This window comes from Edaphobacter sp. (assembly GCF_028283685.1).
In the GTDB taxonomy this organism is placed as follows: domain Bacteria; phylum Acidobacteriota; class Terriglobia; order Terriglobales; family Acidobacteriaceae; genus Edaphobacter.
On sequence record NZ_JAPWKF010000004.1, the window covers coordinates 171,595 to 283,965 of the forward strand.

The 112,371-nt window shown below is 60.7% G+C and carries 112 protein-coding genes and 1 pseudogene (2 of these 113 cut by a window edge); 69 read left to right on the forward strand and 44 right to left on the reverse strand.

The window, feature by feature from the left end; genetic code table 11:
• The 6 genes from pyrE to uvrA all read right to left on the reverse strand — a co-directional run.
• A protein-coding gene (pyrE, locus tag PW789_RS05660; protein ID WP_299372721.1) for an orotate phosphoribosyltransferase crosses the window boundary here: on the reverse strand, positions 1-90 show its start. Its footprint begins 519 nt before the window's first position; the window shows 90 of its 609 coding nt (coding positions 1-90); the start codon lies at positions 88-90; its stop codon lies beyond the left edge, outside the window.
• Positions 91-117: 27 nt separating this feature from the next.
• Positions 118-1,461, reverse strand: a complete 1,344-nt coding sequence (locus PW789_RS05665) for a sugar porter family MFS transporter (RefSeq protein WP_299372724.1) — start codon at positions 1,459-1,461, stop codon at positions 118-120.
• 79 nt (positions 1,462-1,540) lie between these two features.
• Positions 1,541-2,338: a DoxX family protein gene (locus PW789_RS05670; protein WP_299372727.1), complete on the reverse strand. Its 798-nt coding sequence runs from the start codon at positions 2,336-2,338 to the stop codon at positions 1,541-1,543.
• 180 nt (positions 2,339-2,518) lie between these two features.
• The gene (locus PW789_RS05675; RefSeq protein ID WP_299372730.1) at positions 2,519-2,935 is read right to left on the reverse strand and encodes a VOC family protein; all 417 of its coding nucleotides are present in this window, start codon (positions 2,933-2,935) and stop codon (positions 2,519-2,521) included.
• A gap of 192 nt (positions 2,936-3,127) precedes the next feature.
• Positions 3,128-4,096 carry a CPBP family intramembrane glutamic endopeptidase gene (locus tag PW789_RS05680; protein ID WP_299372733.1) on the reverse strand — a complete coding sequence of 323 codons (969 nt, stop codon included), beginning with the start codon at positions 4,094-4,096 and terminating at the stop codon, positions 3,128-3,130.
• Positions 4,093-7,239: an excinuclease ABC subunit UvrA gene (uvrA, locus tag PW789_RS05685; protein ID WP_299372736.1), complete on the reverse strand. Its 3,147-nt coding sequence runs from the start codon at positions 7,237-7,239 to the stop codon at positions 4,093-4,095. The genes PW789_RS05680 and uvrA overlap by 4 nt, the downstream gene beginning before the upstream one ends.
• Positions 7,240-7,480: 241 nt before the next feature.
• Between uvrA and PW789_RS05690 the strand changes: the two genes are divergently transcribed.
• A complete protein-coding gene (locus PW789_RS05690; protein WP_299372739.1) occupies positions 7,481-7,657 on the forward strand; it encodes a hypothetical protein in 177 nt (58 codons plus the stop codon).
• A gap of 139 nt (positions 7,658-7,796) precedes the next feature.
• Here PW789_RS05690 and PW789_RS05695 read toward each other — a convergent pair whose 3' ends face one another.
• Positions 7,797-8,612 (reverse strand): hypothetical protein, encoded by an 816-nt coding sequence (locus tag PW789_RS05695; protein WP_299372742.1) that lies wholly within the window; start codon positions 8,610-8,612, stop codon positions 7,797-7,799.
• A 175-nt stretch (positions 8,613-8,787) separates the two neighbouring features.
• Here PW789_RS05695 and PW789_RS05700 point away from each other — a divergent pair, with 175 nt between their 5' ends.
• The 4 genes from PW789_RS05700 to PW789_RS05715 all read left to right on the forward strand — a co-directional run bounded on the left by PW789_RS05700 (position 8,788) and on the right by PW789_RS05715 (position 12,029).
• Positions 8,788-9,828 carry a hypothetical protein gene (locus PW789_RS05700; RefSeq protein ID WP_299372745.1) on the forward strand — a complete coding sequence of 347 codons (1,041 nt, stop codon included), beginning with the start codon at positions 8,788-8,790 and terminating at the stop codon, positions 9,826-9,828.
• 124 nt (positions 9,829-9,952) lie between these two features.
• Positions 9,953-10,600 carry a nitroreductase family protein gene (locus tag PW789_RS05705; protein ID WP_299372748.1) on the forward strand — a complete coding sequence of 216 codons (648 nt, stop codon included), beginning with the start codon at positions 9,953-9,955 and terminating at the stop codon, positions 10,598-10,600.
• Positions 10,597-11,073, forward strand: a complete 477-nt coding sequence (locus tag PW789_RS05710) for an NUDIX hydrolase (RefSeq protein WP_299372751.1) — start codon at positions 10,597-10,599, stop codon at positions 11,071-11,073. The genes PW789_RS05705 and PW789_RS05710 overlap by 4 nt, the downstream gene beginning before the upstream one ends.
• Positions 11,070-12,029 (forward strand): alpha/beta hydrolase, encoded by a 960-nt coding sequence (locus PW789_RS05715; RefSeq protein ID WP_299372755.1) that lies wholly within the window; start codon positions 11,070-11,072, stop codon positions 12,027-12,029. The genes PW789_RS05710 and PW789_RS05715 overlap by 4 nt, the downstream gene beginning before the upstream one ends.
• A 6-nt stretch (positions 12,030-12,035) precedes the next feature.
• Here PW789_RS05715 and PW789_RS05720 read toward each other — a convergent pair whose 3' ends face one another.
• The gene (locus tag PW789_RS05720; protein WP_299372758.1) at positions 12,036-12,641 is read right to left on the reverse strand and encodes a UbiX family flavin prenyltransferase; all 606 of its coding nucleotides are present in this window, start codon (positions 12,639-12,641) and stop codon (positions 12,036-12,038) included.
• Between the two features lie 94 nt (positions 12,642-12,735).
• Between PW789_RS05720 and PW789_RS05725 the strand changes: the two genes are divergently transcribed.
• Positions 12,736-13,737 carry a hypothetical protein gene (locus PW789_RS05725; protein WP_299372761.1) on the forward strand — a complete coding sequence of 334 codons (1,002 nt, stop codon included), beginning with the start codon at positions 12,736-12,738 and terminating at the stop codon, positions 13,735-13,737.
• Here the strand turns inward: PW789_RS05725 and PW789_RS05730 are convergent.
• Both PW789_RS05730 and purB read right to left on the reverse strand, forming a co-directional pair.
• A complete protein-coding gene (locus PW789_RS05730; protein WP_299372764.1) occupies positions 13,723-14,334 on the reverse strand; it encodes a YkgJ family cysteine cluster protein in 612 nt (203 codons plus the stop codon). The two genes, PW789_RS05725 and PW789_RS05730, sit on opposite strands and share 15 nt — an antisense overlap.
• Positions 14,335-14,397: 63 nt before the next feature.
• Complete coding sequence (gene purB / locus PW789_RS05735) at positions 14,398-15,699, reverse strand: adenylosuccinate lyase (RefSeq protein WP_299372767.1); 1,302 nt, start codon at positions 15,697-15,699, stop codon at positions 14,398-14,400.
• A gap of 127 nt (positions 15,700-15,826) precedes the next feature.
• Here purB and PW789_RS05740 point away from each other — a divergent pair, with 127 nt between their 5' ends.
• Together PW789_RS05740 and PW789_RS05745 are read left to right on the forward strand one after the other, a co-directional pair.
• A complete protein-coding gene (locus PW789_RS05740; RefSeq protein ID WP_299372770.1) occupies positions 15,827-16,288 on the forward strand; it encodes a MarR family transcriptional regulator in 462 nt (153 codons plus the stop codon).
• A complete protein-coding gene (locus PW789_RS05745) occupies positions 16,285-18,231 on the forward strand; it encodes a chloride channel protein (protein WP_299372773.1) in 1,947 nt (648 codons plus the stop codon). The genes PW789_RS05740 and PW789_RS05745 overlap by 4 nt, the downstream gene beginning before the upstream one ends.
• Positions 18,232-18,276: 45 nt before the next feature.
• Here the strand turns inward: PW789_RS05745 and PW789_RS05750 are convergent, their stop codons facing one another.
• Together PW789_RS05750 and PW789_RS05755 are read right to left on the reverse strand one after the other, a co-directional pair.
• Complete coding sequence (locus PW789_RS05750) at positions 18,277-18,534, reverse strand: glutaredoxin family protein (RefSeq protein WP_299372776.1); 258 nt, start codon at positions 18,532-18,534, stop codon at positions 18,277-18,279.
• Positions 18,535-18,569: 35 nt separating this feature from the next.
• Positions 18,570-19,127, reverse strand: a complete 558-nt coding sequence (locus PW789_RS05755; protein ID WP_299372779.1) for a hypothetical protein — start codon at positions 19,125-19,127, stop codon at positions 18,570-18,572.
• A 223-nt stretch (positions 19,128-19,350) separates the two neighbouring features.
• On the opposite strand from PW789_RS05755, the gene PW789_RS05760 reads away from it, so the two are divergent.
• The 5 genes from PW789_RS05760 to PW789_RS05780 all read left to right on the forward strand — a co-directional run bounded on the left by PW789_RS05760 (position 19,351) and on the right by PW789_RS05780 (position 29,462).
• Positions 19,351-19,845 (forward strand): hypothetical protein, encoded by a 495-nt coding sequence (locus PW789_RS05760; RefSeq protein ID WP_299372782.1) that lies wholly within the window; start codon positions 19,351-19,353, stop codon positions 19,843-19,845.
• Between the two features lie 97 nt (positions 19,846-19,942).
• Positions 19,943-22,096, forward strand: coding sequence for a S9 family peptidase (locus tag PW789_RS05765; protein ID WP_299372785.1), 2,154 nt, complete (start codon positions 19,943-19,945; stop codon positions 22,094-22,096).
• 122 nt (positions 22,097-22,218) lie between these two features.
• Complete coding sequence (locus PW789_RS05770; protein ID WP_299372788.1) at positions 22,219-25,710, forward strand: hypothetical protein; 3,492 nt, start codon at positions 22,219-22,221, stop codon at positions 25,708-25,710.
• Between the two features lie 556 nt (positions 25,711-26,266).
• Positions 26,267-29,011 carry a vitamin B12-dependent ribonucleotide reductase gene (locus tag PW789_RS05775; protein WP_299372791.1) on the forward strand — a complete coding sequence of 915 codons (2,745 nt, stop codon included), beginning with the start codon at positions 26,267-26,269 and terminating at the stop codon, positions 29,009-29,011.
• Positions 28,920-29,462, forward strand: coding sequence for a hypothetical protein (locus PW789_RS05780; RefSeq protein WP_299372793.1), 543 nt, complete (start codon positions 28,920-28,922; stop codon positions 29,460-29,462). The genes PW789_RS05775 and PW789_RS05780 overlap by 92 nt, the downstream gene beginning before the upstream one ends.
• 242 nt (positions 29,463-29,704) lie before the next feature.
• On the opposite strand, the gene pqqE is transcribed toward PW789_RS05780, so the two are convergent.
• Genes pqqE through pqqA form a run of 5 tightly spaced genes read right to left on the reverse strand, consistent with a single transcriptional unit; the run spans position 29,705 to position 32,834 of the window.
• Complete coding sequence (gene pqqE, locus PW789_RS05785; protein ID WP_299372795.1) at positions 29,705-30,811, reverse strand: pyrroloquinoline quinone biosynthesis protein PqqE; 1,107 nt, start codon at positions 30,809-30,811, stop codon at positions 29,705-29,707.
• Positions 30,808-31,092 (reverse strand): pyrroloquinoline quinone biosynthesis peptide chaperone PqqD, encoded by a 285-nt coding sequence (pqqD, locus tag PW789_RS05790; protein ID WP_299372797.1) that lies wholly within the window; start codon positions 31,090-31,092, stop codon positions 30,808-30,810. Before pqqD ends, pqqE begins: the two co-directional genes overlap by 4 nt.
• Positions 31,089-31,838 carry a pyrroloquinoline-quinone synthase PqqC gene (gene pqqC / locus PW789_RS05795; protein ID WP_299372799.1) on the reverse strand — a complete coding sequence of 250 codons (750 nt, stop codon included), beginning with the start codon at positions 31,836-31,838 and terminating at the stop codon, positions 31,089-31,091. The genes pqqD and pqqC overlap by 4 nt, the downstream gene beginning before the upstream one ends.
• Positions 31,838-32,746: a pyrroloquinoline quinone biosynthesis protein PqqB gene (pqqB, locus tag PW789_RS05800; protein WP_299372802.1), complete on the reverse strand. Its 909-nt coding sequence runs from the start codon at positions 32,744-32,746 to the stop codon at positions 31,838-31,840. The genes pqqC and pqqB overlap by 1 nt, the downstream gene beginning before the upstream one ends.
• Positions 32,747-32,753: 7 nt before the next feature.
• Positions 32,754-32,834 carry a pyrroloquinoline quinone precursor peptide PqqA gene (gene pqqA, locus PW789_RS20050; protein WP_367182490.1) on the reverse strand — a complete coding sequence of 27 codons (81 nt, stop codon included), beginning with the start codon at positions 32,832-32,834 and terminating at the stop codon, positions 32,754-32,756.
• Positions 32,835-33,089: 255 nt separating this feature from the next.
• On the opposite strand from pqqA, the gene tam reads away from it, so the two are divergent.
• Both tam and PW789_RS05810 read left to right on the forward strand, forming a co-directional pair.
• Positions 33,090-33,872, forward strand: coding sequence for a trans-aconitate 2-methyltransferase (tam, locus tag PW789_RS05805; protein WP_299372805.1), 783 nt, complete (start codon positions 33,090-33,092; stop codon positions 33,870-33,872).
• Positions 33,873-34,081: 209 nt separating this feature from the next.
• The gene (locus tag PW789_RS05810; RefSeq protein WP_299372808.1) at positions 34,082-36,148 is read left to right on the forward strand and encodes a glutaminase family protein; all 2,067 of its coding nucleotides are present in this window, start codon (positions 34,082-34,084) and stop codon (positions 36,146-36,148) included.
• 84 nt (positions 36,149-36,232) lie between these two features.
• Here PW789_RS05810 and metH read toward each other — a convergent pair whose 3' ends face one another.
• The 3 genes from metH to PW789_RS05825 form a co-directional block, all read right to left on the reverse strand.
• Positions 36,233-38,986, reverse strand: a complete 2,754-nt coding sequence (gene metH / locus PW789_RS05815) for a methionine synthase (protein WP_299372811.1) — start codon at positions 38,984-38,986, stop codon at positions 36,233-36,235.
• Complete coding sequence (locus PW789_RS05820) at positions 38,983-40,098, reverse strand: homocysteine S-methyltransferase family protein (RefSeq protein ID WP_299373525.1); 1,116 nt, start codon at positions 40,096-40,098, stop codon at positions 38,983-38,985. The genes metH and PW789_RS05820 overlap by 4 nt, the downstream gene beginning before the upstream one ends.
• Before the next feature lie 148 nt (positions 40,099-40,246).
• Positions 40,247-40,927, reverse strand: a complete 681-nt coding sequence (locus PW789_RS05825) for an adenine nucleotide alpha hydrolase (RefSeq protein WP_299372814.1) — start codon at positions 40,925-40,927, stop codon at positions 40,247-40,249.
• A 234-nt stretch (positions 40,928-41,161) separates the two neighbouring features.
• Here PW789_RS05825 and PW789_RS20055 point away from each other — a divergent pair, with 234 nt between their 5' ends.
• The 4 genes from PW789_RS20055 (at position 41,162) to PW789_RS05840 (ending at position 46,786) form a co-directional block, all read left to right on the forward strand.
• Positions 41,162-41,380: a hypothetical protein gene (locus tag PW789_RS20055; protein ID WP_367182482.1), complete on the forward strand. Its 219-nt coding sequence runs from the start codon at positions 41,162-41,164 to the stop codon at positions 41,378-41,380.
• A gap of 58 nt (positions 41,381-41,438) precedes the next feature.
• Positions 41,439-42,020, forward strand: coding sequence for a KdsC family phosphatase (locus PW789_RS05830; protein WP_367182491.1), 582 nt, complete (start codon positions 41,439-41,441; stop codon positions 42,018-42,020).
• 124 nt (positions 42,021-42,144) lie between these two features.
• Positions 42,145-46,584 (forward strand): DEAD/DEAH box helicase, encoded by a 4,440-nt coding sequence (locus PW789_RS05835; protein WP_299372820.1) that lies wholly within the window; start codon positions 42,145-42,147, stop codon positions 46,582-46,584.
• Between the two features lie 19 nt (positions 46,585-46,603).
• Positions 46,604-46,786 carry a DUF5522 domain-containing protein gene (locus PW789_RS05840; RefSeq protein ID WP_299372823.1) on the forward strand — a complete coding sequence of 61 codons (183 nt, stop codon included), beginning with the start codon at positions 46,604-46,606 and terminating at the stop codon, positions 46,784-46,786.
• Positions 46,787-46,796: 10 nt separating this feature from the next.
• On the opposite strand, the gene PW789_RS05845 is transcribed toward PW789_RS05840, so the two are convergent.
• From PW789_RS05845 to PW789_RS05860, 4 genes are all read right to left on the reverse strand, one after another.
• Entirely contained in the window at positions 46,797-47,591 is a 795-nt protein-coding gene (locus tag PW789_RS05845) for a tetratricopeptide repeat protein (RefSeq protein WP_299372826.1), read from the reverse strand.
• A 197-nt stretch (positions 47,592-47,788) separates the two neighbouring features.
• On the reverse strand, positions 47,789-49,963 hold the full coding sequence (locus tag PW789_RS05850; RefSeq protein WP_299372829.1) for a VWA domain-containing protein: 2,175 nt from the start codon (positions 49,961-49,963) through the stop codon (positions 47,789-47,791).
• A gap of 2 nt (positions 49,964-49,965) precedes the next feature.
• The gene (locus PW789_RS05855; protein WP_299372831.1) at positions 49,966-53,490 is read right to left on the reverse strand and encodes a TonB-dependent receptor; all 3,525 of its coding nucleotides are present in this window, start codon (positions 53,488-53,490) and stop codon (positions 49,966-49,968) included.
• Positions 53,491-53,506: 16 nt separating this feature from the next.
• The gene (locus PW789_RS05860) at positions 53,507-54,220 is read right to left on the reverse strand and encodes a hypothetical protein (protein ID WP_299372834.1); all 714 of its coding nucleotides are present in this window, start codon (positions 54,218-54,220) and stop codon (positions 53,507-53,509) included.
• Between the two features lie 221 nt (positions 54,221-54,441).
• On the opposite strand from PW789_RS05860, the gene PW789_RS05865 reads away from it, so the two are divergent.
• Both PW789_RS05865 and egtB read left to right on the forward strand, forming a co-directional pair.
• Positions 54,442-55,164: a VIT1/CCC1 transporter family protein gene (locus PW789_RS05865; protein ID WP_299372837.1), complete on the forward strand. Its 723-nt coding sequence runs from the start codon at positions 54,442-54,444 to the stop codon at positions 55,162-55,164.
• 124 nt (positions 55,165-55,288) lie between these two features.
• The gene (gene egtB, locus PW789_RS05870) at positions 55,289-56,665 is read left to right on the forward strand and encodes an ergothioneine biosynthesis protein EgtB (protein ID WP_299372840.1); all 1,377 of its coding nucleotides are present in this window, start codon (positions 55,289-55,291) and stop codon (positions 56,663-56,665) included.
• Between the two features lie 36 nt (positions 56,666-56,701).
• On the opposite strand, the gene PW789_RS05875 is transcribed toward egtB, so the two are convergent.
• On the reverse strand, positions 56,702-57,466 hold the full coding sequence (locus PW789_RS05875; RefSeq protein ID WP_299372843.1) for a ThuA domain-containing protein: 765 nt from the start codon (positions 57,464-57,466) through the stop codon (positions 56,702-56,704).
• An 84-nt stretch (positions 57,467-57,550) separates the two neighbouring features.
• Here PW789_RS05875 and PW789_RS05880 point away from each other — a divergent pair, with 84 nt between their 5' ends.
• Both PW789_RS05880 and egtD read left to right on the forward strand, forming a co-directional pair.
• Positions 57,551-58,609 (forward strand): YncE family protein, encoded by a 1,059-nt coding sequence (locus tag PW789_RS05880; RefSeq protein ID WP_299372845.1) that lies wholly within the window; start codon positions 57,551-57,553, stop codon positions 58,607-58,609.
• Positions 58,610-58,726: 117 nt separating this feature from the next.
• Positions 58,727-59,785, forward strand: coding sequence for an L-histidine N(alpha)-methyltransferase (gene egtD / locus PW789_RS05885; protein WP_299372847.1), 1,059 nt, complete (start codon positions 58,727-58,729; stop codon positions 59,783-59,785).
• Between the two features lie 6 nt (positions 59,786-59,791).
• Here egtD and moaC read toward each other — a convergent pair whose 3' ends face one another.
• From moaC to PW789_RS05935, 10 genes are all read right to left on the reverse strand, one after another.
• Positions 59,792-60,268, reverse strand: coding sequence for a cyclic pyranopterin monophosphate synthase MoaC (gene moaC, locus PW789_RS05890; protein ID WP_299372849.1), 477 nt, complete (start codon positions 60,266-60,268; stop codon positions 59,792-59,794).
• 23 nt (positions 60,269-60,291) lie between these two features.
• Positions 60,292-61,554: a gephyrin-like molybdotransferase Glp gene (gene glp, locus PW789_RS05895; protein WP_299372851.1), complete on the reverse strand. Its 1,263-nt coding sequence runs from the start codon at positions 61,552-61,554 to the stop codon at positions 60,292-60,294.
• Between the two features lie 112 nt (positions 61,555-61,666).
• Positions 61,667-62,869: a tetratricopeptide repeat protein gene (locus tag PW789_RS05900; protein WP_299372854.1), complete on the reverse strand. Its 1,203-nt coding sequence runs from the start codon at positions 62,867-62,869 to the stop codon at positions 61,667-61,669.
• A gap of 83 nt (positions 62,870-62,952) precedes the next feature.
• Positions 62,953-63,651 carry a 7-cyano-7-deazaguanine synthase QueC gene (gene queC / locus PW789_RS05905; RefSeq protein ID WP_367182492.1) on the reverse strand — a complete coding sequence of 233 codons (699 nt, stop codon included), beginning with the start codon at positions 63,649-63,651 and terminating at the stop codon, positions 62,953-62,955.
• A 4-nt stretch (positions 63,652-63,655) separates the two neighbouring features.
• Positions 63,656-63,982: a DUF2007 domain-containing protein gene (locus PW789_RS05910; RefSeq protein ID WP_299372856.1), complete on the reverse strand. Its 327-nt coding sequence runs from the start codon at positions 63,980-63,982 to the stop codon at positions 63,656-63,658.
• 7 nt (positions 63,983-63,989) lie between these two features.
• Positions 63,990-64,865, reverse strand: a complete 876-nt coding sequence (locus PW789_RS05915) for a DUF3108 domain-containing protein (protein ID WP_367182494.1) — start codon at positions 64,863-64,865, stop codon at positions 63,990-63,992.
• Between the two features lie 5 nt (positions 64,866-64,870).
• Positions 64,871-65,431, reverse strand: coding sequence for an isoprenylcysteine carboxylmethyltransferase family protein (locus PW789_RS05920; protein WP_299372859.1), 561 nt, complete (start codon positions 65,429-65,431; stop codon positions 64,871-64,873).
• A gap of 72 nt (positions 65,432-65,503) precedes the next feature.
• The gene (locus PW789_RS05925; protein WP_299372862.1) at positions 65,504-66,535 is read right to left on the reverse strand and encodes a glycosyltransferase family 9 protein; all 1,032 of its coding nucleotides are present in this window, start codon (positions 66,533-66,535) and stop codon (positions 65,504-65,506) included.
• 72 nt (positions 66,536-66,607) lie between these two features.
• On the reverse strand, positions 66,608-67,660 hold the full coding sequence (lpxK, locus tag PW789_RS05930; RefSeq protein WP_299372865.1) for a tetraacyldisaccharide 4'-kinase: 1,053 nt from the start codon (positions 67,658-67,660) through the stop codon (positions 66,608-66,610).
• Positions 67,657-68,943 carry a 3-deoxy-D-manno-octulosonic acid transferase gene (locus PW789_RS05935; protein ID WP_299372867.1) on the reverse strand — a complete coding sequence of 429 codons (1,287 nt, stop codon included), beginning with the start codon at positions 68,941-68,943 and terminating at the stop codon, positions 67,657-67,659. Before PW789_RS05935 ends, lpxK begins: the two co-directional genes overlap by 4 nt.
• A 60-nt stretch (positions 68,944-69,003) precedes the next feature.
• On the opposite strand from PW789_RS05935, the gene PW789_RS05940 reads away from it, so the two are divergent.
• Genes PW789_RS05940 through PW789_RS05950 form a run of 3 tightly spaced genes read left to right on the forward strand, consistent with a single transcriptional unit; the run spans position 69,004 to position 70,226 of the window.
• Positions 69,004-69,450 carry a hypothetical protein gene (locus tag PW789_RS05940; protein ID WP_299372869.1) on the forward strand — a complete coding sequence of 149 codons (447 nt, stop codon included), beginning with the start codon at positions 69,004-69,006 and terminating at the stop codon, positions 69,448-69,450.
• Between the two features lie 46 nt (positions 69,451-69,496).
• On the forward strand, positions 69,497-69,703 hold the full coding sequence (locus PW789_RS05945) for a hypothetical protein (RefSeq protein WP_299372871.1): 207 nt from the start codon (positions 69,497-69,499) through the stop codon (positions 69,701-69,703).
• A 22-nt stretch (positions 69,704-69,725) separates the two neighbouring features.
• Positions 69,726-70,226: a GNAT family N-acetyltransferase gene (locus PW789_RS05950; protein WP_299372874.1), complete on the forward strand. Its 501-nt coding sequence runs from the start codon at positions 69,726-69,728 to the stop codon at positions 70,224-70,226.
• A 23-nt stretch (positions 70,227-70,249) separates the two neighbouring features.
• Here PW789_RS05950 and PW789_RS05955 read toward each other — a convergent pair whose 3' ends face one another.
• Entirely contained in the window at positions 70,250-70,459 is a 210-nt protein-coding gene (locus PW789_RS05955; protein ID WP_299372877.1) for a hypothetical protein, read from the reverse strand.
• 211 nt (positions 70,460-70,670) lie between these two features.
• On the reverse strand, positions 70,671-71,363 hold the full coding sequence (locus PW789_RS05960; protein ID WP_299372880.1) for a PEP-CTERM sorting domain-containing protein: 693 nt from the start codon (positions 71,361-71,363) through the stop codon (positions 70,671-70,673).
• A gap of 221 nt (positions 71,364-71,584) precedes the next feature.
• Between PW789_RS05960 and trmFO the strand changes: the two genes are divergently transcribed.
• Positions 71,585-73,039, forward strand: a complete 1,455-nt coding sequence (trmFO, locus tag PW789_RS05965; RefSeq protein WP_299372883.1) for a methylenetetrahydrofolate--tRNA-(uracil(54)-C(5))-methyltransferase (FADH(2)-oxidizing) TrmFO — start codon at positions 71,585-71,587, stop codon at positions 73,037-73,039.
• Positions 73,040-73,421: 382 nt separating this feature from the next.
• Here the strand turns inward: trmFO and der are convergent, their stop codons facing one another.
• Positions 73,422-75,230, reverse strand: a complete 1,809-nt coding sequence (gene der, locus PW789_RS05970; protein ID WP_299372886.1) for a ribosome biogenesis GTPase Der — start codon at positions 75,228-75,230, stop codon at positions 73,422-73,424.
• A gap of 112 nt (positions 75,231-75,342) precedes the next feature.
• On the opposite strand from der, the gene PW789_RS05975 reads away from it, so the two are divergent.
• The 5 genes from PW789_RS05975 (at position 75,343) to PW789_RS05995 (ending at position 79,922) form a co-directional block, all read left to right on the forward strand.
• Entirely contained in the window at positions 75,343-77,406 is a 2,064-nt protein-coding gene (locus PW789_RS05975) for a helicase C-terminal domain-containing protein (RefSeq protein WP_299372889.1), read from the forward strand.
• A 13-nt stretch (positions 77,407-77,419) separates the two neighbouring features.
• Positions 77,420-77,665, forward strand: a complete 246-nt coding sequence (locus tag PW789_RS05980; RefSeq protein WP_299372892.1) for a hypothetical protein — start codon at positions 77,420-77,422, stop codon at positions 77,663-77,665.
• A 95-nt stretch (positions 77,666-77,760) separates the two neighbouring features.
• Complete coding sequence (gene queD, locus PW789_RS05985) at positions 77,761-78,138, forward strand: 6-carboxytetrahydropterin synthase QueD (protein WP_299372895.1); 378 nt, start codon at positions 77,761-77,763, stop codon at positions 78,136-78,138.
• 9 nt (positions 78,139-78,147) lie between these two features.
• A complete protein-coding gene (locus PW789_RS05990) occupies positions 78,148-78,831 on the forward strand; it encodes a radical SAM protein (RefSeq protein ID WP_299372898.1) in 684 nt (227 codons plus the stop codon).
• A 35-nt stretch (positions 78,832-78,866) separates the two neighbouring features.
• Entirely contained in the window at positions 78,867-79,922 is a 1,056-nt protein-coding gene (locus PW789_RS05995; protein ID WP_299372901.1) for a purine nucleoside permease, read from the forward strand.
• On the opposite strand, the gene PW789_RS06000 is transcribed toward PW789_RS05995, so the two are convergent.
• The 4 genes from PW789_RS06000 to PW789_RS06015 form a co-directional block, all read right to left on the reverse strand.
• Positions 79,919-80,380, reverse strand: coding sequence for a DUF1440 domain-containing protein (locus tag PW789_RS06000; protein WP_299372904.1), 462 nt, complete (start codon positions 80,378-80,380; stop codon positions 79,919-79,921). The genes PW789_RS05995 and PW789_RS06000 overlap by 4 nt on opposite strands.
• A gap of 73 nt (positions 80,381-80,453) precedes the next feature.
• The gene (gene mctP, locus PW789_RS06005) at positions 80,454-81,971 is read right to left on the reverse strand and encodes a monocarboxylate uptake permease MctP (protein ID WP_299372907.1); all 1,518 of its coding nucleotides are present in this window, start codon (positions 81,969-81,971) and stop codon (positions 80,454-80,456) included.
• Positions 81,972-82,044: 73 nt separating this feature from the next.
• Positions 82,045-82,620: a hypothetical protein gene (locus tag PW789_RS06010; protein WP_299372910.1), complete on the reverse strand. Its 576-nt coding sequence runs from the start codon at positions 82,618-82,620 to the stop codon at positions 82,045-82,047.
• Between the two features lie 68 nt (positions 82,621-82,688).
• On the reverse strand, positions 82,689-83,483 hold the full coding sequence (locus PW789_RS06015; protein ID WP_299372913.1) for an enoyl-CoA hydratase-related protein: 795 nt from the start codon (positions 83,481-83,483) through the stop codon (positions 82,689-82,691).
• Positions 83,484-83,560: 77 nt separating this feature from the next.
• On the opposite strand from PW789_RS06015, the gene ribH reads away from it, so the two are divergent.
• Together ribH and nusB are read left to right on the forward strand one after the other, a co-directional pair.
• A complete protein-coding gene (ribH, locus tag PW789_RS06020) occupies positions 83,561-84,448 on the forward strand; it encodes a 6,7-dimethyl-8-ribityllumazine synthase (RefSeq protein ID WP_299372915.1) in 888 nt (295 codons plus the stop codon).
• Entirely contained in the window at positions 84,448-84,870 is a 423-nt protein-coding gene (nusB, locus tag PW789_RS06025; protein ID WP_299372918.1) for a transcription antitermination factor NusB, read from the forward strand. Before ribH ends, nusB begins: the two co-directional genes overlap by 1 nt.
• Positions 84,871-84,943: 73 nt before the next feature.
• On the opposite strand, the gene PW789_RS06030 is transcribed toward nusB, so the two are convergent.
• Both PW789_RS06030 and PW789_RS06035 read right to left on the reverse strand, forming a co-directional pair.
• The gene (locus PW789_RS06030) at positions 84,944-87,220 is read right to left on the reverse strand and encodes a hypothetical protein (RefSeq protein WP_299372921.1); all 2,277 of its coding nucleotides are present in this window, start codon (positions 87,218-87,220) and stop codon (positions 84,944-84,946) included.
• A 234-nt stretch (positions 87,221-87,454) separates the two neighbouring features.
• A complete protein-coding gene (locus tag PW789_RS06035; RefSeq protein WP_299372924.1) occupies positions 87,455-89,518 on the reverse strand; it encodes a S9 family peptidase in 2,064 nt (687 codons plus the stop codon).
• Positions 89,519-90,182: 664 nt separating this feature from the next.
• On the opposite strand from PW789_RS06035, the gene rpsL reads away from it, so the two are divergent.
• The 35 genes and pseudogenes from rpsL to rplQ form a co-directional block, all read left to right on the forward strand.
• Positions 90,183-90,566: a 30S ribosomal protein S12 gene (gene rpsL, locus PW789_RS06040; RefSeq protein WP_299372927.1), complete on the forward strand. Its 384-nt coding sequence runs from the start codon at positions 90,183-90,185 to the stop codon at positions 90,564-90,566.
• A 72-nt stretch (positions 90,567-90,638) separates the two neighbouring features.
• Positions 90,639-91,109: a 30S ribosomal protein S7 gene (gene rpsG / locus PW789_RS06045; protein WP_299372930.1), complete on the forward strand. Its 471-nt coding sequence runs from the start codon at positions 90,639-90,641 to the stop codon at positions 91,107-91,109.
• A gap of 80 nt (positions 91,110-91,189) precedes the next feature.
• The gene (fusA, locus tag PW789_RS06050) at positions 91,190-93,277 is read left to right on the forward strand and encodes an elongation factor G (RefSeq protein ID WP_299372933.1); all 2,088 of its coding nucleotides are present in this window, start codon (positions 91,190-91,192) and stop codon (positions 93,275-93,277) included.
• 53 nt (positions 93,278-93,330) lie between these two features.
• The gene (tuf, locus tag PW789_RS06055; protein ID WP_299372936.1) at positions 93,331-94,518 is read left to right on the forward strand and encodes an elongation factor Tu; all 1,188 of its coding nucleotides are present in this window, start codon (positions 93,331-93,333) and stop codon (positions 94,516-94,518) included.
• A gap of 69 nt (positions 94,519-94,587) precedes the next feature.
• On the forward strand, positions 94,588-94,905 hold the full coding sequence (gene rpsJ, locus PW789_RS06060) for a 30S ribosomal protein S10 (RefSeq protein WP_013581294.1): 318 nt from the start codon (positions 94,588-94,590) through the stop codon (positions 94,903-94,905).
• A gap of 66 nt (positions 94,906-94,971) precedes the next feature.
• Entirely contained in the window at positions 94,972-95,709 is a 738-nt protein-coding gene (gene rplC / locus PW789_RS06065) for a 50S ribosomal protein L3 (protein WP_299372956.1), read from the forward strand.
• 144 nt (positions 95,710-95,853) lie between these two features.
• Positions 95,854-96,525, forward strand: a complete 672-nt coding sequence (rplD, locus tag PW789_RS06070; protein ID WP_299372959.1) for a 50S ribosomal protein L4 — start codon at positions 95,854-95,856, stop codon at positions 96,523-96,525.
• Positions 96,525-96,818, forward strand: a complete 294-nt coding sequence (locus PW789_RS06075) for a 50S ribosomal protein L23 (RefSeq protein ID WP_299372962.1) — start codon at positions 96,525-96,527, stop codon at positions 96,816-96,818. The genes rplD and PW789_RS06075 overlap by 1 nt, the downstream gene beginning before the upstream one ends.
• A gap of 105 nt (positions 96,819-96,923) precedes the next feature.
• On the forward strand, positions 96,924-97,748 hold the full coding sequence (gene rplB / locus PW789_RS06080; RefSeq protein ID WP_299372965.1) for a 50S ribosomal protein L2: 825 nt from the start codon (positions 96,924-96,926) through the stop codon (positions 97,746-97,748).
• A 19-nt stretch (positions 97,749-97,767) separates the two neighbouring features.
• Positions 97,768-98,052: a 30S ribosomal protein S19 gene (gene rpsS / locus PW789_RS06085; protein WP_299372968.1), complete on the forward strand. Its 285-nt coding sequence runs from the start codon at positions 97,768-97,770 to the stop codon at positions 98,050-98,052.
• A gap of 31 nt (positions 98,053-98,083) precedes the next feature.
• Positions 98,084-98,602 carry a 50S ribosomal protein L22 gene (gene rplV / locus PW789_RS06090; protein WP_299372971.1) on the forward strand — a complete coding sequence of 173 codons (519 nt, stop codon included), beginning with the start codon at positions 98,084-98,086 and terminating at the stop codon, positions 98,600-98,602.
• 94 nt (positions 98,603-98,696) lie between these two features.
• Positions 98,697-99,371, forward strand: coding sequence for a 30S ribosomal protein S3 (gene rpsC / locus PW789_RS06095; RefSeq protein ID WP_299372974.1), 675 nt, complete (start codon positions 98,697-98,699; stop codon positions 99,369-99,371).
• Positions 99,372-99,437: 66 nt separating this feature from the next.
• Positions 99,438-99,872, forward strand: coding sequence for a 50S ribosomal protein L16 (rplP, locus tag PW789_RS06100; protein WP_299372977.1), 435 nt, complete (start codon positions 99,438-99,440; stop codon positions 99,870-99,872).
• A gap of 25 nt (positions 99,873-99,897) precedes the next feature.
• Positions 99,898-100,158: a 50S ribosomal protein L29 gene (gene rpmC, locus PW789_RS06105; RefSeq protein ID WP_299372980.1), complete on the forward strand. Its 261-nt coding sequence runs from the start codon at positions 99,898-99,900 to the stop codon at positions 100,156-100,158.
• Positions 100,159-100,161: 3 nt separating this feature from the next.
• Positions 100,162-100,488: a 30S ribosomal protein S17 gene (gene rpsQ / locus PW789_RS06110; RefSeq protein ID WP_299372983.1), complete on the forward strand. Its 327-nt coding sequence runs from the start codon at positions 100,162-100,164 to the stop codon at positions 100,486-100,488.
• A 106-nt stretch (positions 100,489-100,594) separates the two neighbouring features.
• Positions 100,595-100,966, forward strand: coding sequence for a 50S ribosomal protein L14 (gene rplN, locus PW789_RS06115; protein ID WP_299372985.1), 372 nt, complete (start codon positions 100,595-100,597; stop codon positions 100,964-100,966).
• A gap of 89 nt (positions 100,967-101,055) precedes the next feature.
• On the forward strand, positions 101,056-101,376 hold the full coding sequence (gene rplX, locus PW789_RS06120; RefSeq protein ID WP_299373534.1) for a 50S ribosomal protein L24: 321 nt from the start codon (positions 101,056-101,058) through the stop codon (positions 101,374-101,376).
• An 86-nt stretch (positions 101,377-101,462) separates the two neighbouring features.
• Complete coding sequence (gene rplE / locus PW789_RS06125) at positions 101,463-102,011, forward strand: 50S ribosomal protein L5 (protein WP_299372988.1); 549 nt, start codon at positions 101,463-101,465, stop codon at positions 102,009-102,011.
• A gap of 69 nt (positions 102,012-102,080) precedes the next feature.
• Positions 102,081-102,266, forward strand: coding sequence for a type Z 30S ribosomal protein S14 (locus PW789_RS06130; protein ID WP_299372992.1), 186 nt, complete (start codon positions 102,081-102,083; stop codon positions 102,264-102,266).
• A 211-nt stretch (positions 102,267-102,477) separates the two neighbouring features.
• Positions 102,478-102,876 carry a 30S ribosomal protein S8 gene (gene rpsH / locus PW789_RS06135; RefSeq protein ID WP_299372995.1) on the forward strand — a complete coding sequence of 133 codons (399 nt, stop codon included), beginning with the start codon at positions 102,478-102,480 and terminating at the stop codon, positions 102,874-102,876.
• Positions 102,877-103,004: 128 nt separating this feature from the next.
• Entirely contained in the window at positions 103,005-103,544 is a 540-nt protein-coding gene (rplF, locus tag PW789_RS06140; protein WP_299372999.1) for a 50S ribosomal protein L6, read from the forward strand.
• A gap of 165 nt (positions 103,545-103,709) precedes the next feature.
• Positions 103,710-104,075, forward strand: coding sequence for a 50S ribosomal protein L18 (gene rplR / locus PW789_RS06145; protein ID WP_299373002.1), 366 nt, complete (start codon positions 103,710-103,712; stop codon positions 104,073-104,075).
• A gap of 54 nt (positions 104,076-104,129) precedes the next feature.
• On the forward strand, positions 104,130-104,636 hold the full coding sequence (gene rpsE / locus PW789_RS06150) for a 30S ribosomal protein S5 (RefSeq protein ID WP_299373005.1): 507 nt from the start codon (positions 104,130-104,132) through the stop codon (positions 104,634-104,636).
• Positions 104,637-104,676: 40 nt separating this feature from the next.
• Positions 104,677-104,865, forward strand: a complete 189-nt coding sequence (gene rpmD / locus PW789_RS06155; protein WP_299373008.1) for a 50S ribosomal protein L30 — start codon at positions 104,677-104,679, stop codon at positions 104,863-104,865.
• 92 nt (positions 104,866-104,957) lie between these two features.
• Positions 104,958-105,419 (forward strand): 50S ribosomal protein L15, encoded by a 462-nt coding sequence (gene rplO, locus PW789_RS06160; protein WP_299373011.1) that lies wholly within the window; start codon positions 104,958-104,960, stop codon positions 105,417-105,419.
• Between the two features lie 100 nt (positions 105,420-105,519).
• On the forward strand, positions 105,520-106,932 hold the full coding sequence (gene secY / locus PW789_RS06165) for a preprotein translocase subunit SecY (protein ID WP_299373013.1): 1,413 nt from the start codon (positions 105,520-105,522) through the stop codon (positions 106,930-106,932).
• Between the two features lie 4 nt (positions 106,933-106,936).
• On the forward strand, positions 106,937-107,677 hold the full coding sequence (locus PW789_RS06170) for an adenylate kinase (RefSeq protein ID WP_367182483.1): 741 nt from the start codon (positions 106,937-106,939) through the stop codon (positions 107,675-107,677).
• A gap of 5 nt (positions 107,678-107,682) precedes the next feature.
• Entirely contained in the window at positions 107,683-108,432 is a 750-nt protein-coding gene (map, locus tag PW789_RS06175) for a type I methionyl aminopeptidase (protein WP_299373015.1), read from the forward strand.
• Between the two features lie 91 nt (positions 108,433-108,523).
• The gene (gene infA, locus PW789_RS06180; protein WP_035352293.1) at positions 108,524-108,742 is read left to right on the forward strand and encodes a translation initiation factor IF-1; all 219 of its coding nucleotides are present in this window, start codon (positions 108,524-108,526) and stop codon (positions 108,740-108,742) included.
• A 130-nt stretch (positions 108,743-108,872) separates the two neighbouring features.
• Positions 108,873-108,986: a 50S ribosomal protein L36 gene (gene rpmJ, locus PW789_RS06185; protein ID WP_013581269.1), complete on the forward strand. Its 114-nt coding sequence runs from the start codon at positions 108,873-108,875 to the stop codon at positions 108,984-108,986.
• A 151-nt stretch (positions 108,987-109,137) separates the two neighbouring features.
• Entirely contained in the window at positions 109,138-109,518 is a 381-nt protein-coding gene (rpsM, locus tag PW789_RS06190; protein ID WP_299373029.1) for a 30S ribosomal protein S13, read from the forward strand.
• A 3-nt stretch (positions 109,519-109,521) separates the two neighbouring features.
• Positions 109,522-109,941, forward strand: a complete 420-nt coding sequence (gene rpsK, locus PW789_RS06195; RefSeq protein ID WP_299373032.1) for a 30S ribosomal protein S11 — start codon at positions 109,522-109,524, stop codon at positions 109,939-109,941.
• A 135-nt stretch (positions 109,942-110,076) separates the two neighbouring features.
• A complete protein-coding gene (rpsD, locus tag PW789_RS06200; protein ID WP_299373035.1) occupies positions 110,077-110,709 on the forward strand; it encodes a 30S ribosomal protein S4 in 633 nt (210 codons plus the stop codon).
• A 147-nt stretch (positions 110,710-110,856) separates the two neighbouring features.
• Positions 110,857-111,951, forward strand: a complete 1,095-nt coding sequence (locus PW789_RS06205) for a DNA-directed RNA polymerase subunit alpha (protein ID WP_299373038.1) — start codon at positions 110,857-110,859, stop codon at positions 111,949-111,951.
• A 110-nt stretch (positions 111,952-112,061) separates the two neighbouring features.
• Positions 112,062-112,371 (forward strand): annotated as a pseudogene (gene rplQ, locus PW789_RS06210) (50S ribosomal protein L17) (its annotated part continues 38 nt past the right edge of the window); the annotation flags it as partial.

Below are 112,371 nucleotides of genomic sequence, written 5' to 3' on the forward strand. Positions count from 1 at the left end.
GGCGAGCGTGAAGTCGCCCAGCTTGAAGGAGAGGGTCGCGATCAGGTTCAGCAGGTCGGTGCGATTGTCGTTAGCCATGTCACCAGTCATTCTACGTTCCTCTCGCGAAGCCGAACCTTAATGCAGCCCCAGGTGCTCCTGCATTCCTTCCAGCGTCTGTCCCTTCGTCTCCGGGTAGACCAGCAGCACGGTGAAGAACTGCAGCACCATCATCCCGGCGAAGAAGGCGAACGGCAGCGACCTGGAGTAACCGGCCACGTAGGGAAACAGGTTGGCGATGATGCCGTTGGCGATCCAGTGGGACGACGATCCCAGGCTCTGCCCCTTTGAGCGCACGTTGGTAGGAAAGACCTCCGACAGGTACACCCAGATCACTGCTCCCTGGCTCAGGGCAAAGGCGGCGATAAAGCCGATCAGCAGCGGCAGCAGCAGCTTCAGATGCTGGCCGGTATGGAAGACCCAGGCTACGCCCGACAGCGCAAAGAAGGTACCCACCGCACCGATCAGCAGCAGCGGTTTGCGCCCGATCCTGTCGATGATCGAGATGCCGATCATCGTGAAGATCAGGTTGGCAAAGCCGACGAACACCGCCTGCACGTTGCTCGAAACCGAGGTGAAACCCGCGAAGCCAAAGATGTCGTTCAGGTAGTACAGAATTGCGTTGATGCCGGAGAGCTGATTGAACAGCCCGATCGATACGGCGAGAAAGATGAGCTTCGCATAGCGGCCCTGGAAGAGTGTGTGCTGGGTGCCGCCGCCCTCGGAGCGCAGAGAGGCGGAGATGGCGTCGATCTCGGCCTGCGAGTCAGGCGAGCCTAGTTCGGCGAGAATGCTATAGGCCTCGTCGATGCGGTTCTGCGAGACGAGCCAGCGTGACGACTGCGGCACCGAATAGAGGAGCGCAAGGAACAGCAGCGCAGGCAGGATGCCGATGCCGAGTTGCACGCGCCATTCGATAGCTCCCAGGGCAAAGTGCGCCACGATGGCGTTCGACAGATAAGCCAGCAGGATTCCGATGACGATGTTGATCTGAAACAGGCCCACCAGGCGTCCGCGCCACTTCGCCGGCGCCAGTTCGGCGATATAGACAGGGCCAAGAACGGAAGAGCCTCCGATGCCCAGACCACCCAGAAAACGGAAGAACAGGAAGGCTCCCCACGGTCCGGCGAAGGCGCAGCCCAGAGAGGAGACCACATACAGAATCGCCATGATGCGCAGCGCGGCGCGCGATCCGATCTTCTGCCCCAGCGGCCCGGCGAAGATAGCTCCCAGCACCGTGCCGTACAGCGCGATGGCGACGGTAAAGCCCTTCTGGCCCTCGGTCAGCGCGTAGTGCAATTGCAGGGAGTGGGTTACGCCGGAGATGACGGCGGTATCGAAGCCGAAGAGCAGGCCCCCGAGCGCACCCGTAAGAGCGCTTTTGCCAAGGAGATAGAAGGAGCGATTCTTTGTCAAACTCATGTGGTCATGGCGAGGGTACATTTGTTGACCACGTCTTGTCGATTCCGAGGCTCGCTCCTTAAGCGGCGAGGGGACTCGATTAACGCCGTCGCGCAGGGAGCAGCGACCGTACCTCGGCGCTGCGCAGCCAGTAGCCAGCCCAGAGTGCAACGCCGACGATTACCGGAATCAGCGAGGCGCCGATCGGTTCGCCTGAACGAAGGTTGATGGCCGTCGCTCCTCCGAGATAGCCGGTCAGAAACACGGTGCCGAAGAACGCCGTGCGCGGAAACAGGTACAGTGCCACAAGCACGAACTCGAGGTACGCGAGCGTGTGCATGTGTTCCATCGGGAAGCCTGGGGGTGGCGCTCCGGCAGGTAGCGTGTAGATAAACTTCATGACGGCACTGAAGAGGACAAACAGGGCAGCCAGAACTGTGACCGTATAGCCCGTGTACAGCATGCCCTTCGACGGCGCCGATGCCTGTGGCGACTTCACGATGGGGAAGAGATCGCGCAGCGTCTGATCGCGAAACCAGATAGCGCCCCAGAGAAAGAGCGCCACGTAGAGCGGAAACAGTGTATGGGAGAAGAACGGATTGCCGACGCGCGCATGAACGGCGATGGCTCCTCCCAGGTATCCGGTAAAGAGCACAGCGCCCAGCACCGCTGTTGCGGGGATGGCATAGAGCGCCAGGCAGACGAGCACAATAACGCCGAGTGCGGGCGTCATCCACGGTGGAATCTCCAGCTGCGTATTGGCCGCGATCACAGGCGCCGCGTGCGTGAACTTCATCACGGCGTCCAGGAGCATAAAGAGAAGAAAGAGAGCCGCCAGCGTATAGCCGGTGTAGGTACGGGCCTTTGAGGAGGATGCTGTTTCGAGGTCGACCGCCATATGAATGTCTTCTCCGTTCGATGGGGTTCTATCAAGAAAAAGAAATGCCTGTTAGCTGCCCGCAAGCTGGTCGCGCATCCGTTCTTCGGTGGCCCGTGTCTCGTCGCTCAGCTCCTGGCCGAAGTCTTCGAGTTCAAAGATCTGCTGTATCCCTTCTCCTGGTCAGGAGGGTCGATCGATTTAGGCAGCGGGCGGATTGCAGTTGATCATCCATGGAGTGTTGTAGCGGTCGAAGAACATGGCGAACCGGGCCGCCCAGAATGTGGGCTGGATGGGCATCATGATCTTCTCGCTTCCGGCCGACAACTCTTTAAAGACTCGCTCGGCTTCGGCAACGTCGTCGATCTGCAGGCTGACCGAGAAGGAGCGCGGCGGCTGATAGCGGTCTCCCGGAACATCCGAGGCCATGAGGACCGCTTCGCCAACGGACATGCGGGCATGCAGGATCTTGTCCTGCCACTCCGGGCCTGCCTGCGCCTCCGGTGGGGCTTCGGCATGGGTGAGCATGAATTCGATCTTGCCATTCAGAACGCGTGCATAGAATTCAAAGGCCTCTTTGCAGTTGCCGTTGAAGTTGAGATAGGGCTCAATGCGCATACGAAGAATCCTCCGATCGAGTCAGCGCAGTCCATACTACGTCGCCGGCTCAACGAGACTCTCTCAAAGCAGAATTGCCGCTTATTTTTTGTGACGGATGCGGGGAGAGACCCTGGTAATGAGCAACTTACGTTTATGAGATACGCTGGAGCCGTTTACTCGGGGATATCTCTCAGCGGCGATCCGCCGCTACTAGCGGGTCAATTTATCGAGATGCCGGTAGCCGCCGGTTGCGATAAACATCGTCAGAAAGACCGATGCGTTGTAGCTGGCGTGAACCAGAGCCGAGCAGGCGACGGAACGTGTGCGGATGCGAACGATCGTCAGGATGACCGAGACGCAGAAGAGCACAAACAGTGCCACCCAGGCATGAGCCAGCTGTTCGGCATGCAGCAGCGCAAAGAGCATGCTGGAGAGAATCGTTGAAAAGATCACCGACGCGGTCGTGATCGCCGTCGTCTTCTGCCAGTGTTCGTGCGCCGCTGGCGTGCGGGGCAGCGAGAGCCAGTCATAGGCGATGGCGAAGGCAGGGAAGAGGAAGCCGCGGAAAGTAATCTCCTCAAACACCGGGCCAAGCAGCGTTCCGAAGGCCGTGACCAGCCATATGTCCGACGAGGTGCGGAAGAAGTCGTCCATCGGGATCGACTTCGGTACCGGGATCAGTGAAGAGATCGCCTGAACGGCGAAGCCTGCCACCAGCCCCATACCGATCAGCTTGTACCAGTTTCGCTTGGCGGCATCGAAGGCCCATCGAATGCCGTCGCCGAAGGAGCGCTGCCACAGGAGAGGAAAGAAGAAGTAAGCGACTGCGAGCGAGATGAGATAGGTGACGGCTTCGGCGGAGACGATCAGCTTGGGATGTGCCACCGCGGTCGCAGTATTGTGCGGATCGACGACAGGATGCGCCAGCCCCAGCAGCGAGACCTGTGCGACCAGTAACAGAAGAAAGCTGAATCCAATAAACAGCGCGGCATGGCCGATGTGGGGAATACGTGCTGGAACTCCTGGGCCAGGAGCCGCTGATGGCGGAGGGGCTTCGATGATGATCGCGTCTCCGTCGTTCATCGGAGGCAGCGTCGCCGTATCGACGACCGAAGCCTGCGGCTGCGCGTAGTCGCGGTTCAGATCGTCCGGCAGCGGAGGTATTGCGGGATGGCTCATGCCTTCTTCTTTGCCGTCTTTTTGGCGGCGGTCTTTTTTACGGCTTTGGTAGCAGTCTTCGCTTTAGGCGAGTCTGTCGCCTCGCTCAGTTTAGTCGTTCGAGCCTTGGGCACGCCGGTTTTCTTCTCCGGCGGAACGAAGGTACCCCTGGCGCGCTTTTCCGGGTCAGCCGCAGCGCCGATGCTGGCCGGCTGCGGTCCTGAGTGGCTGGTGCCGTTGCGGCTTGCTGCCAGTTGAGCCGGGGTGTAGTGCCGTGCCAGGAACTCCGCAGTATGCGATCCTCTGACCGTCGCGACCTGCTCCGGCGTTCCGTAGGCGATGACCTGGCCGCCTCCTTCTCCACCCTCGGGGCCGAGGTCGAGGATGTAGTCGGCGTTGCGGATGATGTCGAGGTTATGTTCGATGATCATCACCGAATTGCCCAGATCGGTGAGACGGTGCAGCACTTCCAGCAGCTTGCGCACATCATCGAAGTGCAGACCGGTGGTCGGCTCGTCGAGCAGATAGAGCGTGCGGCCTGTCTGGCGCTTCGAAAGCTCACGGGCGAGCTTCATGCGCTGCGCCTCCCCGCCGGAGAGCGTAGTCGCCGACTGGCCGAGATGAATGTAGCCGAGGCCAACGTCGACCAGCGTTTGCAGCCGCTGATTGACCGCGGGAATGTCCTTCAGAACCGGGACCGCGTCTTCGATGGCGAGGTCGAGCAGGTCGGCGATCGAATAGCCATTGAACTTTACCGCCAGCGTCTCCTGGTTGTAGCGGCGGCCGTTGCAGACCTCGCACAACACGTAGACGTCGGGCAGGAAGTTCATCTCGATGCGGCGCTGTCCTTCGCCCTGGCAGGCCTCGCATCGTCCGCCTTGCACGTTGAAGCTGAAGCGGCCTGGCTTGTAGCCGCGTTCGCGCGACTCCGGCAGCATGGCGAAGAGATCGCGGATCGCCGAGAAGACGCCGGTGTAGGTCGCAGGATTCGAGCGCGGCGTGCGGCCGATCGGAGACTGGTCGATCTGGATAACCTTGTCCAGCTGTGAGATGCCGCGCACCTTGCCGTGCTGTCCGGGTTCCTCTCGCGAGCCGTAAAGCTCCTTCGCCAGCGCGCGGTAAAGGATGTCGTTGACGAGTGTGCTCTTGCCCGAACCCGAGACGCCGGTGATGACCGTCATCACACCCAGCGGAAAGTGGGCCGTCACGTCTTTAAGATTGTGCGCATGCGCGTTCTCGACCGTGATCCAGTTGCCGGTCAGCGGGCGGGGAGCCTGCCCCGGTGTGGGCCGCGTCACGATGTCGATCTTTCCTGCAAGATACTTGCCGGTCACCGACGCCTCGTTGGCCATGATCTCGTCGGGCGTTCCCGCCGCGATCAGGTAGCCACCGTTCTTGCCGGCGCCGGGCCCCAGGTCGAGCACGTAGTCGGCCTTGCGGATGGTGTCTTCGTCATGCTCGACGACCAGCACGGTGTTGCCGAGATCGCGCAGGTTCTCCAGCGCAGAGATCAGGCGCTGGTTGTCGCGCTGATGCAGGCCGATCGATGGCTCGTCGAGCACATACAGCACGCCGCGCAGCCGAGAGCCGATCTGTGTCGCCAGGCGGATGCGCTGACCTTCGCCGCCGGAGAGTGTCGCCGCCGAGCGGTCAAGCGAGAGATAGCCAAGTCCGACGGCGTTCAGAAACTCCAGCCGCTCGATCACTTCGCGCTGCAGGCGGTCGGCGATCAACCGTTCGCGGCCGGTGAAGTGCATCTTGCGGGCATTCCCAAGCGCCCGCTCCAGCGACATGCCGGTAAAGTCGGCGATGGACTGGCTGTTGACGGTGACCGCCAGAGACTCCGGACGCAGACGCTTTCCCTGGCAGCGGGGGCATGTCGTCGCCGACATGTACTGCATCATGTACTCGCGATAACCCTCGGACTTCGAGTCCTCAAGATTGGCGCGCAGGTAGGCAAAGATGCCATGAAATCCCGTGCGTCCAGCCTCGCCCTTGGGGGGGCCGTATAGAAAAAGGTTCTGCTGCTCCTGCGTCAGCTGCTCAAAGGGCTTGCGGACGTCGACCTTGTACTTCTCTGCTGCCAGCTTGATCAGGCGGAGCAGATACTGCGATGCCGAACCGGGTCCCATCGCGCCGTCCAGCAGCGGCTTCGACCAGTCCGTGATGGTCTTGGCCGGGTCGAAGTCGTAGATCGATCCCAGACCGTGGCACTCCGGGCAGGCGCCGTAGGCCGAGTTGAACGAGAAGCTGCGCGGCTCCAGCTTGGGCACGTTGATGCCGCAATCCGGGCAGGCCATCGACGAAGAGTACAGCGTCTCTTCCTGCTTGCGGGTTGCAGGGTCCTGGATACCGATCAGCACCAGCCCATTCGCCATCTGCAGCGCCTTGGCGACAGATGCCTCCAGCCTCCGCGTATCGTACTTCGGCGGCGCGTCTGCCAGTGCGGCAGATGCATTCTCAGCTGGTACAGGCTTGAGAATGATGCGGTCGACGATCGCCTCGATGGTGTGATTCTTGCGCTTCTCCAGGCGCATGCCGTCGGTAATCTCGATAATCTCGCCGTCGACGCGGGCGCGGAATCCCTGCTGGTCGAGTGCCTCGAGCTCTTCGCGGAACTCACCCTTGCGGCCACGGGCGATCGGGGCGAAGACGGTGATGCGCTCTCCCGGCGACAGCGCCACGATGCGTTCGACGATCTGGTCGGCGCTCTGGCGCGAGATCGAACGGTGGCAGTTCGGGCAGTGCGGCTGCCCAACCGAGGCATAAAGCAGGCGCAGGTAGTCGTAGATCTCGGTGATGGTGCCGACGGTCGAACGAGGAGAACGGGACGTGGTCTTCTGCTCGATGGAGATCGCCGGCGAAAGGCCGTCGATCGCATCGACGTCCGGCCGCTCCATCTGATCGAGGAACTGCCGCGCATAAGCCGAGAGAGTCTCGACGTAACGGCGCTGCCCTTCCGCGTAGATGGTGTCGAAGGCGAGCGAACTCTTACCCGAGCCCGAGAGACCGGTCACCACCGTCAGCGTATTCCGCGGGATCGACACGGATACGTTGCGCAGGTTGTGCTGGCGGGCGCCGCGCACGGTGATGTGCGTGATGCCCTGACGTGGAGTCGAGGTGGTCTTGCTGGCCGGGGATAGGGTCTCGGTGACGGTCTTCATGCGCTCTGACCGGGCTATAAGCCCAAGCTACTAGGATACGGCATCGGCGCATTTGAGGCAGTAGTGGGTCGGCAGGCGGCGAGTCGCCTGATACAACCAATGGGCCGCCCCAAGTATCTGAAGGTGCAATAGTAGATAGGTAATGGGCATTGTAATTCACTGCAGGTCTGTAAGAATTGTTTACGATCTGCCGATAGGGTTCAGCGAGAGCCCGTGATTCAAAGGCATTCAGGAGTTTGCAGTGAATTCGTCAATCGTTCTGGTCTCCGCGGTCCTGGCATCTCTGGCTGCAGGCGTTCTAAGTGCTTATGCACTTTGCGCCACGATGTTCCGCATCTTCCGTATCCATGCCACGCAGGTAGCCGCTGAGCGCAACGCGCGCGCGGCGATGCTGACGACGACGGCAACGGTCAAGTAGATTCCGAAAGTCGGCGCACACCGCCGAATGGATCTGCCTCTGGCGGTGATGTCGCCATTCTTCCTCTAACAATTTTCTAATTATTTCGCCGGATTAGCCTACTGAGGCTGCTGCTGGCTCTGTTGCTGGCGCAGCTTCATCAGCTGATCGAAGATCTGCTGGGGGTCTTGGCCCCACCGTTCGTCGAGTCGCTGCTTCCCTGGGAGCTGTCGGAGCCCGCGGACGAGGGGGCAGAGTTGCTGTTCGGCTGATTTTCAGGCGGAGGAGGCTCAGGAGAAGCCTGTTGCGCAGGCAGATCCGCAGGAGGCGCCGGACGCTCTTCTTCCGCCCGATCAAAACGGGCGGCATTAGGATTTGGAGGAGTTGGGCCGCCATTGCGCGGTGTCAGCACCAGCTCTCCCCCGGTATGATCCCCCGCGACGAACAGCATATTGCTGCCAGTCCCGTCGAGGAGTTCGCCGAGGATCTCGGTAAGTGCCCCCGGGCCATATTTGCCATAAACGCGCTCGTCCGCAACGCCGCCTGTGATCTTGACCCCGGCCTGCTTGGAGATATCCCTGAGGATCTGGTTAAGGCTTGAGTTGGACGCGACGATCGCAAGCTGGGTACCGCTATAGGAGACGGTTGCAGGCTGGGCGGGTGATTGTGCCTGGTTCATTGGCATTGGCGATGTGGCCGGGACGGCTGCTACCGGTGTTGGATCAGGAGTTGCGGGGACCTGCGTGGGGCCTGTGGGTGGAATGAGGGCAGCAGGCTTTGGCGGCTCGGACGGGCGGCGATTCGTCCTCTGGTTCTGGATATTGTTGAAGTCCGCCAGCCCCTTTGGTCTCTCCTCCGGGGATTGGCCATAGCTATATAGGGTCGCGCCTGAAGCAAACAGGGCGAGCACCAGAAGCCGATTTTGCGTCTTAGTCCACATAGGGGGTGCGATGGTGACTTCCTTATACGACGTCATCGCGGCGCAGAGGTGATCCATTCCTTGCACGGGTAGTGTATCGCGCAAGGAGGCCGGACCGGCCCACGCAGCTGTACTAGACTGATTCGATAGGGGCCGCGGCGAAGTCGGCATCCCGAAAGAAGCAACGTTCAGCCAGGCGGTTGAACTTCACCCAACAGGGAGTACGGCCAGAATGCAGAGAGCCTCGCGGTATTTCGGATGGATCGGACAGCCGATAGCTGTCGCCTCACTGGGGTTGGCGCTGGTGGCGCCGATGACGGCGGAGACCTGCACGACGCAGTCAGCGATGGCAGCCGCGGATCGCGATGCCATGGCGGCAGCGGCACAGGGGCTGGCGCAAAAGGTGATCGCCAACGACGCCGACGGTCTGCGTGCGATGACCATCGCCGAGTTCTCCCGTGACTTCGGCGGCATCCAGAACCTGGTCGCGGCAACGTCAGGCAAGCTGAAGGGTGCGGCTCCGGTGGTCGAACAGATTTACGTCCTGGATGCCAGCGACCTGAAGAAGAATCCGGACGGAAGCAACGGCAACGCGCAGTTCTTCTGTTCGCTGAACAAATCCCCGGCAGAGGTGGACTTCTCCATTCCCGGACTGCCGCCGGCGAAGTATGGCTTTGCCATCGTCGAGGCGCAGGGCGTACCGACTCCCTGGCGGCTGGCCTTTCTGATGGAAGAGGTGAACGGAAAGTGGCAGATGGCAGGCTTCTATCCTCGGCCCTTGACCGCAGCCGGTCACGATGGCCTGTGGTACTGGACCGAGGCCCGCACGCTGGTGAAGAACCGCCAGCCCTGGAGTGCCTGGCTCTACTATCAGCAGGCCGAATCCCTTCTGAACCCCGCCAACATGATTCAGAGCACCCATCTTGAGAAGCTGCGCAACGAGCAGTCGACGGCGGCGCCTCCGGCCCTGTCGTCCGGCATCAGCTCCGGCACACCGCTGGTCGTCAAAGGGACCGATGGCGCGGAGTATCACTTCACCAGCCTGGGCGTGGATGATTCGCTTGCAAAGGAAAAGGTGGACGTGACAGCTCATCTCAAGGTCGATCAGCTTGGCGATCCCGTGGCAGCTCGCAAGCGGAACGTCGATGCCATGACGGCTTTGGTGGCGGCTTACCCCGACCTGCGCAAGAATTTTCACGGAGTGTGGATCTTCTCCGAGGTGCCGGGACAGAGCCCGTACGCAACGGAGCTGGCGATGAGCGAGATCCGCTGATTTCGCCGATGAAACATGGCGGAAAGAGCACAATGCTATCTTGAGAGACGAAATTCTCCCTGGCAGCTGTACCGGAATCACTTGTGACATTGCATCAATCACTCTGACTGGAAGACAGGAAACCATGGCTAAGCTCGCAAAGACACTCAAGCAGGCAATTCACGAGCGGCGCGCGACCCCCAGCTTCGATGGGACGCCAATCCCCGCAGAGGATCTCGAGCAGATTCTTGAGGCCGGACTCAACGCTCCCAGTGGCTATAACCTGCAGCCGTGGCGGTTTGTCGTGGTGCAGTCGCCGGAGCAGAAGCGCAAGCTGCGTGCAGCCAGCTACAACCAGGCCAAGGTCGAAGAGGCATCGGCGGTTATCGTCGCCTGTGGCGATGCGGACGGCTGGCGTAAAGATATGGACACCATGCTGCAGCAGGGACGCGAGGGCGGCATGCCGGAGAGCTATGCGGCGCAGGCCCGCGCCAGCGTCACCAACTTTATGAGCAGCATGAACACCGAGCAGATGCACGGCTGGCTCAACAAGCACGTCATGCTCGCATTTACCCACATGATGCTGATGGCCGAGGTTCTGAACTACGATACCGCCCCCATGGAGGGCTTCGAGCAGGACAAGGTGCACGAGGTCCTGCGCCTGCCCATGAGCTACTGGGTGGTGGCTCTGCTCGCCATTGGACATGTGAACGGCCCGGACAAGTACTTCGGCGGTCGCTTCGACCTGACCAATACCGTCTTTGGCGAAGAGTTCGGCAAGCCCCTGAAATGACCGCACCCTCCGACGAGGTGCGTACCGGACGGGAATATCCTCGCACCCCCATCGCCGGGGTTGCGGCTGTTGTGCTCTGCGAAGGCGACATTCTCCTCATTCGCCGGGGACGCGCCCCCATGCTGGGCGCCTGGTCGCTGCCGGGTGGTGCTCTTGAACTGGGAGAGACCAGCGCCGAGGGAGCTGTGCGCGAGGTTCTCGAAGAGACAGGAATCCGCGTGCGTCCCATCGACGTCATCACCTCCATCGACCGTATCCATCGCGACGCGACGGGCCGCGTCCAGTTCCACTATGTGCTGGTGGAGTGGCTCTGTATCGCCGGAGAACACACCACACCGATCTGCGGCGATGATGCCGCCGAGGCGGCATGGGTGTCCCGGCAGGATGTTTTTTCTGCCGCATACGATCTCGGGACCGCTACACTGAGCGTCATCCAAAAGGCGTTAATCATGGCGGAGACGATCGAACGATGAAGCTGGTTCTGAGGGGTCTTGGTGCTTTGCTGCTTCTGGGGATTGTGGGAGGAGCGATCTTCTACGCCCAGCCCCTTTGGGTCTCTGACCAGCTTCTGCGATTCAGCCTGTGGCGGCAGGGCATACAGAGCGAGGAGATCGACGCTGGCGGATTTCGCTTGCATTACTTCGAGGCGAAGCCAAAGCAGGGAGCAGGAACTCCGCTTCTGCTGATCCACGGCCTTGGCGCCCGCAGCGAGGATTGGGGCCGCATGATACCCGCGCTCGCAGCGAGCGGCTTCCACGTCTATGCTCCCGATCTTCCCGGATATGGCCGATCCTCCCGGCCGCAGAATGCGGATTACTCCATTGCGATGGAGGAGGGCGCGGTGGACGCGTTCATGCAGGCCGTCCATCTGTCTCGTGCCGATGTCGGTGGATGGTCGATGGGCGGCTGGGTTGCGATGAAGCTCGCGCTCGACCACCCGGAACGGGTCGACCGCCTCGTGATCTACGACAGCGCGGGAATCTACTTTCCCGCCACCTTCGGCTCCGATCTCTTTGTGCCGACCGATGCCGCGGGCGTTGAAAGCCTCCTTCACGCGCTGACGCCGATGCCCCGTCCTATGCCTGGCTTCGTCATGCGCGATGTCCTGCGCAAGATCTCCCGCGGCGGCTGGGTCATCTCCCGCAGCATGGCATCCATGGCCAATGGCCGGGATCTTCTTGATTTTCGGCTGCACGATATTCATCAGCCGACGCTGGTGGTCTGGGGCGCCGCCGACCGGCTGATTCCGCTCGATGTCGGCCGCAAGATTCACAACGGCATTCCGAACTCCGTCCTGAATATCGTCGATGGCTGCGGTCACCTCGCGCCCTCCGAATGCTCCAGGCCTGTCATCGAGGCGACAGAAGTCTTCTTGAAGGCGCAGCCACCGATGCAGGGCGGAGAAAAGTCTTATCCCGCTCCCTACTAGCTTCCGCTAGTCTTCCTCGGCCTTCCACTGGTACGCGCCAGGCTGCTCCAGCCCGAGGTGCGCCAGGACGCGATCGACAAACTGCTTTGCCATCTCCGTCGTGGTTTGCGGACGGTTGTAGAGCGTGGGAATCACAGGGAAGATGGTTGCTCCCGCCTCAGCGGCAAGCTGCATATTGCGCAGGTGGATGCGGTTGAACGGCGTCTCGCGGACACACAGAATGAGTGGGCGCTGCTCTTTCAGGCAGACGTCGGCCGCTCTCTGAATGAGATTGGCCGCGAGTCCGTTGGCGATTGCTCCAAGCGTTCCCATGGAGCAGGGAAGCACAATCATGCCGCGTGAAGGATAGCTTCCGCTGGCAATGCCGGCACCAATATCGGACTCCGGATGCAGGCAGATCTTGTCGCTGGGGCTGCCAAGCAGCTTGGTCGGCAGGTCATTTCGCCCGCTGAGGCCCAGCTCTTCGGCAAAGACTCGCAGGGCGTTCTCTGATGCGACAAAATGAATGCGCCGGACCCGCTTGTCGCCGACCAGGGCGCGCAGCATCGCCACGGCGTAGATACTGCCGCTGGCCCCGGTTACGGCAAGCGTAAGATTCCCCACGTCGTTCATGCTCTTCATTATCGCCCACGCCACAACCAGGGGCGCATTTTCGGGTTGGTACAGGAAGCAGATCGTGCGATAACTATCGAAGTCCCTTTCCTGCATGAAAACGAACGGCACCATCAAACGAATCTTGCACCGCCAGACGATCTGGACCCTTGCGCTTCTGCTCTTTGCCACACACTGTATGCGGGCCTCCGTCGCTTTGCTGATGGAAGATCCCTACGGCGAGTTCGGAGCCTTCAATCCCACGGGCCACGCGGCCATGTATATGAGCAACATCTGCCCGGAGACGCCGACGCGCCTGCGCCTCTGCCATGACGGCGAGTATGGCTCGGTGATCAGCCGCTATCACAAGGTGCACGGCTACGATTGGGTGGCCATCCCCCTGATCCCTTATCTGTATGCGGTGGATAGCCTCGCGGAGGTCCCGCAGGCCGTTAGCCCTGCCGACGTAGTGCGCCTGCGCGATGCCTATCGCCGCGCCAGGCTCGAAGAGGTCGCCCCGGACGCACCCGGTGGAAAGACGCCAGCAGGGGAGTGGACGCAGCTCGTCGGCTCCTCCTATGACCGCACCATCCATGGCTTTCAGGTGAAGACCACGCGTGAGCAGGACGAGCGTTTTATCGCCTACGTCAACGATGAGAAGAACGTCGGCCACTTCAATCTCTTCTTCCATAACTGCGCCGACTTCTCGCGGGTGGCGCTCGATATCTACTTTCCTCACGCTGTTCATCGCAACTACATCGCGGACGTCGGCATAACCACCCCCAAGCAGGTGGCTCGTGCACTGGTGAAGTATGGCAAGAAAAATCCTGAGCTGAACCTGACCGCCTTTGAGATTCCCCAGGCCTCCGGCACCATGCCGCGCAGTCACTCCATCGACGGCGTCACCGAGTCGCTGGTGAAGAGCAAGAAGTACATCATTCCGCTTGTTGTGCTCAGTCCAGAGGTCTCAGGAGCCATCGTGGTCGCCTATCTCTCGGATGGGCGTCACAGCCCGCCCAAAGGCGCGAAGATCTTTCAGATCGATGATGCCGAGGTGCAGGATGTCCCGCTGGAACAACAGCAGCCGCTTGGGCGTAAGCCGTTAGCGAAGCCCTGAGCCACGCGCCAGAGCCAGCGCCACAATTGTCTCTCCGTGCAGGTGATGTGCGGCGTTAAAGGCGTCGTTGCTCGCCGCGTCCAGCGCGGGGATATCCGGATCTAATGCGGCGGCGGCGATCTCCTCCGTCGTTGCCGTGATGAAGCAGAGCTCGCAGGTGGCAAGATCTCCATCCGCCGTGCGCATGGGCGGGCCAAAGGTCCGGCAGACGATCGGCCGCGACTCGTAGAGATCGCAGGTGCCGGTGGTTGGATCGAGTACAGGACAGGGTTCGCTGTCGCCGATGGAATCTTCATCGGCGAAGAGCGGAGCGTCTTCGTAATCGGGGGCCAGGACGCCAGTGTCAAGATCGCCAGGGAAGAGTGGAGCGATGCGTGTCAGTGAGTCTGCAACACGGCCAAGGATGCGCTGCGCCCTGGCATGGTCAGAGTGATCCAGCTCAGCAAGTGCTTCGCGAAGACGAGAGGCATCCTGCGGTGAGATCGGGAAGACGCCATGGCAGCACTGTGTACAGCCGGGGCGGCATGCAAGGTGGCTTCCGCCGCGGGCATAGGCGGAAGCAGTTGCAGTGTCGACGATTTTGAGAATGTCTGTCATCGCCGATTCGGAAGGTCTCACTCATGTGAGAAGGCTCGCCTTAGTGGCGAGCCTTTCTCGGACTTACTTTCCCAGCACCCGTTCGAAGATGGCATCCACGTTCGCCAGCTGGCGGTTGTAGTCGAAGGCATGGGCCAGCTTCTCAGGAGACAGGCGCGCCGTGATCTCGGGGACTTTTGCGATCTCGTCGCGAAAGACAAGCTCGTTCTTCCACGAGTTCATCGCATGACCCTGCACCAGGCGATAGGCATCCTCGCGGCTCATGCCCGACTCGGCGAGATCGAGCAGCAGCTGGCCGGAGAAGATCAGTCCGCCGGTGGACTCGAGGTTCTTCAGCATCCGCGCCGGATAGACCATCAGCTTATCGATCAGGTTCGTTGTCTTCGCCAGCAGGTAGTCGGCAAGAATCGTCGAGTCCGGGAAGATGACCCGCTCAGCAGAGGAGTGTGAGATGTCGCGCTCGTGCCACAGAGCAATGTTCTCAAGCGCGGTCTGTGCGTTGGAGCGCATGACGCGGGCAAGACCGGAGATCTGTTCGCTCGTAATGGGGTTGCGCTTGTGCGGCATCGCGCTCGAACCCTTCTGCTTCTCGGAGAAGAACTCCTCGGCCTCGCGGACCTCGGTGCGCTGCAGATGACGAACCTCTGTGGCGATCTTATCCAGCGTGGAGCCCAGCACGGCGAGCGTGGAGATGTAGGCCGCGTGGATATCGCGCTGCACTACCTGGGTGGCGATATCGACGGGCTTCAGATCGAGCGCGGTGCAGATGGCCTCTTCGTGCTCCGGCTTCAGGTGGCCGAAGGTGCCCACGGCGCCGGAGAGCTTGCCCACGCGCATCTCCTCCGCAGCATCGTCGAAGCGCTTGAGGTTGCGCTGCACCTCCGAGTACCACAGCAGCAGCTTCAGCCCGAAGGTCGACGGTTCGGCGTGGATGCCGTGCGTGCGTCCGATGATCGGGGTCTTCTTGAACTCGATGGCGCGGCGCTTCAGCACCTCGGCCAACTCCACGATTCCGGCGCGGATGATGCCCGATGCCTCGCGAATCTGCAGCGCCTGAGCCGTGTCGACAACATCGGTAGAAGTCAGGCCGTAGTGCAGCCAGCGCGAGTGCTCCGGATTGTCAATGTGCTCGGCAACCGTAGTCGTGAAAGCGATGACGTCGTGCTTGACCTCAGCCTCGATCGCGTTGATGCGCTCGACCGTGAAGTTGCCCTTATCGCGGATGGCGTCGGCGGCCTTCTGTGGAACGAGGCCGAAGCGGGCCAGTGCCTGCGAGGCGGCGGCTTCGACGGTGAGCCAGCAGCGGTACTTGTTCTCATCGGACCAGATGCGGCCCATGGCAGGACGTGTGTAGCGGGCGATCAAGGTGAATTCTCTCCAGGGATAGGTCTGCTCCTATTCTACTTCTCTGCTTCAATGTTGCGTGAAATGAGGGGGTTGGGGAGGATGGCGGATAAATATCGTAATACGATATAATTGTCTTCATTGAGTTATGACAACACATAAAAAGAGCAGGCTGCCCCGCTCGCAGCCTGAACGAATTACGGAGCTCGCTGAGTTCCGCTACCGATTGCGGCGCTTTCTTCAGTTCAGCGAAACCACTGCGGATGCTGCCGGAATCTCCGCCCAGCACTACCAGCTGCTGCAGGTCATCGCCGCTGTTCCCGAAGGCGAAGCCAGTACGATCTCTTACATTGCAGGCCGCATGCTGCTGCGCCACAACAGTGCCGTAGAGCTGGTGGATCGCGCCGAGCGCGCGGAGCTGGTGCGGCGCCTCGCCGACGAGCGCGATCTGCGTCGCTCGCTGGTGGAGATCACCGAACGCGGCAGCGTCCTGCTGGCTCGCCTGGTGAAGCAGCATCTGGAAGCCCTCGAAACCGATGGGCCGGAGTTGGTCGAGACTCTCGATGCCGTGATGGCCAGCAAGCCGATGGCGAGGAGGGTGGCAGGATGAAGGCTGGTTCTGCTGCGGATCGGCTTCGCGACTATTCCATCGACTCCCGCGTCATCATGGTCAGCCTTCTGGCTGCGGTGTTGGGTGCTGTCAGCAGCCTTCTGGCCTGGGCGCTGATCGAGATGATTGGTCTGGCGACCAATCTCTTCTACTATCAACGTTTTGCCTTCTCTGAGGTAGAGCCGTCGCACCATCATATGGGCTGGTGGGTGGTGTTTATGCCCATCCTCGGTGGCCTGATCGTCGGTTTGATCGCGCGATACGGTACACCGAGGGTCCGCGGTCACGGTATGCCGGAGGCTGTCGAGGTGATCGTCTTCAACGGTGGCCGTGTCCAACCGCGTGTCGCCATCCTCAAGCCAATCGCCACGGCAATCTCGATCGGTTCTGGTGGACCGTTCGGCGCGGAAGGTCCGGTCATCATCACGGGTGGTGCCGTGGGCTCCGTCCTCGGCCAGCTGCTGCCCGTCACCGACGCTGAACGCACGGTATTGATGGTCTCAGGAGCAGCTGCTGGCATGGCCGCCGCGTTCAGCTGTCCCATGTCGGCGACCCTGCTTGCGGTCGAGCTCTTTCTCTTTGAGTGGAGACCGCGCAGTCTTGTACCGGTTGCCATCGCCTGCGTAACTGCCGGAGCGGTCCGACGCCTGCTGCTGGGAGCCAATCCCATCTTCCTGATGCAGCCCACCACCGTGCCCATGCATCATGCGGCGATGCTGGGCGCGCTGGTTGTAGGACTTGTGGCCGCGCTTGTCTGCACCGCCCTCAGCAAGGCCATTCACTATGCGGAACACTGGTTCGCAGATCTGCCCATCCATTGGATGTGGTGGCCGGCCCTGGGTGGCATCGTCGTTGGTCTCGGCGGCCTTGTATTCCCGCAGTCGCTTGGCGTCGGATATGACGTCATCCGTGAGATCCTGACCGGCAACGTCGGATGGAAGTTGCTTGCGGGCGTGCTCATCGTCAAATCCGCCATCTGGGTGGTGGCTCTCGGCTCGGAGACAGCTGGCGGTATTCTTGCGCCGCTGCTGATGATCGGCGGAGCGATGGGCCTGGCGCTTGGACACCTGCTTACCCCGATCTCGCCTGGAGCATGGGCGGTCGTTGGGATGACCGCCATCCTCGCCTCTGCCCTTGGAGCGCCATTGACGGCATCCATGCTTGCCGTTGAGCTGACGCACAATGGCGGTCTCATGCTGCCGGTGCTGCTCGCTTGTGTCACCGCGTATGCCATCAGTGTGCTGATACAGCCGCGGTCGATGCTGACGGAGGGACTCAGCAATAAGGGTCTGCACCTCAGCCGCGAATACGGTGTCGATCCGCTGGAGACGGTCATGGTGCGCGAGGTGATGCATACCAGCGTCTTCGCCATGCCCGAAAATGCAACGCGAAAGGATGCAGTCGACTGGCTCGAACGCATGAACCACCGCGGAGCCGAGGCATGGTCGCACTGGCAGCACATCTTCCCGCTGGTCGATGAAGAAAACCATCTCAAGACCATTCTGACGCGTAGCCAGATGATCTCCTCGGCTCAGTCCAACGATCCCACCCGGCCGCTGATCGGGGACGGCATCATCGACCCGACATCGGTGGGGCCGTGGGAGACGCTGCGCACCGCAGCCGAGATGATGGCCAATCTGAAGCTCCGCTCGTTCCCCGTGCTTGATGATGACGGTATCCTCCTCGGCATCCTCAACATCGAAGATCTGCTGGAGGCTCGCGGCAAGCAAAGCCTTCGCGATAGCGAGAGAAACCGCGTCTTGCGGCTGCGCTGGCCCTTTGGGCGCGACTCGGAAAGCTCGGAGACCAGTTCCGTCGGCGATCTTGTCGATAGCGCCTTCGAGAAGGCAGCGCTCAGAGACGGATTCAGCGGAACGACGGTCGAAGCAGACGGAGAGAAGAGAGAAGAGCAGATCGAGGGTGTCCGCTCCGGCAGCGATTAGTCTGCCGGAGCCTCACCTTGCTCATACTCTACGAATTCTCAAATGCTAGGAATCAGAGACGCCGAACAGTTCGGCCATCTCGTCGTGCAGGAAGCCGATGCCGGGGCGGTAGGGCTGTACCCAGCGCCCATCGATGACAAACTGCGGAATAGCGCGCTTGCCGACGTTGGCAAGCACGGTATCCGCCGCACCGGGAGTCTGCTCGATATCGACCTCGGTGTAGGGAATGTTATGGGTGGCGAGGAAACGCTTGGCCTCACGGCAGTCACGGCACCAGGCTGCGGTGTAAACGGTCAGCTCCATGCCTTTAGTGTACAGACCGCACGCAAGGCCACGCACTACTCCGGGACCTGCCAGCCGGCCAGCGTCTGCGCCAGGTTCATCTCTCCGGTTCCTCCGCTGGTAATGGCCGTAGCCATCTTTGGATACGCTGCCTGCACCTCAGCCGTCTGCGCCCAGATCGGAACGTCCTCAAGCTTGTAGCTGTAGACGATGTGGCTCTCAGGGAAGCCGGTCGCCCCCTTTGCCGGTGCCGTGGAGCTGGTGATGGCGGTGACGGTGCGATGGCCATAGCAGAAACGCGGTGCGTAACGCTGGCCAGCCCGTCCAATGGTGAACCGGGTCGTCTTGATCGCCGTCTCGTAGGTGGCCTCAAGCAGCTGTGATTTGACGAGGGTGTTCATCTGCTTGGTTTCGGTCGGATCAGACGTGGCATATGGAAACCGCACACCGGTGAAGAGGCACTCGGGATGGCTCGTGTAATAGGTGTTGATGGTCTGCGAGAAATTGGCTTCCGTGGGCTTGGCCTTCGTGTTGCAGCCAGCGAGAACCAGGGCAAAAGCGACCGCTGAAGCGGCTGTCAGATGATTGCGGAGCGAGGAACGGCGTGTCGTCATAAAGATCGGTCTCCCGGAGTGGCCAAACTGGCCTGAGTTCGTGCAAGTCGAGCAATGCCATCCGGATTTCGGTGCTATGCTTTGACGCGCAGGCTATATAAGATGCTTCTTTCCCGGTCTGGGATGTGGTGTCGTTCGAGAGTGCAGCGTGGATCGTCAGAGCGCTGCATCGGTAGGCTCCGTTACTAAAGGCCCCTCAAACAATCATATGGGAGAGAAATCGATGAATCGTGTACGCGTAATCTCTTTGTCTTTGGTTCTAGGAGCGGCATCCTGCCTTTACGCCCAGGCTCCTGCGGACGCCAACACTGGCCGGCCCATCACCGATGACGACATCGCAGTTCTCCGCCAGGACATCCAGGCCGACAAGACCGACATCATCACCCGCAGCATGGACTTTACCGAGGATCAGTCCAAGGCCTTCTGGCCTGTCTACCGCGACTACGCCCATGAGCAGCAGAAGGTCGGTGATCAGCGCGTCGCTCTCATCAAGGACTACGCCGCCAACTACGACAAGATCGACGATACCCAGGCCGACACCTACATCCAGCGCGAATTGAAGTATGAGGATGCCATGATGTCGCTGCGCAAGAAATACGTCTCGAAGTTCAAGAAAGCGATCGGCGCCAAGCAGACCGCCAAGTTCATGCAGGTCGACAGCCGGCTCACGCTGCTGACCAATGTGCAGCTTGCGTCGCTGCTGCCTATCATCAAGTGAAGAAGACGACTCGTCGGTAAGCCAGCAGTGGCCACGCAGGTGATTGGTCCGACCTTCTATTGACGTGCCGGGGATGCGCGGTATATCAAGGCTGGGCATGCCGACTTCTGCGTCTCGCTGTGCCACATCTATTCTGCTCGCCTGCCTTGCGTCGTCTGCACTGAATCAGACGGCTCTCGCGCAGGCGGATGCAGCCTCCGTCGCCAATCATGGCCGCCTGCAGCTTAGTCAGTCTCTCGATGCAATCGCGGCGCAGCATCTCGCGGCCCGCAGAGAGACGATTGCAGCCATCACCACTCGCTCTCAGGCGGAGGCCCGTCAGCGTGAAGTCCGCGAAAAGATCACCGCTCTCCTTGGTGGTCTCCCCGGCAAGACGCCGCTCAACGCGCACGTCCTCGGCACGACGCAGGCCGATGGATTTCGCATCGAGAAGGTGATCTTCGAGTCGCAACCTAACTACCGCGTCACCGCGCTTCTCTATCTGCCCGCGAGCGCGGCGGCAGGGAAGAAGCTGCCTGCCATCGTCGTCTCGCCCGGACATGCTGCGGCAGGCAAAGCGAGCGACTATCCCTTCGCCTCCGCCTTCGCGCGCAACGGCTTTGTCGTGCTCTCTTACGACATCGTCGGTGAAGGGGAGCGTCTCCAGTACCCCGATCCTGCGCACCCCGGTAAATCACTGGCCAGCCGCCCCACCGGCGAACACGGGCTGGCTGGTCTGCAGCCGACCCTGCTCGGTGACGCTGTGGCGCGCTACTTTGTCTGGGACGCCATCCGCGCCGTCGATTACCTCGCCTCGCGGCCCGAGGTCGATTCCGATCGCATCGGTGCCTTCGGATGCTCCGGCGGCGGCATGGTCACCGCTGCGCTCGGTGCGCTCGAACCTCGCGTCAAGGCTGTCGCTCCGGCCTGCTACATCACCAGCTTCGACACCCTTTTGCCATCGGCGGGACCGCAGGAGGCCGAGCAATCCATCCCTGGCTTCATCGCCTCAGGCTTCGATCTCGCCGACTGGGTTGAGCTCGCCGCGCCGCGACCGTATGCCATCATCTCCACGGCCTCCGACATGTTTCCTTATGACGGAGCCAGGACATCGGTAACGGAGGCGCGCCGTTTCTACTCCCTCTTCGATCCTGTCGCCGCAGGGACTCCCACCGGGCAGGCTGCCCCAGGCATTCCGACCGGCCCCACGCTCAACCCCGATACCGCAAACTCCATTCCGGCATCCGCGCCCCTGCAGTGGATCACCGGCATTGGAGGTCACGGCAATCTGCGTCCGCTGGAGCGTCCGATCGTCGAGTTCTTCCTCACTCACCTCGCGCACAGCCATGCAGCGTTTCTCGCTGCTCCTGCCGGAAGCGTTGCTCCAGCGGCTGATGCCATGCAGGTAACGCCCACCGGACAGGTGCTGTCCTCCTACCCCAACTCCGAGACCATCCACACCATTAGCCTCAAGCGTTACGTGCTGATGGCAAAGCCCAGACTCCCCTCAACGGACGCGCTGCAACTGGCCGTGCGGCAGGTCACCCATGCCGTCGTGAAGCCCGGCGATCCGGATCCCGTGAACAAGCCTTCTCCTGAGCTGGCATCGCCACCCGAAGGCAAGGCGCATGTGCGTCATCGCTTCACTCTCGCGACGGCTCCGGGCATCACGATCGATGCTGAGTTCTATCGCCCCGCCAATGGCAGGCATCCTGCGCTTCTCGTCCTGCGCGATAGTCTCGATCCTTCGCTAGAAGCTTCTCGCTCCGAGGAGATCCGGTCCTATCGTGCCATGGCCGATGCTGGCACTGCTGTCCTCGTCATTGCGCCGCGGCCCTCGCCTCCCGGCACCGAAGAGATCAAGTCGCCGCTTCTGGGGCCGTTTTATCTCACGACGCTGCGCGCCCAGCTGGTCGACAGAACTCTTCTCGGTCTACGCATCGACGACGTCATCTCTTCGGTCAACTTTCTTACGCATGGCACCACCATCGATCCTGCGCAGATCACCGCTCGCGCCAGCGGCCATCTTGGCCTGGTTCTGCTGCACGCTGCCGTACTCGATCCACGCCTTACGCACATCACGGTCGATCACGTCCTCGCCAGCTACCGCAGCCTCATGGAGGCTCCCATCCCCGACGATGCCGCCGAAGACATTCTTCCGGGAGTAGTGCGTCGTTACGACATCCCCGACCTTGTCCACGCTCTCGGGGCACGTGTCTCCGTCAACGATCCGCGCAGGCTAGTGGCCGCAACTGCACCTGCGTCAAGATAAACAGCAGCAACGCGGCTATTCTCTGCTATTGTTTCGTGTGTTCCCCAAAGGGCCCCGGCTATATCCGCGCGCGCCCTGTTTCGGGGCGGCTCGCGGCGGTCGTTTTTCCGTAAGGAGCCGCAATGACAAAGCCCACGGACCAAGAACAGAAGCTGCGTGACGCAGCCGCGATTGATTACTGCGTGCGTCTGGCGCAGAAGATCAAGTATCGCTTCAACTCTTTGGAGGGCGCGGAGAAGGCTGCCTTCGACGAGAGCTGGAAGCACGCCTTCCAGTTCGACCAGCTCGACGGCATTGAAGCCAAGAACATCGCGAATATTGCGCAACTGCTCTATGAGCAGCCCCGGGCACAGGCCCGTCTGGCCACCATCTGTGATTACCCGCCCGCCAAATGGCTCCTCGAGCAGGAGCTGACCGCCCGCAATCAGTGGCCCCCCGTCGGCGTCGACATCAACAGCGTCGACGTCTACGACCATGCAGCCAGCCTCAGGCTCTCCGGCATCTGCTTCTCCGGCGGCGGCATCCGCAGCGCAACCTTCAACCTCGGCGTGCTGCAGGGACTAGCCGCCTCCGACCGTCTCAACTCATTCGACTATCTCTCCTCGGTCTCGGGTGGCGGCTACATTCACCAATTTCTGGCCTCGTGGATCTCCTGCGAAAACATCGAGAAGGTGAAGCAGCAGCTGCAGCCTCTCCCCGGCCCTCCCTCCAAACGAAACTTCTGGCCAGAGCCTCTGCGCTGGCTGCGCCGCTACTCCAACTACCTCACGCCGCAGGTCGGTCTCTTCACCGCCGACACCTGGGTCGCCTTTGCCATCTGGGCGCGCAACACCTTTCTCAACCAGATTGTGCTGACCGCGGCGTTGCTGATCATCCTTCTGCTGCCGAACTTTCATCTCACGCCACAAGAGGGAATCGCGCCTTATCTGCTTCGCAACGGCCTGATCACGGCAATCATCATCGTTGCCTGCTTTGCCTGGGCAACCTACGTCATCTGGGGACGCCAGATCAGACGTCCGCCTACAGATCACTGCCATCCCTTTGAGGAGACCGGATGGGGACAGAAGGGAATCCTCCTCTCCGTCTTTCTGCCGATTCTCATTGCCGTGCTGGCGTTCTGTCCTTATCTGTATCGATCGTCCTTCTGGGCCGGAAACCTGCTTCCTCACGCCGGTCGCGTGATGCAAAGAGGCCCGCGCAATCCCTTTGAGGAAAAGATCCAGCGCGTTGTAAACACCGTGGCCTGGCCCAGTGACGGCAGTATCGTCGCTCCAAGCACCCGCGTCCACATCAGCCACCTGCACCGCCTTGCTCCCACTCCCGTTCCCGCCCCGCAGATCACCGCCTCCTGCGTCGATAACGGAGGCACCAGCGCCCTGGCGTGCACGGCGCTCGTCACCAACGGCACCAACTCCAGTAACGGCACGGCAGGCAGGAGAGAAGCTGCGGCGATCGTCTCCTCTGCGCAACAGGTCCTCGACTCCGGCAAAAGGAGGCTGCCTCCCATCGGCGAGCCCGCCGCACTCGATAACATCCGCGCCTGGCAGACCACATATTCCTTCCGCTGGTGGAAGCCTCTTTCGGAGTTCTCTGCCGACTGGTCGACCTCGCTGGTCTTTACCTCCATGCTGCTCGGAATCGCTCTGTTGGCCGGTTTTACCTGGCGCGCCATCACGCCCGGCATCGGGCGCCTGATCACGCTTCTCGCTGTCTTCGGTGTCGTTGGCGCCGGCTACGTGCTGATCAATCTCTCGCGGCTGGTTATCTTCATGGCGTCTTTTCTGTTGCCGCTCGAACATGTAACCCGCACGGCCATTCCGCTGCTTCCATGGCTCGGTCTCACCGTCGTCTTCGTTTCGGTGGAAATCGGAGGCGGGGTTGTCGGCAACCTCGTCGACGAGTCGGTACGCGAGTGGTTCGCCCGTCTCCGCGCCTGGAGCTTCCTGTTCGGCATCAGCTGGCTCGCGCTTACCGGCTGCTCGCTGCTCGGGCCAGGCATCGTGCGCTGGCTCATCCATGCGCGCTTCGGCGCATCCGTCTGGGGCGGATGGATTCTCACCACGCTGGGTAGCGTTCTTATCGGCAAGAGTTCGGTCATCAGCGGAACCGCGAAGGATCAGGGCTCGAAGACCGCCCTGATCCTGAATGCGTTCTCACTCGTCGGACCGCCGGTCTTCATCGCAGGCCTGTTGCTTTCGCTCTCCTGGGTCGTTGAAAAGGCCCTGCTCAGCATCGAGTCGCAGCTGGGACAGTCCATCATTCCGCATACGGCCTTCCTGGTGCTTCTTCTGCTGCTCGCTGCGACCATGCTTCTCTTCGGCTGGCGAATCGACGTCAACGAATTTTCGCTGCACTCCTTCTATCGCGACCGTATCGCTCGCTGCTACGCCGGAGCCTCCAACCCCGACCGCCGCGCCAACCGCTTCACCGGCTTCGCCCCCAGCGATAAGCATCTGCGTCTCATCGATCTATTGCCGCGCAGCTTCGACAACCCCGAGCTCAAGCATCTATGGGCCAATACCTGCGGCCCAACCTTCTGCAGCACCGAGCCGCAGCGGCCAATGTACGAAGGGCCGTTCCCTATCTTCAACACCACGCTCAATCTTTCGTTCGGCCAGGATCTCGCCTACCAGGAGCGCAAAGGGGCATCCTTCGTCTTCACGCCGCTTTACTGCGGCTATGATGTCGGCTGGACCGAGACCGACACGCCGCGCATCCAGTTCAACGGCTTCACCCCGACCCGAAGCTTCGCCTACAACGACGGTGGCCCGCGGATGTCCACGGCCGTCGCCACCTCCGGCGCCGCCATGAGCCCGAACTGGGGTTTTCACTCCAGTCCTCCCATGGCCTTCCTGCTCACCATCTTCAACGTCCGGCTCGGCCTCTGGATTCGCAATCCGCGCCACAAGCAGTTTCGGCTCACTGGTCTGCGCAGCAACAGCAATCCGCCATCGCCCTGGTTTGGTCTCTTCTACCTGCTGGCCGAGCTCTTCGGCATGGTTAACGACAGCGCCGCCTTCGTCTACCTGACCGACGGCGGCCACTTCGAAAACATGGGCCTCTACGAGCTGGTCCGCCGCCACTGCTCCACGATCGTCATCTGCGACAGCGAGCAGGACGGCAACCTCATCTACCAGGGCATCGGCATGGCCATCCGCAAGTGCCGCATCGACCACGGCGCCGAGATCGACCTCGACCTCAGCAAGCTCGAGCCGGCCGGTGACCCTGCCGTCAGCCCCTGCTGCGCCGTCCCCGGCAAGATTCATTACGCTAATGGCGCCACCGGAGAGGTGCTGTATATCAAAAGCGTCTACACGGCAGGCCTGCCCGGCGACCTCGTCAACTATCGCAAGGAAAATCCCACCTTTCCGAACACCTCGACGCTCGACCAGTGGTTCTCGGAGTCGCAGTTTGAAAGCTATCGCCGACTCGGGCAGGAGCATGCCCGATCCGGCGAGGTTCTGGCCTGGATGGCCCAGCACCTGCCCATCCGCCCCAGCTCTCCTCCGCCTGCGCCGCCAACCGCTACGAGTGGTGCCCCCGAACCGTCCGTGCCGGGAGCGCCGCTTCCCGGAGGAGTGCCTGCCCCATCCTCGCCGGGACAGAGTTCCTGACCGGTTTTCCACCTCTTCCACCGCCATCCACAGCCGTTGCACAACTCCTGCTCCTTGCCTCGAAGGGACCCGGCGCGTAGGCTCGCAGAGGTGCAACGAAAGTTGCAGAACGCGAGGGAAGAAAACGGCCGGAATTTGTCTCGGCAAAGTCCGCGCTTCGAGCGGCGAATCCGCGTCTTCCACAGCAAAATCACCAATTTCCACGTGTGCCGGTAGATTAATGTTGGATTAACGGGGTATTCCCCATGGCAACACAATATGTAGTGCTTTATACTTGACACACCCCATAGGGGGCGGTACTTTCACCTCTGCAAGGGACTTTGTGAGATCCCAGCACGACTCACTCCCCCTACGAAAACCCGGTATTCAGAAGTCCTTCAATCGTCCGACTTCCTGGCTGACTCCTCCGTTGCCAGGCATGACCAGTCATCGTTCTTGAAGGAAAAAAACGCCCCTCTCGCCGTCGGATATTAAGCCGATGGCTCCGGGCTGCAGTCACCAAGATTTTCTGCCGCACAGGCACCACACATCAAGCGAGAAGGAGCAAACTCCCCCGATGGCAACTCTTCCTAAAACGACCAGCACAAAACAGCCCTCCACCAAGAACGCGACCCCTGCCAGGAGCACCCCCGGGCTGACCTTCTCGCGTCACTTCAGCCGTCCCGGCAGCTCGCCCTTCGACGAGCTCACCTGGGAGCTCCGCGATGCCGTCATTCAGGACTTCAAGGGCCGCATTATCTTCGAGCAGAAGAACGTCGAGGTTCCCTCCGACTGGTCGATGACCGCCACCAACATCGTGGCTTCGAAGTACCTCCACGGCCAGATCGGCACCAACGAGCGCGAGACCGGCGTCCGCCAGCTCATCACCCGAGTCGCCGAGTCGATGCGTGACTGGGGTATCGAGGGCGGCTACTTCGCCACCGCCGAGGACGCGGAGATCTTCTTCGCAGAACTCTGCCACCTGTTGCTGAATCAGAAGGTCGCCTTCAATTCGCCGGTCTGGTTCAACGTCGGCTGCGACCGCCTGGAGCCGAACTCCGATGCGCAGAACTGGCACTGGAACGCGCACAGCTGCGCCGTCGAGTTCTCCGTGACGGGTTACCGCAAGCCGCAGTGCTCGGCCTGCTTCATCAACGCCGTGCAGGACTCTCTGGACTCCATCCTCACTCTGGCCAAGACGGAAGGCATGCTCTTCAAGTGGGGCTCGGGCACAGGCTCGAACCTGTCCGGCATCCGCGGCAGCATGGAGATCCTCTCCGGCGGCGGTACGGCCTCTGGCCCACTGTCGTTCATGCGCGGCTTCGACGCCTTCGCCGGTGTCATCAAGTCCGGCGGCAAGACCCGCCGCGCAGCGAAGATGGTCATCCTCAACGTCGACCATCCCGACATCATCGACTTCATCGAGTGCAAGCAGAAGGAAGAGGCCAAGGCCTGGAGCCTGGTGCAGGCCGGTTACGACGGATCGGGTCCGGACTCCGAGGCGTACAGCTCGATCTTCTTCCAGAACGCCAACAACTCCGTCCGTGTGAACGACGAGTTCATGGCTGCTGTCGAGGCGGACACCACCTTCTCCACCCGCACCGTCAAGGATCGCAAGCCGGTGAAGGAGTATCGTGCGCGCGACATCATGAACAAGATCGCCGAAGCCACTTGGCAGTGCGGCGACCCTGGCATGCAGTACGACACCACCATCAATCGCTGGCATACCTCGAAGAACACGGGCCGCATCAATGCGTCCAATCCCTGCTCCGAGTACATGTTCCTCGATGACTCGGCCTGCAACCTGGCCAGCTTTAACCTGCTCAAGTTCCTGACGCCTGGCGGCCAGTTCGACGTTGCTGCCTACCGCCATGCCATCGCTGTCGTCACCACTGCGATGGAGATCATCGTCGATGCCGCTGGTTATCCCACCGAGTCGATCGCGAAGAACTCGCACGACTATCGCCCGCTCGGTCTCGGTTACGCCAATCTCGGCGCCCTGTTGATGGCCTTTGGACTTCCGTACGACTCTGACGCAGGCCGCGACTTTGCTGCCACCGTGACCTCGATCCTCTGCGGCGATGCCTACTGGCAGTCCGCGCGTATCGCCGAGCTTTGCCCTCCGCTTGGCGCCGCGACCGCGCTGACCCAGCAGGCCGAGATCGCCGGAGGCGCGTGCCCCGGCTTCTACGTCAACCGCGAGCCGTTCCTGGACGTCATTCGCATGCATCGTGCCGAGGTCAACAACATCGGCAAGTCGAAGACCTCGGTCGAGCCCTTTGTCGCTCCGCAGCTCGATGAGATGATCGCGGCCAGCAAGGACTCGTGGGCCGGAGCGCTTGCCCATGGCGAAAAGCATGGCTATCGCAACTCGCAGATGACCGTTCTTGCTCCGACCGGCACCATCGGCTTCATGATGGATTGCGACACGACCGGCATCGAGCCTGACCTTGCCCTGGTGAAGTACAAGAAGCTGGTTGGCGGCGGCATGATCAAGATCGTCAACAACACTGTGCCGTCGGCGCTCTTCAAGCTGGGCTACAACAACGCCGAAGTCGACGCGATCGTCAGCTACATCGACGCGACCGGCACAATCGAGGGCGCGCCGCATGTCAAGGAAGAGCATCTCGATGTCTTTGACTGCTCCTTCAAGGCTGCCAAGGGCACGCGTTCGATCCACTACATGGGGCACATCAAGATGATGGCCGCGACGCAGCCGTTCCTGTCGGGCGCGATCTCGAAGACCGTCAACCTGCCGCACGACGCGACGGTAGACGATATCGCCGAGGCTTATATCGAGAGCTGGCGCCAGGGTCTCAAGGCGGTCGCAATCTATCGCGATGGCTCCAAGGGTTCACAGCCGCTCAACGTCTCGGCCGAAGACAAGAAGTCGGAGAAGAAGGAAGCCGTCACTGCTTCCGCTGCCGGCTCCATCGAGATCGAAGAGGCGGTTGCAGCTGCCAGGGCTGCCGCGCAGGTCCGTATCTCCTCGCTCGAGCAGCAAATCAAGACCATCACCGAGGCTGCTACTCAGAATGCTGATGCAATCGACGCCCAGTCTCCGCCTCGCGCCGTCCGTCATCGTCTGCCCGCCGAGCGGGCTTCGATAACGCACAAGTTCGGCCTGTCGGGTCATGAGGGCTACATTACCGTTGGCCTCTATCCCAACGGCCAGCCGGGTGAGATCTTCATTCGCATGGCGAAGGGAAGGCTCGACGGTCTCTGGTCTCATGGATTCCTTCGCAACAGCTGTCTCGCTGGCTCTGCAGCATGGAGTTCCGCTGCGCGTGCTGTGCGACAAGTTTGCCCACACCCGCTTTGAGCCCTCCGGTTGGACCGGCAACGAGCAGATCGGTTATGCGAAGTCCATCATGGACTATATCTTCCGCTGGCTGCAGATCCGCTTCCTCTCCGGACAGCAGCTCTCGCTGTTCGCCGGTCTGGCTCCCCAGGCCAGTGTTCCGGTCGAGGGTCGTATCGGCACGCTTACGGGAACCTCTACGGAGGCTGCGGCGTCGAGTCTCTACGAGCAGGAGAGTGCCTACACCACCACGCCGCCGCAACAGGGAATCGCTCCCGATCCGACCTACACCACGAGCAGCACAGGCCCGCTCGCTATGGAGGATCGCGGCATCTACCACGCCGCCGATGCCATGAAGGCGATGTATGACATGGGCGACGCTCCCAGCTGCTCCACCTGCGGAGCCATCATGACACGCAACGGCAGCTGCTACCGCTGCATGGAGTGCGGCAGCACGAGCGGCTGCAGCTAAACTGCCGAGTGAAGCAGTAGTTTGAGTAAGTAAGACGCTACAGGATGTTGAATCTCCAGTCCCCATTTGCCTAAACGCTTATGGGGACTTTTCTTGTTTTTATATCCGGACATCTTCGTCGGGATGCTTCAGACAAATTTTGAGCCCGCAGCAGCATTTACATTCGCATCCGCACTATGGGAACGACTCTTCATGGTGCGAACAATCCGCGAGTTGGGGAATTTGAACTTGTGGCCGTTGAATTATGAGTGGCTCAATAACTCAATTGTCCGGTAATGCAGCGTATTCGTGCCTGCCGGGGCAGCTTCGGCTATTTTGATGAGCTGTTCGTGATGCGGGCTTAGATGGCACGCCGGGTCGGTGGCATCGGCGTCGTCGAGCACCTGCATGGCCTGGCAGCGGCAGCCGCCGAAGTCGACCGTCTTTCTTTCGCAGCTGCGGCACGGCTCCTGCATCCAGTCGTCTCCGCGAAAGCGATGGAAAGCGCTGCTCTCGTGCCACAGCCATGCGAGATCGTGGTCGCGCACGTTGTCGAAGGCGAGTCCCGAAATAATGGAGGCGGAGTGGCACGGCATGGCTCGCCCCGCTGGATCGATCAGCATCAGCTGTCGCCCCCATCCGCCGACGCATGCCTTGGGATAGCGTGCGTAATAATCGGGTACGACGGCCTGCAGATGAATTCTGCCCGCGAGACGTTCCTGTGCCTCTCGCAGAGTCTTCGTAGATCGTTCGAGCTGTTCCCGCGTGGGCAGCAGAAGGTCGCGGTTCTTGAGCGCCCAGCCGTAGTACTGGACATGAGCGATCTCCATGCGCTCCGGTCCCATGCTCTCGGCGAGCGCGATCATCTCCTCCAGACGATCGAGGTTCTGACGATGCACAACGATATTGACGGTGAATGCGAGATGCGGCTGCGCTTTGATCAGCGCGGCCATCTCCAGTTTCTTCGCATGGGTACGCGCGCCTGCCCAGCGGTTGGCCAACACTTCATCGGCATCCTGAAGGCTGAGCTGGATATGATCGAGTCCAGCTTCGACAAGAGCTGCGAGCCGAGGTTCGCTGAGACCGATGGCGGAGGTGATCATGTTCACGTACAGCCCAGCGTTGCGACCGGCACGTATCAGGTCGGCGATGTCATGACGCGCTAGTGGCTCACCGCCGGTGAGGTGCAGGTGCGCGACGCCGAGCTGCGCTGCTTCGGTAAAGACGCGTGTCCATGCCTCGGTGGGAAGCTCCGCCTCGGCCTGTTGCATCACCAGCGGGTTGGAGCAGTAGACACAGTGCAGGGGACAACGGTGTGTTACCTCGCACACCAGCGAGAGCGGTCCCGGAATCTGCTGTGTGCTGGTCATGGCTGCCGGAAGAGAAGCACGCTGCGTTGATGGAGGCTCGCGAGAAAGCTGGAAGCCTCTGTTGCGATCTGCGTGTGCGCTTCGGGAGGATACTGCGCCTGCAAGGTTTCGACGATCTGTGCGATCGTACGCTGGCCGTCGACCAGCGCGAGAATCTCGGCGCCCGCACCTTTGAGGCGCAGCAGGCCTTCAGGGACGAGGAGCACGATCTCTTCTTCGGATCGAGCTTGTACACGACAGCCGCGTGCAAGCTGGGGTACCTGCTGAAGATCTTCGATCATTGCGATACCTCCGGCTGCAGGACTCCGGGCGATGGCGGAATATTGCCGGGCTCAACGTAGGAGTAATGGATGGCATCGAGCTGCGCCCATAAGAGGGCGCACTTCCTGCGCAGGCATTCGACGACGAGCTGCTGCAGCTCGGGGGTGGTGGCGTGGGTGAAGGCGTAGTCGAACGCGAATGCGGCGTCTTCGGGCGCCTGCGTCAGCCGGCCCTGGAAGTAGGCGAGTCCGCTGACGAGCCAGGGGTAGTGCTGGCGCATCGCGTCCATGCGCAGCGCGATGAGGTTTCCGGCAAACAGCTCGGTAAGCGAAGACGAGACCGCTTCGAGCAGTGTGCCTTTGCTGACGAGATCGACGTAGGAATCAACCGCGTAGCGCACACCTGGCAGCACACCGCGGAAAGACCGAACGTAGTCGGCATCGAGGCCGGTTGCGACTGCGAGCTGAATCCACTTCTCGATGCCGCCCGGCTTCTCCGGGTGCGCAGCATCGCCATCGTGATCGACGATGCGCTTGCGCCAGGCGAGACGGAAGGCGCCGTCATACGACTTCGACAGGATGATCGAGTCTTTGATGGGGATGATGCTCTGGTAATAGAAGCGGTTCAGCGCCCACGCCTGCAGCTGTGCGCGCGTCAGTTCGCCGGCATGCATCTTCAGGTGAAATGGATGCCGGTGGTGATACATCGCTTCGCCGGTCTGCTGCAGTGCTTCCCGCAGCCCCTGCCTGTTCAACATCTCTGCCATCAGAGGACGATCTCCATGCCATCGAAGGCGATCTCGAACCCCGCGTCCCGTACAGCCATCTGCTCGGGCGAGCCTGCTGCCAGGATGGGATTGCTGTTATTGATATGCGTATAGATACGGCGCACCTGGCTCAGATGTTTCAGTTGCGCGAGCGATCCGGACTCGCCGCCTATGGGCATGTGTCCCATGTCGCTTGCGGAAGGTGTGCCGGGATGCAGCCGCTGCAGCTCGTCCTCGCTCCACAGCGTGCCGTCGACCAGTAGCACATCGCAGGCTGCAAGCTGTTCGAGCAGCTGCGGTGTAAGCGAGGGCAGCGCAGGAAGATATGCGGCACGTCTTCCCGCTGCGGATTCGAAGATGAGTCCAAGTGTCATCTCGTGAACGTCGATCAACGGGCGCATGCTCTGCGCCACGTGCATCGGGAAATTACCCGGAAGCTCGATCGGTGTGATGGTCACTCCGGCGATGGGCGTGACTGCACTGCCGTGTCGCAGCACCTGTGTGCGCTGTTGGCCGGGCATGCGCTGCAACATGCTGAAGAAGGAGTTCGACTCGATGACGCGCAGCACGCTTTCGGTTGCGTAGATGGAGACGGGTGTGAACTCGCGCATCAGCAGCAGGCCAAGAATGTGATCGAGATCGGCGGAGGTGAGCATGACTCCCGCGACAGGTGTGTTTCGCAAACCGAACTCAGGGCGCGGATGAAGCTGAGGTGTGCGGCAGAGTTGTTCGCGAAGATCGGGGGATGCATTGATGAGCAGCCACGTGTCGGAATCGCCGGAGACGGCGAGCTGCGACTGGGAGCGTGCAGAAGAAGGGTTGGAGCGTGATGCCTGGCAGTTGGTGCAACAGCAGTTCCACTGGGGAAGACCGCCGCCGGCGGCTGCCCCCAGCAGGTGTAACCGCATTGGAGGGTTAGATCTCCGCGGGTGCGTAGGAGTTGATCTCGCAGCAAAGCGAGACTTCTTCAAACGAGGGCGTCTTCCACTGCTTCATCGTCGGTTCACCTCTTGCTCAAGAGAGTAGCTGCTTAAAAACGGGGCTGTCAAACGAGCCTGAGATCAGCGTGGCGTCTGCGCGGCCATCTGCTCTGCCGCGCCTTACCGCTGAGCACGGTCCTCCCCTGCCGATCATTCTGGAGAATGATGAGTACCATGCTGCAGAAAGGGCCGAACTGGCTAAGATTGAACTGGCGAGAAAGTGGAGGGGGCCTCAGCATCTCCACAAATTTCAGAAGGAAATACCTAAGCGATGGAATGGTCGGCGCATCAGTACACTCAGTTTGAGAACGAGCGAACGCGACCCGTGCGCGACCTCCTGGCCCAGGTCTATCCGGCGAAGCCGCTCCTGACGGCTGCGGATATCGGCTGCGGTCCCGGGAACTCCACCGGCGTGTTGCGTGAGCATTTCGCTGATGCACGCATCATCGGGATCGATTCGTCTGCAGCCATGATCGCGTCTGCGCGCGAGCGCCATGCCGATATTGAATTTCGTGTCGCTGACATCACGGCGTGGAGCCGTGAGCCGGAGCAGTACGACCTGATCCTGGCGAATGCCTCGCTCCAATGGATTCCAAACCACGAAGAGCTTTTGCCGCGATTGCTTGCGAAGCTGCAACCTGGCGGCACATTGGCGGTTCAGGTTCCGGATAACCAGCAGGAGCCGGTTCATTTGCTGATGCAGAAGGTTGCGTCGGATCTGCGATGGAGCTCTGCGTTGGCCGACGCAAGAGGGATATTGGCAAATCGTCAAAGTGCAGACTGGTACTACCGCACGTTGACGAGGTACGAAGCCCGGGCGGATGTTTGGAAGACGACTTACTTCCACGTGCTCAAAGACGGACCGCGAGGAGTTGTGGACTGGTTTCGTAGTACAGGATTACGCCCGTATCTATCAGCCCTGTCGGGCGAGGATCAGGCAAGCTTTCTGGATCTCTACGAGAGCGAGATCGCGAAGGCGTACCCCGCATTATTGGATGGCAGTGTGCTGCTGCCTTTCCCAAGGCTCTTCTTCATCGCGACATGTCGAGACTGAAAAGTGAACCTGAAAGTCTCTGCATAAATTTTTCAATGAGAGACGGCGGCGACAAAAGTCGATGCATAGTCGCATAAAGAATTCGCAGTTTGCGGGAAAGAGTTGCAGCTTGTATTGCTTGCTCGTACGGAAAAGGTTAGGAGGAATTGACGGAATGGTGTCCCGTTCGTGTTAAATGGTTACCGAAACCTCAACAGGGAAGTTCCGGAATGCATATTAGATTTTTGGCTGGTGTTGCAATTGCTTCACTCAGCGTCTCTGCCGTCGCGCAGCAACACCGCGCACCTGCTGTTCCTCTCGCTACCAACGATCCCTTTTTCAGCCAGTGGTCGATGGCAGACAAGCTGACCGATGCGCCCGTCAAGCACTGGTCGGAGGCTGCTCAGCCCATGACCGGCCTCGTACGTATCGACGGCAAGCCTTACCGCTGGATGGGAACCTCGCCTCGCTACTTCGGCATGCCGGCGATTGCTGCCATGGAGCAGAAGTCTGTCGAGATCACCCCTCTGCATTCGAGATACATCTTTAGCGCGGCGGGCATTGAGCTGAATGTGATCTTCTTCACGCCGCTCTTTCCCAAGGATCTCGATGTCCTCTCGCGTCCCGTCACCTATCTCAGCTGGAGTGCGCATGCAACCGATGGCAAGCAGCACGCCGTCGACCTCATGCTCGATATCGACCCACTGGTTGCCGTCAACCAGCCTTCACAGCCTGTCACCTGGTCGCGCAGCCGCGCGAAGGGGCTGACCCTGCTCAACGTCGGCACGCGCGATCAGCAGACGCTGCATCAGTCCGGTGATCGCGTCCGCATCGACTGGGGCTACTTCCGCCTCGCCATTCCTGACGCTGCAAATGCAGCGACGTCGATGGCTGCGGACGGCATTCCTACATTCGTCGCCACGGGCAATCTTCCTGATGCGGATGATTCGTCGATGCCTCTTCCCGCAGCCAGTGGTGTTCGCGCCGCTCATCTCAACGCACGCATTCCTCTCGGCTCCGTTGGTTCTGCCAGCGTCGAACGGCATGTCGAACTTGCTTACACCGACAGCTATTCCATCGAATACCTCGGTCGCAAGCTGCATGGCTACTGGCAGCGCAATGGCATGACCGAGGCCGAGCTCCTCAGTACGTCAGATAAGGAATACCCCGAGCTGGAAAAACGGGGTGTGGCCTTCGATCGAGAGACGATGGCCGCGATGGAGAAGGCAGGCGGCCCGGAGTATCGCTACCTCACGTCGCTCCTCTTCCGGCAAACCATCGCAGCGCATAAGCTCGTCGCAGATATCGATGGAACGCCGATGTTCTTCTCCAAGGAGAACGACAGCAACGGCTGCATCGACACCGTCGATGTCACCTATCCCTCTTCACCTTTTTTCCTCCTCTTCAATCCCAAGCTGCTGGAGGCTCAGCTTGAGCCTTTGATGCGTTACACCACGCTGCCTCGCTGGCGCTTCCCGTTCGCCCCGCACGACCTCGGAACCTATCCGCTGGCGAATGGCCAGGTCTACGGTGGCGGCGAGGTGAACGAAGAAGACCAGATGCCGGTCGAGGAGAGCGGCAATCTGCTCATCATGATCGCTGCGCTTGGACGCAGCGAAGGCAACTGGGACTTTGCCCGTCGCTATATGCCGCAGCTTACGCAGTGGGCGGCCTACCTGGAGAAGAAGGGGCTGGACCCTGAGAATCAGTTGAGCACCGACGACTTCGCCGGCCATCTCGCGCACAACACCAATCTCTCGATTAAGGCGATCGAAGCACTCGGTGCCTTCGTGCAGATTGCGAATGGTGTCGGCGACAAACAGCTCGCTTCCCGCTACGAGGCCGTTGTTCGCCCAATGCCCGCGCAGTGGGAGAAGATGGCCCTCGAAGGCGATCACTACAAACTCGCCTTCGACCAGTCCGGAACGTGGAGTCAGAAGTACAACCTCGTCTGGGACGACCTGCTCGATCTTCATCTCTTCCCCAGAACCGTGATGCAGACGGAGTGGACGTACTACACCAAGCAGATGCAGCGTTATGGTCTGCCGCTCGATAGCCGGAAGTCGATCTCGAAGCTCGATTGGGAGGTTTGGACGGCCAGCCTCGCCAGCACACCGGCACAGTTCAACGACCTTATCCATCACCTCGTGGTCTGGACCGATGAAACCCCTTCACGCGTCCCGACGACAGACTTCTATGACACCATCAGCGGAAAGCAGATCGGCTTCCAGGCGCGTTCCGTCGTAGGCGGCGTCTTTATTAAGGCGCTGATGGAGCAGCAGGTACACAAGAAATAGTCGATCTCGACTCAAAAGAACGAGGCAGCGTATTCATACGCTGCCTCGTTCTTCGTTAACAAATTGATGTTAACAAATTGATCTTTAGGAGGGCTCGTAGTTCAGGTTCGGTGCCAGCCAGCGCTCCACCTCGGCCATACTCATCCCCTTACGCGTATGGTAGTCCTCCACCTGGTCGCGATCGATCTTGCCCAGGCTGAAGTAGCGCGACTGGGGATGTGAGAAATAGATGCCGCTGACGCTCGACCCAGGCCACATGGCAAAGGACTCCGTAATCTGCATGCCGGTCCTGGCCTCAACATCAAGCAGCCGCCAGATGGTGCCCTTCTCCGTGTGATCCGGACACGCCGGATATCCTGGCGCCGGCCGGATACCACGATACCTCTCCTCGATCAGCTGTGCAGGAGTCAGATTCTCTTCGAGGCCATATCCAAGCTCGTCGCGAACCCGCTTGTGCAGGCATTCGGCAAACGCCTCCGCCAGCCGATCGGTCAGTGCCTCGACCATGATGGCGCTGTAGTCATCGTTGTCTGCGCGGAACCTCTCGCAGACCTCCTTCATGCCAATGCCTGCCGTGACCGCAAATGCGCCGATGTGATCGGGAAGCCCGGTCTCTTTGGGAGCGATAAAGTCGCTCAACGAACGGCAGGGCTCGCTGCCTTCACGGTTCGCCTGTTGCCGCAGAAAGTGAAAACGATCCAGAACCGTAGTGCGCGCCTCGTCGGTATAAAGCTCGACATCGTCTCCCACCGCACTGGCAGGGAAGAAGCCATACACCGCCCGCGCCGTCACCATCTTCTCCGCGATGATCCGGTCCAGCATGGCATGTCCATCTGCGAGCAGCTTGCGCGCCTCGATTCCCTGGCGCTCATCGTCCAGGATGCGCGGATAGACACCCTTCAAGCCCCACGTATGGAAGAAGGGCGTCCAGTCGATAAACTCGCGCAGCGTTGCGAGAGGGAACTCCTGAAGTTCATGCACGCCAGGAGACGACGGCACCGGAAGATCTTTACTGCACCATTCGATCGGCGTGCGGCGTTCGCGAGCCGTGGCCAGCGATACCGTGCTCTGTTTGGGTGAGGCGTGAGCCCGGCGCAGCGACTCATACTCCGCCTGGTGCTGTTCGATGAAGGCCTGCTTCGACTCCACGCTGAGCAGACTCGTCGTCACCGGTACCGCACGGCTGGCATCGAGCACATGCACCACCGGCTGGCTGTAGTGTGGCGCAATCTTGACTGCCGTGTGCGTGCGCGAGGTCGTTGCTCCGCCGACCAGCAACGGAAGTTTGAACCCCTGCCGCTCCATCTCACGCGCAACATGCACCATCTCGTCGAGCGACGGTGTAATCAGTCCGCTGAGGCCGATCATGTCGGCCTTCTCCGTCTTGGCGCGCTCAAGGATCTTCTCCGCCGGCACCATCACGCCCATGTCGATCACTTCGTAGTTGTTGCACGCCAGCACCACGCCGACGATATTCTTGCCGATATCGTGGACGTCGCCTTTGACCGTGGCGAGTACGATCTTGCCCTGGGCCTTGACCTCGATGCCCGCAGCGGCAAGCGCGGCCTTCTCTTCTTCCATGAACGGCGTCAGATGAGCGACCGCCTTCTTCATCACGCGAGCGGACTTGACCACCTGGGGCAGAAACATCTTGCCCGCGCCGAAGAGATCTCCGACCACGCCCATGCCCGCCATCAGCGGGCCTTCGATCACATCGAGCGGTCGGCCCAGCTTCACGCGAGCCTCTTCCGTGTCCTCGACGATATAGGTATCGATGCCCTTTACAAGCGCGTGCGACAAACGATCCTCAACGCGGCCCAGGCGCCACTCTTCTGTCTTCTTCTCTGTGACCGAGTTGCCCGCACCCGATGCCTTAAGCGCCTCGCCAAAGTCCACCAGTCGCTCGGTCGCGTCGGGACGTCGATTCAGAAGCACGTCCTCCACCAGGACCTTCAGCTCCGGTTCGATCTCCTCGTAGACCTCGAGCATGCCGGCGTTGACGATACCCATATCCATACCCGCGCCGATAGCGTGATACAGAAAGGCCGAGTGGATCGCCTCGCGCACCTTGTTGTTGCCGCGAAAGCTGAAGGAGATGTTCGAGACGCCGCCCGAGACCTTGGCGTGCGGCAGATTCTGTTTGATCCAGCGCGTCGCATTGATGAAGTCGACCCCGTAGTTGTTGTGCTCCTCCATGCCGGTGGCAACCGTGAGGATGTTGGGATCGAAGATGATGTCCTGCGGCGCAAATCCAACCTCATCGACGAGAATGCGGTACGCGCGTTCGCAGATGCGGATCTTGTCCTCATAGGTGGCAGCCTGTCCCTGCTCATCGAACGCCATCACCACAACGGCGGCGCCGTACTTCAGCACCGTGGAGGCATTCTGGCGAAACTTTTCCTCGCCTTCCTTCAGCGAGATGGAGTTCACGATGCCTTTGCCTTGCAGGCACTTCAATCCCGCTTCGATGACCTCCCACTTGGAGGAATCGACCATGAACGGGACCTTCGCGACCTCGGGCTCGCTGGCCAGCAACAGCAGAAAGCGAGTCATCGCGGCCACGCCGTCGATCATCCCCTCGTCCATGCAGATGTCGATGACATTGGCGCCATTCTCAACCTGCTGGCGCGCGACGCTGACCGCCTCTTCGTACTTGCTCTCTTTGATCAGCTTGGCAAACTTCGGCGAACCGGCCACGTTGGTCCGCTCGCCGATCATGATGTAGACGCCAGGCTGCTGGGTAAACGCCTGCGAGCCGGAGAGCCGCAGCGGCCTCTCGGTCGTTCTGTCGGTCGACTTCAAGCTTGCCGCCAGGGGATCTCTGTCGGCAACGCTCATGCCGTGACCTCTTTCTTGTCTGCCGCGGTCGCTCCGAACCTGCGCGGCGCTATGCCTTCCAGCGCCCGGGCGATCGCCGCAATATGTTCAGGCGTATTGCCGCAGCAGCCGCCTGCAATGTTGATCAATCCTTCTCCGCCGAACTGACCCAGGAAGCGCCCCATGTCAGCGGGCTTCAGGTCGAAGCCGGTCTCTGATAGAGGATTCGGCAGGCCGGCATTGGGATAGCAGGAGACTGCAACGTCTGACTTCTCCGAGAGTTCGCTGAGGAACGGATACATCAGGTCAGGCCCAATGGAACAGTTCAGGCCAACCGACAGTGGCCGGACATGCTCGACGGCATTCCAGAAGGCCTCGGTCGTCTGCGCGGAGATCATCGTCTCGCCTCCGCGGCCCACCGCAGCAGAGATCATGATCGGCAGGATATTTCCGTCCTGCTCGAAGACCTCTTGAATCGCCACCAGCGCGGCTTTTGCATTCAGCGAATCAAAAATAGTTTCGACCAGCAGAACATCGGAACCGCCCGCGATCAGCGCCCGTGTCTGCTGCATGTAAGCCGTCTTCACCTGATCGAAGGTGACCACGCGAAAGCCGGGATCGTCGGCGTCCGGGGAGTTCGAGAGCGATACCGTCAGCGGCCCGATAGCTCCGGCGACAAACCTCTGCCGCCCCGTGTCGTTGGCAACGCGATCGGCCCACTCGCGGCACTGCTGCGCCGAGCGTTCGTTGATCTCCCACGCCAGATCGTTCAGGAAGCGGTCGTCGATGATCTTCTGGTAGAACTCCGGGTCCTTGCGGCCACCGTGCTCGCGCGGATCGTCGACAAAGAACTCGCTCTGCGAGATGCTTGTGGCGCCGAAGGTATTGGTTTCGATGATGTCGGCGCCCGCTTCGAGAAAGCTGCGATGAATATCGCAGATCATCGCCGGCTGCGTCAGCGAGAAGATGTCTCCGTTGTTCAGCAGGTCCTTCGGCGCGTCCTTGAAGCGCTCTCCGCGGATGTCGGCTTCCTGCATGCCGTACGTGCGGATCGTCGTGCCCATCGCTCCGTCAATGATGGCGATACGGTCTTCGAGAATCTTGCGCAGAGGATGTTGCTGAACGGGTGTCATTGACATTGGATGATGGTGCGAGGCGGGAAGAATCGGAGTTCGCGGACTACGGGCTACCGGCAGCTCCACACACTGCTTCCATTATAGCGAGACGGCGGCCCCGGAACCCTCTGGGTTCCACTCCTGCCTCGCTCAATCCCGAATCGTATCAAGCCAATGGCTGAAGCGGCAGAAGGTCGCAATACACGAAGCCATCCCGTTCGACCCGTTCGCCCGCCTCGACCTCAATGGGCTTCTCAAACATAGGACCGGCGTAGGCGAAGCTGTGAAACTCTCCATTTTCGCCGCAGGGATCGACATCGGCCGGCAGCTCGGTGAGGAGGGCGCGGTCCCACTCCCGCCCAGCCAACTCCTTGGTCACCCTGCGAGGATCGACGCAGGTAAGGCGCGCGCGAAGCCCTCCTTCGAGCATCTGCCGGGCCAGCTCGTCGGTCGGAATCCCCCAAAGCGGAAAGATCGGTGTCAGGCCCGTCCCTGCCAGCTTAGTCTCGCGATACGACCGAATCTCCTCCAGGAACAGGTCGCCAAAGGCAATCCCGTAAAAACCTTCATGGACGGCGCGTTCGCACGTTGCTGCCATGAGCGCCTCATAGATCTCGTTCGAACACGGGAAGGGAAGCGGCACCGTCCATACCGGAAGCCCGGCGCGCTCCGCCTGCTGCTGCAAAAGCTCTTCGCGGAAGCCGTGAATCGCAACCCGGTGGAACGCTTCGTTGACCGTGGTGAGCAGTCCGGCGACCTCAAATTCGTCATGGCTTCGTAATATGTGCAGCGCCCAGGCCGAATCTTTTCCGCCGGACCAGCTGAGAAGAATCTTCTTGGTGGCCACTCGATCAGGCTCCTTCATAAGTGGTCACCATATCATCCGCACCGGGAGAAGAAGCCTGGGCGTTCCCCTCCTCTCCACAACCTTCTCCGGCACCGGTCGCGTCCTATGGCAAATAAAATGGTTTCATCCTGTAGGAGATAGACGAACCAGATGCGACGACTCTTTGCTTCAGCATGTGTTCTTGTTCTCATCATTGCTACTGCACATGCACAGCCCCCACCTCCGCATCCGCACATGGGTCCCCCGGAGCCACCCCGTGAGGTGATTCCCCCTGTTCCAGGCCCTCATCCCAACTGGGTATGGAGAGGTGGCCACTATCGCTGGCATGGCGGGCAATATGTATGGGCGCCCGGCGCCTACGTGGCTCCGCCGCGTCCGGGATATCGCTGGTATCCCGGACACTGGCGGCAGACCCCTCATGGCTGGGTCTGGATCGATGGCCGCTGGCGATAGCCGTGGGCTGGCGGCTGGTTACTCCAGCCGCCGCGCATCGGTCACGTATCATCGAGAGATGACAGCAGCAGATCGCGCAAAGAAAATCAAAGTCCTCATCTTCGACGTTGACGGCGTGCTGACCGACGGCCAGATCTTCGTCATTCCCGGCCCCGATGGCAAGGGCATCGAGTCCAAGGGCTTTGCCGCCCACGATGGGCTGGGCATCTCGCTCGGCCGGCTCGGCGGACTCCGTATCGGCATCATCACCAAACGCAACTCGCAGACCGTCGCCATTCGCGCCCGCGACCTCAAGCTGGAATTCGTCTACCAGGGCCAGGCGCACAAGCTCGAAGCCGCCAGCGATATCCTCAGCAAGACCGGCTACAGCTTCGAGGAGATGGCCTACGTTGGTGACGACATCATCGACCTGCCCGTCATGCGCAAGTGCGGTCTCGCCATCGCCACCGCGAACGCTCGTCCTCAGCTCAAAGAAATGGCTCACTACATCACGCCAAACCCAGGTGGACAGGGTGCGGGACGCGATGCGATCGACTTTATCCTTACCGCACAGGGCACGCTCTCCAAGGTCATCGAGCAGTATCTCGACGCGGAAAACCCAGCTGCGGGCATAGCCGACGTCGGCGTCGGAAATATGTAAACAGCCACACCGAAGCAGGTCGGCGGGCAAAGAAATAATCGGCCCCGCTGGCCTGCTTTTTGCTGCCGCCGCCGCTAACTCCTTGGCGAATAAAGATCGAAGAAAACCGGGTTACAATGACGCAATGCCCGTCGCCGCCGGAGAAACGGAAGCCATCGAGATCCCCGCCTCCCTGAGCTGGGCTCACCCGGTCACTGCGGAGTGGTTTCTGCGTCGTTTCGGTTCGCCAACCGAGCCGCAGCAGGAGGGCTGGCCTGCGATCGCCGCGGGCGAGACCACGCTCATCTCCGCACCCACCGGCAGCGGCAAAACCCTGGCCGCCTTTCTCGTCGCCATCGACCAGCTGCTGCGCGAGGCCATCGCAGGCACACTGCCTGCTGCAACGCAGATCCTCTACGTCAGCCCGCTTAAGGCGCTCTCCAACGACGTACAGAAGAACCTCGACCAGCCGCTGCGCGAGATCCAGCATCTTGCCCTGGAGCGTGGCTATCTCTCGACCGAGATCCGCACCGGCGTGCGCACTGGCGACACGCTGCAGAAAGACCGCACCGCGATGCTGCGCAATCCCCCGCACATCCTGGTCACTACGCCCGAGTCGCTTTACATCATGCTTACCGCGGGCAAGGCGCGCGAGACCATCCGCCGCGTGCGCACCGTCATCGTCGATGAAATTCACGCCATTGCCGACGATAAGCGCGGCGCACATCTCTCCCTCTCGCTCGAACGTCTGGATTCGCTCGTCTGTGGCGAGAACCGGCTCTCGGTTGGGGAGTGGCTCACCGGGCGCGCCAATCCGCCGCAGCGCATCGGCCTCTCGGCAACGCAGAACCCCATCGAGTTGGTCGCCGAGTTCCTGACAGGGGTTCATCCTGATCGCCGTCCCGCAAAGATCGTGCAGGTCGGCCAGCGCCGCGAGCTCAATCTTGCCATCGAGGTGCCAAGCGACGAGCTCAGCTCCGTGCTCACCACGAAGATGTGGGAGGAGCTCTTCGACAAGCTCGCCACATGCACCCAGACCCATCGCTCCACGCTGGTCTTCGTCAACACGCGCCGCCTGGTAGAGCGCATCGCCTTCGCTTTGGCGGAACGCCTCGGCCCGGAGAACGTCGCCGCGCATCACGGCTCTCTCTCGCGAACTCTGCGCCTCGACGCCGAGCAGCGCCTCAAGAGCGGTGAGATCAGGATCCTCGTCGCGACCGCGTCGCTCGAACTTGGTATCGACATCGGCGACATTGATCTCGTTTGCCAGATTGCGACCACGCGTTCCGTCTCTGTCGCGATGCAGCGCGTAGGCCGCGCCGGCCACTGGCGCGGTGCTGTCCCGAAAGGCCGCTTCTTCGCAACCACCCGCGACGATCTCGTCGAGCAGGCAGCGCTTATCCGCAGAATGCGCTCCGGCGATCTCGATCTCCTGGAGATTCCCCCCGAGCCGATCGACGTCCTGATGCAGCAGATCGTGGCATCCTGCGGCGCTGAGCCGTGGGACGAAGACGCGCTCTATGCCGTGCTGACGCGGGCGTTGCCCTACCGCAATCTCTCGCGTGGCCGCTTCGACGAGATCGTGGCGCTGCTCGTCGATGGCATCGAATCCAGCCGCGGCCGCTACGGCTCTTACCTCCTGCGCGACGGCATTCATGGTCAGCTCCACCCCCGGCGTGGCGCGCGCATGAACGCCATCCTCAACGGAGGCGCGATCCCCGAGACCAATCTCTACTCCGTCATCCTGCAACCCGAAGGCACGCAGATCGCCACGCTGGACGAGCACTTCGCCGTCGACTCTTCGCCGGGCGATGTCGTGTTGCTCGGCAACAGCAGCTGGCGCATTCAACGCGTGGAAGCTGCTGGCCGCGTCCTCGTTGAAGATGCCCACGGCGCACCCCCAAGCCTTCCCTTCTGGGAAGGGGAGGCCCCGCAGCGCACCGCCATCCTCAGCGATGGCGTGGGTGAGCTGCGTCAGGCGATCTCTGAGCTGACCTGCAACATCACACCCGGCTACATCTCTCCCGCCGACCCCGAGGTCGATCAGGCCATCGCATGGCTCAAGCAGCACTGCGGCGTCTGCGATGGCGGTGCAATGCAGCTGATTGCCTACATCGTCAGCGGTCGCGCCGTTCTGGGATCGGTCCCCACCAAGCGCACGATCATCGCCGAGCGCTTCTTCGACGACGGTGGCGGCATGCAGCTCATCCTCCACGCTCCCTTCGGCGGCCGCATCAACAAGGCGTGGGGACTCGCCCTGCGCAAGCGCTTCTGCCGCGGCTTCAACTTCGAGCTGCAGGCCGCGGCCACCGACAACGGCATCAACATCTCTCTGGCCGAGCAGCACAGCTTCCCGCTCTCCGATGTCTTCCAGTTCCTCACCGAACACACCGCGCGCGAGCTGCTGGAGCAGGCCGCGCTCGCCTCGCCGATCTTCAAGACACGCTGGCGCTGGGCCGCCAACCGCAGCCTGCAACTGCTGCGGTTTTCCAAGGGGAAGCGTATCCCCCCGCAGATTCAGCGCATGCGCTCCGAAGACCTGCTGGCCAGTGTCTTTCCGCAGGCCGCGGCCTGCTTCGAGAACATCGAAGGCGACATCCAGATCCCCGCTCATCCTCTCGTCGATGAGGTGATGAAAGACGTTCTGGGCGAGGCGATGGACCTCGAAGGCCTGATCGAGGTTCTGCGCGGCATCCAGGATGGAAGCATCCAATGTCTCGCCGTCGATACTCCGGTGCCGTCGCAGTTCGCGCACGAGCTGCTAAACGCCAATCCTTACGCCTATCTCGACGAGGCCGGCCTCGAAGAACGCCGCGCACGTGCCGTGACCCTCTCCCGTGTGCTTCCCGCAAGTGTGCTGGAAGAAGCAGGCCGTCTCGAGCAAAGTGCGATCGACGAGGTGCGCCGCGAGTGCTGGCCCGACATCCGCGACGAGCACGAACTGCACGACCTGCTGCAATCGCTGGTTGCACTGCCGCTGGAGTTCTTCGCAGACCGGCCTGCTGCACGCCACTGGCCCACGCTCTACGATCGTCTCGCTCCTGCGGGGCGCGCTCGCGTGGCGGATTGCAACGGCATCGTCTGCTGGAGTTCGACAGAGCGCACAGCCTATGTCGAAGCTCTCTGGGGCAACACTGCTGGTGAGGCCGGGCAGAAGGAGCAGGCATTCAGGCAGTGTGTACAGGGATGGGTTCAGCTTCTCGGCCCCACAACAGCAGCTTCATTCGCCACTCGTCTCGGACTCCCTGCCGCCGAGGTTTTTCAGGCCTTCCTGGCCATGGAGATGCAGGGGCTGCTCATGCGCGGCCTCTTCGAACACGGCAAGCCCGAACACGATCATCAGATCGAGTGGTGCGAGCGGCGCATTTTGCAACGCATCCATCGACGCACGCTGCATACCCTGCGCAAGCAGATCGAGCCCCTCGCCCCAGCCGTCTACATGCGCTGGCTCCTCGAGTGGCAGCACCTCGCGCCGCAGACACAGCTCTCCGGCGAAGAGGGCGTGCTCGAGGCCCTGCATCAACTGGAAGGCTTCGAAGCGCCTGCCATCGAGTGGGAGCGCTCTCTGCTCCGTTCGCGCGTCGCCAACTACGACCCCAGGTGGCTCGACGCTCTCTGCCTCTCAGGAGCCGTCGGGTGGGGACGCATCTCCCCTCATCCTGCATGGTCGAACGCCGACGGAACCGGCCCGCGCCGCGTCGTTCCCACCAACGCCGCTCCGATCACCTTCTACATCCGCGAGACCGCGGAGTGGCTTCCCCATGCGTTAGCGCGTGAGCGTATCGAAGACTCACGCCTGGCCGCATCGCTCAGCGCCGAGGCCCTCGCCGTGCGCTCTCTGCTCAGCGAGCGTGGCGCCTGCTTCGCCAATGACATGCAGCGGATCCTCGGCCTCTCGCGACAGCAAACGCAGCAGGCCTTGTGGGAGCTGGCAACCGCGGGCCTCGCCGCCGCCGACGGTTACGATCAGCTGCGCTCCATCATGGACCCGCGCCGCAAACCATCCGCGGAGCCGAAGAGCGTCCTCGCCCGCCGCCCCACACGCTCGACCGCAGGACGATGGTCGCTGCTCACAGAAGAGGTGCACGCCGCTCCTTCTGCCATTGAACAGGCCCGGCGCAACGAGGCCGCTCTGACGTCTTACGCCTGCATGCTGCTCACCCGTTACGGCATCCTCTCCCGCGACCTGCTTACCCGCGAATCGAACGCTCCAAAGTGGCGCGACCTCGTCGCCATCCTGCGGCGTATGGAAGCACGCGGCGAAGTGCGTGGTGGCCGCTTCGTCACCGGGTTTGGCGGCGAGCAGTTTGCCCTGCCCGAAGCCGCGGACTCCCTGCGCGCCTCCAGAAGCAGGGAATCGCAGACCGTCATCGCTGTCTCCGCAGCCGATCCGGCCAATCTTGCCGGAATCGTGCTTCCCGGCGATCGCGTCCCTGCAATCCCGGGGCATCAGGTCTTCTACCGCAACGGAAAGATCCATCACGAAGGCGTGAACGAGGAGGCTGCATCAGAACCCGCCGAAGTTCCGTCAGCGCTTCCTCTTCCTGCAACGGCTGTCACCGGCAGTCTTCCCATCTTTGGTTGACGAGGCTTACGAAGCAGGCATGACCGAACGAGACGATCCCATCCAACAGAAGAAAGCCCCGGAGCCGGAAGCAGCCTCGCAGGAGCTGGAGCCGGGCGACTTTTACTACGACGGACCCTACCTCGTCTTTACCGCCGCTTATCTCCTCAGGCGCGGAACCTGCTGTAACTCCGGCTGCCGCCATTGCCCCTATCGTTCTTAGCCGGCCCACGTCAGTTCTTCGTGGGTGCCTCTGCAGGCAATGGAGGAGCGGCACCTGAGGCGATGGGGATGCCCCTGGTTCGAAGGTCATGTGCATTCTTCACCAGCAGCAGCACGCGGGGGTCCTTGCGGTAGCGAGCCAGCGAATCGTCAAATGGCAATTGGCCCATCACGTCGAATCCCGCTTCGCTCGCCATGGTCAGAAAGTGGATCATCGCATCCTCATTGCCGCGACGCGCATACAGACGCGCCATCTCGTAGCAGAACCGCGCATGATCCGCCGGCGACAGCATCCGCGCCGTCACGCCGATCGAGCTGTGATGCTGCATCAGGTCGGGATCGATCTTCAGCGCGGTGTCGTATTGCTTGCGCGCTGCTTCGAAATCCTTCTTCTCAAAGTAGGCGGTACCGAGATTGGAGTGATAGGTCGCCGACGCCTTGTCATACTTGATCGCCTTTTTGTAGTTGTTGATCGCGTTATCGTAGTGGCCGGTCAGATACTCAATCGCGCCGAGATTATTCCAGCCCTCGGGACTCTTCTTCTGCAGCTTCACCACCTGCTGGAAGTAGGCTCTGGCGGCGGCGAGATTCCGCAGCTCCAGCGAACTCACTCCCATCTTGTTCAGCAGGTCGATCGGGTTGCCGCCGCGTCGCAACGAAAACTCGTAGTAGTCCAGAGCATCGGCGATGAAGCGTCTCGCCCGCAGAATATCGGCAGCCGTCTCCAGCTGAGCCGCTGTCGCAATCGTGGGATCGGGAAGATGAGCGCGGACCGAGTTCCATGACGGATCCTCATGGTCGATCATTCGAACTTCTTCTCGGCTCAGGGCCCGAGGACTCTGTGCTGTTCCTGCCAGACCGGCCGACAGCAGCGCTGTCAGCATGAGGAAAGAGATCGTTCGTTGCGAGGAGAACATGGCGCACCTCCAGGAGGTACGCCCACATCATCCGCCTCGATATCAGGGGTGTCAACGGCCCCGGTCACACCCCGCGCACCACTCTGTCAGCGGCCGCCCGTCGTCGCCTGAGCCGCAGGAGCTGCCTGAACCGGCGCCGCCGCAGGCTGGACACGCAGGGCCAGCCGCGGAAAACTGAAGCTGCCTCCCGCATCGTCGATCACGTTGACCTGGCAGACATACGTGCCCGGCTTCAGCTGCGCCAGGGGTACATCAAACTGGAAGGCGACCGCCCCGCGATCCGGAACATTGACCGCATCTGCCTGAATCAGCGGGGTCTCATAAACCTTCACGCCTCCGCTCATGAACTGGATGCTGGTCAACACTTTCACTGCACCCGCAGGACGGCGCGTCAGGCCCGGAGATGGCGCCGGAGCCTGCCCCTTCTCCCGCGTGGGATCGTAGACCTCGTACAGAAAGTAAAGGTGCTGGTCCTGGCGGAAGACATGGGCAACATTGGGGATCCACTCCACGCCGTCGCGGATCAGAGGATTGTTCGTATTCTTCTTGTCGTTGCTCGGCGCCTGCTGGCTGGCCAGCACGATCGAGCTCATCTTCATCGGAAGCTTCTTCAGATCTGGTACCTGCAGGTCCGTCTCGAAGCTGCCCATCCGCCCCGTCTGGTTCTCTCTCACCACAAACTTCAGGTGATAACGGCCCGGCGCCAGCGTGAATCCGGTCGAGTATTGAATGTTCTTGCGCTGCGCCTGCTGGGCCTGGTCGAGCGCCAGCTTCACCGTCTCCCGCGCATCGCCAACGACGATACCCTGAGAGTTCTTAATCTGGCCAATAAAGTCGATCGTCGCCTTGTCGCGATCGCCATTCTTGATAAAGGAGATCTGTGATCCCGGAACGATCAGAGACACCGGTACGAAGAAGCGGTTGTCCGTCATGCGGAAGTAGAGCGCCTGCAGATACAGCGCAACATCCGTTGCTGGAAGATCGCTTCGCATCTGCTCGGTCAGCGCCAGCTCGCGGTCTTCTGTCTTCTGGTGCTGGAAGTCGGCAGGAGCGTAGTAGCCGGGACGATACTCCAGCTTCAGGTCAGGACGGTTCACCTTCACCGTCAGGTGGCGATACGCTCCGTCCCGCGCAGGATTGGCCGAGCGGAAGCCGATGATGTAGTAGGCCTCCGTGTCGTGCTGGATCTGCTGAAAGACAGGCCCGAAGTCATTGGAGTCGAAGAAGGCCTTGCCGCCCGTATCGCTCGAAAGCGTCGACAGCACCTCCTGCGATCCGAAGTTGGCGTCCAGTTGGCTCTGCATCGCGCCGCCGCTGTAAGCTGAGGTGCCTCGCAGGCTTCCCTGCGAGGCATTGCCCACCGGTGGCAGCGCCTCGAGTCCGCGTGAGTCCACGCTGTAGATGGCCATGTTCGCTCGTACGGCGGCGTTGGTCGCCGCCCGCATGCTCGCCTGATTTTCAATGCCCTGGCGTGTCAATCCGCCGGAGAAATAAAGCAGGCTCTTCCGCTGATCGACCTTTTCCAGGCTCTTGGCGATCGAGCGAATGGCATAGAGTTCGCGGTCGGTATTCAGCGCGTTGTACTCGGAGTCATCCGCCGTAAAGCTGGACCCGTCGTCTGCCGTGCCCTCGGACGTTCCGCCTTCGTTGCCATTGGCAAAGCCCGTGCCTTCACTGCCGTTGTAGCGCCCCACGCCGCGCAGCAGAGCTGTCTTGTCCGCGGTGAAATCCTGGTCCATCGTCAGCGCGGTCGACATGCTGACCAGCGCAACCAGATCAGCGGGTTGCATTTTGCTCTTGATGTAGTCCTGCGCCGACTCCACCGCGCGATCGATATCCTCCGGCTGCATACTGCTCAGGTCGAAGAACATCACGATCAGCCGGTGGTCCTTCAACTCCGCAGGGTCGGCCGCAAAGTTGCGGTTGACGAGGTCTGCGATAGAGGTCTTGCCGCTTACCGTGGCATTCTCGTGCAACGCAACGGCCTCATCCACGGCCTGAAAATCGAAGCTGCGAATCGTCTGCGGCTTGCCGTTCTCCAGAACGGTAAAGTCCGACGCCTTCAGGCCCTTGACCACCGCACCCGTCTTCTTATCGCGGACTACGACGTTGGTCAGCACAATATCGCTCTGCACCTTCAGCGTGAAGGTGCCGTTGCCTGCGTCCTGCTGGGCAAAGAGCCAGGGCTGGCCGAGCGGCGCCACGGTGAGTGCTGCTGCCAGCAGAGATACGGCCGTTCTTCGCTTGAGTATCGTCATCATGGCTAGAACCTGTACCGCGCTATGAAGGTGATGCGCCGCATCGCCGCAGTCGAGGTGACCTGGCCAAAGGTGCGCGAGTTGAGAGTGGTATCGATGCCCGAGTACTGAACCGTGTTGAATACATTGGTCGCCGTCATGCGAGCTTCAAACGATCGCGTCTCGCCCATGGCCACCGTACGCGAGAGAGAGGTATCGACGGCAACCGTCCCCGGCCCGCGGATGGAGCCGCGCGACGCCGTTCCAAAGACATCGGCAGGCGTGGCGAAAGCACCCGGATTGAACCAGTCGAGGATCGTCCCGTTACCGGAGATCGGTTGCGTGAAGACGCGGTCCGGACGCAGCGTGTTGTTGGTGCCGGTCGCCGTCTCACTGACCGTCGCGGAATAGTGCGGCGTAAAGTAATTGCCGGTCGCGAAGGTAAAGTCCCCCGAGAGCGAGAAGCCATCAAACACCTTCGACCATACTCCCTTGTTCGCAAGGAAGGCGCGATTCGGACCAAACGGCAGCTCCAGCACCCAGTTGCCGGTCAGCTTCTGCCGAATGTCGAAGGAGCTGTTGCCCTCTTCCGCTGCGAGGTTCTGATCGTTCTGTGCCGGCGTCACCGTCGAACCGCCGATCGACGAAGCATTGTCGATCGAATGTCCGTACTGGTAGGTCGCCTGCAACGAGACGCCCTTCTGCATCCGCTTGCGTGCGTTGATGCTCAAAGCATTGAATCGCGAGAAGCCCTGCGAGTCTTCGTAGTAATAGACCTGCGCCGTCGGGTCCAGAACGCTGGCCGCTGTGCGGTTCGGAGCCCGGACGATATCCAGCGCTCCGCCCTTGGCGCCGTTGTAACCGACATTCAGCACGATACCCAGCGGCAGCGTGCGCTGCATGTCGATGTTCCACACCTGCACATGACCCAGCCGGTAGTTCGGGTTCACGCTGTAGTTGTTCTGCACCGCAGCCGTCGAGCAGTTGAAGGCGTTGGCAAACTGCAGCACGCCGCATCCCTGTTGATTGACGATGTTGGTCTGCGTCACCGCGAACGGCGGCTGGAAGGCGAGCTGCCTTGCAAACGTGGAGTACTGCTGCGTGTTGTAGTTGATGCCATAGCCGCCGCGCAGCACCGTCTGCCCGAACAACTTGCCCTTTATGCGATACGCAAAGCCAAAGCGCGGCGAGAACATCGTGCGGTCGTTGTTCACCAGCGAGTTCGAATACTTCATCCCGCTGTAGGGTCCGGTCTGCCCCGGCGTCACGGCAGCAACCTGGCTGAAGTCCGCATTGTGATCGAGGTTCGCCAGGCGGTTGTTCTTCTCCGAGTACGGCGAGAAATACTCATACCGTAGCCCGTAGTTCAGCGTCAGGCTCGGCAGGATGCGCCAGTCGTCGTTCGCATACAGGTCCCAGATGTTCGCGCGCAGATAGGTCTTCTGCAGTCCAGCCTGGACAGCCGCCTGCTGCGGCATGCCGAGCAGGAAGTCCGCGAAGCCGTAGCCGTTCGAGAGATCCTTCGAAGACGTCGCCGTATGCTGCGTGGCGTATCCGCTGAAGGTAAAGGAGCCCAGCGGGCTGGCGCCGCTCTGCAGATTGCCCGGTGCCGTCAGCGTATCGACATGCAGGCGGCGGAAGTCGCCGCCAAAGCGCATGTTGTGCTTCTTGATATTCCAGCTGACGAAGTCCGTAAACGAGATCGTCTGGCTGACGGAGTCGCTCGGCGTCGTGGAGCTGAGTCCCGTCAGTCCGGTAAAGGTCAGCGTGGGGACACCGTAGTAAAACGGGTTCGCTGCAACCGTTGCATTCCCGACCAGCACTCCGGCGTCGGCCGCAGGGTTGTCCGTGCCATTCGTGAAGTAGTTCAACGTCGTCGCATGCGAGCGATTCCACGTCAGCGTCGCATTGTTTCTCAGCTTGCCGTAGCCAACGGTGTAACCGGCTGAGATGTTATAGCCGTCCGAAGCCGTCGAGCCTCCCAGCGGCAGAAAGATATTGCGATTGTCAGCTGCCGAGTGGCTGTACGATCCGTTGAAGTTGATGTTTTGTGTAAGCGTCTTCGGTCCGTTGGACGACTGCCGCCGTCCCCCTCCTCCGCCGCCGCCAAACGGGCCGAAGCCCGTGCTCTGGCCAAAGTTCCGTACGTAACGCATCGCGGCCATCACAGCATTCTGCCCGGCCGTTGTGACGGTCTGGTAGTTGTATCCCTGGGCGCCGGTGGTCGCAATGTTCGGCGCGGGGTAATACTTCATCAGTGCCTGCGACTGCGGCGAGATGCGGTTGCCGCAGATCACGTTCAGCACCCCATTGCACGCAAACTGCTGGCTCGTCGACGGGTCGTAGAGCGGCGTGCTCAGGGAAGAGAAGTCGCCGCCGCGTTCCGCCTCGGTCGGTACCGTGCCATACAGGTTCTGCGGCGTCGTATTGCGCTGACCCGTCACATTCAGAAAGATGAACTGCTTGCTGCTGGGCTTGATCAGGCCCGGGATATAAGGCGACCCGGTAAAGCTCAGGCCAAAGCGGTTGTTGCTGTACGAAGGCTTGGTCACGGGAGCACCGGTCAGCGAGAACGTCGTCGCGTCCAGCGCCCCATTGCCCCCCTGGTAGAAGATCGCGCCGTGCGGCTGTGTCGGATCGAAGCCGCGCCCACGGCCACCACCACCGCCACGCATCCCAAGCCCGCCGCCTCCGCGACCGCCCCCGCCCGGTCCGCCGCCAGGCCCCATCATGCCGCCCAGCATCCCGGCCACGGCGTTGACCATATCGCTCTGTGCGCCACCCTGCTGGCGTGCACGCGCCATCGCGTCCTCAATGCGTTCCCGGACCTCGTCCTCGTTGAAGTTTGCTAGTCCGTTGGTCTGGCCCATCTGGCCGCTCACGGCAACCGAGTCCGTCGCCGCAGAGTCGCCGCCCAGCCCGGCCAGCGTCGGCATCTGCGCCCCGCTGTTCGCCGTGCCCGCACTGGCGTCCGAGAGATCGCCGCCGCTTCCCGTCACATTAAGAGATTGCATGCCCCGGCTTACAGCTCCTGCCAGAGTGCTCGACGCTGCAGCCTGTTGCTTCTGCTGCAGCTCCTCCTGCTGCTGGACGCGCGAGGCCAGCTGCAGGGTGATGCTGACGGTCTGCTCCGGCTTGCCGCCGTTCTCGCTCGCCGCATTGATCAGCACCTCCTGCGTCTCGCTGGCGAACGCCGCAAGCTCCGTCTTCACCACGTAGCGTCCGTTCTTTGGAATCGTCATGGCGAAAGCGCCCGACACATCAGTCGTGGTGGCATACTTCTTGCCGGTCAGTGTGTTGGTCGCGGTCACAGCAACACCGGGCAGCGGAATGGCTCCCGCCTTGATCGAGCCGCGAATCGTCCCCCCGGCCGCCTGTACGGCGGTCTGCGCCGGTAGCTGTGCCGCTGGTGATCCCTGTGTCGCGGGTGCCGCGTCCTGCGCCTGCGCCGTATACCCCGCGCCGAGCAACACCGCTCCCGCCAACATGGACCGAAGGATGGTTCGAGCTGTCATCCCGTTCCCCACTCGCAAAACAACCGTCATGGTCATGTGTCTGTTCGCCTGATTACTGATTCGGTGCAGTCTGTGCCGGAGCCGCCGCACCTGCTGGAGGCTGTCCTTCGCGCCGCATGCGCGGTCCGCCCATCGCTCCCGGAGGAACCACCGTCAGCGTCGTCGGCACAAAGACGCCATGCTTCAGCGATCCCTGTCCCGCGATCATGTCGCCGACCTTTAGATCGGCAAGCGTGATGCTCTCATTCCCGCTCCCCTGCATCGTGCCCTGCGGCCCGGAGGGCAGAGGCGATGTCGAGCCATCCGCGCGAACGACAGCCCTCCTTCCTCCGCGGCGGAACGAGGTCGTCTCGTCTACTTCGATCACCTGCGTCACGTTATCCGCGCGCTGGATGGTCAGCTTCGTCTCATCCATGGCGGTCACCTTGCCCGTGATGTACTCCTTACCCATGCCTTCGCGAAGCCGCTTCACCTGCGCAGCATCCATTACGGCAACGAATAGCGCATGAAGAGTCTTGTTGGGAGCATCCAGTTCGCCGGTCGCTCCGATCCCGTCTCCCGGCTTGATCTCCTCGATCTTGATCAGCTGCGGCTGGCGCGGCCCATCCGTCGGAGCGGCACCAGGCAGGCGGTTCTCCTTCAATAGACGTGTATTCGGCGTAACCGCGACGGTATACAAGTCGCCCGCGTCGGTCTTGATCGTCAGCTTGTCGGCGGCAACTGTCGTCACCGTGCCGTGAACCATCGGCTGTCGTGCAAAGCCCATCCCTCCGCGACGACCCTCCTGCGCAGAAGAAGCTGCGTCCTGCGCGCTCGCGGGGGGCATGCCGTTTGAAAGAAGTACCGCAAAAAGACTGCAAACCAGGATCAATCTCATCGTTTTCATTTCCCGTGCCTGTACAGACGCATATCTCCGGCGAAAGACTCTGTGGGAGTACAAATCCTTGACGTTGCCGGTCACATCCACCGTCCCGATACACTATCGCTATGGAACGACCATCCTCTGCGGCGTCAACCCACGTCGAGAGCCACTTTGAGGCGGGAGAGACCATCCGCGACATCGTCATCGGCCTCTCCGATGGCCTTACCGTACCCTTTGCTCTCGCCGCCGGTCTCTCCGGAGCCACAGCCTCCTCGCGTCTCGTTGTCCTCGCCGGGCTGGCCGAGATCGCCGCCGGTTCCATCGCCATGGGCCTGGGCGGCTACCTCGCCGCACGCGGCGACGCCGAGCACTACGTCTCCGAACGCAAACGAGAGGAGGAAGAGATCGTCGAGCGCACGCACGACGAAGAAGAGGAGATCTTCGAGATCTTCGAGCGATACGGCGTTCCTCGCCCCAGCGCCGCTCCCGTCCTCGATGCCCTCAAGCAGAACCCCACTGCCTGGGTCGACTTCATGATGCGCTTCGAGCTTGGTCTCGAAGAGCCGCGCCCGGGCCGGGCACTTCGCTCAGCCCTGACCATCGCCGGATCGTATATCGCCGGTGGACTGATTCCTCTCCTGCCGTACCTCATCATCGCCAGCAACGCGGAGGCCCTCCGCTTCTCAGCCGTCATCACCCTGATGGCGCTCGGCTTATTCGGCGCGCTCAAAGGCAGGCTGGTCGGCACCGGCTGGCTGCGCAGCGCTCTCCAGACCGTCCTCATCGGCGGTATCGCCGCATCGGCAGCCTATCTCCTTGCCCGCGTCCTGAACAGCTACGCCGGATGACCCGCCCGGGAGACTCCGAGGAGAAGAAAAAGCAACAGAATTCCCCGCCGGCCCATCCCATGTGTAACGGATTCCGGCCACAAGGCGCAGCGGACGTTTCAAGCCCCAGACGACAGGTGTTCCCATGACCCCAGCTTCCCTTGAAAAGTCGGCTTCTTCGATGCTTGCCCGTTACAAGGCAGCGCGCCGCGCCACGGCCATGCTATGTAGCCCGCTGACTCCGGAAGACATGATGGTCCAGTCATGTTCCGAGGCCAGCCCGGTCAAGTGGCACCTCGCTCACACCAGCTGGTTCTTCGAGACCTTCGTCCTCTCCGAGTTCCTCGCCAACTACAAGCCCTTCCATCCCGACTTCCGCTGGCTCTTCAACAGCTACTACAACTCCCTCGGCGATATGCCGGAGAAGAAGCTTCGCTCCTCCTTCTCGCGCCCGCCCCTCGATCTCATCCTCGGATACCGCGCTCACGTCGACGCCGGCATCGAGCACCTGCTGCAACATCCCGCCGAAGACGAAGCCGCCCGTCGCATCGCCCTCGGCATCGAGCACGAACAGCAGCACCAGGAGCTGATCGCCACCGACATCAAGCACGCCTTCTTCACCAACCCCTTGCATCCGGCGTACACCGCGCGCAGGCGACCTCTCTCCACCTCCATCGCGCCGCCGCTCGAGTGGATGACCTACGCCCCCGGCCTCTCCGAGATCGGCCTGTCACCCGATCCCAACGCCGTCGACGCCTTCGCCTTCGACAACGAAACACCGCGCCATCCCGTCTACATCGCTCCCTTCCGCCTCGCCACCCGCCTGGTCACCTGCGCCGAGTACCTCGCCTTCATCGAGCAGGACGGCTACAGCCGTCCCGAACTCTGGCTCTCCGAAGGGTGGACCACCATGCGCGACGAAGGCTGGCAGGCGCCGCTTTACTGGCGTCGCGATCAGGCATCTCGCTCCGGATGGAGCATCTTCACCCTCAACGGCTACGTCTCGCTCGACGATCTCTCCGAAACCCCCGTCTGCCACCTCAGCTTCTTCGAGGCCGACGCCTTCGCCCGCTGGTCAGGCCATCGCCTGCCAACCGAATTTGAGTGGGAGTACGCGGCGGCGCAGCTGGGAACCCTGGTGCGCGACGGCTCCTCCCTGCTCACCTGGTCCGAGTCCACTGGAATCGATGCCGTGGCGGGAGTCGCCGCAAATATGCTCGATTCCGGCGAGCTTCATCCCGAGCCCGCAAGCCTTGCCGGTGGCCTGCAACAGGTCTTCGGCGATGTATGGGAGTGGACCGCAAGCCCCTACACCGGCTATCCCGGCTATGCTCCTCTCCCCGGTGCTCTCGGCGAATACAACGGCAAGTTCATGAGCTCGCAGATGGTGCTGCGCGGAGGCTCGTGCGTCACTCCCGCGACCCACATTCGCTCCACCTATCGCAACTTCTTCTCGCCCGCCACCCGCTGGCAGTTCTCCGGTCTGCGCCTGGCCCACGATGCCACCGCCATCGAGAGTTAAGATCCCATCGAGAGCTAAGTCGAGAGCTAAGATCCTTCAGCGTCCCTGCTTCATCGTCGCCACCCACACCAGCGAGTCCTCCAGCAGCTTGTTCTGGGTCTCGCTGGTGAAGATGCGGTCGCCGTGCCCCATGTTCGTATACAGCATGCGGTAGCGCGTGTTCGTCCACATCACCGGCAGATCGCCCGCCGTCAGCACGTCCTTCATCCCGATGGGATAGTTCGACGGCGCAAGCGTCAGCAGCACCTTCACGTCCTTGTTCTCGCGCGGCGAAGGCTTCCAGACATACCATTCGTTCGGCGGAGAGAGAAAGCTCTTCGGCAGGCTCTTCGTCAATGGATGCTGCGGATCGTCCACGTTGATCGTCGCCGGCAACGGTGGCCACTCGTTCCCATAAAACACGCCGCCGCCAAGAAAGCTGACGAACCATGGCCATCTGGTTCCGCTGTCGTTGTATGCGGCGATATGAAAGCCCAGCCAGCCTCCACCGTGCTCCATGTACGCTTCGAACGCTGCACGTTGCGCCGCCGTATGCGGAAAATCGTCCAGCCAGACAACAAGCTGGTACCCGGCGAGTTTCGTGGCGTTCATGTCGTCCCAGTCCCTGGTCGTCTCAAAGCGGTACGCTCCGCGCTTGGCAGCCTCGGTGTAGAACGAGATCGCCTGGTGAGCGAAGTCGACATGATCGTGCTCTACGGTCTCCGAATAGAAGGCCAGCACGCGAAAGCGTGGTGGCTGCGCCTCGGCGATACGGCACAGCAGAGGCAGGCACAGCAGAAGACTCAGAACACAGCGCAGCATCGTTTTCATCATTGGAGTCGAAGTGGGAATCGGACCGGCTTCCATTCTAGACAACTCTCATCGCTATGCCCGAAGATGGCCATCATGGCCTTGTTGCAAAAGCGATTCTGCGCCGCAGCCTCGTGCTTCGTTGCCTCCACCATGCTCTCGCTCGCGCTCCACGCGCAGGCGCTCTCTCCGCAGGCCGGCCTCGTGAATCGCAACGCCTCGGCCTACAACGCCGTCAACGCTACCCTCTATCTCGTCGATACCTCGCACAATGCGGTCACGCTCATCTCAGCAGGCGGCAAGGTCTCTTCGATTCCCGTCGGGCAGCGTCCCGATGCCGTCGCCGTCAACAACCGCACCGGCCGAGTCTACGTCGTCAATCCCGGCTCGAAGAACGTCTCCGTCATCGATGGCAACGCAGGCAACGTCATCGCAACGGTTGCCACCGCCGCACGCCCTTACGCCATCGCAGTCGATGAAGTCGAGAACAAGATCTACGTCTCCAACACCTTCTCGAATATGCTCACCGTGATCGACGGCGCAACCGACACCGCGAGCAATCTCAAGGTGGGTTCCGCCGATGCCGTCATGGTCGACAGCGACCGTCACCGCATCTACCTGCTCGGCTACGAGAGCGACAGTCTGACGGAGATCAACCCCGCCGATGGCAGCACTGCAAAGATCCCTGCCGGAGCCATGCACCTCTGGGGGCTCGCCCGCAGCGGCTCCACCCTCTACGTCTCCCATCTGCAGGACTCCAGCATCGCCGCCGTCGATCTCACAACGCATAGCATTCACACCATCGCGACTGGCGCCATGCCCTGCGCCATCGTCGAAGATGCCACGCGCGATGAACTCTACGTCGCCAACTACTCCGACGGTACCGTAACGGTCGTCCATCACCAGCAACCCATTGCCGCCATACCGGTTGCAGCAAGGCCGCAATCGCTCGCACTCGATCGCGATAAAGGGCTGCTCTACGTTGCCAGTCCGCAGCAGAACCAGGTGACCGTCATCGATCTTCGCAAGCGCCTGGTCGTCCGTCGCCTCCACGTGGACGAGCATCCCTACGCGGTCGCGATCCATCCCGTGACCCACACGGCCTTCGCGATTAATCTTTCGGGTACCTCTTATACCCCTCTAAAGGGGGAATAAGTCTTATGCTGACAGCGTACTGTCAGTATCCTGTCTGCGACGGAGACCTTAGACGTAGAGCGTGCATCCAAATGCAGAGCGGTTTAGGCCGCACCATCCAGCGAAGGGAACTGAATCGTGCCCGTATCCTCAGCCGCATTAGATTTAGAGTCGCAGACGCCATGTCCTGAGCCTTCTCCGACCTCATCTGTCCACCACGCCATCGCATCCGAGGTGCGCAACGGTCTGACCTCCACCCCAAAGACCCTCACGCCCTGGCTCTTTTACGACATCGACGGGTCCTACCTCTTCGAGCAGATCACCGAATTGCCCGAGTACTACCTCACTCGCACCGAGCGCGGCCTCTTCGCCACCCACGCCGACCAGATCATCGCCCGCGCCGCCGAGTCTTCCGGTTCCGATCCCGCCCCCATGCTCACGCTGATCGAACTCGGCGCAGGCACGGCTACCAAGACCGGCATCCTCCTCGCAGCCGCCGTGCGTCACCAGAGCAGCGTCGTCTATCAGCCCGTCGATGTCTCGGAGTCGGCCCTTGCTGCCGCAACCGAAAACATCCGCTCCAACATCCCCGGTGTCACCGTACGATGTCAGGTGGCCGACTACACCTCCGAGCCACTGCCCCTCAACCGCCTGCCCCATACCCGCACCCTCGCTCTGTACATCGGCTCCAGCATCGGCAATTTCTCTCCCGATGATGCTCGCGACGTTCTCCGCAATCTGCGAGCCCAGCTCCTGCCCGGTGACAAGCTGCTACTCGGTACAGATCTCGCGCCCGGCATCTCCAAGTCGGTCTCCATGCTCGAGGCCGCCTACGACGATCGCTCCGGCGTCACCGCCGCCTTCAATCGCAACGTCCTCGCCCGCATCAATCGCGACCTCGGAGCCAACTTCCGCCCCGAGTGCTTTGCGCACCGCGCCATCTGGAACGCCGCCGAGTCCCGCATCGAGATGCACCTCGTCGCCAGTCACGCGCAGACCGTCACCATCCCCGCCAACTGCGCTGGTCCTCAGCTCACGGTGCGTTTCCGCGAAGGCGAGAGCATTCATACCGAAAACAGTTACAAATTCACCTGCGCACGCGTAGAGGCGTTACTGGAGTCGGCTGGCTTCGCCATGGCCGAGACATGGCAGGATGCAGCAGAGCTCTTCGCCGTCAATCTCGCAACCGCAATCTAACGCGCGTTAGATCTTCTCGGAAGGTCGGCGCCACTCGCCGCTCTTCCCGCCACTCTTCGAGATCAGCTCAACGGCACGGATGCGAATGCCCTTATCGAGCGCCTTCGTCATGTCATAAACCGTCAGCGCGGCCACAGACGCTGCGACCATCGCCTCCATCTCCACACCGGTGCCTGCCACCGTCGCGGCAGTTGTCTCGATCATCACGCCGCCGTCAGCAATGGTGGCCGTCACCTCGACAAAACTCAGCGCCAGCGGATGGCACATCGGGATCAGCGATGACGTCTGTTTCGCCGCCTGGATTCCTGCAAACCGGGCGACCTCCAGCGGATTCCCCTTCGGGTTCGCGGGCAGCGCCTGCAGCGCCTCCTCCGAAAGCTCCACGAAGGCTCGCGCCCTGGCCTCCCGCCGGGTATCCGGCTTGGCGCTCACGTCGACCATGTGCGCCTGTCCTGCATCGTCGTAGTGTGAAAGCTTACTCACTGTGATCGGTCTCCTCCACCAGCCTACTTCACAAGGATCGTGATCAGATCGCCACGGCGGAACTGCGCGATCCCCTCCGGCAGAACGGCATAGCAGTTGGCGCGCGCATTCGCCGCCATGTCGCCCGAGCCCTGCCACACCACAAGCTCCACCTCCGCTGTCGTCCTCGTCGCATGCAGCCTCGCTGGCAACACTCGCGTCAGCCCCGCGCGGCCATCGACATCGTGGCGCAGCGACGCATACACAAAGCAGGGAAGACCGGCCTCCGCTCCGCGCATCGACCGCAGCAGCGGCTCCACCAGGCAGGTGAAGGTCACCTGCGTCGAGACCGGATTGCCCGGCAGGCCAAAGAAGAAGATCTCCGCCATGCCGTCGCGCTCCGGCAGCCGCCCAAAGACCACAGGCTTGCCCGGCTGCATCCGCACCCCGGTAAAAAAGAACTCCGCGCCCATCTCCAGCAGGACATCTTCCACCAGGTCATACTCGCCCATCGAGACGCCGCCCGAGAGCAGCAGCAGGTCTGCCTTCCGCGCATCCACAATCGCTCGTCGCAGATCCTCAAGGTTATCCCTCGCCGCCGGAAGCTGCCGAGGCGTCCCGCCTGCCTCTGCAACCAGCGCCGCCAGCCCATAGCTGTTCGAGTTGCGAATCTGTGCCGGGCCAGGAATCTCCGACAGATCCACCAGCTCATCTCCCGTGGCCACGATCGAGACACGGGGCTTCGCAAAGACCTTCGGTCTTCCCACGCCGCACGAGGCCGCCAGCGCGATCGCCGCCGTTCCCATCACCGTCCCCGCTGAGAGCAACTCATCGCCCTCGTGTGCCTCGCTGCCCCGTGACACCACATTCTCTCCTGCAGTGAGTGTCCTTGCTGCAAGCAGGCGAATCCTCTGCCCATCCCGCTCCACATGCTCCAGCATCGCCACGGCATTGGCCCCCGCAGGCACCGGTGCGCCTGTCATGATCTCAATCGCCGACCCCGCCTGCAGGCTGCCGTTCCAGAACTCTCCCGCGCGCACCTGTCCCACCACCGCCAGCCACGCGCCGTCAGCCGTCTCACCAGCGCGCACTGCGTACCCATCACGCGTCGAGCGGTCGAACGCAGGCTGATCGCGGTCCGCGCAGACCGGCTCTGCCAGCACCCGCCCCAGCGATGCCAGCAGGTCCACGCTCTCCGGCTCGCGGCCGCGAACGGTATGTGCTTTTTCGAGCACCGTCTCCAGTGCCTGGTCGAATCCCAGCACCCGCTCCTGCTGTCCTGCGTCCCGTGCCTCCGCCGATCTCATCTTGCCGCTCCTTCTTCCATTCCCAGGCAAAGCTTCTCCCAGGAAAAGCCCTGCTGCCAAGCAAAAGGCCCCGGCATATTGCCGAGGCCTCTGCGGTTCTGCTGTGTTCGTCCTACTTCTTGCTCTTGGTGGCCTTGTAGCTCGACTTGATCTCCGCGCCGATACCGGTAAGGATGCCCTTCACCTCTTCGACACGAGCCTGCTCCGCCGGATTCGCGGATGCCAGATCCACGAACTCCTGGTAGGCCTCAACGCATCCCGGAGGCGCAACGATCTTCTGCGTCTTCGGGTCGACCGATGCCTTCGGAATCAGGGACTGACCCTTGATGTAGTAAGCATCGGCGCGCTTCGGATCGGCCGCGATGGCCTTGTCTGCAGCAACAGCGGCATCGTCCAGCTTGCCGGCGTTATACAGGGTCGCAGCTTCGTTGTAGTAGTACATGCCTGCGTTGTCGGGCTTGGCCTTGGCGGCCTGCTCGTAAGCATCGCCCGCGCCCTTGCCGTCTCCGCTCTTGGCCAGAGCCTGACCCATCTGGTTATAGGCCGCTGCAGTGGTCTCCGGGTTCGGCTTCTTCGAAGCGGCGTTGGCGTCCACGGCCTTCTTGTACGACGCGGCTGCCTCGGTGTACTTCGCCTGGACGGCAGGATCGGCTGGCTTGCCGGCGGCCTTGGCTGCCTTGGCGGCGGCATCGGCCGAACCCAGCTGCGCATCGCCCAGCGCCACCCACAGGATGCCCTCATCGGGCTTTGCGGTGGTCGCCTGCTGCATCGACGAAATGGCGGCGTCGAAGTTGCCGGCCTTCGTATCGGCGCGAGCCTGGGTCAGCAGGGCATTCAGGTTGGCAATCTTCGCATTGGCCTGCGTTACATCGGCGTTCTTCTTCTTGAATTCTTCGAGCTGCTTCTTCTCTTCCGGAGTCATCTTGTCGATGTACTCCTTGCGGCTCATATCGAAGTTCACCATCTTGTCTTCGCCGGCGGCAAAGGTGACGTTGTCCTGGAAATCGATGCTCTTGTCATCGACATAAACGATGGCTACATAGCTTCCCGGAGCGATGCCGGTGCCCTTGAAGTCGCCGTTCGTGTCAATCGGAAAGGTGTTCGTATACTTCCGGCTCTTTTCATCGCCGCTACGATCCTGGGTCAGACGAACCTCACCCTTGGTGATCGCTGATCCGATCGGGTTGTTCACATGACCGTGAATGCTGGCCGGAGCAGGCTGCGCCTTGGCCGACAACGATGCTCCCAGTGCGAAGACCAGAGCGAGAGCCGCTCCTCGGCCGGCGCTCATCTTTCTTCCGATACGATTGATCACTTTCCGTTCTCCTGGTTTCAGATCTTTTTTATCCGGCCGCCCACGCGGACCGGGTTCTTTTCATGCGTCCAACAGGCATACCACTAACCGTTGGATGCAGACTTCTGGCCGGCGTAGGGTATCGGGTCAACGCCGCCGGCCTCACGAAACGCCCTCAGGCGAAGAACGCAGCTCTCACAGACGCCACAAGCCTCGGTTTCGCCGGAATAGCATGACCAACTTACATGGAACGGAGCGCCCAATTCAACTCCAAGACGAACGATCTCACTTTTCTTCAAGTGGATAAGAGGCGTCTCGATCCGAATATCGCCTTCCTTTGTCCCCTGTTGAATCAGTTGGTTGAATGCCTCATAGTACGCTGGACGACAGTCCGGGTAGCCCGAGCTGTCCTGCTCCACCGCACCGATAAATACCCGTCTGGCCCCCACCACCTCCGCCCAGCTCACCGCCGCCGACAGAAAATGCGCATTGCGGAACGGCACATAGGTGACCGGAACCTCTGTGCCGATCGCCGACTCCTCCGCCGGGGCGTCCGGCACGGCAATCGAGCTGTCCGTCAGCGCCGATCCGCCAATTCGCCGGAAGATGTCGATCTTCAGCGGCATGAACTCCTTAGCCCCGGTCAGCCGGGCGATCTCGCGGGCCGAAGCCAGCTCCTTGGCCTCTGTCCGCTGGCCATAGCTGAAATGCAGCGCGTAGACCTCGTAGTCGTTCGCCGCCAGCGCGGCGCACACGGTCGAATCCATGCCGCCGGACAGGCACAATACCGCGCGCGGGCGCATCACGTCACTCTTCATCGTCACCTGCACCTGCATCATCACCTACACCTGCCGTCATCTCCGCGGGAGTGTCGAGCAGCTTCTTCGCCGCCTCCTCGTCCTTGCGGTGAACCATCAGTCGCGACCGGAACGCCGGTGGCACCAGGCTGTTCGCGTTCTCGCCGTGCAGAAAGCACTCCAGGCTCGCCGATTCAAGAACGCCCTTTGCCATCTGCGCCTCTGCGGGCATCAGGTAGCGGGCAATCATCACATACTGCTCCGGATCGAACTCGAACGGCGCTGCCTCTGTCTCCGGAACCGCAATCTTCCTGGGCTTGTTCATCTCGTCGGACATAAGCACCTCACTTTGTCTCATAAGACTGCAACCGCGCCGTAATAGTTCCCCAGAAAAGGCTCGCCCTCACCTGAACCGGCATATGGCGGGCATCGTCCGTGTACCAGATCCAGATCTTTCCCCGGTTCTTCACCACACCCTCATCTGCTGTGGGCTGCACCCGAACCGTCTGGAAGGTGCCGGCGGGAGTCTTGATCTCCTCCTTCGCCTCCACCTTCATCGTCACCGTAACCGTCCGCATGGAGTCGGCCAGCGGGAACCGGAAGTTCTGTCCCACCGTCAACGGCTGCGATCCCACGTAGAAGATCCCGGAGAGGGAATCCATGACGCAGGCCGGGATCGGGGCGGAGAGCGTCTTCGACGTCCCCTTCACCAGATTGCGCTCCACCAGCGTCTGCTTGCCGTCCTTGTATGTCAGGTCGCTGGAGATCTTTCTCCGGCCCTCCTGCGTCTGCTTGGAGAAGCCCGCCGAGCAGCCCGACTTGGTATCGAGGCTCGATTGAAAGCGATCGATCACCGGGAACAGCATGGTGACGCCGCCTACCGTGTCCACCGAAGCGGTGATCTTCTGCGTCGTCCCCTGCTGCTCGATCTGAAAAGATGCCACTGCGGCTGTAAAGACCCGCCAGTCCACCGTGTAGGTCAGCGTCTGTTTCGTCGGGAAGGTATAGCTCGCGGGTGGCGGCTCCAGCGTCGGGATCGTCACCGGCTGCGGCGCAGGGAAGAAGCGGTCTCGGATCGAGTCTTTCAGCGTCTCCTTCGGCGGCTGCTGGGTCTGCGCAGGCGAAGAGACACACCCCAGGCCCAGGGTGATGGCAAAGACAAGGACCGTTAAACGTTTCGGCAGAGGCGGCTCGCTCGGTGTGAAATTCGGTAACGTCAGTCCGCCTAGTGCCGTAGGAAGAGGAGACGTGCAGCCAGCGCCGCATAAATGGCGATGGCTCCCATAAGGGCATTGTACTCGCGGTGATGCAGGTACCGCTCGCGCGAGAACCTTCCCGGCGGCAGGTTGCTCTTTGCCGCCGTCAACCGTGGCAGCAGCCGGGGCACCTGGCTCGCATACTCGTCGAAGTCCGCAAAGTGCTCACGCAGGTAGGCTTCTTCCGAGCGGATCGTCGGCAGGTAGATCGCAAGAAACAGCACTGCCAGCGCCAAAAAGATCACCCAGCTGCCTGCTGCCGCGGCGAAGCCGAAGGCAATCAGCATCGACCCCAGGTACAGCGGATTGCGCGTATGCGCATATGGCCCGGTCCGTGTTAACTCGGCGTTCTTCTTCACATAGCCCGCCGCATAGCCGCGCAGCCACACCCCCGGCGCCACCAGCGCAAGGCTCAGCAGCATCGTCTGCCAGGTAGGACGGGCCAGCCACAGAAATACCGCCGCAAACAGGAATCCCAGCGGTACCCGGATTCGCCGGGCGATGCGCTGCCATCTGGTTCTTTCGCTCACTTCTCTACCTTACCTGTCCTGTGTCCTGTGCGTCGCCCGTAGAACATGCACGAAGCACATCGACGGAATACCTCAGCGGAGCATCTCAACCGCCGCTTCGATGACCTCTTCCACCGTGATTGCCAGCAGCCCCTCCTCCGGGTCCGACAGTCTGCGGTGGTCGCGACGCTCCGGTCCATGCCGCAGCACCCGCGACCGCGTGCCGTACGGCCCATTGCGTGCCGGGTCCGTCGGGCCGAACAGCGCCACCACCGGCCTCTCCAGAGCAGCCGCCAGGTGCAGCGGCCCCGTATCGCCCGCGATCACCAGCGAGGCCCGTCGCGTAATCGCGATCAGCTCCGCCAGGTTGCTTGGAAAGATCGACGCCGCACCGTGGCTCGCTTCCACCACGGCCTGTCCAAGAGCGTCGCGGCTGCTGTAGGCGCTCACCAGTACCCGATAGCCCTGCGCCGCGAGACCGGCTGCGACGGCGCCATACCGCTCCGCCGGCCACTGCTTGGCGCCCCATCCCGCGCCCGGAGCGATCAGCACAATGTTGTTCGCCGATTCCAGCAACGGCAGGCAGCGCTCCTCGGCCCGTGCCTCCAGCGGAAGCTCCACCCGCGCCGGTGTAAGCGTCTCCCCGATCGCCGTGCCCAGGAGCTCGCAGCCCTGCTCGATCACGTGCGATGCGCCGGTACGAATACTCCGGTGGTAGAGCCAGGCCGCCGGTCGCTCCCGCGGATTCGCCTCGCCCACAAACTCGTCTGCCCCCGCCATCCGGCCAATCACTGCCGACCGGATCGAACCCTGCATATCGACGCAGAGATCGTAGTGGTCCCCGCGCAGCTTCCCGCGAAGCAGCTTGATGTCGTACATCGTCTGGGGGGAGAAGGGGTGCCGCTTCCAGTTCCTCGTCTGGGCAAGGTAGACGGCATCCACAAGCGGCATCGAACCGCCGCGCTCCGGCATCCCCCGGTCCGGCATCGCGTTGCAGAGAAGAGGCATCCAGCGTGGCTCAATCACCCAGCCAATCCACCAGTCGGGGTGAGCTCTGCGCATCGCAGACACGGCAGGCATGGCATGCAGCACATCGCCCATCGCCCCCACACGGACGATCAACACCCTCCGCTTGCCGTCTCTTTTATGGTTCCCAGTCGTCAAAACCCTCACATTTTCTCACGCGGGGAGAGGGTTTTAGCGCCGTTCCCGGTTTTTCCGGCGATCGAGATCCGTCGCCAGACCCACCAGCTGCCCAAACGCCTCTTTCTCGGACACCAGCGTGACCCTCAGCTTGGCGATAATCAGCGGCCCGATCTCAGCCAGCCGCGTCCGCATCTTGGGCGTGAACTTCACCGCATCCTTCTCCGTCGTCACAAATCCATTGGCGCCGATCTGCCTCGCGCGATCCACCAGCCGCGTGACGTCCTCTTCGCTGTACGGATGATGATCGGGAAACGCCATCGTCTCCATCGGCTCATAGCAGGAGGTGATCAGCATCTTGGTGAAGTTCTCCGGACGAGCGATGCCGCAGAAGGCCAGTGGAGTCGTCGGCAGAATCGTCTCCATCCCCTCCAGCAGGGACAGAGATCGCCGGATTACCCAGATCTTGAATCCACCCTCGGTGTCGCTGCTCTCTTCGCGCAGCTCCTCCAACTCCTGACGTAGCTGCTTCTCCTCGTCCTCGCGGATGACAACGATGCTTGCATCGCGCAGCGCATGAAGCGGCTCGCGCAGATTGCCCGCAGGCAGAACCACATCCTCCGTATCCTCTACGGTCAGCAGCACGATATCCACGCTTCGCCCCAGCCGCAGATGCTGAAACCCGTCATCGAGCAGGTGAACTGCGATCCGTTCCTTTGGCTTATCCTGTTCAGCCCGCAATCCTGCCTCGTAGCGATCCGCGCCCGCCCACACCGGCACCTGGCAGCTCTGCGCCAGCAGCACAGGCTCGTCTCCATGCCACAACGGGTCGTCGTACGGCTCCACCCGCTCAATCAGCTCCGAGGTGCGTCCATAGCCCCGCGTCAGGATGCTGACCGCATAGCCGCGGCTCTGCAGCATCGTCGCCAGCATGGCGACGAACGGCGTCTTGCCCGCTCCCCCCGCCGAGACGCTTCCTATGCTGATCACCGGCGCAGTCAACCGGTTCTGCTTGACCCATCCCCACTGGTAGAGGCGGCGCTTCACCACAACCACAAGACTGTAGAGTGGCGTGAGCGGGATCAGCCACGGCCTGCGAACGCTCATGCCGCGCTCCGGTCCAGCAGGGCAAGCAACGCCTCGGCCACACGTGCCGTCGCTCCTGCCTGCGCTTCGAAGACCTTCCTGCCGTGCTCGCCCAGATCCCGCTCCTCGCCACGCAGCATCCTTGCCAGCTCCTCGGGCAAGCGGCTCTCCTCAACGATCAGGATCGCGTCCTCGGCGCGCATCGCCTCAACGATCTCGCGGAAGTTATGTGTCCACGGACCAACCGCGACAGGCACGCCGAACCGCGCAGGCTCCAGCGGATTATGTCCGCCCCACGACACCAGGCTGCCTCCAACAAACGCCGCCGTCGCCAGCGAGTAAACCGAGGCCAGGTCGCCGATCGTATCCAGCAGCACCACACTGCCCGGCGCAATCTTCTGTGACGTTTCTTTCATCCGGCTCGCACGAACCGGCGTGATGCCGTGCGACTCCGCCAGAGCGGCCACGGCATCGAACCGCGGAGTGTGCCGCGGCGCGAGCACCATCACGGCATCGGGCACCGCTTCAAGCACGGCAGGCCATGCCGCCAGCAGCATCGCCTCCTCGCCCTCCAGCGTGCTCCCCGCAACCAGCACCTTCGCTCCATCGGAGAGTGAGCCGCTCAGCAGGATCGTCATCGCGCTGGTTTCCGGAGCCTTCACGTCGTACTTCAGATTGCCCGGGGACAGCACGCGCTCTGGCAGAGCGCCAATCGTCACCAGGCGGCGAGCATTCTCCTCGCTCTGCGCCAGGAACAGCGAAACATTCTTGAGCAGGGGGCGCCACAGTCGCCTCAGCCGCATGTAGCGTGGCAGCGAACGATCCGAGATCTTCGCATTCACCACGGCAACCGGCACACCGCTCCTCGCGCACTCATTCATCAGGTTCGGCCACAGCTCACTTTCCATCAGGATGAGCAGGTTGGGTCTGAGGAGGTGAAGATATCTTCGCACGAGCGAGGCAAAATCCAGCGGCAGATAAAACACCGGCGAACCCGTATATCGCTCACGCGCCAGCTTTTGTCCCGTCTCAGTGGTTGTGGAGACCGCGATCACCCATCCTGGCAGCGCCTCGCGCAGCTGCCGCACCAGTTCGCTGGTTGCCAGCACCTCTCCCACCGACACGGCGTGCAGCCAGATCACCTGCTTGCCTGCGACCGCCTCGCGTACCTCTGCAGGAATTCTTCCCAGCCGCTGTGTCAGTCCCGCACGATATCGCCCGCTCGTCGTCATCCGCGCCAGCCACCACGGAGCTCCGATCACCAGAGCGACCGCGAGCAGAACGCTATAAACCGCCAGAATCAATCGAACCCTCTCCCCCGTGCTTTACCAGGTGCGCCAGCGAAGATGATAATCAACTTGCCGATGAACTCCCACAAGACCCCTCTGCTGCAAAGGATTCTGCGCCTTCAGGCGCTGATGCTCGTGGCTGCTCTTACCGCTACGCCCGCGCTCGCCGGAAAGAAGGCGCCGCCCGCGAATCCGGCAAGCCAGTACCCGGCCTTCGACGCGCACCCCGAAGAGAAGGTCTCCATCGCCATCGATCCCTGTACCGAATCGAAGGACTGCGACTTCTTCCGCCTGCCCTACATCCGCCACTCGATGATCCCGGTCCGCATCATCGTCACCAACGACTCCGACTCCGCGCTCGACCTCAACGATGTGCGCATGCAATTCATCACCGCCGATCACGAGAAGTTCCCCGCGGCCAATCTTGAAGACATCAACCGCCGCCTCTTCAGCACCCAGCAGGCCAAAGGGAACCAAGGTCCCCCTCATCCCGTTTCCCATCCACCACGCACCCATCGATAAGAAGATCACCCAGGACGACGACGACTTCGGCTTCAAATCCACCACCGTGGCTCCGCACACCACCCTCGCCGGCTATCTTTTCTACGACGTCAAGGACCTGCAGGACGACATCAACACCTCTCCCCTCAAAGGCGCCGAGATCTACATCAAAATGATCCGCCTCAAGGGAGGCAAGGAGCTCTTCGCCTTCTCCATCCCCTTCGACAAGTGGCTCAGCGCCACGGCAAAGCCGAAGCCGTCTCAAAAGCAGTAGCCGCTAAACTGGTCGTAGCACCATGACCGACCAACAGAAAAATTCTCTCCGCATCCGCCCCGCCGCGCCCACCGACGTCCCCGAGATGCTCGCCTTCATCCGCGAGCTCGCAGAGTACGAGAAGCAGCCTGAAGCTGCTGTTGCCACCGCCGAAGACCTCCTCCGCGATGGCTTTGGCCCGCGCCCCGTCTTTCAGTGCCTCATCGCGGAATGGGACGGGCAGCCGGCGGCCATGGCGCTCTACTTTCCCTTCTACTCCACCTGGCGCGGCAACGCCGGCGTGCATCTCGAAGACCTCTTCGTCCGCCCCGGATTTCGCCGCCGCGGTATCGCCAGGGCTCTCTTCACCCGCCTCGCGCAGATCACCCTCGAACGCGGCGACCGCTTCCAGTGGCACGTCCTCGACTGGAACCAGCTCGCCATCGACTTCTACGAATCCATCGGCGCAAACATGCTCAACGAGTGGCGCATCATGCGCATCGACGGCGAGGCCCTCAAAGCCCTCGCCGTCTCAGCAAACTAACATCACCGCAGGTTCGCCGCGACTTACCAGTAGCACCTGCGATAGGGATGCCAGTATCCCCAGTGTCCGTAATATCCCCCGTAATACCCGTAATGCCGTGCATGCCAGTACGGGTCGTACGGCGTATACGCTCCATAGGGATAGCGGTAAGGCCCGTAATAACGGGGATAGTAGCCGTAACTGCACCAGCAGCGGCGGCTCAGCAAGAGGACCAGCAGGATCAGGCAAAGCATAATGCCCCTCGTGTCGGCGCGTAACCAGAAGCGCCTTGGGAGAAGAGTACGCATGCCGGCCCACGCCGGTTCCCGGATTCGCTCTTTGAATCCATAGTCGGGCCGCCCGGAAGATCCCATAAGACCCAGAAGAAGATCAATGCCATCTGCGGCCCCGCTGGCTCGAAGCCGCAGATGAATCAGCGCTCCTTCAACCGGATCAGCTACTCCTTCAACGCGATGCCATCAGCCGTCTCCGCACCGATCCCGCAACGCCCAGCACTCCCGTCCCCAGCAGCAGCAGCGATCCCGGCTCCGGCGTCGCCGTCGTGCTCACATCGACGCTCGTTCCCGAGAAAGGCTCGCCATAGGTTGAAAGCACCTCTCCATTCAGCGAGTCGCCCACGCCATACGTCGGGTCCGTGTACCCCGGCAGAACGCCGTTGCTCCACAAGTCCACCGCATAACCCCCCTCAACCGTGAAGAGCAGGCCGTAGATATCCAGCACGCCGCCGTGGAAGGGATAAGGATCTTCGTTGGGGTTCGGAGGGCACACCCACGGCGAGTCACCCCCCGGATAGTACAGGTTGTCCCACGAAAAACCGTATCCGCTCCCCGGCGAACCGGGAGGCAGGAACGTGCCGTCCATGTTCACACTCGGCAGTGTCGTCGTGACCAGTCCCGTAATCGCCGCATTCGAGATTCCGTTGTTTGTATCGCTGAACGTTCCCTGAATACCCGTGATCTGATATCCCCCCGGAACCCCCGGTACAGGAACGGTCGAAACATCGATGACACCGGAGCCGCTCAGGCCCCCGCCGTTGAACGAAAAGCTGAACTGGTCGGCATAAGCTGCGGACGAAGCGCAGACCATCGCACCAACCAGTAAAAGCGATCTCCCGTAAGAGAAACGTCTCTGAAGCATAGGAACTCCTTAACCAAAATTTTTCGCGTAACCCAACAGGCTGGCCCGGTAAATCAGGAGGAGGCCCAACAGATATTTTGAGAATTGTCAGGAAAGGGGAAGATGACCCACGCGCAAAGATATCCCCATGTCGCGACTCTGGCAACTCCACGCCGCCGCCCATCTCGATGCCATCGCCGGCACGCGGCGCTCCCGTCCCCATCCGCGAGACAATAGAAGCAATGAAGAAGATTAAAGTCATCGGCGGCGGACTCGCCGGCCCTGAAGCCGCCCTCCAGGCCGCATCCTTCGGTTGCGAGGTCACCCTCTACGAGATGCGCCCCACCCGCTCCACCGAGGCTCACGAGACCTCCAGCTTCGCCGAGCTCGTCTGCTCCAACTCCCTCAAGTCCGAGAGCGAAAACTCCGCCCCCTGGCTCCTCAAGCAGGAGATGCGCCGCGCCAACTCCTTCCTCCTCGCCGCCGCCGATGCCACCGCCGTCCCCGCCGGCCACGCTCTCGCCGTCGATCGCACCGAGTTCTCCGCCCGCGTCCACAAGCTCATCGACGAGAACCCGCGCATCACCGTCGTCCGCGAAGAGGTCACCGCGCTCGACGAGACCGACCCCGACACCATCATCGTCCTCGCCTCCGGCCCTCTCACCTCACCGCCGCTCACCGCCGAGCTCCAGCGCCTCACCGGAGCCTCGCAGCTGGCCTTCTACGACTCCATCGCCCCCATCGTCGATGCCTCCACCATCGACATGGATAAGGTCTACTTCGCCGCTCGCTGGGACAAGGGCACCGCCGACTACATCAACTGCCCCTTCACCAAAGAGGAGTACGAGGCCTTCCTCGACGCCCTTATGGCCGCCGAGACCGTCCCCGCCAAAGAGTGGGAGCAGATCCCCACCAATTCACAGATCCGTGATTCCGAGCTCGCGCAGCGAGCCGAGGACCCCCCGCATTCCGTCGGTGGCGCCGACCCCGCAACCGGACAGCCGACACCCTCTGTCCCAACCAACAACCTGCAACCGAAGTACTTCGACGGCTGCCTCCCCATCGAAGAGACCGCCCGCCGCGGCCGCGACACCCTCCGCTTCGGCCCCATGAAGCCCGCGGGCCTCACCAACCCCAAGACCGGCCGCTGGCCCTACGCTGCCGTCCAGCTTCGCCAGGAGAACCTCCGCGCCGACTCCTACAACCTCGTCGGCTTCCAGAACCACATGAAGTACGGCGACCAGGCCCGCGTCCTCCGCATGATTCCCGGCCTCGAGAACGCAAAATTCCTCCGCTACGGCCAGATCCACCGCAACACCTACGTCAACGCCCCGCAGGTGCTCACCGAAACCCTGCAGCTGAAGAACCACCCCAACGTCCTTATCGCCGGTCAGCTCTCGGGCGTCGAGGGCTACACCGAATCCATCGCCGGAGGCATGCTCGCCGGACGCTTCGCCGCCGCCCTCGCCCAGGGCCGCACGCCCATCCCCGCGCCGCGCCTCTCCGCCAACGGCTCGCTCACCCACTACATCACCCACAGCGAAGCCAAAACCTTCCAGCCCGCCAACATCACCTTCGACCTGCTGGTGCCGCTCGAAGAGGAACTCCGCAAAAAGATCCGCGACAAAAAAGAACGTCACCGCATCCAGTGCGAACGCGCCATCGAGGCGTGGAGTGAATGGTTGCAGCAGGCCTGATGGGGCGATCCACGTATCTTGTGGTGGGAGACGCTACGTCGCGCTCTTGGCCATCTGGGCCTTGATCAGCCCGACGCTGCCATGGCGCGATCCCCAGGCTGTCGAAGCCGTACGCCTGTCAAGGAACGAATTCCCCTAACGCTATCAATCCAATAGCGTTAGAGGATGCCGATCAGTTCCGCCGAACCACCTATACTGGATGCAGAGCCAATCCTGGATACAGGGACCAAAGAGAGATAGCCCGGATCAATGTCCCGGGCTATCTCTTTTCTTATCAAGAATTTGATATCTAAATGGCCTGTAATCAAGATTTTGCGAGATTTCATTTTTTCAAGCCACGCAGAATCAAGATTTTACGAAGAAAAATGGGGGGAGGGGGCCTCTAGTTTGCCTTCTTCTTATTCCTGGCCTTGATCTTGAACCAGATCGGCGAGCCGATAAATCCGAATGCGTCTCGAATCTGGTTCGCCAGAAACCGCTCATAGCTGAAGTGCAGTTTTACGTCCTTGTCCGTAAACAGCACAAACGTAGGCGGTGCTACCGCGGCCTGCGTCATGTAATAAATCCTGATGCGCTTCGACATAGGAACCGAAGCCTTCTGGAAATCGACATTATCCAGGAAGCGGTTCATGTTGCCCGTCGACACGCGCTTGCGGCGCTCGCGCGCCACCAGCTCCACCTTCTTGAAGACCTGATCGACGCCCTTGTTCTCCATCGCCGAGATGAAGAGCAGCGGAGCGTAATCCAGGTACTTCAGCGCATCACGCACCTGCTGCTCGTAAACCTTCTTGTCCGCCGGCTCCTTGCCGTCCGTGCGTCCCGTCGTCACCGCGTCCCACTTATTGACGACGATCACCACCGAGCGCCCGCTCTCATGCGCGTAGCCACCGATGTTTGCATCGAGCGCAGCCACGCCCTCCGTCGCATCGATGATCAGGAGAGAAACATCGGCAGCCTCAAGGTGCTTGCGAGCCATGATCACTGAAAGCTTTTCCGCCATCAGCTTCGTCTTTCCCTTGCGCCGGATGCCCGCCGTATCCACGAAGCGGAACAGATGACCGTCGCGCTCGACAACCTCATCCACTGCATCGCGTGTCGTGCCTGCAATCGGCGAGACGATGGCTCGCTTCGTGCCGGTCAGCGCGTTCAGCAGCGTTGATTTACCGACGTTCGGCCGGCCGATGATAGCGATCTTCGTCTCCAGAGGGACGAACTCCGCATGCGTGCGCAGCTTGCGAGGCTGTGCGCCGTCTTCGTCCTCCTCCATCTCGTCTTCCGAGGTCAGCATCACCTCTGTCGGTTCTTCGTTGACCTGCTCTACCGGCAAAGCCGCGAAGACCTCGTCCAGCAGGTCGCCGATGCCGGTGCCATGCTCAGCCGAAACGGGCAGCAGGTTGTGAAAGCCCAGCGTGCGGAAGTTCTCCGCACCGGCCAGCAGCTCCACGGAATCCATCTTGTTGACTGCAAGAAACAGCGGCTTGCCGCCGCGCAGCAGCAGGCGCGCGAGCTCGATGTCCGGCTGGGCCAGCTCTGTGCGCCCATCGACCACCATGATGATCGCGTCAGCTTCTTCAAGCGCCACCTGCGCCTGGCGAAAAATTTCGCTTGGGATCAACGCTTCGTCGTCAGGAATGACGCCGCCTGTATCGACCACGCGGACGACGCGACCCGCCCACTCGATCTCGCCGTAGATGCGGTCCCGCGTGATGCCGGGCTCATCGCCCACGATCGATCGCCGTGTACCCGTGAGGCGATTGAACAATGTCGATTTGCCCACGTTTGGACGCCCGCAGACAGCGATCAGGGGTGCCTTGGTGTCCACGGCATCGTCGCTGTCAGCGACCGTGTTGTAGCGCGTCGCCTCCAGCTCCGCTACGCGCCAGTCCTTCTGCTCCTGAACCTCTTCGGCCTCGGGTGTATTCGTCCGAAGGCGCCCTGGTTGCGCCGGACGAACGCTCTTCGGCGGACGCCGCGTCTCCGCGGAAAGTGGAACGCGTGCCTCCTTGTCCGGAGAACGCTTCGGCACGCGCTTCAGCTTTTCCGCGATCGTCTTCTTTGCCGATAGCTGCTTGCGGCCCTTGGGGGCGACAGCACCGGTTGTGGGGGTTGTCTTCGGGGCGCGGCCCTTCTTTGGGCGTGTGCTCGCCTGCCGGTGCTTCTTGCCTAATCGTTTCTTGTCGTCCTTCGCCACGGCGGGTCCAGCCTTCTGTGAGATCGAGATATTTGCAAACCCGCCACTTAGCCGGTGGCGCCCGCAACCTGTCTATTATAGAAACCAGCAGAGTTTTTGCCGCCTCTTCGCCTTGTCCGCCTCTACTCCCATCACGATTCTTCCCGCTCCGCTCCAGCCTGGTGAGCGGCTGCCGTCGCTGCACGACTTCTTCGCGCCGGGAGGCATTCTTTCGCGCTCGTCGCTGAATTTCGAGCACCGCAAGGGGCAGTACGAGATGGCCCGCGCTGTAGAAAAGGCTTTTGACGACAAGCGTCACCTCATTGTCGAGGCTGGAACCGGTACCGGCAAAACCCTTGCTTATCTTCTGCCTGCGCTACGCAAGGCCCGCGAGAACCAGCAGCGCATCATCATCTCTACCGGCACCAAAAATCTGCAGGAGCAGCTCTACTTCAAGGACGTCCCGTTTCTGGAGTCGCTGCTTGGCCCCCTGAAGATCTGCTACATGAAGGGCCGCAGCAACTACCTTTGCCGCAACAAGCTCTACGCACTGCGCGACAATCCGCTGCTCAACGGGCTTGAGGAGATCGAACAGTTCCATCACATAGCTGCCTGGGAACGCACCACCGAGACCGGCGATCGCTCCGAGATCGACGCGCTGCCCGAGACCTCCGCGCTATGGCACAAGATCGACGCCCGCACCGAGGTCTGCCTCGGCCAGACCTGCCCGGACTTCGAGCGCTGCTTCATCACCGCGATGCGGCGCAAGGCGCTCGAGAGTGAGATCGTCATCGTCAATCACCACCTCTTCTTTGCCGACCTCAGCATCAAGCAGCAGGCCGGTGGCTCTGGAGAGGCCGGCATCCTGCCCGAGGCCGCAGCCGTGGTCTTCGACGAGGCCCATGAGCTTGAGGATGTCGCGTCGAACTACTTCGGTATCGGCCTCAGCACCTCGCGCGTGGACGAGCTGGTACGCGACGTGGAGATCATGCTGCGTGCGAAGCAGGCCTCGACCGCGGCGATCGAGTCGGCCTGCGGAACGCTGCAGAATCGTTCACGCCTGTTCTTCTCAGCGCTGCCTGAGAGCAGCAACGGCGTCGGTCGTATGCCGTTCCTGAATCGGCCGGATTTCCTGGAAGAGAGCGGAGACTATTACACCGCGACGATGAATGCGCTGACGCGGCTCGAAGGCGAGCTGGAGCGAGTAAAGAATGTCGACGAGGCATCTGGCCTGCGTAAGCGCGCAGCCGACATCCGTTCGCACCTGCACTTCCTGCTCGAATCCACCGACCAGAACACGGTCTTCTGGATCGAACGACGCGCCACAGGCGGTGTGCGCAGCGCTGCGCGTGGACAGTCTCACGGCGCCTACAATACGCATCTGCAGGCGACCCCGATCGATGTCTCGGAGCTGCTCTCCACCGCGCTCTTTGCCAACTACTCGAGCGTCGTCCTGACGTCGGCGACGCTGGCGGTCTCGGGCGGCTTCGATCACATCCGCAAACGGCTGGGGCTGGTCAGCGCGCGCGAACTGATCGTGCCGTCGCACTTTCAGTACGAGCGGCAGGCGTTGCTCTACCTCCCGCCGACGATGCCCGATCCGCGTGAGCCGGACTTCACCGAGCGTGCCTCCGAGCGCATCCGCCGGGTGCTTGAGATTACGCAGGGACGCGCCTTTGTGCTCTTTACAAGCTACGCGCAGATGCGGACTGTCTACGAGCGCATGTGCGCCGAACTGCCCTATCCGCTGCTGCTGCACGGATCCGCGCCGCGCCATGTACTGGTGCAGCAGTTCCGCGATACGCCCAACGCCGTGCTCTTCGGCACCTCCAGCTTCTGGCAGGGCGTCGACGTGCAGGGCGAGCAGCTGAGCTGTGTCATCATCGACCGGTTGCCCTTCGCCGTGCCGACCGATCCCGTCGTCGAGGCCCGCATGCGGGCGCTGGAGGAGTCAGGCGGCAAGCCATTCTTCGACTACCAGATTCCGAACGCCGTCATTACGCTGAAGCAGGGCTTTGGCCGGTTGATCCGCTCGTTAAGCGATCGTGGTGTACTGGTGCTGCTCGATCCCCGGGTCCGCCGTCAGCGCTACGGCCGCATCTTTCTCGACAGCCTTCCGCCGTATCGCATGACGGAAGACATCACGGACGTCGAGGCCTTCTTCGCCCCACAGGCGACAGCCCCAGAGAAGCAATAGAATAGAGACACCGATGGGCCGTAATCTTTACATCCTCGCTGGAACGCTCTTTGTGCTTGCGCTTGTCTGCTGCGGCCTGGCTTATACCAACATTGCGCAGCAGCCAGGCTCTCCGGGCGATATCTCGCTCTGGCGGACGACGGGGCTGGGTCTGCTGGTGCTGTCTCTGCTGGTTGCCCTGGCCGGCATCATGTCATCGCTGTTCGAGCAGGCCGAGCGGCGAGCCGAGGAAGACCGCCGCAGGCGCCGCCAGCAGTAGAAAAATCGAGGAAACGGTACAATAAGCAAAGGCCTCCCGCGTCATTTTCTGCGTATTTCACATTGCGCGGCCAGCTGAAAGGTATCGGAAACACCATGTTTGAAGTCACTGTAGAAGCCGGGTTCTCCTCCGGGCACTACCTTCGCAACTACCGCGGCAAGTGCGAGAACCCGCACGGCCATAATTACAAGGTCTTCGTCACCCTCATCGGCGAGGAGCTGGACGAGGCCGGTCTGCTGCTGGACTTCAAGCTGCTCAAGCAGGTGATGCGCCCCGTGGTCGATCGTCTCGATCACCAGATGATCAACGAGCTCGAGCCATTTACGACCATCAATCCCTCTGCTGAAAACCTGGCCCGGTACTTCTACCAGGAGACCGAGAAGCAGCTTCGCGACATGACCTCCGGCCGCGTTCGCGTCAAGGACTGCACGCTCTACGAGACCGATACGAGCTTCGCCCGTTACTACGAGTAACCATTCGCCATGCACCTGATCGAGCTCTACAAATCCGTGCAGGGGGAGTCTTCCTTCGCCGGAGTGCCATGCATCTTCGTGCGCAGCGCAGGCTGTAACCTGCGTTGTGCGTGGTGCGACTCCGAATACACCTTTTCCGGTGGAAAGCCGTTTACCGAGGACGAGATCGTTGCCCAGATCGAGGCGCTGGCGCCTTGCAAGCTGGTGGAATTTACCGGTGGCGAGCCGATGCTGCACGCCAGGGAGCTGCTTCCGTTGATGCGGCGTCTGCTGGATGACGGCTACGAGTTGATGATCGAGACCTCGGGCGAGCGGCCGCTGGCTGATGTGCCAAAGGCGGTTCACAAGATCGTCGATGTGAAGTGCCCAGGCGCTGGTGCTGCGTCAAACAGCTTTCGCATGGAAAATCTCGATGCACTGACCGCGAACGACGAGGTGAAGTTCGTCATCTGCGATCGCGCCGACTACGAGTTCGCCCGCGACTTCATCCGTGAGCATGCGCTCGAGACGAAGGCAGGGCACATTCTGCTGTCGCCCGCATTCCAGAAGACGCCCAGCCTGCTTCGCTCCGCCGATAATATGGCGCTGGACCCGCGCAAGCTGGTTGACTGGATGCTCGAAGATGGCCTGCCCGCGAGGCTCTCGCTGCAGATCCATAAGTTCATCTGGGAGCCGCAGAAGAAGGGCGTCTAGCCCGGCTCCTCAGGCTCTGTGCGCTAACATCAGTTATGCGCCTCTTTGCTGCCTCCTCTCTGCTGCTTGCGGCCTCGTGTCTCTTCGCCCAGACGCCCACGAAGCCTATCGAGATCAAGGTCGTCGTCGTCAACATGTTCGAGGTCGGCAACGACACCGGCGATGTTCCCGGCGAGTACCAGTACTGGGTTGAGCGGGAGCATCTCGACACGGTGCTGCCGTTCCCTGAGGGGTATCACGATCTGCGCATGAACAAGGACGGTGTGCTCGGTGTGCTTACTGGCGTCGGCACCGCACGCGCAGCGGCGACCATCATGGCGCTGGGAAGCGATCCCCGCTTCGACCTGACGCATGCGTACTTTGTCGTCGCAGGCATTGCTGGGATCGATCCTGCGATGGGCTCACTTGGATCGGCTGTCTGGTCGGAGTATGTCATCGACGGCGATCTGGCCCATGAGATCGATGCGCGGGAGATTCCCAAAGATTGGAAGACAGGCTTTGTCCCGCTTGGCAAATCGACACCGTATGAACAGCCGCGCCAGGCACGCTTTGGTGACGACGGAAATATCTACCAGCTCAATCCTGCGCTGGTGACCTGGGCGTACGAGAAGACGAAGGACCTCAAGCTGCAGGACACGGCCGGTATTGCTGAACGGCGTCAGCAGTTTGACGAACCGAATGCGAAGCGGCCGCCTTTTGTGCTGCGCGGCGATAATCTTTCAGCTGCGACCTTCTGGCACGGAAAGCTGCTCAACCAGTGGGCGCGCGACTGGGTGAAGTACCAGACGGACGGCAAGGGCACCTACGCGGTCTGTGGCATGGAAGATAGCGGTACGCTGCAGTCGTTGACCTGGCTGGCGAAGGCTGGGAAGGTGGATATTCACCGCGTGCTGGTGCTGCGTACGGCTTCGAATTACGATCAGCAACGCCCGGGAAAGACCGCTTCCGAGAGCCTCGGAGAGACCAAAATCAAACAGTACAGCGCATACATGCCCGCGCTCGATTCCGCCTATCGCGTGGGCCATGTCGTTGTCGATGATCTGGTTGCCAACTGGGCACAGACGCGCGAGACGATTCCCGGCAAGAACTAGGCGATCATACGGCGGACGATGCGCCGCACGGTCTCGGTCACAATACCGTAGGCGACGAATGAGATCAGTTCGCTGGTGTGCTCGCGCTTGGTCTGCGACTTCTTTTCCGCAAGACCGATGGATGGCAGGATGTTGTCCTGGTTGAGCGCGATCAGCGCCATGCCAAAGCTGGCGCCCTGTTTGGAGGTTGCTGCTGGGTAGAGTTCGGCCGCAGCCCCGTAGGCGGCCCCAGCAGCGGCTCCGAAGCCGTAATGCATCGTCTTCTTCGCAATCTTCTTTTGCCGCACAGTCAACTCAAGACGGCCAACCTGGCGCGTTACCAGGGCGGCGGGGTCGCTCTCGCTGGCTTTCCGTGGCGGATAGGCGCGCCCGACGGCATTTTTCACCGCGGTGGCGACGATGCCGCCGATCAGTCCGGCGACAACACCCTTGGCGATCGATCTCTGTTGTCTGCTCACGCGTGCTCACCTCAAAACTTAGGATGCCGTTGCAGCGATGTGGGCTGCGCGGTGCTGCGACAACACCTTGAGCTTAGCCGAAGTATGCCGCGGCGTCTGTACTGTCGTGTCCCTCGCGCACTCCCATGGCGCGCAACACAAGCGTCAATAGCGCAGCGATCGTAAGATTCAGCAGCAGGGCAGTGATCGCCGCGTACATTGGATAGACACCCCCCAGCCACGCAGGAAGATGCAGCGGGTAGACCGAGCTCTTCAGGCCGAGGGATGCAGCCATCGCGGTTCCTGCGGCCATACCGGCCGCCCATCCTGCCAACAGCGCCCAGGGATGAAACCAGCGGGTAAAGACGCCGAGCACGACCGATGGCACCATCTGGCAGATCCAGATGCCGCCCAGCAGCTGCATCTCGATGGCGTAGGGCGTCGGCAACCAGATCACAAAGACAAGTGCGCCAAACTTCACCACCAGGGAGGCCATCTTGGCCATGTTCGACTCCTGATGCGGCAGCATCTTCCTGCCGGACAACTCGCCGTACAGATTGCGGGTAAAGAGGTTGGAAGCGGCGATGGACATGATTGCCGCGGGGACCAGGGCGCCGATGGCGACAGCTGCCAGGCAGAATCCGGAGAACCATTCGGGGAACGATTGCAGAAAGAGCAGCGGGACAGCAGAGCTGGTGTCGCCGTGTACGTCGATGCCGGCAGCGAGGGCAAGATAGCCGAGAAGCGCCACCATGCCGAGCATAAAGCTGTAAGCGGGCATCATCGCGGCGTTGCGACGGACGGTATTGGCGCTCTTGGCCGATAGGACAGCAGTCGCGGTGTGCGGATAGAGCATCAGCGCCAGCGCAGAGCCGATCGCCAGCGTTGAGTAGCCGAGATACTGCTTCGGCTGCAGGTTGAGGGAGCCCGGAGGATGGTGGGTTGCGAGTGCGTGACTGACCAGCGTGAAGACATGAGCGTATCCGCCGAGCTTGATGGGGATCACGATGACCGCTGCCAGGACCATCACATACAGCATGATGTCCTTCACGATGGCGATGACCGCCGGAGCGCGCAGACCGCTCGAGTAGGTATACGCTGCGAGGATGATGAAGGCCACAGCCAGCGGCCACTCGCCGTGCAGGCCCATCGCAGCCATGACGACACGCATGCCGACCAGCTGCAGCGCGATATAGGGCATCAGCGCCAGAATTCCCGTCAGCGCGATGGCGACCGTCAGCCAGCGATTGCCAAACCGCCCGCCCACGAAGTCGGCAAAGGTGACATAGCCATGCCGATGGCACACCCGCCACAAACGCGGCAGAACCAGGATCATGTAGGGATAAGCAATCGTGGCGTACGGCAGGGCGAAGAATCCCATCGCGCCTGTGCCGTACAACGCTGCTGGAACGGCGATGACCGTATAGGCGGTGTAGAGGTCGCCGCCGACGAGGAACCAGGTGATCCAGGTGCCGAAGCTTCGTCCTGCGAGGCCCCACTCCTCGAGTGATTCGATGCCGGCTTCAGGCCTGCGCCAGCGTGCTGCCCAGAAACCTGCAAGAGTGACGAGAACAAAAAAAAGGCAGAAGACCGCCAGCGCCGTGGTGTGCAATCAAAGGGCTCCCTTGTCAGAGTGACCCCATGTTAGCGCATGGAAGAGTGGGAAGTCAGTCGATGGAGCGGAGTTAGAGGCCGCGGCCCGGCTCGTTCCACTCGTAGACCACGATGCCCAGATCCCCAAGAGTCTTGTAGACGGCTTCAACGTTACGCCGGACCCCGGCGCGAGCTGCTGGAGGCACGTCATGCGCCTCTTCAACGGCCAGGACGCGTCCATAGGGCCACGAACTGCTGGGGATGGCGTTTAATGCCGTCGGCAGGTCGTTCAGGCGGACGTCCAGATTGCGCCGCCGTGCCCCCACGGGGCGGAGCAGGCCACCCTGCCCAATCTCGCTGGGATTGGAGTCGGCAAGCAGAACATGGAGAGAGACCATGTCACCCTGCACCGTCAGATAGGGATTTTCCCATGAACCCAGGCTGCGCACCGCCATATAGCGGCTCTTGGAGGGAGGCGGGATCATATCCAGTTGCTGTCTTGCTGAATCCAGCGCGAGACGCTGTTGTTCTGCGAGATTCGCTGCGTCCGCAGCAGTCGATGGACCATGGTTGCAACCGGTCAGGGTCAAGGGAAGAGCGAGGGCGCAGGAGAGGACGACCGTAAGGCGGGATCGCCCGGAAGGGGTGAACATATCGACTATCAGCATATCAAGTTTCATTGATTTTCCCGCTGATTTCCTGCATCCGCGGTCCGTTATGGGAAAGAGGCGCAGACTTAACGCCCTGTCCAGACCGGAGGGCGCTTGTCGAGAAATGCCTTTGTTCCCTCCGTCTTATCGTCTGTCCCGGACAGTTTGCCGAAGATGGACGCCTCAAGGCTGAGGCCGGCGTCCAGGCTGCGGTCGGCTCCCTTGGTGACGGCCTCCAGGCAGCCCGCGATCGCGAGCGGCGCCAGCTGCAGAATGCTGCGGGCTATCTCCTCCCCGCGGGCAAGCAGCTTCTCTGGTGCGACGACTTCATCCACCAGCCCGATTCGCAGTGCCTCTGCGGCTGTGATGATCTGGGCGGTGAGCAGCAGCTTCAGGGCCGCCGACTGGCCCACCAGCCGGGGAAGACGCTGTGTGCCACCATAGCCGGGGATCAGCCCAAGCCTGGCCTCTGGCTGACCAAACGTTGCCGTCTCAGAGGCGATGCGAAGCGTGGAAGCCATCGCCAGCTCGCAGCCGCCGCCGAGGGCGAAGCCATTGACCAGAGCGATGACGGGCTTGCCGCAGGTCTCGATCTGGCGCAGGATACTGCTTCCACGATGTGCGAGGGCACGGCCTGCAGAACGATTGACGACGACAAGTTCGCTGATATCAGCGCCCGCAGCAAAAGACTTTTCACCGCTTCCGGTCAGCAGAATGACGCGAATGGCAGGATCCCTGGCGAGGCTTCCGAAGACATCGCGCAGCTCCGCGAACATCTGGATATTCAGAGCGTTGTGAACGTGCGGTCGATTGAGGGTGACGGTTGCCATCTGCTCTCTGGTCTCGCAGAGCAGCGTCTCGTAGTCTTTGCCTGCCTCCATTCGGATGCCTCTGCCTCCTTGTTTTAGCGCGGAGTCCGTCTCAATGGTTGAGATCGGTAAACGATACAATCGAAGTCATGATTAAGGGAATAACGCTGGTCCGCGAGGTTGCCTCGGCGGATGCTCACGAGAGCCTGGGCCGCCTGCTGCTCTCACTGGGATTTGAGCAGGGAAAAGGCTGGGATGACGGCACCGGACGCGGTACAGCGCTGCTGGCGCCGCTGGGCAACCTGGAGCTGGTCTCCGGACGCGCGCCTGCGGTACCGCCGATCCTGATTGAGGTCTTCGGGCTGGACGCCGTCCATCGTGCGGTGCATCAGTGGATGCTGTCCAACTACCGCAGCGAAGAGATTGAGACGCTGCTGAGCGGGCCGGAGCTGACGCATTGGAACAGTCGCCTCTTTACAGTCAAATTGTCTGACGGCACAAGCGAAGGGCTGACCATCGGATTCTGGCAGTCGGAAAATCCTCTCCACGGAAAGCCTGCAGCGATCGAAGGAGACCTCTCCGCTGCCGGGATGCGTATTGCCATCGTGACGGCTCGCTGGAACGCGGTCATTACCGACCGTCTGCTACAGGGATCGCTCGACGCCATTCTGCGTAGTGGCGGATCGCGTGCGGATGTAGAGATCGTTCGTGTCCCCGGCGCCTGGGAGGTGCCTTCTGCGGCGCGTACGCTGGCGGAGACGAAGCGCTTCGACGCGATCATCACCATCGGCTGCCTGATTCGCGGTGAGACTGCGCACTATGAGGCGATCTACAACGAGGTTGCGCGCGGCATCGGTCAGTCGCAGCAGGATACAGGCATTCCGCACGCCTTCGGCGTCCTGACCTGCGAGACGCTGGAGCAGGCTCTGGATCGCGCCGGTATCAAGGCAGGGAACAAAGGATTCGAGGCTGCGGTCGCCGCCATCGAGATGGTTTCCATTCAGCGCAAGATCAAGGCGAGCGAGGACGGCAAGTAATGGGTATGCGAAGAAAGTCCCGCGAACTGGCGATGCAGATGCTCTTCCAGGGAGACCTGGGCAAACAGACACCGGAGCAGGTGGACAAGCTCTTCTGGGAATCACGTGACGATATCGACGAGGACACGCGGGCGTTTGCCGAAGACATCTATCGCGTCGCCACGGCGCGCCAGCCGGAGATCGACAAGCTCATTGAGGCCCATGCACAGAACTGGCGGCTGGAGCGCATGGCCGTCGTAGACCGGAACCTGATTCGCGCCGCGGTTGCGGAGATGATGGGCAGCCCGAACACGCCTGCTGCGATCATCATCAACGAGTCGCTGGAGATTGCACGACGCTATGCTGCGCCTGAGTCTATCCAGTTCCTCAACGGTGTGCTCGACGCCATTGCGCGCGAGCTGCTGAAGCAGCGTCTCGCATAGATCCTTCTGTCGTAAGCAGCAAAAGAAAGCCCTCTCCGTGGAGAGGGCTTTCTTTTATTAGTGCTTCGGCGAACTATGAGGTCGCCTTGCGCGGGTGCTGTACGATCAGGTTCGGCGTCACGTAGGTCGTCGAAGAGTCGGTTCCGTTGCTGTTGTAGAGCGGCAGCTTCGGAGCGATGATCTTCGTTGCATCGTCAACCAGTGTCGTTGTGTTGATCAGGTGGATCTGATTGTCACCTGAAGTGCCAACGTAGAGCGTCGTGTTGTCGGCGCTGGGTACGGCAGCGACAGGAGCTGTCGCGCCGCTGGTGAGAGCCACCTGCGAGAGAACACCCGTCGATGGATTGTAAGCAGGGAGCGATCCCGATCCGGTATAGGTGATAAACGCCTTTGCGGAATCAGAGGTGGCAATGACGCCAGTAATTGCCGAAACCGTCACGCCGAGAGGAAGCGTGTTCGATGTTCCGCGGTTGGCGGTGAAGTAGTCCGGTGCAACCGTGGTCGGGCAGTCGGCCAACGGGAGACCCTTCGAAAAGCCAAGATCCACCAGGGAGCCGCCAGCGGTAGCTGTCGCTCCGATGATGTGGAGGCCGTCGTTGGTTGCTGCAACGCGATCCGTCGGAATCGTCGCGGTATCAGCCAGCGGATAGGCGACATTGGTGATAGAGGACTGATCGGGCGGAGTGCCGACGATGGTCGTGCTGGAGCAGTAGCTGCGAGCCGTGGTCGCCGCTCCGGCGAGGTAGGCGCCCACACTCGGCACCGCAATCGCGACGTCGGTTGCTGGAGCAGTAAGCGAGACCTGGTTCCATCCGGTGAAGGACGAGTAGACCAGCAGCTGATTATTAGGTGTGACGTTGTAGCTGCTGTCAGGCGTTCCCATGGTGATGTAAACCGTGTTGTTGTCCTGCGTGAACTGCGCACGAACGCCGACACCGCCGTAGGTGGAGGTGATGGCTCCGGCTGAGGTGTACAGGTACGTGAGGTTCTTGCGCGGATCGCTGATGATGATCTTCGTTCCATCGGGCGAGATGGCCAAAACCTTGCCGGCGACGTTGGTGAATTCGCTGGTGAGGCTGTTGGTGCTGGCGTTGAACACCATCAGTTCGGTGTCCGTCCCCATGTACATCGTCGTGCCGTCGTTGGAGAGCACCATCGAGTTGGGAGCATACGGCAGACGGACTGCAGCGCTGAGAGCCGTGTTGGTGAAGTCAACCGGGTAGATGTAGCGCGACTGGGTGCTTCCAGCCCAGAGCAGCGTGCTGTTCGTGCCGGGCGACGTCACATTGACATCGTTGGATGCAATGGGCTTGCCGTTGCCGAAGAGGCCGATCTGGTTGACCGGTGCCGTGTTGCAATCCGGCGGCTGGCAGAAAGCCGTAATGGCCGCTGCTCCAGGGAACGCAGGCGTTACGGTGCCGGTCGTCGAGACAGGAACCGTGATCGGCGTCGTCGACACGAAGTCGAGCGTGAGGCCGGTCAGCGTCGTTCCGTACTGGTCGGTCGCAACTGCAGACAACGGCTGAGTCGTGTTCTGGTCGACAGAGACGCTGCTCGTTCCAGACGTTACATTCGGAACCGTTAAGCTGATCTTCGTTGGTGGGCAGGTCGAGAAGAAGCCTGCCGACGATCCTGTCTGCGTCAGGTTCGCGGTGATGACCGTCGATCCCGGTTGCTGCGCTGTGGCCACGCCGTTTTCATCGATGGTGACGATGGTGGTCGCCTGCGCAGCGAAGGTCAGGTGGCCGACCTGGCAGGTGATGTTGGCGCCGGCTGAATCATAGGCGCGCGCCACCAACTGGCCAGTACTGCCCTGCGAGAGGCAGGCATTGCCGACGTATGGATCAGCGGTGACGGTTGCCTGGGAGGCAAGCGGGCAGCAGTTCGACGAGGGGTCAGTGCTTGTCGAACAGTCAGCAGTCGCCGTGGGATTACCAAGTATGACGCTGGCAACCTTGGGGTGCACGAAGATCGGCAGCGGGTTGCTGTTCGCTCCTGCACCCGAAGCCACAACGTAAACCTCACCCGAAAGATCAGTCTCGTTGCAGGTCGTGTAGTCGGCGATGCCGGCTCCCGAGTTGCGGTTCCAGGTGCCGGCGCACAGCTTGCCGGCATTGGTTCCCGACGGAACGACGTCCGCAATATTGAGGGTCGCTTTGCCGTTGGCATCGAAGACACCATAGGTGTAGGCGCTGACAGTAACTGAGGTGCCCTTACAGTCGGTCGCGGTAGGAGTTGAGACCTGGGCAATCTGGCCCTGGTTCATCGAGATCCCATAGATACGCGGCAGTAGGGTGATGGTAGAGACCTGACCGACAACCGGTCCGGTATCGCCGCCATTGCAATACACAACAGCAGTTTTCTTCCCGCAACCTGAGATCGAGATGCCGAAAGGAATAGTAAATAAAAGCAGGACCGCTAGAGTAACAAACCGACGCATTGAACCTCCCCGTTCAACCGCAGTGCGCGATATGAACGGTTTCACCGCAAACGCTGAATTCCCGAGGCTTCAGTGTATAAAGCCGAAGTCTTCCGAGGCAAATATGTGACTGTGGTTTTTGACGAATCGCCGAGCGATACGTCGTTACCGTCCAGCCGTAGTTCCGGATACCTTGGCCGGCATCTCGGTTTCAAACCAATTAAGCGCCCTTTCGAGGACATCCCGGCGATGCTCCGGCGACCGGAAACCATGGCCCTCGTTGGGATAGACGACCAGCTGCGTCTTTACGCCGACAGCGCGCAGGCCGTGCCAAAATTCAAAACTCTGTGGCGCCGGGCACTCACCGTCCCGGTCCCCGACGACGACCAAAGTAGGCGTCGTCACGTTTTTGATGTACTCGATCGCCGAACTTTTGGAGTAGACGGCAGGATCGTCATAGACGCTGGCGCCGAAGAAAGGGATCATCCACTGATCGATGGAGTTCTCTCCATAGTAGCTCTTCCAGTCGCTGATGCCAGCTCCGGCGACGGCGGCATGAAAACGCTTGGTCTGGGAGACCGCAAACATCGTCATAAAGCCGCCATAGCTCCAGCCGGTCAGGCCTTCGCGGCTCTTGTCGATGGGCAACCGGGCCTCGATGGTGTCCATGCCGGTGGTGATGTCGCGGAGGTCGCCGTAACCGAAGTCTTTGCGGTTGGCCTGGGTAAACGCCTCTCCCTGGCCGTAGCTTCCGCGCGGGTTCGGCATAAAGACGAAGTAGCCAAGCGAGGAGAAGGGAACGCCGCCGTATCCGAGGCCCGGCCAGCGCGGGGAGACGGCCGACGACGGTCCTCCATGGACGGAGACGATCAAGGGATATTTCTTTGCAGGATCGTAGTTTGCCGGATAGAGCAGCCAGCCCTGCACATGAAAGCCTTCGTTCATCCACTCCACGTTCTCGGTCTTGCCCCAGAGAGGTTTGATCGCGTCGTTCAGGTGCGAGATCTGCTTCAAGGCGTTCATACGGCCTGCCCATACCTCCGGGGCGTGCTCAAACGAGCTGCGGATGATCGCGATATCACCGTGCTGGGAGATGGAAATGCTCATCGCTGCTGTGCCGGAGCCAATGCTCTCAGGGAAAGTGATCGACTTCGAGGCATCGTCCTGGCCAGTCTGCAGGCGGTGAATAATGAGGCGCGAACTGCCGCCGAGGTGCTCCGAGATACCAATCGCCTCCTCATTCAGCCATGCAAAATAAGCAGGTGTCGAGGTGCGGCCGGGGGTGAGATCCTTTGGCTTGCCTCCGCCGGAGGAAATCGACCAGATATCGCCGCCGGTCGAACCCTGATCGCTCATCAGTCCACCGATGAAAGCGATCTGCTTGCCGTCAGGCGACCAGCGGGGAAGGGCGATCTGGAGGCCGTGCAGCGGGCCGTCCACCTTCTTTGTATCGAGGATGGATGTGGGATCGCCCCCCAGGGCCTGCTGCGTGTAGATCTGTGCGACCCACCAGGTATTTTCCCCCGGTGGCGGGGCCGCGACATAGGCAAACTTTGACGAGTCAGGAGACCAGTTGAACTCGTAGACATGGAGCGTCCTGGGGGTGACCTGGGCGAAAGAGCCAGAGGCAACGTCGGCAACACCAACACGCTGCACCTCGACGCCGTCCTCGCCGATGACGCCATCCCACGGCTTCATGGCGGCCAGTGCACCTGCGGAGCGGGTGGCGTTTTCAACGAAGAGGAAGCCGATCTTCTTGCCGTCCGGGGACCATGCGGGCGAGGTGATGGCACCGGTCAGATGAGTCAACTGCTGCGATTCCCCTGTCTTCTTCGACCAGACGATGACCTGTGGCTGCCCATCAGCAGAAGGCATGCAGGTAGACAGATAAGCGAGACTCTCGCCATCAGGCGACCAGGTAGGGGCGCCTCCGCCGCAGGTGGCACCGGGCGCTGGAGTAATCGTCTTGTCTGTAGCGGACGAAAGTTCGGTCAGGTGAAGCTCCTCACCTTTGCTGCCGCGCACAGACCAGGCGACGATTCTTCCGTCGGGTGAGATGGCGGCATCTGTCGGTGTACGAGTCTTTCCCAGGCTTGAGATCAGGGCACTGATGCGGGGATCGCCGGAGCGGGAAGAACCATCATGGGCTGTCTCCTGCGCCTGCGAGGAAGCGATCGTGACGGCCAACAGGAGAGGAAGCAGGACAGGTCGTATGGTTCGTGAAAACATTCTGGGTCAAGGCTAGCATTCGGCAGCGGGAACCGGATGGGTTTCGAGCGGGTGAAACAGTCGCAGAAGCAGGCGTTGCACACTTCCTGCCGAGACTCCAGTTGAGGGTTGTCATTGCATGCCGAGCACAAGGAGTAAAGCTGCCTCTGTGAGCCACGATTTCGTTGACTTGTGGAAAAGAACTTGTTATCCTCACATGGTTCCGTGGGTATTTGGAACGCATCGCTGTGTGTCAATGCAGGGGTGCGCGGGCAGCAAGCCCGGCGTATTGAGTGAACGATTCTCGCAAAGCGGTAGGCGGGAAGAGTTAACTTGCGATATACTGGATACCAGAAAGATAAACCGCAGGGCGTAAGAACCTGCGGCCCATCGATACGAGTCTGCGACACCCTCCACCTTGGATGGGCTATGTGGGCCGGAACAGCGAAACGGAGTTGGGCAGGTCAGGGGTCGCCGAAGGGCAGCCTTGGATTGGCCAAAAGATCCAGCCACCGTCGACTGTTTTCGTCTGGTTGTAAAGGGTTCTACAGACGCGAAGCAGGGTTGTACTTCGCTCGAAGGGCGCGATTGCGTCCTCACTTTTGCGCGTGTACCGCAAAGGGCGAAGTCTGACTCTCCGGAGCGCCTGACAAAAGTTAGGTTTTAGCTATACCAAGGAGTTCGAGTGCCTACGTTTCATCAGCTCGTCAAGCAGGGCCGCACGCCCACTCGCTATAAGACTGCCTCGCCTGCCCTGCAGGGTTCGCCCCAGCGCCGCGGCGTTTGCACCCGCGTCTACACCCAGACGCCGAAGAAGCCGAACTCGGCGCTCCGTAAGGTTGCCCGTGTCCGTCTGACTAACGGCATCGAGGTTACGACCTACATCCCCGGTATCGGCCACAACCTGCAGGAGCATTCGATTGTGCTGATCCGCGGCGGCCGTGTGAAGGATCTGCCGGGCGTTCGTTATCACGTTGTTCGTGGCACGCTCGACTCCGTCGGCGTGGCCAACCGCAAGCAGAGCCGCTCTAAGTACGGCGCAAAGCGCCCGAAGGTTGCCGCTAAGTAAGCTTTGAAGTTTTAGCCGTTCAAGCCTGGCTCGTGAGAAGTCCCGCGCCAGGGGAAGAAGAGAGAAGAAGAGATGCCGAGAAAAGGTTATATCGCCAAGCGTGAAGTTGCTGCCGACCCGGTGTACGGTTCGACCCTTGTAACAAAGTTCGTCAACTCGATGATGTGGGGCGGAAAGAAGTCGACTGCCCAGAAGATCTTCTATACGTCGATGACGAACCTGGAGCAGAAGGGTGGCGACGAAGCCCTGAAGCTCTTCAAGAAGGCTGTCGAAAATGTGAAGCCGCTCCTTGAGGTTAAGAGCCGCCGCGTTGGTGGTGCGAACTATCAGGTGCCGATCGAAGTCAACCCTGAGCGCCGCACTTCGCTGGCGATCCGCTGGCTCGTGACCTATGGCCGTGCTCGTGGAGAGAAGGGCATGGTCGAGAAGCTTACGGCGGAGTTGCTGGATGCGGCCAATGGTCGTGGCGCTGCGATGAAGAAGAAGGAAGATGTTCATCGTATGGCTGAAGCAAACAAGGCTTTCGCTCACTACCGCTGGTAGTTTTCCCAGTTCTCGAAGTTTGATTTTGGATTCAACGCAGTAGCTAACCGCGGGATTGGCCCGCAGATGAGAGACGGATCGTGGCACGCACTACACCTCTGAATCGTTGCCGGAATATCGGAATCATGGCGCATATCGACGCCGGCAAGACGACGACGACCGAGCGCATTCTCTTCTATACGGGCATCACGCACCGTATCGGAGAGGTGCACGAGGGCACTGCCACCATGGACTGGATGGAGCAGGAGCAGGAGCGCGGCATTACGATTACGTCGGCTGCCACGACCTGCACCTGGAAGAACCATCGCATCAACATCATCGACACCCCCGGCCACGTGGACTTTACGGCCGAGGTGGAGCGCTCGCTTCGTGTGCTTGATGGTGCGGTTGCGTGCTTCGATGCGGTTGCTGGCGTGCAGCCACAGTCCGAGACGGTTTGGCGTCAGGCCACCAAGTACAAGGTCCCGCGTATTTGCTTCATCAATAAGATGGACAAGGCTGGCGCGGATGCCGTGTATGCGACCTCGACGATCGTTGATCGCCTCGGCGCTCGCGCTGTGCCGATCAATATTCAGATCGGTGCTGAGGCGAAGTTCGCCGGTGTGGTTGACCTGGTCATCATGAAGGCCATCCTCTGGCACGACGAGACGATGGGCGCGCAGTACTCGGTGGAAGAGATTCCTGCCGACCTGATGGATAAGGCTGTCGAGGCTCGTCACTTCCTGATCGAGGCTGTCTCTGAGCACGATGATGAACTGATGAACATGTACCTCGAGGGGCAGGAGCCCACGGTGGACCAGCTCAAGGCTGGCATCCGTAAGGCAACCATCGGAATGCACATCTTCCCGGTTCTCTGCGGATCCTCCTTCAAGAACAAGGGCGTGCAGACTCTTCTCGATGCTGTCCTCGATTATCTGCCCAGCCCGCTCGATATTCCTCCGATTGTTGGTTCGAACCCGGACAACATGGAAGAGAAGGTCGTACGCAAGACGGATGACAGCGAGCCTTTCGCTGCACTCGGCTTCAAGATCATGACCGACCCATTCGTTGGCCAGCTCATCTTCATCCGTGTCTACTCGGGAACGTTGAAGACGGGCGACTCGGTTCTGAATCCGCGTACGGGCAAGACGGAGCGTATTGGCCGTCTGCTTAAGATGCACGCGAACAAGCGCGAAGAGATTACAGAGATTCTCGCGGGCGATATCTGCGCGGCTGTCGGATTGAAGAATCTGGTTACTGGCGACACAATCTGCACGGACAAGGCACCCGTGGTGCTCGAATCGATCGACTTCCCCGCGCCGGTTATCGAGCTCGCAGTTGAGCCGAAGACCAAGGCCGATCAGGAGAAGATGGGCATGGCGCTTGCCAAGCTCGCGCAGGAAGATCCTACCTTCCGCGTGCATACCGATGTTGATTCGGGTCAGACCATCATCGCCGGCATGGGCGAGCTTCACCTCGAGATCATCGTTGACCGCATGATGCGCGAGTACAAGGTCGAGGCCAATGTTGGTAAGCCCCAGGTGGCATACCGTGAGACGATCCGTTCGAACTCCGAAGCTGAAGGTAAGTACATCCGTCAGACCGGTGGATCGGGTAACTACGGCCACGCCAAGATTCGCATCTCGCCCAACGAGCCGGGTAAGGGTTACGAGTTCTCGAACGATACCAAGGGCGGCGTGATTCCCAAGGAGTACATCAAGCCGATCGACCAGGGTATTCAGGACGCGATGACTCGCGGCGTTCTTGCCGGATACGAGATGGTTGATATCAAGGTCTCGCTGTACGACGGAAGCTATCACGATGTCGACTCCAACGAAATGGCGTTCAAGATCGCCGGTTCGATGGCCTTCAAGGAAGCTGCAAGGAAGGCGAAGCCGGTTCTGCTTGAGCCAGTGATGGACGTGGAAGTGACCGTTCCTGAAGAGTTCATGGGAACGATCATCGGCGACCTCAACTCCCGCCGCGGACGTATCGAAGGCATGGAGATGGTCGGCGGAACCCAGGCGATCAAGGCGACGGTGCCGCTGTCGACGATGTTCGGCTATGCGACGCACATGCGCTCGTCTACTCAGGGCCGCGCGAACTACTCGATGCAGTTCAAGCAGTACGAAGAGGCGCCTAAGTCGGTTTCGGAAGAGATCATCGCCAAGGTGCAGGGCAAGGAATAGTTAGCGCGATGCTAACCAGGATTTGAAGAAATTCAAGGAAGACGGAGAGAGCAATGGCGAAGGAAAAATTTGACCGGTCCAAGCCGCATGTGAACATTGGCACGATTGGCCACATTGACCACGGCAAGACGACTTTGACGGCGGCGATCACGAAGGTTCTGTCGAAGCACAACCCGAAGAACAGCTTCCGTTCGTTCGATACGATCGACAACGCTCCTGAGGAGCGCGAGCGTGGTATCACGATCGCGACGTCGCACGTGGAGTACGAGACGGCGAACCGTCACTATGCCCACGTCGATTGCCCTGGCCACGCCGACTACATCAAGAACATGATCACGGGCGCAGCGCAGATGGACGGCGCGATCCTGGTGGTTGCAGCGACGGACGGCCCGATGCCCCAGACGAAGGAGCACGTTCTGCTCGCTCGTCAGGTTGGCGTGCCGTACATCGTTGTGTTCCTGAACAAGTGCGATGCGGTTGAGGATCCTGAGCTGATCGACCTGGTGGAGATGGAAGTTCGTGAGCTTCTGTCGAAGTATGACTTCCCCGGCGACGACGTTCCTGTCATCCGCGGTTCGGCGCTTGGCGCCCTGAACGGCGAAGCACAGTGGGAAGAGAAGATCGACGAGCTGATGGAAGCGGTGGACAAGAATGTGCCGCAGCCTGACCGCATGGTCGACCTTCCGTTCCTGATGCCGATCGAAGACATCTTCTCGATCTCGGGCCGTGGCACTGTTGTTACGGGCCGTATCGAGCGTGGCAAGATCAAGGTTGGCGACCCTGCCCAGATCGTGGGCTTCCGCGACACGCAGGCGACGACGGTAACGGGCGTCGAGATGTTCAAGAAGCAGCTGGACGAGGGTCTTGCGGGCGACAACGCCGGTCTTCTTCTTCGCGGAACGGCGAAGGAAGATGTGGAGCGTGGCATGGTTCTGGCGAAGCCGGGCTCGATCACGCCGCACACGGTGTTCAAGGGCGAGGTTTACGTGTTGTCGAAGGAAGAAGGCGGTCGTCACACCCCGTTCTTCAACGGCTACCGTCCCCAGTTCTACTTCCGCACGACGGACGTGACTGGCTCGGCGAAGCTTCCTGAGGGCACCGAGATGGTGATGCCTGGCGACAACATCCAGCTGGAGATCACGCTGCACACGCCGGTGGCGATGGAGAAGGGTCTTCGCTTCGCTATCCGCGAAGGCGGCCGCACCGTCGGCGCAGGCACCATCTCCGAGATCATCAAGTAGTGAAAGCGCCGCCTGCTTCGGCGGGCGGCGACTCAACCAGTTCTTTGCGCAAAGAAAAGAGAGAAGACAATGGCAGGACAGAGAATCAGGATTCGTTTGAAGGCTTATGACTACCGCGTACTCGACACCTCCACCGGAGAGATCGTTGAGACGGCAAAGCGCACTGGAGCGCAGGTTGCAGGGCCGATTCCGCTGCCGACCATGAAGAACAAGTACTGCGTTCTGCGTTCGCCCCACGTCGATAAGAAGTCGCGCGAGGCCTTCGAGATTCGTACCCACAAGCGCCTGATCGACATCCTCGAGCCTACCCAGCAGACGGTAGATGCTCTGATGAAGCTTGATCTCCCCGCTGGTGTGGACGTCGAGATCAAGACGGTTCAGAAGTAGTTCTTCGATTGAGATTTGAGCAGTACCCTACAGTGCCCAAGGGCATGATGAGGAAAGGAAAAGAAGATGTCAGTATCAGGAATTCTCGGTAAAAAGGTCGGCATGACTCAGATTTTCGATGACAACGGTGAAGTTCACCCTGTCACGGTTCTGAAGGCTGGCCCCTGCGTGATTACGCAGCTCAAGACGATGGCCAAGGATGGCTACGACGCCGCACAGATCGGCTATGTTGACTTCGTCAAGGCTTCGAAGGTGAACAAGGCTATGACCGGTCACTTCGCGAAGTCGGATGTTCCTCCGGTTCGCGTCATGAAGGAAGTCTCGGTTGAGACTCCAGTTGCCGCCGAAGGTGAAGAGGCGACCCCGGTGAAGGCTGGTGATCGCGTTCTTGTCGACATCTTCTCGGATGAGAAGTTTGTGGACATTATCGGAACCTCCAAGGGCCGTGGTTTTGCGGGCGTCATTCGTCGCCACAACTTCGGTGGCGGTCCCAAGTCGCACGGTCACATGTTCCAGGTGCAGGGCTCGATCGGTGCATCGTCGTTCCCCTCGCGCGTATTCCCCGGCCAGCGTATGCCCGGTCATATGGGACACGATCAGGTGACGGTCCGCAATCTCCGCATTCGCGCGATTGACCTGGACGACAATCTTATTCTGGTCGAGGGTGCCGTACCCGGCCCGCGTGATGGCTATGTGCTCATCTCCAAGGCCAAGGCACCACCGCGCGAGCGTCGTGGCTTCGCTGGTGCAGCTACCAAGGATGCTCTGAAGGCTTCGAAGAAGGCTTCGGCAAAGAAGAAGTAAGAACTGTCCAGAAGCAGGCTTCTAGATAGGAGTCTGCTTCTGGATACCGAACAAACTCTGCTCGGAGAACAGACCGAAAGAAGCAGAGAAATAAAGCTAGGGCACGCCGCATCGATGGCGTGCACAGAAAGAGAACGAAGTACGATGGCAAACATCAATGTAGTCAATCTCGGTGGAAGCAAGGTCGGTGAGTTTGAGCTCATCGACGCAGTCTTCGCCGGTGAGGTAAATGACTCGCTCCTCTGGGAGGCGGTCAAGCACTATCGCGCCGCTCTCCGTCAGGGCACCGCGGCGACCAAGAACAGGAAGCTGGTCTCCGGCGCTGGCAAGAAGCTCTGGAAGCAGAAGGGAACCGGCCGCGCTCGCGTCGGTTCGATCCGCACCCCGCTCTGGCGTGGCGGCGGTACGGTCCACGGACCCCAGCCTCGCAGCTACGAGTATGCGTTCCCGCAGAAAAAGCTGATGGGCGCTCTGCGTTCGGCGATCGCTGCGAAGATCCAGGACGGCAAGTTCACCGTTGTCGATTCGTTCTCGGTCCCCGAGGCGAAGACCAAGCTCTACCGTCAGGCTCTCAACAAGCTCGAGGCGGGCAAGACGACTCTTCTGGTCGAGACCAGCAAGAAGCTCGACGAAAAGCTGTACCTCGGTTCGCGCAACCTGGCTGGTGTTGAGCTCGTTCTCAGCTCCGAGGTTCACCCGTACGATCTTCTCCGCTACGAGCATGCCGTCTTCTCGAAGGATGCGATTGAAGCGCTGCAGGAGACGTTGAAGAAGTATGTATCGAAGCGTAAGGCTTCGCAGAAGGAGGTCGCGTAATGCCGACCCTGTATACCGTCATTCGTCGCCCCCTGATTACTGAAAAGGGAATGGGCGTCAAAGAGACCCAGAACACCCTCGTCTTCGAGGTTGCTGAGAATGCGACCAAGACCGAGGTCAAGCAGGCCGTTGAAACTCTCTTCAAAGTGAAGGTTTCGACTGTTCGCACTGCAATTGTCGAGGGCAAGGAGCGCCGACGTGGACGTTTCGCCGGCTATCGCCCCGACTGGAAGAAGGCATATGTTCGCCTGAAGGATGGCGAGAAGATGCCGGAGTACCTCGACAGCCTGTAGGCCGCTGCCGATAGTCGCTGGTTCGCAAACAGTATGAACCAGCTTGAACAGAGTTTGAAGTTTCGAAAACTAGCTCGGAAGTAAAAGCTAGGAGCAAAGAAGACGATGCCGATCAAAACATTTCGACCGATTACTCCATCACTCCGCTTCGCAACGAAGCTGGTCAATGATGACCTGACGACGGACAAGCCGCACAAGCCGCTGCTCGCAGTCAAGCAGCGCACCGGTGGCCGCAACTCGTCGGGCGCGATGACCATCCGCCATCATGGCGGCGGTCACAAGAAGAAGCTGCGCCTGATTGACTTCAAGCGTGACAAGTTTGGAATTCCTGCTACGGTCACCACGATCGAATACGATCCGAACCGCAGCTCGCGTATCGCCCTGGTCAGCTATGCTGACGGCGAGAAGCGTTACATCCTGCAGCCCATCGGACTCAAGGTCGGTCAGTCGATCATGAGCGGCCCCGAGGCCGACATCCTGGTTGGCAATGCTCTGCCGCTGAAGAACATTCCGGTTGGTACGATCGTGCACAACATCGAGCTTCGTCCTGGCAAGGGCGCGCAGATGGCACGCTCGGCCGGCGCTCAGGTCAACCTGATTGCGAAGGAAGGCGATTACGCGCTCTTGAAGCTGCCCTCCGGCGAGACCCGTAAGGTTCTCATCGAGTGCATGGCGACCGTTGGCCAGGTTGGCAACACCGATCACGAGAACGTGACCGTCGGTAAGGCCGGCCGCAACCGCTGGAAGGGCATTCGTCCCACCAACCGCGGTGTCTCGATGAACCCGGTCGATCACCCGCATGGTGGTGGTGAGGGTAAGACCTCGGGCGGACGTCATCCTGTGACCCCTTGGGGCCAGCCGACGCGCGGATACAAGACACGTAACAACAAGCGGACCGATGTGTTCATCGTGAACCGCCGCAGCAAGTAAAGGATTCGGGAGCTAACTGATGGCACGTTCTACGAAAAAGGGTCCATTTATTGATGACCACCTCATGACGAAGATCAATGTCATGAACCAGACGAACGACAAGAAGGTCCTTCGTACCTGGTCGCGCCGCTCGACGATCCACCCGGACTTCGTCGGCCACACGATCGCTGTGCACAACGGCCGTAAGTTCATCCCGGTGTACGTGACCGAGAACATGGTCGGCCACAAGCTCGGTGAGTTTGCTGGAACGCGCACCTTCAAGGGTCACTCGGCTAAGACCGAGACGGCGACCAAGGCCAAGTAAGAATTTCGTTTTTGCTTTCAAGGAAGAAGTCATGGCAAACGTAGCAGAAAAAACCAGAGAGTTTCGCGCCGAGGCCAAGTTTCAGCGCACCAGCCCGCAGAAGGCGAAGCTCGTCCTGGACCTGATCAAGGGGCTCCGCGTGGAGCAGGCGATCAATACGGTCCACTTCAACAACAAGCGCATCGCTCCGGTAGTCGAGAAGGTTCTGCGTTCCGCGATTCAGAACGCCAACTACGTCTCGCAGGAGCAAGGCCTGGATGTCGACGTCGATAATCTTTACGTCAAGTCGGCTGTCGCCAACGAAGGCCCGCGCATGAAGCGGATCCGCCCTGCCCCGATGGGCCGTGCGTTCCGTTACCAGCGCCGTCTCGCCCACATCATTGTGACTGTGGCCGAGAAGAGCAAGCCGACCACGGCCGCAGCTGCGGAAGAGACCAAGGCCGCTCCGGCAGCCAAGGGCAAGAAGGCCGCGCCTAAGACCGCAGCCAAAAAGGCTCCCGCGAAGAAGGCAGCTGCAAAGAAAACGGCAACAAAGAAAGCCGCAAAGTAACCGGATTTCATGCCTGTTTTTGCAGTAAAATAGAAGGGTTTTGCAGCATCGCCCGCCGGCTCAACCGGTCAGGAGCGGAGAGTAAAGGGAAGCTATGGGACAGAAAGTCCATCCGTATGGGTTTCGCCTCGGCGTAAACAAGCCGTGGAAGTCGCGCTGGTTTGTCGAGCGCGGCTATGACAAGCTGCTGGTTGAGGACGTCAAGCTGAAGGCCGAACTGCGCGAGAAGCTTAAGGCTGCTGGCGTGAGCTCGGTCGAGGTGGAGCGCCCCGGCAACAAGCTTCGCCTGATCATCCGCACGGCGCGCCCGGGTATCATCATCGGCCGCAAGGGTGCTGAGATCGACAAGCTCAAGGCTGACATCCAGAAGCGCACTAACCGCGAGGTGTTCATCGACATCCTTGAGGTGAACAAGCCGGAGCTTGACGCTCAGCTGGTGGCCGAGAATATCGCACTGCAGCTCGAAAAGCGCGTCAGCTTCCGTCGTGCGATGCGTAAGTCGGTTGACTCGGCGCTGCGTTTCGGTTGCAAGGGCATCAAGGTCCGCGTCTCCGGCCGTTTGAATGGCAACGAGATCGCGCGTTCGGAGTGGTATCTCCAGGGCCGTCTGCCGCTGCACACGCTGCGCGCCGACATCGACTACGGTTTCGCCGAGGCACATACCACCTACGGCATTATCGGCGTCAAGACCTGGGTCTATCGCGGAGATATCTACGAGCAGAAGCGTCGCCGCGAGCAGGGTACGACGACGGGCGTCTTCGCCTCGTAAACGAAGTTTGAATCAAGCTCGCTCCGGTACCGCCGGGGCGGGCAGCTGAAAGCTAGGGGTTTCGTTATGTTATTGCCAAAGAAGGTGAAGTATCGCAAGCAGCAGCGCGGCCGTATGACCGGCAAGGCGTGGCGCGGCTCCGATCTTTCGTTCGGCGACTACGGCCTTAAGGTCCTGGAGTGCGGTTATATTACAGACCGCCAAATCGAGGCCAGCCGTATCGCGATGACTCGTTTCATCAAGCGTGGCGGCAAAGTCTGGCTGCGTTTGTTCCCGGACAAGCCGATTACCAAGAAGCCTGCCGAAACCCGTATGGGTAAGGGTAAGGGCGCTCCCGATCACTGGGTCTGCGTCGTTCGCCCCGGAAGGATTCTGTTCGAGATGGAAGGCGTCAACCCGGAGATGGCGAAAGAGGCGATGCGCCTTGCCGCCCATAAGCTTCCGCTCAAGACGACCTTCGTTCAGCGTCACGACGTGGTCGCCACGACTGCCGCCAAGTAAGAAGATTCGTTGAAGGATAAGAGACATGGAACTCGATAAGATTCGCAACCTCAGTGACGAAGAGCTCAAGGGCGAGCAGACTAAAGCTGCCGAGCAGCTGTTCCGCATCCGCTTCCAGCAGAGCCTCGGAAACACCGAGGGCATCAAGAAGCTGCGCGCACTCAAGCTGGACGTCGCTCGCATCAAGACTGTCGCCCGCGAGCGTGAGCTCAGCCTCGCCAAGCCCGCACCCGTGGCTGTAGAAGCTCCCAAGAAGAGCACTCGCAAGAAAGCAAAGAAGGACTAAGCCATGGCAGAGATCACAAACAAGACTGAAGCCGCCGAGCAGACCGCCTCCCGCCGTAATGAGAAGGTTGGTCTGGTCGTCTCGACCAAGATGCAGAAGACGATCGTCGTCGAGATCGAGATGCGCAAGGCTCACCCCAAGTACAAGCGTGTCATGAAGTCGAACAAGAAGTTCTACGCGCATGACGAGCAGAACTCGGCTCGCGTCGGCGACGTCGTCCGCATTCGCGAGGCCCGTCCGCTGTCGAAGCTGAAGCGCTGGTCGCTTGAAGAGATCGTCCGCCGCAGCTCGCTCGCGCTGGCCGAAGAGAAGGCCGCCGAGACGAAGTAGGTTTCGCCGCAGACTGTTCCTCGGAACGATAAAAAGATCTGCGGAGACGAGTTGGATAGGATAACGGGGGAGAGAAGCCCCCGGCCATATCACCAGGAGACGAACGATGTCAGTACAGATGAGAACAATCCTTGACGTGGCCGATAACTCTGGCGCACGCAAGCTGCAGGTGATCCTGCCCCTCGGTGGCGGTCTCGGCAAAAAGGCCGGCCTGGGCGACGTCGTCACGGCTGCGGTCAAAGAGGCCTCGCCGGACGGAACGGTCAAGAAGGGCAAGGTCGTCAAGGCTGTGATCGTGCGCACGCGCAAGGAGTATCGCCGCAGGGACGGAACCTACATCCGCTTCGATCAGAATGCAGCGGTTGTGATCAATGATGCGATGGAGCCAGTTGGCACCCGCGTCTTCGGCCCAGTCGCCCGTGAGCTCCGCGAGAAGAAGTTCCTCAAGATCGTCTCGCTTGCGCCTGAAGTTATCTAGTTTTCGCGCCGTGCAGAGTCTGGCGGCGCCATCAAGCGGATTCCGGCTCCGACAGATCGCCGAGGGTAGGAGAGGTAAATATGGCAGGCATCAAGATCAAGCGCAACGATACGGTTGAGGTCATCGCAGGTAAGGATAAGGGCAAGCGCGGCCGCGTTCTTCGCGTCATCGCCGAAAAGCAGCGCGTCCTGGTCGAGCACGTGATGATGGTCAAGAAGCACGTGAAGCCCAACCCGCAGCGCAACATCAAGGGCGGAATTGCGGAGCAGGAATTGCCGATTCACATCTCGAATGTGATGCTGGTTGACAGCGAGGGCAACAAGACCCGCATCGGCTCTCGTATCGAGGGCGACAAGAAGGTTCGCGTTTCGAAGGCAAGCGGTAACACGATTGCTGACAAGAAGAAGTAAGTTGTAAGTCGTTCAATATGGTTCACCCCACGAAACGGTAGACGGCATTTGCCAACCCGGAGCCGTGGAGAAAGCGAAGAAAAGAAATGGCGTCACGCTTTAGAGAGAAGTACGAAAAAGAGATCAAGCTGGCTCTTGGCAAGGAACTCAACATCGAGAACGTGATGGCGATTCCGAAGCTGGAGAAGATCGTCGTCAACATGGGTCTGGGCGAAGCGACCCAGAACGTTAAGATCATGGATCCGCTTGTGGCCGATCTTGCTGCCATCACCGGTCAGAAGCCCGTGACAACCAAGGCAAAGAAGTCGATCGCTGCCTTCAAGGTTCGCGAAGGCATGCCTATCGGAGCGATGGTCACCCTGCGCGGCGATGCGATGTACGAGTTCCTGGATCGCCTGATCTCGATCGCGCTTCCGCGCGTTCGTGACTTCCGCGGTGTCTCGTCGAAGAGCTTCGACGGTCGCGGTAACTACACGCTCGGTCTGCGCGACCAGCTGATCTTCGCCGAAATCGACTATGCGAAGGTCGACAAGACCAAGGGTATGAACGTCACTATCGTGACGACAGCCCACGACGACAATGGCGCACGCGCACTCCTTCGGGGCTTCGGTATGCCTTTCCGTCAGGGAGCGTAACTGGATTCGGCCCCGGAGTAACCGGGGCCTCCAACTGTTTAGTGTTTAGAAGGATAGAGAGTAAAGGTTATGTCTACTACTGCAAAGCGCGTCAAAGATGCAAAAACGCCGAAGTTCAAGTCCCGCAAGCACAACCGCTGCCAGCTCTGCGGTCGTCCCCGCGCCTTCCTTCGTAAGTTTGGCGTCTGCCGTCTCTGCTTCCGTTCGCTCGCTCTCAAGGGAGAGATTCCGGGCGTTGTGAAGTCGAGCTGGTAAAAAGGCACATGAGCCTGGCAGGGTAACCTGCTATACTATTTCCACTACAGCGCTCGGTAATTTATGCCCGAACGCACGATCCAGAGACCTCATTCAAGCGAAAGCCTAGAGTGCAGACGTCTGGAACGTAAAACAGACAAAGGCAATACAACATCTTTGCTGGTTCTCGCATGACTATGTCTGCGAGCGAACGGGAGATGAAGGAGATTGAATGAACCTCACTGATCCAGTAGCAGACTTTCTGACCCGTATCCGCAACTCCATCCGCGCCCGCCACCAGAAGCTGGACGTACCTGCTTCGAAGCTGAAGGCCGAGATCGCCCGCATCCTGAAGGACGAGGGGTATATCTCCAATTACAAGGCGACCGAGGAAAACGGACTGCGCGTCATCCGCGTGTATCTGAAGTACGGTGTCAACAACGAGGCCGCTATTCGTGATCTGCAGCGCGTCTCGCGTCCAGGTTGCCGCGTGTATGTTGGCCGCGACGAGATTCGCCGCGTTCAGGGCGGTTTGGGTATCTCGATCATGACCACCCCGAAGGGTGTCATGACCGGCCGTCAGGCTCGCCGCGAAGGCGTTGGCGGTGAGATCCTCTGCGAAGTCTGGTAGTTCCGGGCCTCGTGTCACGAGATTGATATTTGTAGTACGGGCGGTTCGCCCACCGGCTGCAGTGGAACGAATTCTGATCGATGATTGATTAGCTTCGCGACTCGCAAGCCAGATAAAGGAAATTCACGATGTCACGTATTGGCAAGAAGCCGATTCCCGTTCCAGCAGGTGTCAAGTACACCGTGAACGGAAACACAGTTCTGGTTGAAGGCCCCAAGGGGAAGGTCAATGCTCTTCTGCCTGCGGGTATCTCGCTGGTGGAGAGGGATGGCGCCATCCACGCAGAGCGTGAAAGCGACAAGTATGCGGCCTTTCATGGCCTCGCGCGCGCTCTCGTGTTCAACGCTGTTCAGGGTGTCACGGCAGGATGGACGAAGGAGCTCGACGTTGTTGGTATCGGATACCGCGTCGAGATGAAGGGTAAGAGCATGGTTGTCTTCACGCTCGGCTACTCGCATCCGATTGAGTTCCCGCTGCCCACGGGTATCGATGTTGCCATCGACCCGAAACAGACTCATGTCACAGTCTCCGGTATTGACCGCCAGAAGGTTGGCCAGGTCGCCGCTGATATGCGCTCGCTGCGTAAGCCCGATCCGTATAAGAACAAGGGCGTTCGCTACACCGGCGAGAAGCTGAAGAAGAAGGTTGGCAAGACGGGCGCTAAGTAAGGCCCGGAATTAAAGCCGCAAGTTAGGTGCCGGAGGCTGGATCGATAAGTGCCCCAGCCGGTTGAGGAAGCTTTGAAGTCCGCCTCTGGCCCCTGTTCCCTGTATGGAAGTACAAAGCCGAACGTCGCCGGTATGCTGGCGACGCTGTTAGGAAGGAAACAAACTATGATTACTCCTCGTAAGCGCGATGTTATCCGCAAGCGCGTTCACACGCGTATCCGCGAGAAGCTCTCCGGAACCTCAGAGCGCCCGCGTCTCAATGTCTACCGTTCGCTGGACCACATCTACACGCAGTTGATCGACGACGCCAACGGCGTCACGATCGCTTCGGCCTCGACTCTCGCCAAGAAGGGTGAGGAGAAGAAGGTTGGCGGAAACGTCGCTGCCGCTGTTGAGGTTGGCAAGTTGATCGCCGAGCGCGCTCAGGCTAAGGGCGTCAAGAAGGTGGTCTTCGATCGCGGTGGCTATCTCTATCACGGCCGCATCAAGGCCCTGGCTGACGCTGCGCGCGAAGCCGGGCTGGAGTTCTAAGAGTTTCTTGAACGGCGCTCCTGATCGAGCAGCCAGAAAGCTGGATAAGACATTATGGTGACAAAGAAAAAGATCGACGCGAACAAGCTCAACCTGAAGGATCAGGTGGTCAGCATCAACCGCGTCACCAAGGTCGTCAAGGGTGGTAAGAACATGTCATTCGCGGCCCTGGTCGTCATAGGCGACCCGGCTGAGGGTGTCGTGGGCTACGGCTCCGGCAAGGCGAAGGAAGTTCCGCAGGCTATCCGTAAGGGTATTGAGGCAGCCAAGAAGAACCTCTTTAAGATCAATCTCACCGATACCTCGATCCCGCACCAGGTGCTTGGCCACTACGGCGCTGGGCAGGTCATGCTGAAGCCGGCTCCCGAGGGTACTGGTGTGATCGCAGGTGGTACGGTTCGTGCTGTGATGACCTCGGCCGGCGTGCAGAATGTTCTCACCAAGTCCATCGGCACCAAGAATCCGCACAACGTTATCAAGGCTACCTTCGACGCTCTCACCCAGCTCCGTAACAAGGCTGAGGTTGCGGCCCTGCGCGGTAAGTCCGAAGATGAGCTCTAAGCAACGTTTTTGAAGAAGAAGTGTAAGAGGAGTTTTAGCGATGGCCGAAACCAAAGCCACAATCAAGTTGCAGTACTTCCGCTCGAAGATCGCCACGCCGGAGAAGCACAAGCTCGTCGTCAAGGGCCTCGGCTTCACCAGACTGAACCAGGTCGTTGAGCGAGAAGACACCCCGTCGATCCGCGGCATGGTCGCGAAGATCCCCCATCTCGTCCGTATCGTCGAGTAGGGAAGAGCGTTCGATTCTTAATCGACAGATCTCCGGATCTGTCACAAAATGCGAGTCGGTAGCTAAGCTCCCGGCGTTATAGCGAGGAAAACATGGCAATTCGTAATCTTTCCAATCTGAAGGCCCCTGCAAAGGCCAATCGTAATAAGAAGCGTGTCGGCCGCGGTATGGGTTCGGGCATGGGTAAGACCTCGACCCGCGGTCACAAGGGTCAGGGCTCGCGCTCGGGTTCCTCGCTCATGCGCGGTTTCGAAGGCGGCCAGATGCCGCTGCACCGCCGCCTTCCGAAGCGTGGCTTCACCAACATCTTCCGTACCGAGTACACCGTGCTTGGCCTCGACCGCATCGCTGAGATCAACGCTGCTTCGAACGAGACCGAGTTCACGCTCGAGAAGATCGTCGCGCTCGGCCTGCTGCGCAAGCGGAACGGCCTGATCAAGGTTCTGAACAATGGCGAGATCAAGGTTGCCATTACCGTCCATGCCCACAAGTTTTCGAAGACCGCCCAGGAGGCGATCGAGAAGGCTGGTGGCAAGGCGATCCTGATCGGCTAGATGTCGCGCGGCATGTAGAATCCAGTCAGGCGAGGGATGAGTCCCTCGCCTGCCGTTTCACCAGAACCATTCCGTTTCCCCTTTGAGGTTTCGCTCTCCGATGTTCGACAAGTTCGCAAACATCTTCCGTATCCCAGACCTCCGCAAGCGCGTTATGTTTACGCTGGGTATGTTGGCCGTCTATCGCCTTGGATCGCACATTCCCACCCCTGGCATTAACGGTCAGATGCTCTCCGAGTTCTTCAATCAGAACTCTGGCTCGGCACTCGGACTGGTCGATCTGTTCTCGGGCGGAAATCTGCGTAAGCTGACGATCTTCGCCCTCGGCATCATGCCGTACATTACGGCGTCGATCATCTTCCAGCTTCTGACTGTGATCTATGAGCCGCTGGCGAAGTTGCAGAAGGAAGGCGAACTCGGCCGCCGGAAGATTACGCAGTGGACTCGTTATGTCACGGTACTTCTTGGTATCGTCCAGTCGTTCACGATTGCGCTGACCCTTACCAACACCTCCACCGGTTCGTCGATGGTGACGATCCCGCGCATGGCCTTTATTCCGCTGTGCGTTTTGACGCTGACTGCTGGAACCGCCTTCATCATGTGGCTGGGTGAGCAGATCACCGAGCGCGGTATCGGCAACGGTATGTCACTGCTGATCTTCACCGGTATTGTGGTCGGTCTGCCGAAGGGCATCGAAGAGCTATACGACAAGATCAAGACCAACGCTTGGGGAACCTTTACTCCCGTTGCGGTTGCCATTCTGATCGCAGGCATGATCGCCGTCGTTGCGTTCATTGTCTACGTAGAGCGTTCAGAGCGCCGCATCCCGGTGCAGTACGCCAAGCGGATCGTCGGTCGTCGCATGATGGGCGGACAGTCCACCCATCTTCCGCTGAAGGTGAACTCCGGTGGCGTGATGCCGGTCATCTTTGCCAGCTCGATTCTGTCGGCTCCGTTGCTGTTCGCCGGTATGAGCTTCTTCGGTAGCGCTCCTCTGCGCGATACAGCCTTCTTTGGCCCGATTATTCGCAATCTGGCTCCCGGTGAGCCGTGGTACGAGCTTCTCTACATCGTGGCGATCATCTTCTTCGCTTACTTCTACATCTCGATCGTCTTCCGTCCCGATGACATCGCTGACAACATGCGCAAGTACGGCGGCTTTATTCCCGGCATTCGTCCTGGCAAGCGTACGGCGGACTTCATCAACGACATCCTGACCCGCATCACACTGGTCGGTGCGCTGTACCTGATCATCATCTCTCTGATTCCTCAGCTGATCATCAGCGGCATTCACTTCAATCATCTCTGGCTGATTGGCCCGGTCTTTGACAAGCTCCCCAGCTGGATGACCAACGGACTTGGCGTAACCTTCTACTTCGGCGGCACCTCGCTGCTGATCGTCGTCGGTGTTGCGATGGATACCGTGCAGCAGGTGGAATCGCAACTCATCATGCGCCACTATGACGGCTTCACTCCCAAGAGCGGCCGCATCCGTGGGCGCAAGAGCTGGTAGGAAAGTGGCAACGTTGACACAGGAATCGAATCATTCCCCGGCCCAGGCAGATACCTTTCTGCCCGGGCCGGTTCTTCTTCTGGGCGCCCCCGGAGTGGGGAAGGGTACGCAGGCGCAACTGCTGATGGCCGGTTACGGCATCCCGCAGATCTCTACCGGTGACATCCTGCGCGATAACATCGCGCGCGGAACTGATCTTGGCAAGGCGGCGAAGGGGCTGATGGACAACGGCCAGCTCGTGCCTGATGATATGGTCAACGACATGGTTGGAGCCCGTCTCTCGCAGAGGGATGTCCAGCGCGGTTATATCCTGGACGGCTATCCGCGTACGTTGGGTCAGGCGGAGTGGCTGGACGCTCATCTTGAAGGGCTTGAAGAGAGTGCAGGCGCAGTGGCACTTCCTCTCGTTGCCATCAATATCAAGGTTGACGAGCAGGTTCTCCTCAAGCGCATCACGGGCCGTCGTATCTGCGGCAAGTGCAAACACATCTACAATGTGTACTTTAAGGCGCCGCAGCAGGAAGGCATCTGCGATGTGGATGGGACAGCACTGCAGCAGCGTTCCGACGATACCGAGGCAGCTTTTACAGAACGCATGAAGGCCTATCACTCTCTGACAGCTCCAGTCATTGAGCACTACGGCAAGCAGGGCCGCTTTCGTGAGATCGACGGTGACCGAGATGTCGAGGCTGTCACGGAATCGATTCGAGAAGCGCTCGAGCAGCTGCGTCAGGCAGGGAATTAAAAGAAATGGCGATTTTGATTAAAACTCCAGCCGAGATTGCAAAGATGAGGATCTCCGGTATCGCTCTCCGTCAGGTGCATGATGCGCTGGCTCCCCATGTCGTCGTTGGGGCCTCGACCATGGATCTGGAAGAGATTGCGGTGGCGAAGATCGCCGAACTCGGCGCTAAGGCGGCCTTTAAGGGCTATCACGGTTATCCGTCGGCACTGTGCACTTCGATCAATGAGGAAGTCGTCCACGGCATGCCGAACGCGAAGCGTGTCCTGAAGGATGGCGATGTTCTCTCGATCGACTGTGGCGTGATTATCGATGGTTTCTACTCGGATGCAGCCGTAACTTACGCCGTTGGAACGGCTTCCGCCCAGACGCAGAAGCTGCTGGATGTGACGAAGGCTTCTCTGGAAGCCGCGATCGAGCAGTGTCAGGTCGGCGGCCGTCTGTTCGACATATCGGCGACGGTACAGGAGATGTGCGAGGCAGCTGGCTTTGGCGTCGTCCGGGAGTTTGTCGGGCACGGCATCGGCCGCAGCATGCATGAAGATCCGCAGGTTCCGAACTTTGGGACGCGCGGGAAGGGCCAAAGACTGAAGGCTGGCATGGTTCTGGCGATCGAGCCGATGATCAATGCCGGTGGGCCCGAGGTCAAGGTCTTGAAGGACGGCTGGACGGCCGTGACGATCGATGGCAGCTACAGCGCTCACTTTGAGCACACCGTGGCCATCACCAAGGATGGACCGCTGGTTCTGACAAGGTAAAAATCCTTAAAAACGAAAATATCTTCGATTTTGAGGTACTATAAGAGATGCTGCGTGCGGCTTGCCGTGCGCTTGAGTACAAGGAGAGCGTTTGTCGAAGGAAGATGCAATTGAGGTAATGGCTACGGTCGTCGAGACCTTGCCCAACGCGATGTTCAAGGTCGAGCTTGAAAACAAGCACCAGGCCCTGGCACACGTCTCTGGACGTATGCGTAAGAACTTCATTCGTATCCTCCCCGGCGACAGGGTTGCGATTGAGCTGAGCCCTTACGATCTCAACCGTGGCCGCATTGTCTACCGCTACAAGTAGGCAAAAGGCAGATCCCAGCTATTAGCCTCGCGCTTTTAAGCTGAGAACAATCGGAAACAGTGAATCCGCTCTTAGTGCGGCCTTTGCCTCGTGCCAGGGTTAGACGCTAGGGGCTGTTTGAGGAGAAGTAATGAAGGTCCGTGCGTCAGTAAAGAAGATCTGCGACAAGTGCAAGGTGATCCACCGCCGCGGCGTCGTTCGTGTTATCTGCGAGAACGCCAAGCACAAGCAGCGTCAGGGATAAGTAACCGGAGACGGTCTTCCGTCTCTGCTCCTACGGCCCCACAAGGCTAGTTCGCCGAATTCAAGGCGTGCGTTGAACCCTGTGGCATTAGCCGGCAACCATCAACCTGCTCCGTGGCGAAGCTTCCGGAGCCCAACGATAAGGACGCCTCATGGCACGTATTGCTGGAGTCGACGTACCGAACAACAAGCAGGTACGCATCGGACTCACTTATATCTTTGGTATCGGCGACTCGCGCGCTGCGAAGATCCTGGCGAAGGCGGACATCGATCCCCTCGTCAAGATCGCAACGCTCGACGAGGATCAGCTGAACCGCATCCGTACCGTCATTGAACAGGAAGGCCAGATCGAGGGCGACCTCCGCAAGGAAATCTCGCTCAACATCAAGCGCCTCATTGAAATCCAGTCGTACCGTGGTCTGCGTCACCGCCGCTCGCTTCCAGTCCGTGGCCAGCGCACTCACACCAACGCTCGTACCCGAAAGGGCCCGCGTAAGGGCACCGTCGCTGGTAAGAAGAAAGTGACGAAGTAAGCCATGGCCAAGACACAGCAGAAGACTTCCAGCAAGGCTGGCAAGAATAAGAAGTTCAAGAAGCGCGAGCGGAAAAACGTTCCGTACGGTCTGGTCTTTATCCAGGCTTCGTTCAACAACACCATCGTCACCATCACCGACCAGACGGGCAACACGCTCAGCTGGAAGAGCTCGGGTTCGCTCGGCTTCCGTGGTTCGCGTAAGGGAACCCCGTTTGCTGCTCAGCAGGCTGCAGTTGGCGCCGCCAACTCCGCCCGCGAGCATGGCCTGCGTTCTGTCGATGTGCGCGTCTCTGGCCCCGGTTCGGGCCGTGAGTCGGCCATCCGTGCGCTTGCTTCGGCCGGCATCGAGGTTCGCTCGATCCGCGACGTCACACCGATCCCGCACAACGGCTGCCGTCCTCCCAAGCGCCGCCGCGTATAACTCATCTCTCTTGCGTCCGTTCTCAGCTGCTAACCATTGAGAACGGACGCAAGAAAAACACAATTCAACAGGATCGTGATGAAGCGCAGCCAGCGCGTAAAACGATCGACATCCGCAGTCAGGAGATAGAAAGTCATGGCACGTTATACAGGACCCGTTTGCCGTCTTTGCCGTCGCGACGGCACCAAGCTCTTCCTCAAGGGAGCCAAGTGCTTTACCGAGAAGTGCCCCGTTGAGAAGCGCAACTTCCCCCCTGGCCAGCACGGTCAGTCCAAGAAGCAGAAGAAGGTCGTAGGCTACGGTCTTCAGCTGCGTGAGAAGCAGAAGGCGAAGCGCATCTACTTCACCCTCGAAGGTCAGTTCCGCGCTTACTATGAGAAGGCTTCGAACAAGACCGGCGTCACAGGCGAACTGCTCCTGCAGCAGCTCGAGACCCGTCTCGACAACGTCGCCTACCGCCTCGGCTTTGCGCAGAGCCGCCGTCAGGCCCGTCAGCTGGTTCGTCACGGACACCTTCAGGTCAACGGCCGCAAGGTCAACATCCCGTCCTTCCAGTGCAAGGTTGGAGACGAGATTGCAATCCGTGAGGCTTCCAAGCAGATCGTTCTGCTGGAAGAGGCGAAGAACTTCGCCAGCGGACAGCATTCCGTTACCTGGATCGACATCAACCGCGACAATCTGTCGGGCAAGATTCTCTCGCTGCCCAAGCGCGAAGAGATCCATCTCCCGGTCAACGAGCAGCTGATCGTCGAACTTTACAGCAAGTAATCGAACTTCGCTGCCGGCTTGGACTTCACCGTCCAGGCCGGCAGTACAAAGTCGCCCAGCATCTGGCGCCTTACAACCTAAACGGCAGCAGAACCACCCGCCGGACCGCAGAGTGCTTCGCGGCTAGGACGGATAAAGGAGAAACACATGCTTTGGAGAGGATTCCAAAAGCCCAAGCGTCTCGCAGTCGACAGTGAAACCCTCACCGAGAAGTACGGCAAGTTCAGCGCACAGCCCTTTGAGCGCGGCTTCGGTACCACCATCGGCAACGCCCTTCGTCGTACCCTGCTCTCGTCCATCGAGGGCGCGGCCGTGACCGCGGTTCGCATCGAGGGTGTTCTGCACGAGTTTCAGTCGATCGCTGGAGTTGTTGAAGACGCAACCGACATCATTCTTAACCTCAAGCAGATCCCGTTCAAGCTGAACGGAGACGGCCCCAAGGCCCTCTACCTGCGCGCTGACTCGGCTGGCGTTGTAACTTCGGGTTCGATCGAAGCCGACGGCGACGTCGAGATCCTCGATAAGGACGTGTACATCTGCACCGTCTCCGAGGGTGGCAAGATCGACATGGAGATGCGCTTGAAGCGCGGCCGTGGCTACATCTCTGCCGACAAGAACTTCGACGCCGACCTCGGTCTGGGCTTTATCCCGGTCGACAGTGTCCACTCGCCTGTCCGCAAGGTGAACTACCTGGTTGAGGCTGCACGTCTCGGTCAGATCACCGACTACGACAAGCTCACGCTTGAGATCTGGACCAATGGCACGGTGCTTCCCGCCGATGCACTGGGGCTTTCGGCCAAGCTGCTCAAGGACCACATGTCCATCTTCATCAACTTCGAAGAGGAGATGGAGGCCGGGCACGATGCTCTGCACGACGGTCCCGCGGTTCGCAACGAGAACCTGAACCGTTCGGTCGAAGAACTGGAGCTTTCGGTTCGCAGCTACAACTGCCTCAAGAATGCCAACATCGCGACCATCGGTGAGCTGATCCAGAAGACCGAGGCCGAGATGCTGAAGACCAAGAACTTCGGTCGTAAGAGCCTGAACGAGATCAAGGAGATCCTTGCTCAGATGGGTCTTTCGCTCGGCATGAAGATCGACGAGAACGGCAACCCGCAGCCCGGTCCCACTTCGGTTCTGCCAGCCGCCACGCTCGCCGCAAGCTTCGGTCACTTCGACGACGATGATGACGAGGATGAGGACGACGACCTCGCTCTTCCCGCCGACACCGACAGCTTCTAACCGATAATTTTTGCGGGAGCAGGATGCGAATACATCCTGCTCCACGCATAAAACAGCACCACCTAAATATCCGGTAGGGACACAGCTCCACACCGAAGGAGATCAAAACCATGCGCCATCGCAATGCAGGATTCAAACTAGGACGTAACACCAGCCACCGCCGCGCAACTCTGCGTAACCTCGTCACCTCCATCGTGCTGATGGATCGCATCGAGACAACGATCACCAAGGCCAAGGCCTCCAAGCCTCTGGTCGAGCGGATGATCACCCTCGGCAAGCGCGGTGACGTCCATGCCCGCCGCCAGGCTGCGGCTTATCTGATGACCCCCGAGTCGGTGGACCGTCTCTTCTCCGTCGTCGCCCCCCGTTACAGCTCGCGCAACGGCGGTTACACCCGCGTGACCCGCACCGGCGCCCGTA

Excerpts from the sequence above, each read along its gene's own strand:
- PW789_RS05665 (WP_299372724.1), bottom strand. The coding sequence starts at position 1,461 with ATGAGTTTGACAAAGAATCGCTCCTTCTATCTCCTTGGCAAAAGCGCT.
- PW789_RS05670 (WP_299372727.1), bottom strand. The coding sequence starts at position 2,338 with ATGGCGGTCGACCTCGAAACAGCATCCTCCTCAAAGGCCCGTACCTAC.
- PW789_RS05675 (WP_299372730.1), bottom strand. The coding sequence starts at position 2,935 with ATGCGCATTGAGCCCTATCTCAACTTCAACGGCAACTGCAAAGAGGCC.
- PW789_RS05680 (WP_299372733.1), bottom strand. The coding sequence starts at position 4,096 with ATGAGCCATCCCGCAATACCTCCGCTGCCGGACGATCTGAACCGCGAC.
- uvrA (WP_299372736.1), bottom strand. The coding sequence starts at position 7,239 with ATGAAGACCGTCACCGAGACCCTATCCCCGGCCAGCAAGACCACCTCG.
- PW789_RS05695 (WP_299372742.1), bottom strand. The coding sequence starts at position 8,612 with ATGACGTCGTATAAGGAAGTCACCATCGCACCCCCTATGTGGACTAAG.
- PW789_RS05700 (WP_299372745.1), top strand. The coding sequence starts at position 8,788 with ATGCAGAGAGCCTCGCGGTATTTCGGATGGATCGGACAGCCGATAGCT.
- PW789_RS05705 (WP_299372748.1), top strand. The coding sequence starts at position 9,953 with ATGGCTAAGCTCGCAAAGACACTCAAGCAGGCAATTCACGAGCGGCGC.
- PW789_RS05710 (WP_299372751.1), top strand. The coding sequence starts at position 10,597 with ATGACCGCACCCTCCGACGAGGTGCGTACCGGACGGGAATATCCTCGC.
- PW789_RS05715 (WP_299372755.1), top strand. The coding sequence starts at position 11,070 with ATGAAGCTGGTTCTGAGGGGTCTTGGTGCTTTGCTGCTTCTGGGGATT.
- PW789_RS05720 (WP_299372758.1), bottom strand. The coding sequence starts at position 12,641 with ATGAACGACGTGGGGAATCTTACGCTTGCCGTAACCGGGGCCAGCGGC.
- PW789_RS05725 (WP_299372761.1), top strand. The coding sequence starts at position 12,736 with ATGAAAACGAACGGCACCATCAAACGAATCTTGCACCGCCAGACGATC.
- PW789_RS05730 (WP_299372764.1), bottom strand. The coding sequence starts at position 14,334 with ATGACAGACATTCTCAAAATCGTCGACACTGCAACTGCTTCCGCCTAT.
- PW789_RS05740 (WP_299372770.1), top strand. The coding sequence starts at position 15,827 with ATGACAACACATAAAAAGAGCAGGCTGCCCCGCTCGCAGCCTGAACGA.
- PW789_RS05745 (WP_299372773.1), top strand. The coding sequence starts at position 16,285 with ATGAAGGCTGGTTCTGCTGCGGATCGGCTTCGCGACTATTCCATCGAC.
- PW789_RS05750 (WP_299372776.1), bottom strand. The coding sequence starts at position 18,534 with ATGGAGCTGACCGTTTACACCGCAGCCTGGTGCCGTGACTGCCGTGAG.
- PW789_RS05755 (WP_299372779.1), bottom strand. The coding sequence starts at position 19,127 with ATGACGACACGCCGTTCCTCGCTCCGCAATCATCTGACAGCCGCTTCA.
- PW789_RS05760 (WP_299372782.1), top strand. The coding sequence starts at position 19,351 with ATGAATCGTGTACGCGTAATCTCTTTGTCTTTGGTTCTAGGAGCGGCA.
- PW789_RS05765 (WP_299372785.1), top strand. The coding sequence starts at position 19,943 with ATGCCGACTTCTGCGTCTCGCTGTGCCACATCTATTCTGCTCGCCTGC.
- PW789_RS05770 (WP_299372788.1), top strand. The coding sequence starts at position 22,219 with ATGACAAAGCCCACGGACCAAGAACAGAAGCTGCGTGACGCAGCCGCG.
- PW789_RS05775 (WP_299372791.1), top strand. The coding sequence starts at position 26,267 with ATGGCAACTCTTCCTAAAACGACCAGCACAAAACAGCCCTCCACCAAG.
- PW789_RS05780 (WP_299372793.1), top strand. The coding sequence starts at position 28,920 with ATGGATTCCTTCGCAACAGCTGTCTCGCTGGCTCTGCAGCATGGAGTT.
- pqqE (WP_299372795.1), bottom strand. The coding sequence starts at position 30,811 with ATGACCAGCACACAGCAGATTCCGGGACCGCTCTCGCTGGTGTGCGAG.
- pqqD (WP_299372797.1), bottom strand. The coding sequence starts at position 31,092 with ATGATCGAAGATCTTCAGCAGGTACCCCAGCTTGCACGCGGCTGTCGT.
- pqqC (WP_299372799.1), bottom strand. The coding sequence starts at position 31,838 with ATGGCAGAGATGTTGAACAGGCAGGGGCTGCGGGAAGCACTGCAGCAG.
- pqqB (WP_299372802.1), bottom strand. The coding sequence starts at position 32,746 with ATGCGGTTACACCTGCTGGGGGCAGCCGCCGGCGGCGGTCTTCCCCAG.
- pqqA (WP_367182490.1), bottom strand. The coding sequence starts at position 32,834 with ATGAAGCAGTGGAAGACGCCCTCGTTTGAAGAAGTCTCGCTTTGCTGC.
- tam (WP_299372805.1), top strand. The coding sequence starts at position 33,090 with ATGGAATGGTCGGCGCATCAGTACACTCAGTTTGAGAACGAGCGAACG.
- PW789_RS05810 (WP_299372808.1), top strand. The coding sequence starts at position 34,082 with ATGCATATTAGATTTTTGGCTGGTGTTGCAATTGCTTCACTCAGCGTC.
- metH (WP_299372811.1), bottom strand. The coding sequence starts at position 38,986 with ATGAGCGTTGCCGACAGAGATCCCCTGGCGGCAAGCTTGAAGTCGACC.
- PW789_RS05820 (WP_299373525.1), bottom strand. The coding sequence starts at position 40,098 with ATGACACCCGTTCAGCAACATCCTCTGCGCAAGATTCTCGAAGACCGT.
- PW789_RS20055 (WP_367182482.1), top strand. The coding sequence starts at position 41,162 with ATGGGTCCCCCGGAGCCACCCCGTGAGGTGATTCCCCCTGTTCCAGGC.
- PW789_RS05830 (WP_367182491.1), top strand. The coding sequence starts at position 41,439 with ATGACAGCAGCAGATCGCGCAAAGAAAATCAAAGTCCTCATCTTCGAC.
- PW789_RS05835 (WP_299372820.1), top strand. The coding sequence starts at position 42,145 with ATGCCCGTCGCCGCCGGAGAAACGGAAGCCATCGAGATCCCCGCCTCC.
- PW789_RS05840 (WP_299372823.1), top strand. The coding sequence starts at position 46,604 with ATGACCGAACGAGACGATCCCATCCAACAGAAGAAAGCCCCGGAGCCG.
- PW789_RS05845 (WP_299372826.1), bottom strand. The coding sequence starts at position 47,591 with ATGATCGACCATGAGGATCCGTCATGGAACTCGGTCCGCGCTCATCTT.
- PW789_RS05850 (WP_299372829.1), bottom strand. The coding sequence starts at position 49,963 with ATGATGACGATACTCAAGCGAAGAACGGCCGTATCTCTGCTGGCAGCA.
- PW789_RS05855 (WP_299372831.1), bottom strand. The coding sequence starts at position 53,490 with ATGACCATGACGGTTGTTTTGCGAGTGGGGAACGGGATGACAGCTCGA.
- PW789_RS05860 (WP_299372834.1), bottom strand. The coding sequence starts at position 54,220 with ATGGGCTTTGCACGACAGCCGATGGTTCACGGCACGGTGACGACAGTT.
- PW789_RS05865 (WP_299372837.1), top strand. The coding sequence starts at position 54,442 with ATGGAACGACCATCCTCTGCGGCGTCAACCCACGTCGAGAGCCACTTT.
- egtB (WP_299372840.1), top strand. The coding sequence starts at position 55,289 with ATGACCCCAGCTTCCCTTGAAAAGTCGGCTTCTTCGATGCTTGCCCGT.
- PW789_RS05875 (WP_299372843.1), bottom strand. The coding sequence starts at position 57,466 with ATGCTGCGCTGTGTTCTGAGTCTTCTGCTGTGCCTGCCTCTGCTGTGC.
- PW789_RS05880 (WP_299372845.1), top strand. The coding sequence starts at position 57,551 with ATGGCCTTGTTGCAAAAGCGATTCTGCGCCGCAGCCTCGTGCTTCGTT.
- glp (WP_299372851.1), bottom strand. The coding sequence starts at position 61,554 with ATGAGATCGGCGGAGGCACGGGACGCAGGACAGCAGGAGCGGGTGCTG.
- queC (WP_367182492.1), bottom strand. The coding sequence starts at position 63,651 with ATGCGCCCGCGCGCGGTATTGTGCCTGTCCGGCGGCATGGATTCGACC.
- PW789_RS05910 (WP_299372856.1), bottom strand. The coding sequence starts at position 63,982 with ATGTCCGACGAGATGAACAAGCCCAGGAAGATTGCGGTTCCGGAGACA.
- lpxK (WP_299372865.1), bottom strand. The coding sequence starts at position 67,660 with ATGAGCGTTCGCAGGCCGTGGCTGATCCCGCTCACGCCACTCTACAGT.
- PW789_RS05940 (WP_299372869.1), top strand. The coding sequence starts at position 69,004 with ATGAACTCCCACAAGACCCCTCTGCTGCAAAGGATTCTGCGCCTTCAG.
- PW789_RS05950 (WP_299372874.1), top strand. The coding sequence starts at position 69,726 with ATGACCGACCAACAGAAAAATTCTCTCCGCATCCGCCCCGCCGCGCCC.
- PW789_RS05955 (WP_299372877.1), bottom strand. The coding sequence starts at position 70,459 with ATGCTTTGCCTGATCCTGCTGGTCCTCTTGCTGAGCCGCCGCTGCTGG.
- PW789_RS05960 (WP_299372880.1), bottom strand. The coding sequence starts at position 71,363 with ATGCTTCAGAGACGTTTCTCTTACGGGAGATCGCTTTTACTGGTTGGT.
- trmFO (WP_299372883.1), top strand. The coding sequence starts at position 71,585 with ATGAAGAAGATTAAAGTCATCGGCGGCGGACTCGCCGGCCCTGAAGCC.
- PW789_RS05980 (WP_299372892.1), top strand. The coding sequence starts at position 77,420 with ATGGGCCGTAATCTTTACATCCTCGCTGGAACGCTCTTTGTGCTTGCG.
- queD (WP_299372895.1), top strand. The coding sequence starts at position 77,761 with ATGTTTGAAGTCACTGTAGAAGCCGGGTTCTCCTCCGGGCACTACCTT.
- PW789_RS05990 (WP_299372898.1), top strand. The coding sequence starts at position 78,148 with ATGCACCTGATCGAGCTCTACAAATCCGTGCAGGGGGAGTCTTCCTTC.
- PW789_RS05995 (WP_299372901.1), top strand. The coding sequence starts at position 78,867 with ATGCGCCTCTTTGCTGCCTCCTCTCTGCTGCTTGCGGCCTCGTGTCTC.
- PW789_RS06010 (WP_299372910.1), bottom strand. The coding sequence starts at position 82,620 with ATGCTGATAGTCGATATGTTCACCCCTTCCGGGCGATCCCGCCTTACG.
- PW789_RS06015 (WP_299372913.1), bottom strand. The coding sequence starts at position 83,483 with ATGGAGGCAGGCAAAGACTACGAGACGCTGCTCTGCGAGACCAGAGAG.
- ribH (WP_299372915.1), top strand. The coding sequence starts at position 83,561 with ATGATTAAGGGAATAACGCTGGTCCGCGAGGTTGCCTCGGCGGATGCT.
- nusB (WP_299372918.1), top strand. The coding sequence starts at position 84,448 with ATGGGTATGCGAAGAAAGTCCCGCGAACTGGCGATGCAGATGCTCTTC.
- PW789_RS06035 (WP_299372924.1), bottom strand. The coding sequence starts at position 89,518 with ATGTTTTCACGAACCATACGACCTGTCCTGCTTCCTCTCCTGTTGGCC.
- rpsG (WP_299372930.1), top strand. The coding sequence starts at position 90,639 with ATGCCGAGAAAAGGTTATATCGCCAAGCGTGAAGTTGCTGCCGACCCG.
- tuf (WP_299372936.1), top strand. The coding sequence starts at position 93,331 with ATGGCGAAGGAAAAATTTGACCGGTCCAAGCCGCATGTGAACATTGGC.
- rpsJ (WP_013581294.1), top strand. The coding sequence starts at position 94,588 with ATGGCAGGACAGAGAATCAGGATTCGTTTGAAGGCTTATGACTACCGC.
- rplC (WP_299372956.1), top strand. The coding sequence starts at position 94,972 with ATGTCAGTATCAGGAATTCTCGGTAAAAAGGTCGGCATGACTCAGATT.
- rplD (WP_299372959.1), top strand. The coding sequence starts at position 95,854 with ATGGCAAACATCAATGTAGTCAATCTCGGTGGAAGCAAGGTCGGTGAG.
- PW789_RS06075 (WP_299372962.1), top strand. The coding sequence starts at position 96,525 with ATGCCGACCCTGTATACCGTCATTCGTCGCCCCCTGATTACTGAAAAG.
- rplB (WP_299372965.1), top strand. The coding sequence starts at position 96,924 with ATGCCGATCAAAACATTTCGACCGATTACTCCATCACTCCGCTTCGCA.
- rpsS (WP_299372968.1), top strand. The coding sequence starts at position 97,768 with ATGGCACGTTCTACGAAAAAGGGTCCATTTATTGATGACCACCTCATG.
- rplV (WP_299372971.1), top strand. The coding sequence starts at position 98,084 with ATGGCAAACGTAGCAGAAAAAACCAGAGAGTTTCGCGCCGAGGCCAAG.
- rpsC (WP_299372974.1), top strand. The coding sequence starts at position 98,697 with ATGGGACAGAAAGTCCATCCGTATGGGTTTCGCCTCGGCGTAAACAAG.
- rplP (WP_299372977.1), top strand. The coding sequence starts at position 99,438 with ATGTTATTGCCAAAGAAGGTGAAGTATCGCAAGCAGCAGCGCGGCCGT.
- rpmC (WP_299372980.1), top strand. The coding sequence starts at position 99,898 with ATGGAACTCGATAAGATTCGCAACCTCAGTGACGAAGAGCTCAAGGGC.
- rpsQ (WP_299372983.1), top strand. The coding sequence starts at position 100,162 with ATGGCAGAGATCACAAACAAGACTGAAGCCGCCGAGCAGACCGCCTCC.
- rplN (WP_299372985.1), top strand. The coding sequence starts at position 100,595 with ATGTCAGTACAGATGAGAACAATCCTTGACGTGGCCGATAACTCTGGC.
- rplE (WP_299372988.1), top strand. The coding sequence starts at position 101,463 with ATGGCGTCACGCTTTAGAGAGAAGTACGAAAAAGAGATCAAGCTGGCT.
- PW789_RS06130 (WP_299372992.1), top strand. The coding sequence starts at position 102,081 with ATGTCTACTACTGCAAAGCGCGTCAAAGATGCAAAAACGCCGAAGTTC.
- rpsH (WP_299372995.1), top strand. The coding sequence starts at position 102,478 with ATGAACCTCACTGATCCAGTAGCAGACTTTCTGACCCGTATCCGCAAC.
- rplF (WP_299372999.1), top strand. The coding sequence starts at position 103,005 with ATGTCACGTATTGGCAAGAAGCCGATTCCCGTTCCAGCAGGTGTCAAG.
- rplR (WP_299373002.1), top strand. The coding sequence starts at position 103,710 with ATGATTACTCCTCGTAAGCGCGATGTTATCCGCAAGCGCGTTCACACG.
- rpsE (WP_299373005.1), top strand. The coding sequence starts at position 104,130 with ATGGTGACAAAGAAAAAGATCGACGCGAACAAGCTCAACCTGAAGGAT.
- rpmD (WP_299373008.1), top strand. The coding sequence starts at position 104,677 with ATGGCCGAAACCAAAGCCACAATCAAGTTGCAGTACTTCCGCTCGAAG.
- rplO (WP_299373011.1), top strand. The coding sequence starts at position 104,958 with ATGGCAATTCGTAATCTTTCCAATCTGAAGGCCCCTGCAAAGGCCAAT.
- secY (WP_299373013.1), top strand. The coding sequence starts at position 105,520 with ATGTTCGACAAGTTCGCAAACATCTTCCGTATCCCAGACCTCCGCAAG.
- map (WP_299373015.1), top strand. The coding sequence starts at position 107,683 with ATGGCGATTTTGATTAAAACTCCAGCCGAGATTGCAAAGATGAGGATC.
- rpmJ (WP_013581269.1), top strand. The coding sequence starts at position 108,873 with ATGAAGGTCCGTGCGTCAGTAAAGAAGATCTGCGACAAGTGCAAGGTG.
- rpsM (WP_299373029.1), top strand. The coding sequence starts at position 109,138 with ATGGCACGTATTGCTGGAGTCGACGTACCGAACAACAAGCAGGTACGC.
- rpsK (WP_299373032.1), top strand. The coding sequence starts at position 109,522 with ATGGCCAAGACACAGCAGAAGACTTCCAGCAAGGCTGGCAAGAATAAG.
- rpsD (WP_299373035.1), top strand. The coding sequence starts at position 110,077 with ATGGCACGTTATACAGGACCCGTTTGCCGTCTTTGCCGTCGCGACGGC.
- PW789_RS06205 (WP_299373038.1), top strand. The coding sequence starts at position 110,857 with ATGCTTTGGAGAGGATTCCAAAAGCCCAAGCGTCTCGCAGTCGACAGT.